General features: G+C 32.6%; 94 protein-coding genes, 2 tRNA genes, 3 rRNA genes and 1 other RNA gene (2 of these 100 cut by a window edge). 37 read left to right on the top strand and 63 right to left on the bottom strand.

All coding sequences use genetic code 11. The annotated features are described in order from the left end of the window. A protein-coding gene (locus KAOT1_RS03210) for a peptidase domain-containing ABC transporter (protein WP_007093253.1) crosses the window boundary here: on the top strand, window positions 1–496 show its end. Its footprint begins 1,736 nt before the window's first position; the window shows 496 of its 2,232 coding nt (coding positions 1,737–2,232); the start codon falls outside the window, past its left edge; the stop codon is at window positions 494–496. After that, entirely contained in the window at window positions 486–878 is a 393-nt protein-coding gene (locus KAOT1_RS03205) for a hypothetical protein (RefSeq protein WP_007093252.1), read from the top strand. Before KAOT1_RS03210 ends, KAOT1_RS03205 begins: the two co-directional genes overlap by 11 nt. 44 nt (window positions 879–922) lie before the next feature. On the opposite strand, the gene KAOT1_RS03200 is transcribed toward KAOT1_RS03205, so the two are convergent. Beyond that, entirely contained in the window at window positions 923–1,459 is a 537-nt protein-coding gene (locus KAOT1_RS03200; protein WP_007093251.1) for a hypothetical protein, read from the bottom strand. A 405-nt stretch (window positions 1,460–1,864) separates the two neighbouring features. Here KAOT1_RS03200 and KAOT1_RS03195 point away from each other — a divergent pair, with 405 nt between their 5' ends. The 4 genes from KAOT1_RS03195 (at window position 1,865) to KAOT1_RS03180 (ending at window position 6,274) form a co-directional block, all read left to right on the top strand. After that, complete coding sequence (locus KAOT1_RS03195; protein WP_007093250.1) at window positions 1,865–3,178, top strand: tyrosine-type recombinase/integrase; 1,314 nt, start codon at window positions 1,865–1,867, stop codon at window positions 3,176–3,178. 61 nt (window positions 3,179–3,239) lie between these two features. Beyond that, window positions 3,240–3,662 carry a hypothetical protein gene (locus KAOT1_RS03190; protein ID WP_007093249.1) on the top strand — a complete coding sequence of 141 codons (423 nt, stop codon included), beginning with the start codon at window positions 3,240–3,242 and terminating at the stop codon, window positions 3,660–3,662. Window positions 3,663–4,804: 1,142 nt separating this feature from the next. Further along, window positions 4,805–4,984 (top strand): hypothetical protein, encoded by a 180-nt coding sequence (locus KAOT1_RS03185; RefSeq protein ID WP_007093248.1) that lies wholly within the window; start codon window positions 4,805–4,807, stop codon window positions 4,982–4,984. A 105-nt stretch (window positions 4,985–5,089) separates the two neighbouring features. Continuing rightward, entirely contained in the window at window positions 5,090–6,274 is a 1,185-nt protein-coding gene (locus KAOT1_RS03180) for a hypothetical protein (RefSeq protein ID WP_050765203.1), read from the top strand. A gap of 902 nt (window positions 6,275–7,176) precedes the next feature. Here the strand turns inward: KAOT1_RS03180 and KAOT1_RS03175 are convergent. Further along, the gene (locus KAOT1_RS03175) at window positions 7,177–7,827 is read right to left on the bottom strand and encodes a hypothetical protein (RefSeq protein WP_007093246.1); all 651 of its coding nucleotides are present in this window, start codon (window positions 7,825–7,827) and stop codon (window positions 7,177–7,179) included. Between the two features lie 141 nt (window positions 7,828–7,968). Then, window positions 7,969–10,314, bottom strand: a complete 2,346-nt coding sequence (locus KAOT1_RS03170) for a TonB-dependent receptor domain-containing protein (protein ID WP_007093245.1) — start codon at window positions 10,312–10,314, stop codon at window positions 7,969–7,971. Between the two features lie 219 nt (window positions 10,315–10,533). On the opposite strand from KAOT1_RS03170, the gene KAOT1_RS03165 reads away from it, so the two are divergent. Both KAOT1_RS03165 and KAOT1_RS03160 read left to right on the top strand, forming a co-directional pair. Continuing rightward, entirely contained in the window at window positions 10,534–11,532 is a 999-nt protein-coding gene (locus KAOT1_RS03165) for a sensor histidine kinase (protein WP_040559855.1), read from the top strand. Then, window positions 11,532–12,248 carry a LytR/AlgR family response regulator transcription factor gene (locus tag KAOT1_RS03160; RefSeq protein ID WP_007093243.1) on the top strand — a complete coding sequence of 239 codons (717 nt, stop codon included), beginning with the start codon at window positions 11,532–11,534 and terminating at the stop codon, window positions 12,246–12,248. Before KAOT1_RS03165 ends, KAOT1_RS03160 begins: the two co-directional genes overlap by 1 nt. Before the next feature lie 1,777 nt (window positions 12,249–14,025). On the opposite strand, the gene KAOT1_RS22665 is transcribed toward KAOT1_RS03160, so the two are convergent. The 5 genes from KAOT1_RS22665 to KAOT1_RS03140 form a co-directional block, all read right to left on the bottom strand. After that, window positions 14,026–14,202 carry a hypothetical protein gene (locus tag KAOT1_RS22665; protein ID WP_157560017.1) on the bottom strand — a complete coding sequence of 59 codons (177 nt, stop codon included), beginning with the start codon at window positions 14,200–14,202 and terminating at the stop codon, window positions 14,026–14,028. Between the two features lie 368 nt (window positions 14,203–14,570). After that, window positions 14,571–14,759: a hypothetical protein gene (locus tag KAOT1_RS03155; protein WP_007093240.1), complete on the bottom strand. Its 189-nt coding sequence runs from the start codon at window positions 14,757–14,759 to the stop codon at window positions 14,571–14,573. Between the two features lie 414 nt (window positions 14,760–15,173). Beyond that, the gene (locus tag KAOT1_RS03150) at window positions 15,174–16,487 is read right to left on the bottom strand and encodes a hypothetical protein (RefSeq protein ID WP_007093239.1); all 1,314 of its coding nucleotides are present in this window, start codon (window positions 16,485–16,487) and stop codon (window positions 15,174–15,176) included. Between the two features lie 331 nt (window positions 16,488–16,818). After that, window positions 16,819–18,555: a hypothetical protein gene (locus KAOT1_RS03145; protein ID WP_007093238.1), complete on the bottom strand. Its 1,737-nt coding sequence runs from the start codon at window positions 18,553–18,555 to the stop codon at window positions 16,819–16,821. A gap of 3 nt (window positions 18,556–18,558) precedes the next feature. Then, window positions 18,559–18,909, bottom strand: a complete 351-nt coding sequence (locus KAOT1_RS03140) for a LytR/AlgR family response regulator transcription factor (protein WP_162014333.1) — start codon at window positions 18,907–18,909, stop codon at window positions 18,559–18,561. A 324-nt stretch (window positions 18,910–19,233) separates the two neighbouring features. Between KAOT1_RS03140 and KAOT1_RS21820 the strand changes: the two genes are divergently transcribed. Further along, window positions 19,234–21,144 carry a BspA family leucine-rich repeat surface protein gene (locus KAOT1_RS21820; protein WP_007093236.1) on the top strand — a complete coding sequence of 637 codons (1,911 nt, stop codon included), beginning with the start codon at window positions 19,234–19,236 and terminating at the stop codon, window positions 21,142–21,144. A gap of 4 nt (window positions 21,145–21,148) precedes the next feature. Further along, on the top strand, window positions 21,149–21,967 hold the full coding sequence (locus KAOT1_RS03125) for a T9SS type A sorting domain-containing protein (RefSeq protein WP_238528677.1): 819 nt from the start codon (window positions 21,149–21,151) through the stop codon (window positions 21,965–21,967). A gap of 253 nt (window positions 21,968–22,220) precedes the next feature. Here KAOT1_RS03125 and KAOT1_RS03120 read toward each other — a convergent pair whose 3' ends face one another. The 4 genes from KAOT1_RS03120 to KAOT1_RS03105 all read right to left on the bottom strand — a co-directional run bounded on the left by KAOT1_RS03120 (window position 22,221) and on the right by KAOT1_RS03105 (window position 26,306). Then, a complete protein-coding gene (locus tag KAOT1_RS03120; RefSeq protein ID WP_007093234.1) occupies window positions 22,221–22,721 on the bottom strand; it encodes a hypothetical protein in 501 nt (166 codons plus the stop codon). 3 nt (window positions 22,722–22,724) lie between these two features. Further along, window positions 22,725–24,260, bottom strand: a complete 1,536-nt coding sequence (locus KAOT1_RS03115; protein ID WP_007093233.1) for a S8 family peptidase — start codon at window positions 24,258–24,260, stop codon at window positions 22,725–22,727. A gap of 123 nt (window positions 24,261–24,383) precedes the next feature. Continuing rightward, the gene (locus KAOT1_RS03110) at window positions 24,384–24,587 is read right to left on the bottom strand and encodes a hypothetical protein (RefSeq protein ID WP_007093232.1); all 204 of its coding nucleotides are present in this window, start codon (window positions 24,585–24,587) and stop codon (window positions 24,384–24,386) included. 123 nt (window positions 24,588–24,710) lie between these two features. Continuing rightward, complete coding sequence (locus KAOT1_RS03105; protein WP_162014332.1) at window positions 24,711–26,306, bottom strand: helix-turn-helix domain-containing protein; 1,596 nt, start codon at window positions 26,304–26,306, stop codon at window positions 24,711–24,713. Between the two features lie 560 nt (window positions 26,307–26,866). On the opposite strand from KAOT1_RS03105, the gene KAOT1_RS03100 reads away from it, so the two are divergent. The 6 genes from KAOT1_RS03100 (at window position 26,867) to KAOT1_RS23295 (ending at window position 31,419) form a co-directional block, all read left to right on the top strand. Continuing rightward, window positions 26,867–27,067, top strand: coding sequence for a hypothetical protein (locus tag KAOT1_RS03100; protein WP_007093230.1), 201 nt, complete (start codon window positions 26,867–26,869; stop codon window positions 27,065–27,067). A 17-nt stretch (window positions 27,068–27,084) separates the two neighbouring features. Beyond that, window positions 27,085–27,279 carry a hypothetical protein gene (locus KAOT1_RS03095; RefSeq protein WP_007093229.1) on the top strand — a complete coding sequence of 65 codons (195 nt, stop codon included), beginning with the start codon at window positions 27,085–27,087 and terminating at the stop codon, window positions 27,277–27,279. Between the two features lie 432 nt (window positions 27,280–27,711). Further along, window positions 27,712–28,344, top strand: a complete 633-nt coding sequence (locus KAOT1_RS03090) for a hypothetical protein (RefSeq protein ID WP_007093227.1) — start codon at window positions 27,712–27,714, stop codon at window positions 28,342–28,344. Between the two features lie 56 nt (window positions 28,345–28,400). Then, entirely contained in the window at window positions 28,401–28,919 is a 519-nt protein-coding gene (locus KAOT1_RS03085; protein ID WP_007093226.1) for a peroxiredoxin family protein, read from the top strand. A gap of 11 nt (window positions 28,920–28,930) precedes the next feature. Beyond that, window positions 28,931–31,129 (top strand): peptidase domain-containing ABC transporter, encoded by a 2,199-nt coding sequence (locus tag KAOT1_RS03080; protein WP_157560015.1) that lies wholly within the window; start codon window positions 28,931–28,933, stop codon window positions 31,127–31,129. 122 nt (window positions 31,130–31,251) lie between these two features. After that, a complete protein-coding gene (locus tag KAOT1_RS23295) occupies window positions 31,252–31,419 on the top strand; it encodes a hypothetical protein (RefSeq protein WP_007093224.1) in 168 nt (55 codons plus the stop codon). Between the two features lie 790 nt (window positions 31,420–32,209). On the opposite strand, the gene KAOT1_RS21815 is transcribed toward KAOT1_RS23295, so the two are convergent. The 6 genes from KAOT1_RS21815 to KAOT1_RS22660 all read right to left on the bottom strand — a co-directional run bounded on the left by KAOT1_RS21815 (window position 32,210) and on the right by KAOT1_RS22660 (window position 43,715). Then, the gene (locus tag KAOT1_RS21815) at window positions 32,210–32,896 is read right to left on the bottom strand and encodes a phospholipase D family protein (RefSeq protein WP_007093223.1); all 687 of its coding nucleotides are present in this window, start codon (window positions 32,894–32,896) and stop codon (window positions 32,210–32,212) included. Window positions 32,897–32,921: 25 nt separating this feature from the next. After that, window positions 32,922–33,686, bottom strand: a complete 765-nt coding sequence (locus KAOT1_RS03070; RefSeq protein ID WP_007093222.1) for a hypothetical protein — start codon at window positions 33,684–33,686, stop codon at window positions 32,922–32,924. Between the two features lie 2 nt (window positions 33,687–33,688). After that, window positions 33,689–37,411 carry an nSTAND3 domain-containing NTPase gene (locus tag KAOT1_RS03065; RefSeq protein WP_007093221.1) on the bottom strand — a complete coding sequence of 1,241 codons (3,723 nt, stop codon included), beginning with the start codon at window positions 37,409–37,411 and terminating at the stop codon, window positions 33,689–33,691. A gap of 56 nt (window positions 37,412–37,467) precedes the next feature. Next, on the bottom strand, window positions 37,468–41,319 hold the full coding sequence (locus KAOT1_RS03060) for a hypothetical protein (protein ID WP_007093220.1): 3,852 nt from the start codon (window positions 41,317–41,319) through the stop codon (window positions 37,468–37,470). Continuing rightward, window positions 41,316–42,401 (bottom strand): hypothetical protein, encoded by a 1,086-nt coding sequence (locus KAOT1_RS03055; protein ID WP_007093219.1) that lies wholly within the window; start codon window positions 42,399–42,401, stop codon window positions 41,316–41,318. Before KAOT1_RS03055 ends, KAOT1_RS03060 begins: the two co-directional genes overlap by 4 nt. A gap of 1,131 nt (window positions 42,402–43,532) precedes the next feature. After that, window positions 43,533–43,715, bottom strand: a complete 183-nt coding sequence (locus KAOT1_RS22660; RefSeq protein WP_157560013.1) for a hypothetical protein — start codon at window positions 43,713–43,715, stop codon at window positions 43,533–43,535. 413 nt (window positions 43,716–44,128) lie between these two features. Between KAOT1_RS22660 and KAOT1_RS03040 the strand changes: the two genes are divergently transcribed. Both KAOT1_RS03040 and KAOT1_RS03035 read left to right on the top strand, forming a co-directional pair. Further along, window positions 44,129–44,860, top strand: a complete 732-nt coding sequence (locus KAOT1_RS03040; protein WP_007093217.1) for a class I SAM-dependent methyltransferase — start codon at window positions 44,129–44,131, stop codon at window positions 44,858–44,860. After that, entirely contained in the window at window positions 44,857–45,528 is a 672-nt protein-coding gene (locus tag KAOT1_RS03035; protein ID WP_007093216.1) for a ZIP family metal transporter, read from the top strand. The genes KAOT1_RS03040 and KAOT1_RS03035 overlap by 4 nt, the downstream gene beginning before the upstream one ends. A 40-nt stretch (window positions 45,529–45,568) precedes the next feature. Here the strand turns inward: KAOT1_RS03035 and KAOT1_RS03030 are convergent, their stop codons facing one another. Both KAOT1_RS03030 and KAOT1_RS03025 read right to left on the bottom strand, forming a co-directional pair. Further along, a complete protein-coding gene (locus tag KAOT1_RS03030) occupies window positions 45,569–45,865 on the bottom strand; it encodes a hypothetical protein (protein WP_007093215.1) in 297 nt (98 codons plus the stop codon). Continuing rightward, window positions 45,862–46,278: a MerC domain-containing protein gene (locus KAOT1_RS03025; protein ID WP_193363738.1), complete on the bottom strand. Its 417-nt coding sequence runs from the start codon at window positions 46,276–46,278 to the stop codon at window positions 45,862–45,864. The genes KAOT1_RS03030 and KAOT1_RS03025 overlap by 4 nt, the downstream gene beginning before the upstream one ends. 72 nt (window positions 46,279–46,350) lie before the next feature. Between KAOT1_RS03025 and KAOT1_RS03020 the strand changes: the two genes are divergently transcribed. Both KAOT1_RS03020 and KAOT1_RS03015 read left to right on the top strand, forming a co-directional pair. Continuing rightward, window positions 46,351–46,731 (top strand): Fur family transcriptional regulator, encoded by a 381-nt coding sequence (locus KAOT1_RS03020; protein WP_007093213.1) that lies wholly within the window; start codon window positions 46,351–46,353, stop codon window positions 46,729–46,731. A 47-nt stretch (window positions 46,732–46,778) separates the two neighbouring features. Continuing rightward, window positions 46,779–47,207: a DUF4268 domain-containing protein gene (locus KAOT1_RS03015; RefSeq protein ID WP_007093212.1), complete on the top strand. Its 429-nt coding sequence runs from the start codon at window positions 46,779–46,781 to the stop codon at window positions 47,205–47,207. Between the two features lie 524 nt (window positions 47,208–47,731). On the opposite strand, the gene KAOT1_RS03010 is transcribed toward KAOT1_RS03015, so the two are convergent. The 9 genes from KAOT1_RS03010 to KAOT1_RS02970 all read right to left on the bottom strand — a co-directional run bounded on the left by KAOT1_RS03010 (window position 47,732) and on the right by KAOT1_RS02970 (window position 59,219). Beyond that, entirely contained in the window at window positions 47,732–48,175 is a 444-nt protein-coding gene (locus KAOT1_RS03010) for a LexA family protein (RefSeq protein WP_007093211.1), read from the bottom strand. 9 nt (window positions 48,176–48,184) lie between these two features. Next, window positions 48,185–49,450: a Y-family DNA polymerase gene (locus tag KAOT1_RS03005; RefSeq protein ID WP_007093210.1), complete on the bottom strand. Its 1,266-nt coding sequence runs from the start codon at window positions 49,448–49,450 to the stop codon at window positions 48,185–48,187. Window positions 49,451–49,586: 136 nt separating this feature from the next. Further along, window positions 49,587–52,082: a zinc-dependent metalloprotease gene (locus KAOT1_RS03000; RefSeq protein WP_007093209.1), complete on the bottom strand. Its 2,496-nt coding sequence runs from the start codon at window positions 52,080–52,082 to the stop codon at window positions 49,587–49,589. A 281-nt stretch (window positions 52,083–52,363) separates the two neighbouring features. Further along, window positions 52,364–52,473: ribosomal RNA gene (gene rrf / locus KAOT1_RS02995) — 5S ribosomal RNA — on the bottom strand. A 168-nt stretch (window positions 52,474–52,641) separates the two neighbouring features. Continuing rightward, a 23S ribosomal RNA gene (locus KAOT1_RS02990) occupies window positions 52,642–55,461 on the bottom strand. Window positions 55,462–55,629: 168 nt separating this feature from the next. Further along, window positions 55,630–55,706 (bottom strand) — tRNA-Ala (locus tag KAOT1_RS02985). A 144-nt stretch (window positions 55,707–55,850) separates the two neighbouring features. Continuing rightward, window positions 55,851–55,924: transfer RNA gene (locus tag KAOT1_RS02980), tRNA-Ile, on the bottom strand. A gap of 86 nt (window positions 55,925–56,010) precedes the next feature. After that, window positions 56,011–57,532 (bottom strand): 16S ribosomal RNA (locus tag KAOT1_RS02975). The 16S, 23S and 5S rRNA genes sit together here with 2 tRNA genes alongside, the layout of an rRNA operon. Before the next feature lie 598 nt (window positions 57,533–58,130). Beyond that, window positions 58,131–59,219, bottom strand: a complete 1,089-nt coding sequence (locus KAOT1_RS02970; protein WP_007093208.1) for an AMP-binding protein — start codon at window positions 59,217–59,219, stop codon at window positions 58,131–58,133. Between the two features lie 172 nt (window positions 59,220–59,391). Here KAOT1_RS02970 and KAOT1_RS21810 point away from each other — a divergent pair, with 172 nt between their 5' ends. The 3 genes from KAOT1_RS21810 to KAOT1_RS02955 all read left to right on the top strand — a co-directional run bounded on the left by KAOT1_RS21810 (window position 59,392) and on the right by KAOT1_RS02955 (window position 65,830). After that, window positions 59,392–61,287 carry a DUF3857 domain-containing transglutaminase family protein gene (locus KAOT1_RS21810; protein ID WP_083777277.1) on the top strand — a complete coding sequence of 632 codons (1,896 nt, stop codon included), beginning with the start codon at window positions 59,392–59,394 and terminating at the stop codon, window positions 61,285–61,287. Between the two features lie 10 nt (window positions 61,288–61,297). Continuing rightward, window positions 61,298–63,226: a DUF3857 domain-containing protein gene (locus KAOT1_RS02960; RefSeq protein ID WP_040559287.1), complete on the top strand. Its 1,929-nt coding sequence runs from the start codon at window positions 61,298–61,300 to the stop codon at window positions 63,224–63,226. Window positions 63,227–63,352: 126 nt separating this feature from the next. Next, window positions 63,353–65,830: a hypothetical protein gene (locus KAOT1_RS02955; RefSeq protein ID WP_007093205.1), complete on the top strand. Its 2,478-nt coding sequence runs from the start codon at window positions 63,353–63,355 to the stop codon at window positions 65,828–65,830. 4 nt (window positions 65,831–65,834) lie between these two features. Here the strand turns inward: KAOT1_RS02955 and KAOT1_RS22655 are convergent, their stop codons facing one another. From KAOT1_RS22655 to menA, 5 genes are all read right to left on the bottom strand, one after another. Then, window positions 65,835–67,019 carry a CPBP family glutamic-type intramembrane protease gene (locus KAOT1_RS22655; RefSeq protein WP_007093204.1) on the bottom strand — a complete coding sequence of 395 codons (1,185 nt, stop codon included), beginning with the start codon at window positions 67,017–67,019 and terminating at the stop codon, window positions 65,835–65,837. A gap of 12 nt (window positions 67,020–67,031) precedes the next feature. Next, on the bottom strand, window positions 67,032–68,072 hold the full coding sequence (locus tag KAOT1_RS02940) for an o-succinylbenzoate synthase (RefSeq protein WP_007093203.1): 1,041 nt from the start codon (window positions 68,070–68,072) through the stop codon (window positions 67,032–67,034). Between the two features lie 74 nt (window positions 68,073–68,146). Continuing rightward, complete coding sequence (locus KAOT1_RS02935) at window positions 68,147–68,500, bottom strand: four helix bundle protein (protein WP_007093202.1); 354 nt, start codon at window positions 68,498–68,500, stop codon at window positions 68,147–68,149. A gap of 51 nt (window positions 68,501–68,551) precedes the next feature. Beyond that, window positions 68,552–69,229, bottom strand: coding sequence for a metal-dependent hydrolase (locus tag KAOT1_RS02930; RefSeq protein ID WP_007093201.1), 678 nt, complete (start codon window positions 69,227–69,229; stop codon window positions 68,552–68,554). Between the two features lie 17 nt (window positions 69,230–69,246). Continuing rightward, window positions 69,247–70,182 carry a 1,4-dihydroxy-2-naphthoate octaprenyltransferase gene (menA, locus tag KAOT1_RS02925; protein WP_007093200.1) on the bottom strand — a complete coding sequence of 312 codons (936 nt, stop codon included), beginning with the start codon at window positions 70,180–70,182 and terminating at the stop codon, window positions 69,247–69,249. 154 nt (window positions 70,183–70,336) lie between these two features. Here menA and KAOT1_RS02920 point away from each other — a divergent pair, with 154 nt between their 5' ends. Continuing rightward, window positions 70,337–71,149, top strand: coding sequence for a DUF695 domain-containing protein (locus KAOT1_RS02920; protein ID WP_007093199.1), 813 nt, complete (start codon window positions 70,337–70,339; stop codon window positions 71,147–71,149). A gap of 539 nt (window positions 71,150–71,688) precedes the next feature. Here the strand turns inward: KAOT1_RS02920 and KAOT1_RS02915 are convergent. After that, window positions 71,689–72,291: an outer membrane protein gene (locus KAOT1_RS02915; protein WP_083777276.1), complete on the bottom strand. Its 603-nt coding sequence runs from the start codon at window positions 72,289–72,291 to the stop codon at window positions 71,689–71,691. 141 nt (window positions 72,292–72,432) lie between these two features. Continuing rightward, on the bottom strand, window positions 72,433–73,272 hold the full coding sequence (locus KAOT1_RS02910; RefSeq protein WP_007093197.1) for a 1,4-dihydroxy-2-naphthoyl-CoA synthase: 840 nt from the start codon (window positions 73,270–73,272) through the stop codon (window positions 72,433–72,435). A gap of 104 nt (window positions 73,273–73,376) precedes the next feature. On the opposite strand from KAOT1_RS02910, the gene KAOT1_RS02905 reads away from it, so the two are divergent. From KAOT1_RS02905 to KAOT1_RS02890, 4 genes are all read left to right on the top strand, one after another. Continuing rightward, window positions 73,377–74,498: a C1 family peptidase gene (locus tag KAOT1_RS02905; protein WP_007093196.1), complete on the top strand. Its 1,122-nt coding sequence runs from the start codon at window positions 73,377–73,379 to the stop codon at window positions 74,496–74,498. 30 nt (window positions 74,499–74,528) lie between these two features. Then, window positions 74,529–75,776: a hypothetical protein gene (locus tag KAOT1_RS02900; RefSeq protein ID WP_007093195.1), complete on the top strand. Its 1,248-nt coding sequence runs from the start codon at window positions 74,529–74,531 to the stop codon at window positions 75,774–75,776. A 76-nt stretch (window positions 75,777–75,852) separates the two neighbouring features. After that, window positions 75,853–76,584 carry a LamG domain-containing protein gene (locus KAOT1_RS02895; RefSeq protein ID WP_007093194.1) on the top strand — a complete coding sequence of 244 codons (732 nt, stop codon included), beginning with the start codon at window positions 75,853–75,855 and terminating at the stop codon, window positions 76,582–76,584. 157 nt (window positions 76,585–76,741) lie between these two features. Further along, window positions 76,742–77,839 carry a tetratricopeptide repeat protein gene (locus KAOT1_RS02890; protein ID WP_007093193.1) on the top strand — a complete coding sequence of 366 codons (1,098 nt, stop codon included), beginning with the start codon at window positions 76,742–76,744 and terminating at the stop codon, window positions 77,837–77,839. Window positions 77,840–77,925: 86 nt separating this feature from the next. Here KAOT1_RS02890 and KAOT1_RS02885 read toward each other — a convergent pair whose 3' ends face one another. From KAOT1_RS02885 to KAOT1_RS02865, 5 genes are all read right to left on the bottom strand, one after another. Then, on the bottom strand, window positions 77,926–78,756 hold the full coding sequence (locus tag KAOT1_RS02885; protein ID WP_007093192.1) for a CvfB family protein: 831 nt from the start codon (window positions 78,754–78,756) through the stop codon (window positions 77,926–77,928). 137 nt (window positions 78,757–78,893) lie between these two features. Next, window positions 78,894–79,235, bottom strand: coding sequence for a DUF2853 family protein (locus KAOT1_RS02880; RefSeq protein ID WP_007093191.1), 342 nt, complete (start codon window positions 79,233–79,235; stop codon window positions 78,894–78,896). A gap of 96 nt (window positions 79,236–79,331) precedes the next feature. Beyond that, window positions 79,332–81,080, bottom strand: coding sequence for a 2-succinyl-5-enolpyruvyl-6-hydroxy-3-cyclohexene-1-carboxylic-acid synthase (menD, locus tag KAOT1_RS02875; protein ID WP_040559284.1), 1,749 nt, complete (start codon window positions 81,078–81,080; stop codon window positions 79,332–79,334). A 34-nt stretch (window positions 81,081–81,114) separates the two neighbouring features. Further along, window positions 81,115–82,206: a chorismate-binding protein gene (locus tag KAOT1_RS02870; protein ID WP_007093189.1), complete on the bottom strand. Its 1,092-nt coding sequence runs from the start codon at window positions 82,204–82,206 to the stop codon at window positions 81,115–81,117. Between the two features lie 8 nt (window positions 82,207–82,214). After that, window positions 82,215–82,634, bottom strand: coding sequence for a hotdog fold thioesterase (locus KAOT1_RS02865; RefSeq protein ID WP_007093188.1), 420 nt, complete (start codon window positions 82,632–82,634; stop codon window positions 82,215–82,217). Between the two features lie 77 nt (window positions 82,635–82,711). Between KAOT1_RS02865 and KAOT1_RS02860 the strand changes: the two genes are divergently transcribed. Both KAOT1_RS02860 and recQ read left to right on the top strand, forming a co-directional pair. Continuing rightward, on the top strand, window positions 82,712–83,356 hold the full coding sequence (locus tag KAOT1_RS02860) for an alpha/beta hydrolase (protein ID WP_007093187.1): 645 nt from the start codon (window positions 82,712–82,714) through the stop codon (window positions 83,354–83,356). Window positions 83,357–83,697: 341 nt separating this feature from the next. Then, window positions 83,698–85,800, top strand: coding sequence for a DNA helicase RecQ (gene recQ, locus KAOT1_RS02855; protein WP_007093186.1), 2,103 nt, complete (start codon window positions 83,698–83,700; stop codon window positions 85,798–85,800). Window positions 85,801–85,990: 190 nt separating this feature from the next. Here recQ and KAOT1_RS02850 read toward each other — a convergent pair whose 3' ends face one another. The 3 genes from KAOT1_RS02850 to KAOT1_RS23290 form a co-directional block, all read right to left on the bottom strand. Then, entirely contained in the window at window positions 85,991–86,806 is an 816-nt protein-coding gene (locus KAOT1_RS02850) for an anti-sigma factor (RefSeq protein ID WP_007093185.1), read from the bottom strand. Then, window positions 86,806–87,336, bottom strand: coding sequence for an RNA polymerase sigma factor (locus KAOT1_RS02845; protein ID WP_007093184.1), 531 nt, complete (start codon window positions 87,334–87,336; stop codon window positions 86,806–86,808). The genes KAOT1_RS02850 and KAOT1_RS02845 overlap by 1 nt, the downstream gene beginning before the upstream one ends. A 145-nt stretch (window positions 87,337–87,481) precedes the next feature. Then, window positions 87,482–87,658: a CAL67264 family membrane protein gene (locus tag KAOT1_RS23290; protein ID WP_085956371.1), complete on the bottom strand. Its 177-nt coding sequence runs from the start codon at window positions 87,656–87,658 to the stop codon at window positions 87,482–87,484. Window positions 87,659–88,097: 439 nt separating this feature from the next. On the opposite strand from KAOT1_RS23290, the gene KAOT1_RS02840 reads away from it, so the two are divergent. Next, window positions 88,098–88,874 (top strand): TraB/GumN family protein, encoded by a 777-nt coding sequence (locus KAOT1_RS02840; RefSeq protein WP_007093182.1) that lies wholly within the window; start codon window positions 88,098–88,100, stop codon window positions 88,872–88,874. A gap of 1,120 nt (window positions 88,875–89,994) precedes the next feature. On the opposite strand, the gene KAOT1_RS22275 is transcribed toward KAOT1_RS02840, so the two are convergent. From KAOT1_RS22275 to KAOT1_RS02805, 8 genes are all read right to left on the bottom strand, one after another. Continuing rightward, window positions 89,995–90,186: a hypothetical protein gene (locus KAOT1_RS22275; protein ID WP_083777275.1), complete on the bottom strand. Its 192-nt coding sequence runs from the start codon at window positions 90,184–90,186 to the stop codon at window positions 89,995–89,997. 352 nt (window positions 90,187–90,538) lie between these two features. Then, window positions 90,539–92,563, bottom strand: coding sequence for an NADPH-dependent 2,4-dienoyl-CoA reductase (locus KAOT1_RS02835; protein ID WP_007093181.1), 2,025 nt, complete (start codon window positions 92,561–92,563; stop codon window positions 90,539–90,541). 221 nt (window positions 92,564–92,784) lie between these two features. After that, window positions 92,785–93,501, bottom strand: coding sequence for a pirin family protein (locus tag KAOT1_RS02830; protein ID WP_007093179.1), 717 nt, complete (start codon window positions 93,499–93,501; stop codon window positions 92,785–92,787). Between the two features lie 377 nt (window positions 93,502–93,878). Further along, window positions 93,879–94,736 carry a pirin family protein gene (locus KAOT1_RS02825; protein WP_007093177.1) on the bottom strand — a complete coding sequence of 286 codons (858 nt, stop codon included), beginning with the start codon at window positions 94,734–94,736 and terminating at the stop codon, window positions 93,879–93,881. Window positions 94,737–94,801: 65 nt separating this feature from the next. After that, window positions 94,802–95,242, bottom strand: a complete 441-nt coding sequence (locus tag KAOT1_RS02820) for a MarR family winged helix-turn-helix transcriptional regulator (RefSeq protein ID WP_007093176.1) — start codon at window positions 95,240–95,242, stop codon at window positions 94,802–94,804. A gap of 24 nt (window positions 95,243–95,266) precedes the next feature. Next, window positions 95,267–95,695, bottom strand: coding sequence for a (4Fe-4S)-binding protein (locus tag KAOT1_RS02815; RefSeq protein WP_007093175.1), 429 nt, complete (start codon window positions 95,693–95,695; stop codon window positions 95,267–95,269). Window positions 95,696–95,752: 57 nt separating this feature from the next. After that, complete coding sequence (locus tag KAOT1_RS02810) at window positions 95,753–96,289, bottom strand: NADPH-dependent FMN reductase (RefSeq protein ID WP_007093174.1); 537 nt, start codon at window positions 96,287–96,289, stop codon at window positions 95,753–95,755. A 15-nt stretch (window positions 96,290–96,304) separates the two neighbouring features. Next, on the bottom strand, window positions 96,305–96,667 hold the full coding sequence (locus KAOT1_RS02805; protein ID WP_007093173.1) for a DoxX family protein: 363 nt from the start codon (window positions 96,665–96,667) through the stop codon (window positions 96,305–96,307). A gap of 168 nt (window positions 96,668–96,835) precedes the next feature. On the opposite strand from KAOT1_RS02805, the gene KAOT1_RS02800 reads away from it, so the two are divergent. Continuing rightward, window positions 96,836–98,464: an acyl-CoA carboxylase subunit beta gene (locus KAOT1_RS02800; RefSeq protein WP_007093172.1), complete on the top strand. Its 1,629-nt coding sequence runs from the start codon at window positions 96,836–96,838 to the stop codon at window positions 98,462–98,464. A 1,030-nt stretch (window positions 98,465–99,494) separates the two neighbouring features. On the opposite strand, the gene KAOT1_RS02795 is transcribed toward KAOT1_RS02800, so the two are convergent. After that, window positions 99,495–101,276, bottom strand: coding sequence for a vWA domain-containing protein (locus KAOT1_RS02795; protein WP_007093171.1), 1,782 nt, complete (start codon window positions 101,274–101,276; stop codon window positions 99,495–99,497). A 501-nt stretch (window positions 101,277–101,777) separates the two neighbouring features. Between KAOT1_RS02795 and lpdA the strand changes: the two genes are divergently transcribed. Then, window positions 101,778–103,169: a dihydrolipoyl dehydrogenase gene (lpdA, locus tag KAOT1_RS02790; protein ID WP_007093170.1), complete on the top strand. Its 1,392-nt coding sequence runs from the start codon at window positions 101,778–101,780 to the stop codon at window positions 103,167–103,169. Between the two features lie 62 nt (window positions 103,170–103,231). Next, complete coding sequence (locus KAOT1_RS02785; protein ID WP_007093169.1) at window positions 103,232–103,531, top strand: DUF3817 domain-containing protein; 300 nt, start codon at window positions 103,232–103,234, stop codon at window positions 103,529–103,531. Window positions 103,532–103,759: 228 nt separating this feature from the next. Here KAOT1_RS02785 and KAOT1_RS02780 read toward each other — a convergent pair whose 3' ends face one another. From KAOT1_RS02780 to KAOT1_RS02760, 5 genes are all read right to left on the bottom strand, one after another. Continuing rightward, window positions 103,760–104,482 carry a Dph6-related ATP pyrophosphatase gene (locus KAOT1_RS02780; RefSeq protein WP_007093168.1) on the bottom strand — a complete coding sequence of 241 codons (723 nt, stop codon included), beginning with the start codon at window positions 104,480–104,482 and terminating at the stop codon, window positions 103,760–103,762. 3 nt (window positions 104,483–104,485) lie between these two features. Next, window positions 104,486–104,902, bottom strand: coding sequence for a type II 3-dehydroquinate dehydratase (gene aroQ / locus KAOT1_RS02775; protein ID WP_007093167.1), 417 nt, complete (start codon window positions 104,900–104,902; stop codon window positions 104,486–104,488). 85 nt (window positions 104,903–104,987) lie between these two features. Beyond that, window positions 104,988–105,620, bottom strand: coding sequence for a porin family protein (locus KAOT1_RS21800; RefSeq protein ID WP_007093166.1), 633 nt, complete (start codon window positions 105,618–105,620; stop codon window positions 104,988–104,990). A 201-nt stretch (window positions 105,621–105,821) separates the two neighbouring features. Then, the gene (locus KAOT1_RS02765) at window positions 105,822–106,352 is read right to left on the bottom strand and encodes a hypothetical protein (protein WP_007093165.1); all 531 of its coding nucleotides are present in this window, start codon (window positions 106,350–106,352) and stop codon (window positions 105,822–105,824) included. A 175-nt stretch (window positions 106,353–106,527) separates the two neighbouring features. Further along, window positions 106,528–107,058 carry a hypothetical protein gene (locus KAOT1_RS02760; protein WP_007093164.1) on the bottom strand — a complete coding sequence of 177 codons (531 nt, stop codon included), beginning with the start codon at window positions 107,056–107,058 and terminating at the stop codon, window positions 106,528–106,530. Window positions 107,059–107,227: 169 nt separating this feature from the next. Here KAOT1_RS02760 and xerD point away from each other — a divergent pair, with 169 nt between their 5' ends. Continuing rightward, the gene (gene xerD, locus KAOT1_RS02755) at window positions 107,228–108,124 is read left to right on the top strand and encodes a site-specific tyrosine recombinase XerD (protein WP_007093163.1); all 897 of its coding nucleotides are present in this window, start codon (window positions 107,228–107,230) and stop codon (window positions 108,122–108,124) included. A gap of 65 nt (window positions 108,125–108,189) precedes the next feature. On the opposite strand, the gene KAOT1_RS22650 is transcribed toward xerD, so the two are convergent. The 5 genes from KAOT1_RS22650 to KAOT1_RS02740 all read right to left on the bottom strand — a co-directional run bounded on the left by KAOT1_RS22650 (window position 108,190) and on the right by KAOT1_RS02740 (window position 111,422). Further along, a complete protein-coding gene (locus tag KAOT1_RS22650) occupies window positions 108,190–108,360 on the bottom strand; it encodes a hypothetical protein (RefSeq protein WP_157560010.1) in 171 nt (56 codons plus the stop codon). 146 nt (window positions 108,361–108,506) lie between these two features. Next, window positions 108,507–110,078, bottom strand: a complete 1,572-nt coding sequence (rny, locus tag KAOT1_RS02750) for a ribonuclease Y (protein WP_007093161.1) — start codon at window positions 110,076–110,078, stop codon at window positions 108,507–108,509. Between the two features lie 552 nt (window positions 110,079–110,630). Beyond that, window positions 110,631–110,757: non-coding RNA, 6S RNA (gene ssrS / locus KAOT1_RS22270), on the bottom strand. Window positions 110,758–110,820: 63 nt separating this feature from the next. Continuing rightward, on the bottom strand, window positions 110,821–111,111 hold the full coding sequence (locus tag KAOT1_RS02745) for a cell division protein ZapA (RefSeq protein ID WP_007093160.1): 291 nt from the start codon (window positions 111,109–111,111) through the stop codon (window positions 110,821–110,823). Window positions 111,112–111,131: 20 nt separating this feature from the next. Further along, window positions 111,132–111,422 carry a hypothetical protein gene (locus KAOT1_RS02740; RefSeq protein ID WP_007093159.1) on the bottom strand — a complete coding sequence of 97 codons (291 nt, stop codon included), beginning with the start codon at window positions 111,420–111,422 and terminating at the stop codon, window positions 111,132–111,134. Window positions 111,423–111,606: 184 nt separating this feature from the next. On the opposite strand from KAOT1_RS02740, the gene KAOT1_RS02735 reads away from it, so the two are divergent. Both KAOT1_RS02735 and KAOT1_RS02730 read left to right on the top strand, forming a co-directional pair. Beyond that, window positions 111,607–113,307, top strand: a complete 1,701-nt coding sequence (locus KAOT1_RS02735; RefSeq protein ID WP_007093158.1) for a M23 family metallopeptidase — start codon at window positions 111,607–111,609, stop codon at window positions 113,305–113,307. A gap of 5 nt (window positions 113,308–113,312) precedes the next feature. After that, a protein-coding gene (locus KAOT1_RS02730; RefSeq protein ID WP_007093157.1) for a TonB-dependent receptor crosses the window boundary here: on the top strand, window positions 113,313–115,343 show its 5' portion. 441 nt of this gene lie beyond the right edge of the window; the window shows 2,031 of its 2,472 coding nt (coding positions 1–2,031); it begins with the start codon at window positions 113,313–113,315; its stop codon lies beyond the right edge, outside the window.

The following is a 115,343-nucleotide window of genomic DNA, read 5'->3' as shown; positions in this document are numbered from 1 at the left end:
GCAAGAAGGTTATATTTTCTCGGATACTATTGAACGTAATATCGCTACGGCAGATGATGAGATTGATGCAGAAAAAATGGCGCATGCTATAAAAACATCCAACCTTCAAGAGTTTGTGGAAGAATTGCCAAACGGATTGAAAACGAAAATTGGCGCTTCTGGAAATGGCGTAAGTGGCGGACAGAAACAACGAATTCTAATTGCGCGCGCCGTATATAAAAATCCTGATTTCTTGTTCTTTGATGAAGCCACAAGTGCGCTTGACACTGAAAATGAACGTGTTATTATGGAAAATGTAAATGCATTTATAAAAAATAGAACTGCCGTAATTATTGCACACCGATTGAGTACTGTAAAAAATGCAGATCAGATTGTGGTGTTGCAAAATGGAAATATTGTAGAAACTGGAAAACACGACGAACTCGTTATGGAACAAGGTTACTATTACAACTTAGTAAAAGATCAACTAGAATTAAACAGAGCTTATGGATCGTAAATTTGAATCATTACTGAAAAACAACCGAAACTGGTTGTCAAAATACGGCGGACTCATTTCTGTATGCATTATTGGTTTGCTGATATATGGAGTTTTTCAAATTCGTATTCCAAAATATGAATTGGTAGAAATTGTTGAAAAAAACACGGTTTCTATTCCTGCTGAAACGGCTCCAAAACTTACAAAAGGTGCTATTTTGGAAGTTCAGAATGTGGCGGGCGAAGAAATTGCACTGACTGTTGTTTCCTCAGAAAGTAAAAACGACAAAAACTACATAAAATATACTGCTACAGAAACACTTGCGGCAGATACACAGTATAAAATTATCATCGCAGAACACTCGTTATTGAAAAGCATTAGTGGTTCGCTAATGAGAAAATAGTTTTGTTTTTTGATCGTCAAAAATGCACAACGAACTGGTGTATTTCATTTTTTAAAATCCCAATAACTCTCTGGAGAACCTGCATCCGTTTTCAATTCTTCATTAATCAGTTTTTTCAATAATTGAAAGGCGTTTATACACCTGTCTTTAAATTGATTTCCATCAGAATCATTTCCTCTCCATCTTGAATTTTTAACGTCTTCATCAATTTCAGATTCATCTTGGAAAGTGTTTCCTTGTTTGTATAAAATTAGCATAGCATTTTTACGCATTCTTCTCAAATTTTCATTGTTCAGATAGGTTTCATCCGAATTTATTTTCTGAATGATTTTATCGATAAGGTCAATTACAATTTTCTTTCGTTCGTCATTAATCAAAAAACGATCCAAACTCATGGACATTCCGCCATATACTAAAGGGATTGATTGCAAGGCAAGTTCATCTTTGTATTGAATTATCCAAGATTTTGAATCAAATGAAGTTGCTTCAATTTCGTCAATCAGACAAATTTGCATGGCTTCTACAAAACCATCAGAAGCCCAAAAACCATAATTTTTATGTTCTATAAAACTTGACGCCATATTTTTAGTGTGATATAATGTTCAAACAACAGGAATTCTTATGATGACTAAGGTAATTAAAACTAAAAGAATGCTCTGTAAAATTAAATGTAAGGACTGATATTATAAGTGCGTTATTGTAAATAAAAGATTTTTTATGTTTGTATTTTACTGCTTTTGAAATTATTTCACTCACACAACGACTATAGAAGTGCAAAATTAATGTATTTTGTACTTTATGAATTGGTAGCAGAAATTGGGTTAAGGATAGAAACGGCATCCTTTTTGGCACATGGAGCGAAGCGGAAATGAGTCAAAAAGATATAGTGAATAGCTATACCTATTGACTTTTTGAGCTAAACATATGAAAATGGCTTCAATCTCAGTATTCATCTGTGTTTTTCTTATTTTGAAAACACAAATTTTATGTATAATTTTAATGATATTTTACAAAACGAATACGTTATCGAATACAATTTGAAAGGAAAGAAAGATTATTCAGAACCGAAAATTTATGATGCAGGAGGAGATTTAAACAAACGTTGGTACGTTTATTATTCCTATCGTGATCCCAAAACTAACAAGTTAAAAAGACAACCACCAATCTACAAAGGTGCTAATCGCTTCAAAACTAAAGCAGAACGTTATGAGATACTCATGGCGTATAAACAAGCTTTGAAGAAATTACTTTCTAAAGGATACAGTCCTTACGAAAACTTTAAAGTGACTGATGCTAAAATAGAAAAAGAGCAAAAGAAAGCTAACAAAGAAAATAATCCAGCTTTTAAAGCAACGAACTACACAACTATTGAAGCACTAGAATTTGCTGTGGAGCAGAAAGAAGCGTATTGGTCTGCTCGTGCTAAAATAACTATCAATGGGCATTTTAAGAGATTTGTAAAATGGCTAAAGGAAAATGATTTAGACACAATTGACATTAAAGCTTTGAAACGTCGTGAAATTGCAGTTTTTCTAAATTCTTTGAAGAAATACAATAAACAAAGAGAATTAACTGATGAACCCGTAAGTGCGAAAACAAGAAATAGTTACAGAACTTCTTTATCACTTTTATTCAATCAATTGGTCAGTGATGATATTTTGGAATATAATCCTGTGAAGGCTATACAGAAGTTAAAAGAACGACCTAAAACGCACAAAGCTTATACAGATCAGCAGGTTAAACAAATGCGTGACTATATGGACAAGAACGATCCGTATTTGAGAAAGTTTACGCAATTCATCGCGTACGCTTTTTTAAGAAATGTAGAAGTTTGTAGACTTAGAGTAAAAGATATTGATCTTAAAAATAGGAGATTGTATGTTCAAACTAAAACAGAAGCTCAAGAAGTAGTTCCTATTATTGATAATCTTGCAAAGGTTATTAAGCAAATGGAACTTCATAAATACAAACCAACAGACTTTGTATTCACTAATAAGGAACAATGCGGACAATGGAGTACCACTGAGAAAGCTAAAACATATTTCTTTTATCGTAGATATGCGGATATGAAAGAAGCTTTGAAACTTGATGAAGATCAGACCTTATATTCTTTTAAGCATACAGCGGCATCCAATTTATACAAATCTTTGGCTTCTGAAGGCAAAGCTGATGAACAAGTGCTTACCGAACTGATGAGTTTTACAAGACATAAAACCAAATCACAGCTTCGTAAATATTTAAGAGGTATTGGTGCATCATTGGCAAAAGATTATTCTAGCAAATACACAATTGATTTTTAGAATATTAGATTTATTGATATCTTCGACAAGCATCTATGAAAATAAATTAATTAATATTTGCATGAAATTAATTCCAGAGAAAATGATTCCTGATTATGGTAAAGAAGTCTATGAAAAAGTAAGTCAGATTACTGGGCTGAAATTCAAATCACAAATAAAAAATAGTGGGATAGTTTTTGAAGAAATTTTTGAAATGACTAATCTAATCTCAAGTAAAAAAAATTATTTAATATATACAAATGCTTCATCTATTTGGTTTACAAATAGAGAAGACTTTATAAAACAGTTCATTATTTTGATAAAAAAGAGTATTGAACAATTGAATGCTGACTATCAAGAAGTTTTGGCACGACAAAATCAAGCAATAGTAGACGATAATTGGATTTACTTAGAAAATGAAAGAATCGGGTATACTGGAGATAAGCAATTAAAATTGCTAAACAAAATGCGTGAATATCATGATGAATCTTTTTCTGTAGATTGATTTTTTAACCTTTATTCAAGTGAAAAGATTAATTAATTATAAGTTTCTCATTTGAACTATAAGTTAAATGATAATTCCAAACTTGAACTTTTTTTACTGATCGCTTAGTGATAAGTAATTTTTAGAAAAACTATTCGCTAAGCGATCGGTAAATACATTTTGTAATTTAAATTCATAAAAAACTTTCTTGCATTTCAATCTAAATTGAACATGATCTCCTTATAAAACTATTCATTTTTCTAAACCAATTATCCAAAACTCGCGTTTTACTATTTTTCGTTGTGTTATTTCGTTTCTAAAAACATAAGAAAAAGATTATTTTAATTGAATTTCAAATCATTTTTTAAACTTTTTTTCAAAAAAAATTACAGCTTGATTAATTTTTCTTCTCAAAATTGATTTTCAAAATTTTTCTCAATTGTTAAAGTAAAGTAAGAATATACTTTCTATTATAGTTTTTGATTAGAACTTAAAACGTATAACATTGATATTCAATTAGTTAAATTTAGACATGTATTTTTAAGTCACTTTTAGGTAAAAAAGAAGTAAAAAAGGTGGAAAATAAAAGTAAAAAAAGAGGCAAAGTTTAGTACAACTTTGTGTAAATATTTAGGAAACTTTATGTAAATATTAAGTCATTTTTAGATCATTTTTAAGTCAACTTTCTGTAAATAAGCGATTTATATTTTTTAAATTTACCCCTTTTCATTTTTTTCTGTAGTTTTTGAATGAAAAATTAATTAGATTTACTTCATGTCAAACGAAAATAATTAATAACCCTAGTAAGTAGTAAAAAAATAAAAAAAGAGCTACTTACATATCAGAAAATATTTTGAGAACCCTTTAAAATAGAAATTAGTTAAAAAAACAAAATTGCATTATTCGTACAATCTATACGATTGTCAAAAAACATTAAATCTTTAGATAATAGGAGAAGTTACTAGCTCTTGTTTATACTACATCAAACTACTCTACACTTGATGTAATCAATTCTAACTTTTGCCATCATTACAAAGTTGCTCAAAAGAAGCGACCAAGACTTCTTGTGCCCAATTTTCAATGAATTTGAATCGGTTATTTAAAGCTTGTAGATATTGTTTTGAAATCGTTTGATTGAATTAACTAAGAAAATTAAAAAGTAATTGAAAGCAGAAACTGTATATAACGTAATTCAAGCATTAAGCTCAGAAGAAAAGCTGAGATTATATGCTATGCTTGACTTGCCTAAAGTTTCTGTCGTAAAACGCAAAAGAAAAAAAGAAAAACTCATCTCTGTGGCTTCGGCAATGGATGATTTGTTAGTCAATACTTTTAATAAATAATAATGAGCATCATTCATTTTTCAACTGTTTTTTAAAGCGCTTGATGTTTTTGTAGAAAAACACAATGCTTTTTCTGATGATCTTTCAAGTCGTTTGCGTCAACCTGTGATTGCAACAGCTAGAGAGATTATTAGAATTTATGGTGCTTCATTATTTAAAGCTAGTAAAAAAGCTGGTTTTGATACTGCTTCTATTCCACCCTTAGCAACAAATAACATACAGTTGGCAAAGATTTCTCACGTAAGTACCAGAACTATTAAAAGACATCTTAAAAAGCTGTTACAAACCAATGTTATCATCGAGAAAATTAATTATGGTCGTAAGGCAAATTATGAACTTTATTTAAACCCTAAAATACTGTTGATAAACAGTGAAAAAGCTGTCAACAAACAACAAAATCAAAAAGAAAATATGAAATCAAAAAATACTGATAATCAGTTTTTTAAAAAAAATTATTGGACAAGTTGTCCCCAAACAGACGCTAGTAACAATAGTTACATAAATAATATATTAATAGCTGTTGATAACAAAATGAACATTGATCGTAGCTTGAGTTATAGGTCTTCCAAAGTTGAAGCGTTAGCTGGTAACAATTTTACAAGATACGTAGAGAAGGAAGGTAAAGAAAAAATAAATGAGCCACTTATACAGGGTACACCAGGCGCGCGAAATTTTAAGTCCACTAATGATGTAGAGAAGGAAGGAGAACTCCCTGAAGTTAAAACACAGGCAAAAGACATAGATTCAAGGCTTGAAGCTTCAGGGATTCCCTTTCTTAATTCTTATGTGGATTCCTTATGGGAACTCGCTAAAAAGAAATTATACAAAGAGGTTTGCTTGACTGAAAATGTGGAGAAAAAAACCAAAGAGTTATTGTATTTGTGGTATCAACCTGTAAAAAAACAACATTTAGATAAAGTCCACAATGTCTACATAAAACGTGTTGAATTAGTCCAGAAATATCTTGCCAAAGACCCTGAGTACAGATATGTTCAATTACCACACAAATATTTTGATCCTACCAATAAGCACGGTTTTACAGGAACTAAAGTTTGGTATGAAAACTATATACGTAGCAAGCAGAACACACGATTAAAATTAATTACTCATGCTCAAATTCGTCGTTTTTTGAATAATGAAAAAAAACAAACCCAGCATCAAAAACCACGTTTTCCATTATTTAAAGATTGCGAAAAACGAATTCAACAACTTGGAAAACCTGTATTGCTTAATCAATTTTATACAGCAGTTTTAAATGAAAAAAATAAGGCTGTCTTCATACCTGAATAGTTTATAGTCGAAAAAGTTTTTATGAAATTTCAAAGCCGAAAAATGACTAATAAATAACCTAGAAGTTACTTGAGAGTGACTCAAAAGTGTCTCAGAAGTGACCAATGTCTTACCAAAGAATCACTTAAAAAACAAAAATGACCTAAAAGTTACCGAGAAATGATTCAAGAGTTCCCTATAAATTCCCAAAAAGTGATTCAAAAGTGACCAATGTTTTACCAAAGAATGACTTAAAAAAACAAAAATAACCTAAAAGTGACCAGAAATTGACTTAAAAATACTTTTAAAAATTCAAATTATTGATTATTAAAGTTTTACATGCTTACGATTTGGTAAACAAGTTTGGTAAGTCACTTTTTATTCAAAACCGTTGAACTCATCATTGGTATTGTAAAAATCTTCTAAAGTTTATATCCTAAATTTGTAATTGGATATTTTTGACTCCTTTCAATTGTTCAGGTTACAAAAGTGAACAAATGATTTTTAACAACTTCTATTCATCTTTGCTTTATAACGAAATTTAGAGATTCTGAATGATTACAGCATTCAAAGTATAACGCTTTGATCTCCTTAAATTATTTTTTAATTACAAAGTTTCATTCCATGAAAAGAAAAATCAATAAAAAAGAAACTTGATTTAGATTTTATAAAACCCATTATAAACATGTAAGAAATTTTAAAGCATCCAGAAACTAAAATTTTTATTACAAGAATTTTTGTTTACGGATTTTAAGAGTTTCAAAATATTATGTAAGTGCCTTTAGTGGATTTGAAGACTTACCGAAAAGCTTTATAAAATATAGAGAGGTATATTAAATAAAGAAAAGGCTATTCCATGATTCGGAATAGCCTTTTGAGATTGTATAAAAGTAGAATTGTATTCAGTTACAGGTAAGTTGTTGTTAGTGCTTGTCTAATACGATCATTGGCTTTTTATAGATTTTCTCAGATATAATTTTTAATGAGTCATCTATTCTTTCTATAATTTTTTTTTGTTCTTCTTGTGAAAGTTCATCCTTTTGATTTGACATTTCAACAGATATGATTTGAGAGACAGAGCTCAGTATTAAATTGTACTGTTCTGCAACGATTGAATTGTTTTTATAAGAATAATTATGAAATAGGTTCTTCATATCCTTCAAATTTTCAAATTTTGAAACAAGAATTTTATAGTTATTAATTGAAATATGCTTGTTGAGAATCGGATCAGATAGAATAATGTTCTCTGCATACGTTGGATAACGAAGTGGGTTTATTGTAACATTTAAAGAATCTAATTTCACTTCTTTATACAAATAAAGCTTTGATTGATTATCAGAAATATTCTGGTCAATATTACTTTTAGCAATGACTAATTTGTTAAAAGCAAATTCCTTTTCTTTCATTTCTTCTGCTCGATTAGAGAAATAAAATGCCAAAACCACACCGAAAACAGTAGCTATTAGTGTAAAATAAAAGTCAAATCCATGGTTATATTTTTCCCTAACGTTTTTAAATTTCGGTGAAAAAGAAAAAAAAGTAATTAGAATTATGGTAATTGAAATAGGAATCATTTTTCAGTTTGTTGTTTAGTTCAGAATTAGCTACAAATCATACATAACAGAAACCAATTTTGCAAAAAATCTAATGTTTCTTATCAACATAATTTAAAAACTATATGCGGTGTATTTTTTATTTTTTAAATATAACATAAATTATTGTCGTTCCGTATACTGTCTCCGTTTTCTGTTACGTTCTTTTTGTGCATAATTTTTATTACCAAAAGAAAGATTATATCTAAAAGAAAGATAAAGATGTCTTGATGAAGGTGAGAATGAACTTCTGTTAAATGTCAAACCGTTTACTTCACCAATACTACGAGTTCTACCAGAGTTAAAAATATCATTAGCACGCAATGAGATATTTGCTTTGTTATTAAAGATATCTTTACTTACGGCTAAACTCATTGTAGTTACACCCTGATTTTCAGCTTGTAAAGAGATGTTTTTTGGACGCACATTAAGATTTGCCTGTATGTTAAATCCTTTGAATGGTCTAAACGTATTGTTAAAACTATAATTGTGGCTGAAAGATTGGTCATTTAAAAACATATTACCAGTTTCAGAAAAATAACTTAAATAATAGGTCGCATTTACTGTTGCATTCCACCATTTTAAAGGTTTAAATCTGCTATATAGTTCCAAACCGTATAAGTTACTACTCCCAACGTTATCAAATGAATACACTACATTATTTCCACTAACAGTTTGTACACTTCTAATAGTATTCTCTTTGTTAGTCAAGAAAAGAGAAGCATTAAAATCAGTACCATTAAAATTCTTTGAATAATTAAATTCAAACTTATTAGCAAATTCTGGTTGAAGCTCAGGATTTCCTGTAAATTGTGAAAACTGATCCTGCTGAAAAGTAGTATTACTAATAATCCAAAAACTTGGTCGTGAGATTCGACGACTATAGTTCAACGAGAAATTATGATTCTTTTCTGTTGAATAAGAAAAGCTAGCAGATGGAAACAAATTTGTATAATCGTTCTTTAATCGACTCTCATTGGCTCTCAGTTTCAAATTGGTGTGTTCTAAACGTAAACCTAATTTTATACCAAATTTACCTATTTTTCTATCATAAACACCATAGGCAGCATATATACCATCATTATAATTATACAAGGTATTAATATCGGTGACTTCTGTATTAGTTATAGTTCTAAATTGTGATTCGTCTAAATCTCGTAATTCTGCACGAACACCAAATTCAAGTATTCTATCATTATTATTATGGTAATAATCTGAACTTAATGTGGTAATCCTACTCATGTTATTAAAATCATCATTCTGGGTTTCGGTAAAATTATCATTTGTGGTAATTCTGTTGGAGAAAAAGTTAAACGGTGAAGTAGAGTAATTGGCATCGGTTTCTATGTACTGCATTGAACCATCAAATTCTTTACGGTAATTTAAATTGTACGTTGTACTCTTACCACCTCCACCATTATTTGCTAAAAATTCTAAATTGGTACTTGTTTGATTGATATTTGACATTTGAATAATATTACTTTTTGAATTTACATCAAACCCAAACTTATTTGTAGCAACAAAAGCTGAAATAGTGTTTGTTGAATCAATATAAAAATCAATCCCTGCTTTCGCATAGTAAGGGGATTCGAAAGTTTGTTTCATCCTAGAGTCAGATAGAAATGAAATAGTTTCGCGTTCTTCTTCTGCGGTGGATTCATTTATAAAAAATCCCGTATTGTAATTATAATTGGCTGATACCTTTATTTTATCGGTTGCATAGCTAAAGCCAACACCTGCATTAGCGCGTGGTTCTTCACCTGTTCCATATCCGAGATTTACATTAAGTCTACCACCCTTTCGGTATGATTTTTTTGTAATGATATTTATAATTCCTGATAAACCTTCAGCTTGGTATTTGGCAGATGGATTATTAATAAGTTCTACCTTAGCAATTGCGTCTGATGGTATTTGCTGTAAAAGTCTATCGTTAGGCAGTGGAGAAACTTTACCATCTACTAAAATTTTCACATTTTGATCTCCTCTTAGGCTTATATTATTTTGCCCATCAACCTCAACAGAAGGTAATTGCCCTAAAACATCACCTGCTAAAGTTCCTGTAGCTAATAGATCTTTACCTACATTTACAATTTTACGATCACTTTTGTATTGAATTGTTGTAACTTCTGCTTGGATAACTACTTCATCTAATTGTGCACTAGAAGGAGACAATATTACAGATAGTTGTTGCTCTTTTTTATTACTAAAATCAATGGCTTTTTCAAAGGTTTGGTAACCTAAGAAAGTGACTTTCAAGGTATATTTTGCTTCATCAAGTTCCTCAAATTTAAATATACCATTATCATCAGTAATCATGCCTTTGATAATCTTTCCTTTTTGATAAAGGATTACATCTGCCCAAACTACAGGTTTTTTAGTATCAGAATCTATTACTGTTCCAGAAATTGTATTCTGTGCATATAGAACTGTAAAACTCAAGACTAATAATAAACTAAATAAGTATTTCATTTTTATGTTATTTATAATTTTATGAAGCAAACTTATTTAGCATATCCAACACTGAAAAAGAAGGTGTACCAAAAGCATTAATTTATGGATTTCCTTCTGATTTCATTTTTTTTAACTTTGTCCATAGATATTAGTTGTTTGTATAGTATTGGAAGTTTTTAGTAAACTTTATTGACCTTAATTATCAAAAAAAATATACGTTTGATTAAAATTATATTTATGAACCACAATAGATCATTCCGTTTTTCTATTCATTTGACATTTTGGGTATTTTATTTTTTTGTTGTTTTTTATTTAATGCCTGATTATTTTGGTCGAAACTTATCTTTTTTTCAAAAAATAGACTTCAAGCTCTTACTATTAGTAATTCCTATAACTTATTTTAATGAACTTTATCTTTTGCCTGTTCTATTTAAAAAAAAGAAATATCTACTATATAGTTTGTTGATTATTAGTATTCTTTTACTTGCCACTATAATTTATTGCAATTATATTATAGAATGTAGTTGTAGTTTTAGCTTCTGTCTTTCACAACAATTGTGGAAGTTTTTATTACCTGTTATTTTTTTGTCGTTGGTATGGGTATTACTATCGCTTTTTGAAAAACAAAAAGAACTTGAAAAAACCCAAAAAGACAGGTTAGAAATAGAACTTAAATTCCTAAAGTCACAAATCAATCCACACGTGCTTTTTAATAATTTAAATACTGTTTATGCTCAGGCTATAAAAGGCTCTGATAATGTAGCAGATATGATCTTGATGCTTTCTGAGAATTTAAAATATATTCTCTACCAAAGTGAAGAAAATTTTGTACCCCTAAAAAAAGATATCGATTTTATAGAGAATTATTTAGAATTTCAAAAATTACGTACTCAAGGGATTAACAATATTATTTTTAAAAAGAATATAGATTCTTATAAACACACTATTGCTCCTATGCTGTTAATAGGGTTAATTGAAAATGCCTTCAAACATAGTCTTTATAAAGAAGATGAAGAAAGCAATATTCATATAACGCTAACTGTAATAAACGGAAAATTAGATTTTGAATGTCAAAATGAAATAGATGTTGAAAATGGAAAACGTAACACCGAAGGTTTCCAAATCGGCTTAAAAAACCTCCGAAAACGACTAGAGATTATTTATCCTAAAAAACATAACTTTAGCACTGAAAAGCAAAACGATAGTTTTATTGCTAAACTAGAAATTATCCTATAATGAATTGTATTATCATTGAAGACGAGGTGCCAGCACAAGAAATTCTGAGGACTTACATAGAAAAAATACCAGAACTTGAACTAAAAGGTGTTTTTAATTCGCCTATAAAGGCTAATAGCATACTAAAACAAGAGCAAATTGATGTAATGTTTTTAGATATTAATTTACCTGCTATATCTGGTTTGGATTTCTTAAAAACAATACAATATCCTCCTAGAGTAATTATGACTACTGCCTATACAGATTATGCGGTGGAAAGTTTTGAGTTCGATACTATTATAGATTATTTAGTAAAACCGTTTAGCTTTGAACGATTTTTAAAATCAATAAATAAATTATCCCCTCAATTGCCTAATGCTACTAGCATTACCGAAAATGAAACTATAGATGTAACTACAGATAATGATACTATTTTCATTAATGTAGATAAAACCCTGCATAAAGTAAATTTGGCAGATGTCATACATGTACAATCAGATCGTAATTATGTAACTGTAACTACCAAAAACTCAAAATATACTTTTATTGATACCCTCAAAAACTGGAAAGAGTATCTCGTGCAAGACTATTTCATTCAAATACACAAATCTTTTATTGTAAATATTCATTGTATAGAAAAAATTACTGGCAATTTGGTATATATTAATCAAGAAAAAATCCCTGTTGGTAGGTCATATAGAGAGCAACTTTTTAATAAAATAAAACCAATTAATTGAGATTAATTCTAGAATTTAAAAAATTAGTTTATAATTGGTTATTGAGTGAATATTAAGTTTTTCAGAATAAGATCATCTACATTTTGTAAACTGTTATCATATTGTTGTCTCGAAATTGGCAATAAAGTAAATAGGAAACATTCGATGGTATAGTGCTAAAATTAGTCTACACATTATTAATTAAACTCAATTAAACACTGTAAGAAAAATAGAGATAGTACATTTTTTAATGTTTTAAGTGAATTAATTCCTAGTATAATTAAAAAAATATGCTAGGAATCAAAAATTACTAGCTTACTTCTAATAATTCAGAATTGTTTTCTAAGTACTCCCCAAAAAAATATAATATCTTCGATAGAAAACTTAGATTTTCGAATGTTGTGGGTCCGCACCGCAACATCTTTTATCTAAAAAATAAATTGATGTTATTTTTTAAAAATTACGCTTTTTTAGGAAAAAAAGATAAAAATTAAATAAAAAATTAATTTTTCATAAAAAATTCAAAGCGGATTGACTTTTACAATAAAAAATCAAACCACTTTTATTTTTAATTTTTTAAATCACTGTATATCAATTATATATATTCTAAAAAAAGAAAATTTTTAAAAACTCATCAAAATAGAATGTAGATTTCTTTTCGTTTTAAAAAATCAAATCATTTTTATTTTTTTTGTTCACTGTTAAGTAATAAGTTGAAAATATTTACTCATCATTAAGTAATAAGTTGTAAAATTAGATGAATTTTTAATTACTTTTATCATAGAATACGATGAGTTAATTTCATTATTTGCACCAACTTACTTTGATATGATATGTTGGATTAAATGCTACAAAAAATTTGAAAATAAATCAATAAAATATATAGTAATTTGGGCATTAAAAATAGAGTTTTTAATGCCCAGATTCAACACCTTGTTTTATAACTGAATACTTAATGTTGATTTCAAAAACCTTAAAGTATTACTTTAAGGTTTTTGAAATATTTAATTTGTTATTTTTGTTTTCTAGTATCGATTGGTAGTGATGCTACAGCATTTCAAAATCAAAATAATCCAATACTTTTAGTACCTCTGGTCGGGTGGTTTTGTTGCTACTTGTTACCTTATTTATTATTACAGCCGTAAGTTATTCGCAAACAATGATGGTTTATTGTACATACACAGGAAGTAGTTTAACATGATCCTTCTTGTGTTACACAATATACTCCACTACCTCCCAAAATTTTGGTTTCTTCAATGTTAGCGATAGTTTTTCTATTAAGACTTAACGATTTGAAATTCTTTTTTTTCATCATATTAATTTTTGATTAAACATTTATACAAGTTAGATCAAAATCAAAGAGAGAAAAAATGATGGCAGTCGTCATTTATAAATAGCGAGCAATTTGTTTAATTATAATTAACCTAAATACATTTTTATTCATTTTAATTTAGTATTTGAATGAAATTCAAAATTACGTGAAGTCATTTCCCATTGATTTATCAGGTCTCCTTCCAGCTCTTAATAGCTTCTTACGGATAGATGAATCACTTTCATAATTACAGTATCTAATTGGAAATAATAATTTATTATTTGTGAATTCACATATTTTTATGTTTTTAATTCTCTATAGATTAGCAATATAAATGATTGTTTGTTGTTGTAACAAACTTGAACTAAGTTTGCAAGAGGCTTGAAATATCTATTCATCTTTGGATTAACATAACTCCTTTTATGTAAAATACACAGATAGAAAAGGACTCCGCACGAAACCCTTTTCTATTTTAAAATAGATGATTTATCTATCAGAAGGACAACCAGTGACTGTTAAATTACACCAACAAGACCCTGCTAAACCAGTACAAAGAGCCGACTCACAAGCGTATAAAAATGATCCTCCTTTAATTTTTTCATAATTAAAACTTGAAATATCCTTTTTGTTCAGTTTTAATGATTTAAGATTTTTTTTCTTCATGGTATAAAGATTTTAAAAATAATAATAATCAATACTATTATTTTTTTAAGCACCATCATAGAAAAGAATATCGTAATTTATAAATACAGACTAATTCAGTACGCTGACATCATTAAAACTGAATCTCACAATACGTAGTTTGCCGAATGCTTACGAATGTCAGGGTTGATCTGATGTTGTTTTTATCAAATTCTTTGTAATCTCTCTTTTTTGCCTGAAGTATCATAAAGCTTTATAAAGTGTAGAAGTGTATTCAATAAAAAAAGGCTATTCCAAATTATGAAATAGCCTTTATGAATACGTTTTTTATGTTTTGTTGCTTCTTGTTGGTGTTTTCAATAAAAAACGAACCACAGTTCGCATAGCTACTAACAACGACCTGTTGGACAATCGCAATCTGAATATTCTGTATGACAAGGAGCATCTTTAGATAAATGACATAAAACATTAATACATACAGAAGGTATGGTACTTTGTCCACCTTTGAGTTCTTCTGTTTTAAAGTTAGAGACAATACTTTTATTAAGCTTTAGTGTCTTAAAATCTCTTTTTTTCATAATTAATTTTTTTTAGGATTAATAATGAAAATAAAATACGAATATAGAATACTAACCAATTACGGGATTCCCATAATTAACATTTAAGCCGTAGTTTTTTATTTGAAGTATCACAAAGATTTATAAAGTATAGAAGCGTGTTAAAACAAGTTTGGAAAAGCCTTTACGAATACGCTTTAGCAGTTTCGTTGATTTTTGTTGCTTGTTTAATGGGACACAAGCTAGCTGAAAAATTAAAAAGGCTTTTCCACAACTTGTGGATATTCCGATGATGTTGGTTCTTCTTGAACATGTAAAATAACAACATATACAAGCATATCTTGTAAAATTAACTTGAAAGATAAAAGTCTGTATAATATTTAAAGAATAATTTTCAAATAGTACACAGACTTTTTTATCAAAGCAATCAAAGATCTATGAAAAAGTGTATGTTTTTAGAGTCTTCAATTTTGGAATTATATTTTCTTTAGGGTCAGCATATTTATCTGCAAACTCCCTAAGTGCTTTACTTTTATACGGTTTCATATACTTTTCTGCTTCATCCTTACCATAAGTCCAATTTCCTGGGCTGTGCTTTATGTCGTAGTAACGTTGAGAAACGAAGTTCGTTCCATTATCACGATAGCGATAGGCATCTTTATGGACGTTATAGTCTATCCATGGATCTGAATATACATATATCTGACCACTGCGCGCATCATAGAGTTCTTTGTAATATGTCTCTATATGATTTAAGTATTTTGTAGCGTTGCTTCTCAGGGTAATAGCATAGCTAGTGTCGTTAGGATTCATGTGATCGGGGTCTATTAAAGCTTTTTCTTGCAAGATCAGTATATAGATAGAAACCCCAATAATGTAAGACCTGAGTCCTTTTTTAACGTATGTCGTTTGCTCTAAAAGACCTAGAACATCTGTGTAGAAGTCCTTTGAATACAATTCTAAATTACGAAGCAAAACTTCTCTTTGTTTTCTGTCATTTAGATCGCTCTTTGCTTTTAAGTTTTTATATTCTTCTGTAAGATAGTTGATAGTACCTGATATCTTACCATCTATTTTTTCTATTTCATTATTTTGGATTTCTTCTTTGATAATTGACCTAATTTTGTTTATCAGTTCTTTGTTATCCTCAACACCAAACATTTCTTTCATAACAATGTTTAGTACAATTGCTCCTATTTTAGAACCAACTGAACTTGCAGCACTTGATAGTAATTTTTTTATTAAGCCTTTGAAAAAGTCTGAACTAAACTTTAAAGTATTTACAACGGGATCTTCATTAGGGAGATCAGAAGGCAAAAAACTCAAGTTTCCTTGATCGATCTGTATATTATCGAAAAAATAATACATCGTTGCCATATTTGTTTTCCTTATTAGTACGGCTGTATATTTTTCAAAGTCATCAAAAGGAGCTGTTAAATAAGTGAAAAAGTCTTCCTCTATGATCTCTTGATCTACTAAAGGAGCTTCCTTGACCAAGGATTCAATAGCGCAACGCTTGGAAGCTTCTACCAAAACTTTTTGTCTTTTATCAATAGCATAGAAATCTTCTTTCTTTGCTGTATTTATTACATCTTTTTGGTTTTCAGTAAAAGACAAGGCATCGCTTACTAGCGTAGCTATAATCTCTTTATTAGATGAATCCGTAAGAATAGTAAGCTTTCGCTTGAATTTTTCTGCGAGGTAGGTTTTTGGTTCAGGGGCTTTGAAATTAGTGTAAATAAACTTCATAGTATTATAAATATTTAAATGTTAGTTTCAATATTAGCTAAAATAAATTATAAATAATTGAGTGTTTTCACGTGTTTTGTAAAGTGATTGAAATTTTTGCTAAATTGGTTTTTCTTCACTTTTGGTAATTATGAAGAATATTGCTTTTTCAATAGTAAGCACTCTGCTAAACCCGTTTTGTGAAGTTTGAGTTTTGTTCCTAGTTTTGGCATATGAAGAAATTGTAGAACCAAAACACAGATGTATCCACTAATATAAGGTTTTCTAGCAGTGGAATGACCTATAAAGCCTAAGCAAAATCTTAAGGCATGAAGTACGGGACTTATAATTATTACATGGAAGATAAATCAAAACCTGAATTTAGTTTTTTAACATAAAACATTGGTGAAAAGCCAAATATTTCAATGAATTTTTTATTAAATATTTTCTGGGAGGTAAAACCACTTTTTTCAGCTAATAGTCTTAGAGTAGATGATTTATGGTATTTAATATTATTTGTTATTTCTACAAAAGCATAATTGACTTTAAGCCTATTAATATAATCCGAAAAATTTCTGCTGCCACGCAATCTTAAAGCATCATTTAAGGTTTTCGTATTTATACCATAGTCAAAAACATCTTCTACTCTTATCACAGGTTTAAGATAACTTTCATTTATTTCAAACTCATCCATTGTTTTGAAAATTTTATCAAGCTTTTCTGCTGAAAAATCATAAGCTACTTCTATGCTTCTGTTTTGAATCAGCTTATTAAAATTATTATTATAAATATAAAACTTCCTGTATAACCATGCTATATAAATTAAACTCAAACCAAAGAGTATAAAACCAAAAATTGCCAATGATTTATTTAATACTTTTTTAAATTTTAGCTGTTTAATTAAATTATCTTTAGTTTCAATGATTTCTGGTAACTCAAAATGCTTAAGTATTTTATAATTTATATCACCATATGAAGTATTAATTAAGCTATCATAAGCTATAGTCTTATTTAAATAATCTATCTGCCCTATAGCATTGTCATTTTTTTTATGTAGTAAATATAATTTGTTGAGCACTGACCTTGCTAAGTAGGGACCATAAGATGAGAGCTGATGGTCTGCCCACAATAATGAATCACAATTTTTTAAATATTTTAATGCCAAACTATCTTGCTTTAAATAACTGTAAGACATACCCTTAAAATAATTACCTTTAAATATTATATTATTGTAGAGGTATTTTTTTGGTATTAGAGTTAATAATGAATCACTATATGTTATTGACTGCTCGTAGTTATTAGTATTATAGAGGTATGAAGCTTTACTTGCGTAATAAATATCTCTTGCCTCATAAAAATGAAGTGTATCGATTCCATTACCCAGAATAGTTTTATAGTCTTTTTTAATAAGGTTTAAATAATATCGTGCTGAATCTATTTTACCTTCAAATAACAAAATTTCGTTTAAGGAGGATTTAACAGCCATCTTTTCAAATGCTAAATAAGAATTTGCCCGTGAAATACCCTTGGTCTTGATTACATAATTTTTGAATTCATCTGAAGTGACTAGCTTTAGATTTTTTCTAGCAAAATCTAAAGCCCCAGATGTATCTTCAAAATTAAACTTTAGTTGAGTTAAATTTAATAGGGAATAATGCTGTTGGTATATATTATTATATTTTTTGGACAACTCGTACAAGGTTAAGAAATTAGATAAGGATTCATTGATTTCATTAAGCATAAGGTGATTGTATGCTTTGTAACTATAACTAGCTAATTTAAAGTTTATGGGTAAGCCATCGGATATCTGTATAATACTATCCCAATAATCATTTCTTTGTTCAATAGGAAGCCTTCTTTCATAACCGCGATATGCGTAAGAAATATGCATTGTATCTTTAGCTTCTTTAGCTAATTTTAGGTAAATACTATTAAGCTTTAAATCAGCCACTGTATCACTGCTTATCTCTCTCAATACTTCCCTTAACGAGTCTAGCGAGCTATTTTTCAAACTTTGGTAGGTTAAATCTTGAGCATAACCGTAAAAGCTGGAAATAATAATATATATATATATTAACCCTTTATTCACAAATTACATTTTAAAAAATTTTTTTACTACTTTCATTTTTCTTGAGGAAATAATTAACTCTATATCGTTCTTTAAAATACAAATATAAGTATCCAAACGAATCTCTTTTATCATCTCTACATTTACGATATATTTATTATGTATTCTTAAAAATGGATTATTCTTCAAGTAATCTTCATACGCACCAAGATTTCTACTAGATAGTATTTTCCTATCAATTAAATGCACATTGGTATATTTACCATCGGCCTCAAAATAAAGAATTGATTTAACATCTATCAAATCAATTTTGTTAGTAGAAGGAATAGCTAGTATTTTTAATTGATTGTTATCCTTATTTGTAGAAAAACCCAAAGTCAAAATTTCAAATTTTATGCTAAAATAAAGTTTTTTTTTAAAAAGTTTTTTATCATTTATTTCTTAAAAATAGGAGAATAGCTTAATCCTTGATTATAAGACACATAAAACTTGTTATTTCTTTGACTTAACACTAATTGTTTAGAGTAAAAAACAGATACACTATAAAAAAATACGATTATACCTATAAAACAACATTTATTAACTCAATTTATTTGTTTTAAAATAATTATGAAAATTGCAATGTTGTTTTAGTGTAAACAGTTTCTCTCTGCATATTCTAAAATACTTAGGCATCATTAAATTTTAAATTTAACTATTATGAAAAAACTTTACTTAACAATAATTTTAATATGCAGTCAAAATTTTGCTTTAGCACAGGACTTTATCACTACATGGCAAACAACAGCTAACAACGAGTTAATAACAATACCAACATTTCCTGGTGAAACTTACAACTACGATGTAAATTGGGGCGATGGTAACTTTTCTACGGGTGTAACTGGTAATATTACACACACCTACACATTACCAGGTAATTACCAAGTATCTATAAGTGGTACATTTCCAAGAATTTATGTTAATAATAATAATGCTACAAACACATTAAACCAGCTTATATCAATTGACCAATGGGGAAACCAACAATGGACAAGTATGGCTCACGCCTTTTCTAATTGTCAAAATTTATCTTACAATGCAACTGACATACCTGACTTATCCAATGTTACGGATTTAACTCGCATGTTTTTGGGCCCAACTACATTTAATACATCCATAGTTAATTGGGATGTAAGTACTATTACTAACATGGAAAGTTTATTTAGAGGTACATCATTTAATCAAGATATAAGTGGTTGGGATGTGAGCAATGTTACGGATATGTCTTGGTTGTTTGCTGGGTCAGATTTTAATCAAGACATTAGTAGTTGGGATGTGAGTAATGTCACAGATATGGCATGGATGTTTAGCTTATGTCCTTTTAATCAGGATATAGGCAATTGGAACGTGAGTAACGTAACTTCTATGCTTAGAATGTTTAACAACAACGTTAATTTTAATCAGGACATTAGCAACTGGGACGTAAGTAATGTAATTGACTTTACAAGAATGTTTGGAAGTGCCGAAAGCTTTAATCAAGATATAAGCAGTTGGGATACCTCTTCCGCGACAAATATGTCACTTATGTTTTTTGATGCTATCATTTTTAATCAAGATCTATCATCTTGGAATATTGAGAATGTTACATCTTTTTCTAATATGTTTAGGGACTCAGGCCTTTCTACAGTAAATTATAGTAATACTCTCATTGGTTGGTCTACACAAACAGTTAACCCTAATGTAACTTTAGGTGCACACGGTATTAATTACAACTGTTCAGCAGATATCGCACGTGATATATTGACCAGTGCACCAAATAATTGGATTATTACAGATGCAGGATTAGAAACAGGATTAAGTTGTGACCTTATTTTAGAAGCAAATGTATATCTTCAAGGAGCCGCATTAAATCCAAATATTGGAGAAGAAACTTTAATGCGTGATGATTTACGTATTGCCAGTTTAATTCCAACAACAAGTCCGTATGCAGACATGTTGACTTGTAACCCAACTGTTTTTAATGTAACAGGAAATAATGCTATTGTAGATTGGATCTGGGTTGAATTGCGAGATGATGTAGATAACACTACTATTGTTCAATCACAATCTGCCTTTTTACAACGCGATGGAGATATAGTTTCCGTAGATGGTACTTCTGCTCTATCATTCAATGTATCAAGTGCTAACTATTATATTGCAGTACACCATAGAAATCATTTAAGTATTATGTCATCGAATACAATTGCGTTAAGTTCTACAGCTACTACAGTTAACTTCTATGACGCATCAATAACAACTTTTGGTAGTAATGCACAAGTACAACTATCAAATGGAAACATGGCATTATGGGCAGGAAATGTAAACAGTGACACATTTATTCAGTATGCTGGAGCAAATGCAGACTCGCCAAGTATACTATCTGAAGTATTAAATGACCCAGGAAACTTTTTAAATTTCCCTACCTATGTAGTGAACGGATACAATGTACATGATGTCAATCTAGATGGAGGCACTCAATATACAGGTACTTCCCCTGATACGCCTGTGCTGTTACAAAATGTATTAGCACATCCAGAAAATTTCCTAAACTTTAGTACTTATCAAATTCAAGAACAATTACCAGAAAATTAACCTTATGAAAAATTCAATAAAAATATTAATAACAAGTCTTATATGTTTCTTATCTTTTCAGTTAAATGCTCAAGATGGCTACACATATACATTAATGCACAACGGAGGATATAGCTTTACAATACAAGCTGTTCCAAACCCAAGTGCTAACAATTTTGCGACTGCGGTACAAAGTTACGGATTTACAGTCATCGTTCCTGATGGTGTAACTATTACAACAAATTCATCGCTAGGAAATGGGGCAAGTGCAACATTTTTTGAAGGAAACAATGTCGGGATGTCAAGCATTGATGGATATCTAATTACAGAAACCTTAGGAAGTCCTGTAAACTTACCAGCTCCTTCTGCAGGAACAAACTCTAATATGTATACATTTACAGTAAATGGAAACCCAACTGCAGGTACCATCTACATACTTGAGAATAATTCTGCATTAGCAAATTCGGTAACACCTTTAAAATCATTCATGCAAGCTGATATGGTTGATGATGGAATGGCACAATATACAAATGTTGTTGATCCAAATGCAGCAGCTGTAACTGCGCCATCTTCGTTCAACTTAGCTACCTTATCTGTAGAGGAAGATAACATACTATCTGGATTATCATTATATCCAAATCCAGCAAGTGACATTGTAAAAATTCAATTACCGCAAGCTGTAAATGAGATAAAAATTGAAGTATATGATAACGCAGGGAAACAAATTGCCATGCAATTATCACCAGATAATACAATAGATGTAAGTAACATTGCGTCAGGCTTATACCTGATTACAATCTCATCTGATGATATAAAAACTACTAAAAAGCTTATTGTAAAATGATGAAATAAGCCCCCATATATTTTTCAATCTCTACGACTCTCGTGCATAAGCATTCGATAAAATCTGTATTGTGTATTTAACTTAGATTTATAAAGTTCTATTTTATATAATTTGAAGTGTACACAAGCTAGCTAAAAGCTTAAAAATAGTTGCATAGAAAATTAAAAAGACTTTTCCATAACTTGGAAAAGCCTTTTTGAAATATTAAATATGTAGCGGGAAAAATTTTATGTTTTGATTGTTGCTATTTTCATTATTCAATACTGAATGTTCCTTCAAAAGTTTTGCTTTGTGAGTAGACTTTGATTCCAAATAAATGCCAATGCATCGAACCTGTGACCATATATGAAAATTCTTCTTCATTTAATCTACTAATGTTTGCATATCGAAATTCCCATACGTGACCATTTAGATATCCTGACATATCACTGCTACTATAACTAGGTATTAATTTCCCTGAAGCATCTTTTTTGAAACCTACAGATAAATGAATGTCAAACGGAATATTATCTTCAAGGGTAATGCTCGGCATTCGTACATTGTGCCCTTTGATGTCTTTGTTAATGATGTATTCATTTTTAAAGTCTCGTTCTTTTGCGCCAAGCATTCCAATAACACCTATTACAAATACTACGATAATAGCGTTTCCGTATTGGTTGTTGAATAGCTTTTTTCCTTTGGTGAATAGTGTAAGCACCAATCCGAAAAATAGAATAAAGAAAGCCGTGTTGATAAGTCTCCAGATAAGATACATAGTTTATTTTTTGTTTTTCTTCTTTTTAGAAACTTCTTCTGCCATAAGTAGCGCATTGTAAGCATTGACTATTTTTCCAGATTTTGATAATGAGCTGAAAGGAACTAATTCTTTTTCTTTATTAGAAGATGGTTTATTGACCATGATATTGTAAGACACTCCTGATTCCATAATAATTTGCTTTACTTCAGATGCGGTTAGGTTTGGATATTTTGAATAAATTAAACCAATGATAATAGATACTATCGGAGCAGAATAGGATGAACCGCTTCCCTCTGTATATTCATTATCAGGTTTTAATGTATTGATCTCAATTCCAGGAGCAAATATATCTACATTCTTCATTCCATAATTTGAATCCTCATCTTTTATTGTTTCTAATGTTTTTCCTGAAGCTCCAACTATTAATAAATTTTTGAGTACTTCGTTTCCTCTTTTACTTACATCGTTTGGAAATCTTAATGTGTTATCTAAATTCAAATTTTCATTGCCCGCAGATTTAATAATTAAAACACCTTTCTTTTGTGCATATTTCATAGCTTTTTTTACTTTCTTGTCATTTAAAGAGAAAGTTTTAGTTTGAGAAAGTGTTATAATTCTTGCACCATTATCTACAGCATATCGTATAGCTAAAGCTAAGTCTTTATCCAGAAAATCTCCTATGCCTGTAATGCACAATGGCATTATTTCTATACTTTTCTTGTAGTCTAAAGCATGTAAAACTGAAGCGATAACACCAGATACTTTTGTACCATGATCTATTTTTGAAGCCATTTTACCATTTAAAGAATTTCCATAATTAGCATCGCAGAAGTCATAAGGTTTGTCCCCTACTAGAACTCTGTTGTCGTATTGTAAATTCATACATACTTTAATACCATTAACTTTATAATCTAAAATACTTTTAATCAATTCATATGTATAGCCTTGTTGAAGCAAATCCTTTGCATATGCTATACATTGATTTATATATACATCGTCAGACTTTATATTATCAATATTATCTAAAGTTATGTATTTATATTTGGAAATACTTTTTAAAGTATCAACTACTTGAGAATAACCACTATGAATGTTTTTATATAATTCTAAATCTTCCTTTAAATCTTTTAAAATAGTATCATAAGATGACTTAACCATGTGATAATTATATGGAACTTTTTTTCTATAAAACAATCTATTTAATTTTTCTTTGGAGTATTTAGATAGAATTCGTGTTTCTTCCATTCTAGTATATTCTAAACTTTTTTCACTATCCTCTTTACCAAGAAAATTCCATCCATATATGTCATCTACATATCCATTTTTATCGTCGTCGATACCATTATTTGGGGTTTCTTTTTTATTTTTCCATAAAAAAGGTTTCAAATCTTTATGATTTATATCAACATCAGAGTCAAGTACAGCAATAATTACTTTCTTTGATTGATTTATGTCAGAATTCAAAAGTGTTTTGATTTGCAGTAAATTAACAGATGGCAAAGTATCATTTCTGCTTTGCATCCACCATGCTTCATTAAATTGATTTTGAGCTGACATGTTTTTGACCAAAAAAATGAAAATAAAAGTAATAAAATATCTTGTTTTCAAAATAGGTATAAAATTTTAAGGCTAATAATACAAAATAATTGATTAATAGCCTTTTATTACATTTAATATTAATTACCCAACAGTAGGTGTATTTGAAGGTGGTTTTGGTGGAGGAACAGGAAATGGAATGCTTGGACTTGGAGGAGGAGTTGGAGGTTTAGGTTTTTTAGGTTTGTCGTCTCCTGGTCCTGGACCACTACCATCATCATCACTTCCTCCTAAAATTTTTTCGATTTCCTTGACTTCATAAGTCTTTAAAAATTCTATTGATCTCATATTAATATATATTAAATTATTGTTTACAAATATTAAAAAAAATCAGTTTGAAAATTTAAATAATATTATATAGCATACTGATTTTTAAAAATACGATCAAATTTTGAATTAAAATGCTGTTAATCAGTTTTTTAGTTTTTCTATGAATTCAGAAGGATAATTACCTGTGCGACCCTTAAATGCTTTAGAAAAGGGTTCTGAGTTCTTAAATCCAACCTCTTTAGCCATAGCATAAACAGAAAACTTTTTGAATTCTTTAGTATTGCGTAATTTATCTAAAGCTAAATTTATTCTTAAATTATTAATGTAGTTACGAAAGCTTAAGTCATATTTATATTTAATTACCCTACCAAGATAATTTGCATTAGTACCGATTTTTTTTGCGAGACTTGTGGCTGTGAGATTAGAGTCTGTATATTCTTCTAAAAGTTCAAACTCTGATAAGGATTTAAGTATATTTTCTACCACCTCAATATTAATACCAAGGCTTTCATTTGTGTTTATTTCTAGAGTTTTACTTAATTTCTTAGGCTCTTTATTATTTTTATTTTGGTCAATTTGTTTTATCAAATTATCAAATTTTTCTAAATACCTTTTAGTCAATTTTTTTCTTCTGTAGGTTTCATAACCTAATAACGCTAATAAAATGAATACGAATATTATCCATAGGTAAATTTTATTGTTTGATTTTTTTAATTTATTCTCTAATATTTTTTTTTGTTCTAATAATTCTGGTCTATCTAATTTTTGAGTAATTCCTTCCGATATGTATTGGTAATCTTTAAATACGATACTATCAAATTTAATTATTTGCTCTGTATAATATAATTGTTTTTTTAGATCATTTTTTTTCTTGTAATGAATTATTAGGGTTTCGTAAGCTGATCTTAACGGAGGGTATAAATTATTTTCTAAATTAAAAATACTATCCATTTTTGTTAAGTAGCTTATTCCAATTGATTCATTATCTAGTTTTATCTCTGACATTCCTATAATATAATAACTCGCAGCAATACTTTTCAAATTGTTACTTTTACTAAACAGAGGAATTGTTTTTGACGCATATTTAATTGCTAATTCAAATCTTTTTTCATCAAAAAATATTTCAGACATATTCAGAGAAGCTTTATTTACATATTCTTTAGACCAAGAATAATTCTCATAATTTAGGACTTCTCTGTTGTAAAATTTTGCAGAATCCAAAATTGAATTAAGTCTATAAGAGTTTGCTAATAAATTTAAAGAATGTAGATAAGACTCGAAATCTGACAAATTACTAGAGTCGGGTAATTTGTCATTTATTAATTCTTTAGTATATAGATAACTCTTTTTATAATCTTTCAGAGCTTCATTATGCTTGCCTATACGTTCTCTAACTAAACCTAAAGAAACAACTGAAATATCTAACAATTCAGCTTCATTAATTTTTCGAGCTAATTTATATGCTTTAATATAATATTCACATGCTTGTTGAAAATTTCGTTTCCTCTTGTAGTAACGTCCTTTACCATAAAAACCATTCCACAAAAAGTAATCGTGGTTTGTAAGCTTCGAATACTTTACTAAACTATCTAAATACTTTGCATATTCATCTTTATCTTCTAAAGTGATTAGATAATATCCTCTAACTATATTTTGGGTATCTTTTTCCTTTATAGCTTTGTCTATATAATATTGACTGTAAATAGCATACAATGTATCATTATTGGTGTTTTTCAAAAATTTATCATATAAATACCAATAGGATTTTTGTGCTAAAGAATCATTAATAGATGCATTGGTGCTTAGAAAACAAAATATACAAAAAAAGACTAATAAACTCCTGATAATCATTTAATTAAATCTAATGTATTATTGTGGTTTTTTTAAAAAAATCAATACTGATTTTTAAAAAAGCGTATAACTTGATTTTATTTTTTTGAATCTCATATCTATATTTACATCATCAAAAAAATCTAACAGCTAAAATAAAAGATTATTTTGATTGAAAGAAAAGTAATAATAAAAAAAGACTCCCACGAACAACGAATAAGTGAGAGTCAGAATATAAACAAATTAACATTTGCTCACATGATAAGAGTGTAAAGATACAAATTTTATAAAATGAGTATCACGGCAAATGTAAAATAAGGAATGCTTTCCTAAAAGTGGTTCTTAGTTGATAGTTTTTTATAGTTGTTGGTGCACAAACAATGAAAAATTAAAAACTAAACAACCAAAAAACAAGCCGTGGATTCCGAAAAACGAAAGAGTAGGAAAATTTTTTAATTAGTATCTTTATGAAAAAACTAGAATTAAATCAATTATTAAAGTTTGAAGGCGGTTCAGATTGTGTCGATGAGGGCAACGGATTCATGGTTGGCGCAGTTGTAGCTGGTGCTATGGCTGGTCCTGCTGGATTTGCGATAGGAGCTTTCGTAGGGCTTTTAGGAGGAACTTTCATTTCTCTAACAGGCGCGTGCAATATTGAAATTTTTTAATCTAAAAAACTTTAAAAATGAAAACATTACAAATACAAGAATTAGAATTAATAGAAGGAGGAAATGATTTCGTTGATGGATTTTGCGACGGATTTTCAACTGTTAGTGGGATTTATGGACTAGCATTTGCTCTAGGTTGGGTACCTGCAGTTGGTCAAACAGCAGCAATAGTAATGGGTGTAGTAAGTGTTGGATGTGCTATAGCTACATAATTAATCAACTAAAATAGAAGATTCAATATGGATCTTCTATTTTTTTAAAAAATTTACAAATGATGAAAAAAGTGATTCTTGCTTTGAGTATAATTTTACTTACATGTTTATTTTTAAATATGTTTAAAATTATTAGCTTAGGTTCATATAAGCCTATATTATATATAATGGGTGGAGTTATTATAATCCTTATATATATGGAAGGAAAAAAGAAAAAATAATATTCTTTTATAGTTATAATATTAGACTATCACATTTCACAAATACTATTCGCTTTGATTGTTCTGAGTACTCAAATCATATTTTTATAGTAATATCACGAAAGAAGAATAATTCTTAATAATCTTTAGAAAATCACACAATTAACTTTATCAATTATTGGTAAAGCAAGCACAACTTATGCTTATTTCAAGCAAATAAAAACTAAAAAAAATGAAACTTAATACTTCAATATATTTCGTATTACTCGCCTTTTTTGTCTTATGTTTTGGTATTATTTCACAAGGTGTGTTAGGTACAGAAACTTTACTTATGAATTCATTAGCTGATATCTATACTCAAGAACAGCTAGAAGAAACGTTAGCCTTTCAAGACAAATGGCAATGGGTTGGTTATGTGGCTGTACCGTTGCTATTGCTTATTAAAATTTCAGTAATTGCCCTAATCCTTGATATTGGTATGTTTTTCTTTGATAAAAAAATCAAATACAAACAAATCTTTAGAGCTGTGGTAAAGGCAGAATTTATCTTTCTGTTGGTAATCGTTGTAAAAACGGTTTGGTTGTATTTTTTAGTTCCCAACTACACACTAGAAGATGTACAATATTTTTATCCACTATCAGCATTATCAGTTGTAGGATATAAAGGTATGGAAGCTTGGTTTGTATATCCACTACAAACATTTAATGTTTTTGAAATTGCCTATTGGTGTTTACTAGCATTTTTTATAGGGAAACAACTCAAAGAAAATATAGGTAAGAGTTTTACCATTGTAGCAAGTAGTTATGGTGTTGCACTTGTTATCTGGATTATTGGTGTGGTCTTTTTAACCCTTCATCTAAGCTAATTCAGCATTATGAATTTGGATTGTAAATTTTTGAATCTTTCAACACACATATAACAATGAAAAAAATACTTGGTTTAATAACCATTGTAGCTGTAGTAGCTACTTTAGGTTACTTCTTATATCATATTTCTATCAATCTTGAAGAAAAAAAAGCAACTGCAAAACATATAGAATATGTGCCTGATTTCAGTTTAATGACTTCCGATAGCACCTATTTTTCTAAGAAAGATTTACAAAAAGACAAAGCTACTGTATTTATCTTTTTTAATTCTGAATGTGATTTTTGCCAGCATGAAGCGGAAAGTATTCACGAAGAACTTCACAAATTTGAAAAGATTCAGTTTCTATTTATATCGTCAGAACCTGTTGATACCATTCAAAGCTTTGCATCACATTATCAATTAAACATTCAACCCAATATTACATTTTTACATGATAACAATAGTCTACTTAGTACTGAATTGGATATTGCATCTATTCCAACAGTAATCATTTACGATGCATCACAAAGACTACTCAAAAAGCATAACGGACAGCTTAATGCCAGCGGAATTTTAAAAGTCATTCATCACTAATTATGTTCACTATGAAATCAGCAACCATTATAAAGAAAAAAATTCAAAAGACATTAGTATTACAACACGATCAAAATGATTGTGGTGTTGCTTGTTTACTTTCTATTATTCAACTTTATGAAGGAAGTAGTACTTTGGAGAAGCTTCGTGAACTTAGCGGAACAAACAAGCAAGGAACTACGTTATTAGGATTGCATCAGTCTGCCAATAAAATTGGTTTTACCGCAGAAGGCTGTGAAGCCGACTTACAGGCACTTATAGATCATAAACAACCTGTTATATTGCATGTAGTTATTCAAGATAAGTTACAGCATTATGTTGTTTGCTATGGTTTTGAGAATGACAAGTTTATCATTGGCGATCCCGCAAAAGGATTATGCTACTACACAAAAGAGGAACTATCAGCTATTTGGAAATCAAAAACGTGCTTAACGCTATACCCAAATGAATATTTTGTAAAAGCAACCGTAAAAGCAAATTCTAAAAGACAATGGTTTTTAGGTGTGTTAAAACCTGATTTAAGATTGATAAAGTTTAGCATATTGCTTGGTTTGTGTATTGCTATTTTAGGAATGAGTATGGCTGTATTTTCACAAAAGCTTATTGATGATATATTACCTTCAAAAGATACGAAAATGCTAGTATTGAGTATGGTACTCATTACACTGTTATTACTGATAAGAACGTTTTTTAGCAGTCTACGTGATTATTTTTTGATACGACAAAGCAAAGATTTTAACAACCGTATTATTGATCGTTTTTACGGCTCATTATTACACCTACCAAAACCATTTTTTGACACTCGAAAGATTGGAGAACTCGTTGCTAGACTCAATGACACACAACGTGTGCAAAACGTGATAAAAACCGTTATCGGTAATATTGTTATTAACGCACTTGTTACTATAGTTTCTTTAGGCTTTCTATTTTATTACTCATGGCAAGTAGGCTTAATTGCTAGTGTTAGCTTACCGTTTTATTTCTTTTTGATGTACCGTTTTAATTCTAAAATTATCAAAGCACAAAAAGAAGTCATGCAAGGCTATGCGATGAATGAAAGCAATTATATTACTTCTATGCAAGGAATTGCTACGATAAAGAATACCAATAAACAGTCTATTTTTAAAAAAATCAATCAGTTGATCTACGGTAATTTTCAGGAAAAGGCTTTTGTTCTTGGAAAGATAAATGTTCGTTTATCTCTAATCTCAGGTGTGTTTGGCGTGATTTTTTTAATGGGAATCCTTATATTCACTTCTTTTAGAGTTTATAATGAATTGATGCTTATTGGCGAACTAACAGCTGTTTTAGGTATTGCAAGTTCTTTGCTTCCCGCAGTTGCAAGTTTGGCGTTGGTTGCTATTCCTATCAATGAAGCAAAAGTAGCTTTTAATAGAATGTATGAGTTTGCTTCTATTGAAAAAGAAGCTTCAGGAAAAACTTCTCTTTTAAACTTTGAATCATTAACACTTACCAATGTTTCCTTCCGATTTGCAGGAAGAAAACAATTGCTAAATAATATCTCAATGCGTATTGATAAAAACCAATGTATTGCAATTGTTGGAGAAAGTGGAAGTGGGAAAAGTACATTAGGACAAATCATTCAAAAGTTTTATGCTTTTGAAAGCGGTACGATTACTATTAATAATACGATTCCTTTAGCAGAAGTAGCTACAAAAGATTGGCGAACTATTATTGGAGTAATACCACAAGAAATTACCCTTTTTTCAGGAAATGTACTTGACAATATTTTATTAGGCGAACAAGCTGTCTTTGAAGATGTTCATAATTTTATTCAAGAATATGGTTTTGAAGATTTTATACAAAGTTTACCACAAGGATATGCCACCATATTAGGCAAAGAAGGTGTCAACTTATCAGGTGGACAAAAACAGATACTTGCACTTATTCGTGCACTTTATAAAAAACCTCAATTACTCATATTAGATGAGTTTACTTCCGCTATGGATCGTAAAACAGAATATTTTGTATTGCAATTATTAAGACGATTAAAATCTAAGTTGAGCATCATTTTTATATCGCACAGACTACATTCTTTAAAACAAATAGCTGATCGTATTTATGTCATAGAACAGGGACAAACAAAAGTACACGGAACACATAAAGAATTGTTAGAAACGTCTAATTTTTACAGTGATTTTTGGACGCAACTGTTAGAGGAAAAAGACGCTATTAGTGAAATTTTATAACCTATTCAAATGAAGAATAAAAATATGTTTGATTCATCTTTACCTACTTAAATTTTTGGCAGAGTGTTCCACTTAGTCTAACCAATTGTTATTGATAGCCTTTTAACATAACACAAACATTTATGGTTAGTGAGACACAATTTTTGGTAGCTATTTACGCAATGGAAGCTATCATTATACTATTTATCATACGATACTTCTATGTAAAACAAAATAGAAAGAAAATGAAAAAAAATGAAGTGGACGATGAAATTGAAAAGGAATTAAGAAACAAAAACTTAAAGAAGTAATACATCATACATGCCGTTTATGATTCTTATGAATTGTATACATCAGTCTCAAAATTTGGTTATTAACTTGTCACTGAGAAGGTATGTAAAATGGAGTTTTGGGGTAATAACTCTAGCAAAGCGATAGCTGAATTGTAGTCGCTTTGCTTAAAAGGAAATTAAATAACACGCTTGGAATGTTTTTTTTCTATTCCCTAACAGCAAAAAGGCACTTTTTGCAATACAAGTGTCAACATTCAAGAGGTGTTTAGAGTGAGTTTTACATTTGCTTACTCTTTTAGTGCAAAGCGACAATTATGTATGATAAGGTGCTGTCGCTTTGCCACTAAAAATAAAACATACTGATTTTTCCTTTCAAAAGTTTTTGGCAGGGAACTATTTATCAATTTGGGGTTGATTGTAGTTTCGTCAGTATGTTTATGATCGGGTTAGAGTAATAACCTGTGTCTAATTTAACTATTAGTTAGTCAGACAGGGCGGTTCTTACGATGGTTAGTTAGTCCGCCTTGTTATCATAAAAGTATGAAATACATATATTTTTTAATATGAATAGATTACAATTCTTAAAAGGATTTATTGCTGGATTTTTAACTGCGATAGTATTTATCGTGATTTTTGTGATTATCAGTTTATTAATAATTAATAACTAAAAAAACGCTTGAGACTATTAATTTATCTGAATGATTGTTCTGGTTTTTGAATTGAATTTATTCATCGAAGCTCCTTTTTCGATAATTTCTTTTAAAATACGGTAGTATAACTTAATATATTTTTAAAAAACCCTTCTCTTTTAATTAGCGTATTTTTTCAACTTTTCTTCAAGAAATGTATATCTAGCTTTACCCAGATTAGTTGCCCTTAAAATTGCTGTTTTATCTTGATACAATTCAAATTCTTTGAAATTTGTTAATTCTCTAGCTCTATCACATATAAACTCATATAAAGCTTGTGAACGTTTTCTATAGTTTCCAAATGTATATTTATCATTTAATTCATAAAATAAGGCTCCCATAGAATAGTCTTGCATGCTTTCAAGAACTACATCAAAACACGTTTCATCATATTGTGAAGCTAATATGATTCGTATTTCATTCAAAGTGTCCTCGAAAGCCTCTGAATCTTCCCAACGCTCAATCATAACCGCTACTTCGTGATTATTAATTTGTGAATACTCATACAAATTCATTGAAGAAATTAAAGCATATTCTTGATTCAAATATATTTTTGCGTGAAGATTTTTAATTGCAAAAATCTTCACATTTGAAAAAGATTTCAACCAATTCAATTCTTGATATTTAATTTCATTTTCTCTATATAGTAGAAAAACATTATCTACGCTTTTAAAAGCATCGGATAGTCTTACTTTTAATCTTTGAGTTAATTTGAAATACGGAGATACAAGAACCAGATAATCATCCGATTTATCTAGTATCTGTTCTATTTCATACGAAATTTTGGTAGTTCCTATTACTTTCAATTGTAGTATTGTTTTATTTAGTTATTTATTCTTCGGTGTCTTTGTATAAATGGAATTTTTTCGGAGATTTATTAAGTATAGAATCATAGATTCCATCCAAAATCGCACAGGGAAGAAATATAAAAATGAAATAGGGAATTAATATAAAAATTGAAATAATTCTAAAAAAAAATAATAAAATTGGATACATTTTTGGTGGCTCAATTATGAAATTATAAAATAAATTATTTTCAATAAAATATGAAAGACGTTTTCGTTCCTTACTTCTAGAAACTTTTTTAGAGCCTATGAAAGATCCCTTAATAACAATACTTTTATTGGCATTCCCATTATGAAAAATTGATAAAATTATTCCTTGATTTAAGTCTAAATAATCAAATGTAATAATTAAAGAAGAATCTTTTTTTTGTTTGACCTTGACATTGTTTAGATTATTTTCAAAGTCAACCTTGTAATCAAAAATTGTAAAATCATCAATCGGTAAAATTCTTAAACGATCAGCTTGAACAAAGTCGTTATCTCTTATGGATTGTTTACCTGCGTTCCAAAAGGCTAATTTTGTGACAGATAAATTTTTAACGGGCTTATCCGCAAATGAAATATTTAATTTTTCTATTGAAGAAATATTATTTTCAATTAACTTAGTAGTCTGTAGGCTATATACAGGCTTTTTCTCTTTTTTAGATTTAATGTAAAAATAGATAGCTAAGACAATACTGAGTATTGCTAGAATAAGAAAAGTTAAGTTGAGTTTTCCTGTACTGTTGAGTAGGTCTATGGCTTCTTTCATAATTAAAATTTATTGATAAATTTTCTTTTTTTCTCATATTCAGCTTTTTGAAGTTGATCGTCTATTTTTTGTCTAATATATCTTTTTATAGAAAGTGTTTTCATTCCAAGATTTGTTTTTTCAATAAGATTTAAAAGTCTTTCCCATTTACCCGCTTTAATTGCTCCAACAATTGCATCACCAGAATAAATTATTTGCCTATCAAGCCATTGAATTTTTTTGAAATTTTCGAGATTTTGATTTTTTCTAATATATACGATAAATGCCCTTTCAAATAATTCTTTTCTTGACTTGTAAATAATATTAAAAACAATATCTATTATTTTTGGTTGACTGTGATAAATCTTAATAAGATATATTAAATAGTCATCAGCTTTTTTTATGTTTGAATTTAATCTTTTAAAGAATGTGTTTAAAAAGTGATCCATGGCAAAATAATAATCATCAATATTGATAGCATATTCTACTATTTCGTTCATTACATCAGTAGGATTCGGTAATTCCCATACAATAGATAATGCTTTTTTTTCTTCAGATTTATAGATGTAGTCTTTGTCCTTCAAGGTTTCTTTGACTAATTCTAAAAGAAAATACGAATCTGATTTCAAAATCATTAATAAGGCTTCTCCACTATGGTCAAAGTGACTGTCAATCTTTCCTTGCTGGATATAAGCCTTTTTCAAAAGTTTAATATCTTTTATCGATTTACTTATTTCAATAAAAGAATCTTCATATATCCATATTTTTAAATTTTCTTTTTCAATTTTTTCAACTGTAAATCTGATTATTTTTAGAAAAAAATCAGAATCTAATTTCTCATATTTTTGGAGGCGCTTATGGTCAATTCCAAAATCTACATTAGTATTACTAAAAAAGGTATAAAGTCGAAGAAGATATTCTTCCGATATATCTTTTTCATGTAAACTTGTAAGTATATCAATTTTCCACTTTTGATTTAATTTTTCAGAATCAATAATTTTCCAAAATCTCTCAGTTAATTCTAAATCGATAGTAAACTCATCAGTTGCTACATAAGAAACAAAGACTTCAGAATTAAAAGTGCCTTTATCCCTAAGTCTAGCAAATTCTAAAAACGTAATAAATCCAATTTCTTTATCGTTTTTCAAATTTGATGTTATAATTATGTTTATCACATAATGTTGTGAGTAAAGGTTTATCTTATCCCATTCTAAAATTTTAATGTATCGTTGAAAGAAAGATTTTATTTCATTTTTCGATGTGAAAGTTAAATTTTCTTCAATTTCAATTTTCTTTAATTGCTCGAATTCTTTATAATTATCAAAATCATAACTGTCTTTTGCTCTTTTTCTACTCCAATTAACTAATTCAAAAATCTTATATGTAGGGTGTTCAAATGATAGCTTTAATCGCTTAAAGTCATCATGGATATATTTTTTTTTAATACAAGCTCGGATCAGTTCTTGAATATAATAACAATGCTGAAAATTATTTTTATCTAAATTTGCATCTATCCATGGAATTAAATAAGTAAGATCAAATTTGGTTGTATCAGTACTGTATCTTGTAGATTCAATTGAAAAATCAAATATTATATTATAGCATTCTCTTGGAAATATTTCATAGAGACTTAAAATAGTTTTTATAATCTTATGCCGTATTTGCTTTACTGAACTTCTACTAACTTCTTTTGGTGCTTTTTCTTTATCTTCCCAATGTAATGCTCTTAGTATAGTTTTTGAGATTGTTAAGAAGGAAAGTTTATACAACTCTCCTTTGTTTAAGTTCGTAATTAGGTAATCTATTAAATCTGATTGTCTTCTAAATTGACAATTATAATCTTCTTCCGAAAAATAAAAGTTTTGATCTATTCTGTAAATCAATTGTGATAGATGGCGTGGTTCTCGTTCTATAAGCCCAAAAGAAGTATCAATCGCTTCTAAACTATATTCTTGATCTTTAAAAAAATTAGCAAGTAAGTCCAAGTATACTTCTCTATTTGAGGTAGAAGTAAATTCATTTCTCTCATACGTTACCTTTAGCTCTGTAACTTTTGAGTATTCCTTTTTTTCAATAATTGAATTAATATGTGTTAAGCATTCGTTTGGAATGAATTCCCATGAAAACTTCAAAAATCTTATTTCACTTTTTTCACTGTCAATGTTTAACCAATAAGAAAGTAACACAGGCTTTATCTGGCTAATAAAAAAATCTTTATTAAAATTTTGAAAAATTGGGTATAGTGTATCTCTAAATCTTTGTTGATGAGAATTGAAATAATTTCTCCAAAGCGAATCAAATGACAATAATTTATCTTTTATAAATACTTTATAAAAATAATACGTGGAAAGATTCTGTTCTCCTATTCTAACATGATGATAGTTTAATTCAATAAAGTCTAAATTATGCAGTACATCGAAAGCTTCTCGTAATTCGTCACTAGAAATTGAAAACGCATTTGAAACTGAATCTAATATTTCATTATCATTATAAGGTAGTGTGTAAAAAAACGAAAGTATACCCAATGCTTTTAAAACTCTTTTATCTTTAAAAGAATCTTTATCATATGTAAAAGTTCGAAAATATTGTTCAAATAAATCTGAAACGTCATTAAATAAATCTAATGTATTAGTTTTTTTAGCAATAATCGCCATCATAACTGCAAGTCTGGCATTTCCTTTAGCTATTGAACAGATTTTACGCTGATATATATCATTAAAAATCTCATAGGGTTTAGCTTGTAAGATTGTTTTAATTTCTTCATCATTAAATCCTTTCACTTTGATTATGGAACTTTTATAAAGAGCTAACCAATCTCTAACATTTTCCAATGCATAATCGCGAACAGTTAAAATAAGCTTTAGTTTTCCTTTTTTAAGTTCTCCGTAGAACCCAAGTATTTGCTCAAACTTGTCAAATCTATTAACATCATCTACAAAAAGAATACTATTTTCTTTGGTATCAAAATAACTCCTCAAGTCATCTAATATATCTGCTCCTTTGGGCGAGATAGCATAGGCATTATAGTTTAAGTTTAATTCTAAAAATTCTTTGATTGCTTGTAACGCTAATTTAGACTTACCTACACCCGATGCTCCTGAAATAATGACTATATCATTTGAATTTAAGTTTTGCTGAACCTTTTTTAATTCTTCAACTCTATGAAGAAACTTTCCCGCCAAAGGTGTTGCGAGCTTCTGTTTTCCATTGTCATATTCTTCAATAAATTTTTCTAATAAAATAACCTGTCCTGTATCAAGAGGTAATTTCAAATAATGATGTACTAAATTTTTATGATGAAAAAATAACTCATGTGCTAATGAATTTAGACTATTATGAGTTGGAAGCTTTCCCATGACTTCAATAGCTTCTTTATTAACTTCTTCTAATTGGTGAGCTGTTAGATTAGAATTATAACAAAGAATAATTTCTTGTATTTTATTTACAGGAATTCCTGTTTTTTTTTTATTTAAACAATTAGATATATCTTGTTTTAACTTATCTAAAAGTTGGTTACCCTTATGAGCTATAGTAGTTGATTCAATAAATAAATAGCGTCCATTAGGCATCAAGAAAAAGGAATCGGGAGTACCTATTGTCGTTTTTTGCTTTATATTGTGAGCACCACTACGTGCGTAAGCTTTGTAACCTCTATGTCGTAAACCTAAAAAGGAGTCACACAACTCTTGAAATTCTGTATCGTTGAAATTCTTTAATCGCTCTTTAATGCTAGATAGTTGAATCATTTAATTTATTATTTTAAATAATTATATGTTTTTTACTTTTTGTTTTGACTTTTTCATTATTGTATTAAATCTATAATTAAATGATACATTTCTTTTTTGTTGGAACTATTTGATTTCAATACTTGTAAATGCCCTATGTTTTTAAACTCATTACTTATATCAATAGGGGTTTTATCAAATGAAAAATTCAACGGATAATCTATACTTTCTATATGCTTTTTGTATTTTTCACATTCTTTGATGAAGTCTTTTCCTTTTCCTAAAACATAAACTATCATAAAGTACAAGTCTAAAGATTTAGAATACTTACGACATTTTAAAAAGTGTGTATGTGTGTATTTTTTGTTTTTTAAGATTAACCCTTCCAATAAAGCTATTTGTAGATTTCCTGACGAATCTATGGTTATATCCGCTGAACCCGCATCTTTTCCTCCATCAGATATTCCAATTCTTTGTTGATCTGAAATGTTCCAACCCCAAATTGAGAAACGTAGCTTTAAAATAGCTAATAATAAGTCATTGAAGCGATTTTCATGGGTTATTTGTCTTACAGATTCAATTTTATCAACCATAATGTGTGAAGCTTGAATAAGCTCTTGTAGGATAAAAAGATTCAAATTAAATTTTCCATTTAGATTACCTGGCAATACTTTTGGTATATCGTCTACTCTTAAAGTTGGTAAACTTCTTAAATTCAATTTGAATTTATTTAGAATTTCTTCGTCAAAATGTTGATGTTTGAGCTGTGAAACCACCAATGGGATTTCTATTTCATTTTTAGAATAATAACCTTGAACTTTATTTAAATAATCGTATGCTACCTCATACAATTCTCTTTTTATGTAATGATTATATATAATTTCTATAAACGTTTCATCATATAAACTTTTTAGAGTCAAAACACTTATAGTCTGGTCAAATTTAAGATAATCATTTGTAGCTACATAATGATATATATTGACTGTATCTATGGATTCAGAATAGTATATAAGACCTTTTTTGTCATTGTCTGACAGTTGAGTTATAAAATTTTCCCATTCATGTTTAATGCCTTTTAATTGAGCTATATCACTAGAATTAAATGCTTGAATAGTTTCCGCCCTATACAGCTGAAAAGCGAAACGAATATTGTTTGTTTCATTGGTTAATAATAGCTTTAGGATTTCAATAGCTCTTTCATGATTTTTATTATTGTATAACTCAAAAATGGAAATGAAAAACTTTTTTAGATTGTTTCCTTTTGTATTAATTTTATTGATAGAATACTCCTTTTCTGGAATGGCAATTTCCATCATTTTTTTAATATCTTTTTCCTTGAAAGCTAACAATAAACTTACCTCAAATAGAAGCATTTTAGTATTAAAATCATTTTTTTTGCGTTCTATATAACTTTTGATCTTATCGATTAGTGGTTTTGCTAATTCCCAGTAGTCGTCTGAATTAACCGCTTCAATAAGAGTATTTTGTAAATTTGTAAGAGAATAGACTCCATCCAAAAACTTATTAATATTAATTTTATCAAGCTTATTAGATATAGTTTTCTCTAACTTTTTAGAATCTAGAATATTAATAGCACTTAGCATTCTAGTGATGTCATTTGAATCCTCAAATAAGTTGAAAATAAATTCTTCCTTATTACTTTCTTCAAAATAATAAATACAAGAATATAATAATTCATTTAAGCCTTTGAAATTCGGGTAGTAAGTATCCCAATCAAATTTCTGATCAAAAACATCAAGTCTACTGTTATGAATTTCATTTACCGAATACTTAACTGATAAAAACTTTATACTTTCTTCTAATTTATTAATTGATGACGAAAATGGATAACCATTAATTTCATACTTATCTTTATCTTTATTTATTGTTAAAAAACCTAGCATTAATATTTTTAAAAAGTTCCTAATATTATGAAACAGTATTCTGTTATAATCACTATATTCATTAGTAGTGGTTTCAATTAGAATACTGCTTTTAAATTCACTTAAATACTCATCTAGTAATTTTTCCTTTTCAAAAAATAATAGCATATATCCCCAATCAATTATTTCTAGACCGCATTTATAAAAAGTTTTATTTATGAATCTTTTTTCTATTGGAATAGATTCGTAAAATTTAATATTAACTTGATTTTGAATCTGAAACTGATAGAGATACTTTTTTAATACCAAAATTAATTTTTTCTTAGAAGCTATAATTTCATTTTCTCTTTCTGTTGAGATTTCATTTTTTAAAATTTTAAGATCACAAATTTTGATTAATTCAATAGATAAATCAATTAGTCCTAGATTTACACACGTCAAATTTGGGTCATAATGCTTGTAAGAATAAAAGTCATTTATAAGTAAAGTAATGATACTTGGGAGCACATCAAAAATAAATCTTGCTTTAATTGATCCTAATGACAAATTAATTGCTTTATATTTTCTATACTCTTTGAGCCTTTTTAGTGTTCTTGTGTAGCGTTTTTCTAAAATTTCACTTAATATATTTCCATTAATTTGGTGTGATCTACTAACAAAAACTTCTTTTGATAAATTGATTAAAATTTTTGATAAGACTTCCCCTTTAACTACATCATCATTGATTGTGCTTAATTGCTCTAATGTTAAATCTAGCATTTGAAGCCAAAAAGTATTTTTTAGTTCACAGCTTTCTACAAATTTTGAATCACGATTGGATTGTTCAATTAAAACATCTTGATCTATTTCAATCTCAGCTATCAATTTGAAGGCAATAGGTATTGTACTAACATTAGTTATTAAGTAAGGAATTATAGAAGAAAAATTATGTTTTATGTGGTCATATAAAATCCAAATTAGTGGAGCTTGTGAAGTATTCGAAAGTAGGTCAATGAAATTACAATGGAATATATGTTCTTTCTTATCATGAGCAAAGATGATGTTGAAAAAAGGATGACATATACTTCTTATACTTTGATAATCGAAAGTGTTGGTGTATTCTTCTCTATAATATTCTAAACTATTGATAAAGTCATATGGAGAGTTATAGTTAAAAATAAGTTTTGGAATTTCAGTATTTATGTCATTATGAACATAACCTTCTGCATCCAACCAATTTTTTTTGAATTCCTCTTTTGAATTGTTAAAGTCATTCTCAGTTCTTAAAAAGAACATTGAGAGTTCACTTAATCTAGCTATATTTTTTTCGGATAAATAATCATCAATGTGATTTGTGTAAAGTTTGACTTCATTTATATTATCGAAAAATAAGCTAAATTGCTCTTTTGTAGCATTTTCTCCACCGATTAATAACCAAATAGTAGCTGTGATTTCATCTCCAAGATATCGAAGATAATTTTGTGCCTTCCAAATATATGCTTCCCTATCAAGATGAATCGCAATAATATTTTTATCTAACAACCAATCTATTGTAATGCTCTTGATGGTATGATCTTTTAAAATTTGATCTAAACAATCCCTATTTATTGTTAAGTGTTCGTTAAAAAAATACTTATCATAATAAATTTTAAGGCAAGCGGTAACATGCTCTTTCCCTACTGGTATTTTTATTTCGTTTTTCTTGGAAGAATTCTCTATATTCCATAAAAAGCTACAAACTAATCGAGGTAGGAAAATATTTTTATTTATGACTCTTATCCAATTTATTTCTTCAAAATCTTTAAATTTTAAATTGGTATTGTTTTCAGAATTATATTCTTCTATAATGCTCAAAAAAGCTTTTTTGCTTCTGTCAGGCATATCCAGCTTAAGGATGATATGACTTAGTAATAAAGACAGATTATATTGAAGATTTTCTGATTTTATTTTTACATCAATATAATTATTACGGCTTCTATTTGTAGTTAAGTATCCTATTCGCTTACTTAAAGACTTGATTTTTTCTTGAGTAGTGTAATTTATTGAAAGTTGTGTATTTTTTTTCATTGATTACAGTAATTTTTAGTTTCACTGTAACACCAATGAAAAGAGTGATCTTTCAGATCAATTGATTCAATCTCAACATATATAATTTCTTCAGAGCCATAAAGCTTTGCTTCTCTGATATCTTCTTGTAAATACCAATCTCCAAAAAGCGCATCACATTTGTAACAGCCAAATGACATGTAAGAACTTCTCGTAGTACGACTATATCTTTCTTTAATTTCGCCAATTTTTAAATGACTACCATGTTCTGATTTTTCATAATTGAGGACTGAATTAACAATATTTGGATGATATTTTAGACTATCACTATTCCACATTGAATTCCCGATGTATATTTCAATGCCACAGATACTTTGCAATGTTTCTTCAATAAAATAAGCATGTTGGTTTTCTCCGCAATTATAACAAATATGTTTAAAAAAATGAACTTCAATTTCTTGTGCTTCTTTAGCTTTTAACTCTGGAGCAAATTTAATCTTCCTTGACAAAAGACTACTAATGAATTCACGAATATTTAAATTGTGTTGGTTTAATTGGACTTTTAATTGCTTTTGCTCATTCTCTATCAATTTGAATGAAGGGATTTCTTTGTTCGCTTGAATTGAATCATCATAATTTGTAATTTCTTTAGGAGGTTTTTTAAACAGCCAACAAACTCTAATATCATTAGCTTTATATTTTTCTTGTAAATTCTCAATTTCTGATAATTTTGAAGAAGTCAACTCTATTTTAAATCCAACTTTATGTTGATTTTTAGTAGCAACTATATCAATATATAAATCAGTGTAAATATATTCTGATATAGAATTCCAACCAGCATCATTACAACCTAAAAGAACTTGGTTTTTAATATCAATAATTTTGATATTTTCAGGTTTCCAATTTTCAGGTTTTTCTCCTCTTTTATGAGCAAAATATTGAGTTCCATTTTTATTGATTTTTAAAACTCCTTTTCGATCAGTGTCACAAATAATTACATCTAAAGAATTTAATTTAACTTTTCTAGTTAATTCAACCCATTCTTCTTTAGTTAAAAAAGAAGAAATAATCTCCTCGTTATCCACGATTGCTCTTAATGGCATATAAAATAAATTTTCTTTACCTAAATTAAGATAAAGATTACGTTTTCGCAATTAGAATTTTCGTAAAATATTAGAGTGAGTAATTATAATTACTTTTATTAAATATATTTTTAATAAAATAAAAAGCATATTCTTTATTGATAATTTAAAAAATATGGTATTTATCTATATTTTTGAAAAGTATAACTAAATAAAATAAGAATACACAAACGAATACGATTACCTGTTCGCAGTTAATCCTTTAAATTTTAAATACATGAAAATCAAACATGTATATTTTTAGAATTTACAGAGGAATAGTGAATAGCCTGACCGCTTTATACTGCGCGAAGCAGCAATATATAGTGGAAACCCCAACATAAAATTATGATGTCGTTTGTGATTACTTTGCAAAGTTAGGAAGTTTAGGGAATAGGCAGAAAAAGTACTAGCCAAGGTTCAATTCCAATATTTTAAACGTTTCTTGTGCTAACTTTTCAATTCTATTATTACCCGTACAACATGTCATTAAAACACTTACGTAGTTACCACTAATTAAAGTCTTATTTACTCAAAACCGACTCCTATTCATTGCATACATAAGTACTTAATCATATATTTGTTTCTAAACGTAATTTATAAATATATTAACCATGAAAAAAAAGAGTTTTAAAGCACTGACCCTGAACAAGAAATTTATTTCTAATCTTAAGGTAATGAAAATTAAAGGTGGAACTGACACACTTATAAACTTTAATTGTCGTGTAACTAATGAATCCTTTTGCGAATGCCATTCGGAACCTTGCAACCCGGGACACACAATTGATAACTGTGATGTTTCTGCTACCTGTGGTCAAACAGCATATCCAATTTGTTAATATCATACGTAAAGCGATCTTAGGATCGCTTTACTTTTTTAAAAATTTGTGTTTAAAATTTGGGAATTCTACTTTACCGATTTTAGAAACAACCGTAAAGAAACATAACTCTGGTATACGGAAATGCAAGTACAGGTTTTATAACCACACAAGCGAAAACCGTAGTTGGAGAAGAAAGTTAGAAACTTTCTAAAATATATTTTTTTTAAAAAAGTCCAGAAAATAACTGGACTTTTTTGTGTAAATTAATATAAGTTCTTTGAGTAGATAACTATTACATGCAATATGGTACAGGAAAAGCATTAGGATCACCATAAGCAAGGCAATCACTAGGATAACTATCTGGATCACAGCAAGAATTAGTTGGATTACAACATCTAGGAGTTTTACCACCATTAATCGATTTTTGTTTTGTCTTAGACAATTCAGTTCCTAATTTTAAAATTGATTTTAACATGATATAAAGATTTGATTAGAACAAAATTTATAAAAATAAATTAATATCTAGGTACGGGAACACCGTAGTTAACTATAAAAAAAGCATAGACATTTAATTTATTTTATGCATACGACTTCACTACACAAAAATTATCTTATCGTTTTTCACAATACATCATAAAGGCTGTTTTCTGAAAACACAGAACTTATGTTTCCTTTTTTGAAATTATTTCACGTTTGCTACGACTGTAGAAAGACAAAATAGATTAATTTTGCAGTTGTTAATTTGTTGTTCAATAGAAATCGGGTTAAGGATTGCAGCAATTGTTTGAGCTCTTTAGATTTAGAATCCTGCCTTCGGAATGAAAATTCAAAAAGCGAGTGTGGATAGCCTGGCTGTCGTGAAAACGGTAGAAACCCTAAAATAAAATTATGCAGAAAGAGAATATAACTTGGTACGCGTCGTGGTTTGACACACCGTACTATCATATACTTTACAAGGATCGTGGATATGACGAAGCTGAAGCTTTTATGAAGCATTTGGTGGAGTTTTTGAATTTGCCCGAAAACGGAACTATTTTAGATTTGGCTTGCGGAAAAGGCAGACATTCTGTGTTTTTGAATAAAATGGGGTATGATGTTACTGGTGTCGATTTGTCGCCAAATAGTATTGAACACGCCTCGCAGTTTGCCAATGAAACGCTTCGTTTTGAAGTGCACGACATGTGCAAACCGTATCCGAAACAGTTTGATGCTGTATTTAATCTGTTTACAAGTTTTGGCTATTTTGAACATGAAACTGATAATTTGCGAACGTTGAAATCGATTAAAGCTGAACTGAATGAAAATGGTTTTGGTGTAATTGATTTTTTGAATGCTGATTATGTTATTGAGAATTTGGTGGAACATGAAGTAAAAGAAGTTGATGGCATTCTTTTTCGCCTGCATCGTTATGTTGAAGATGGATTTATTTATAAAGATATTCGTTTTGAAGCAGATGGAAATGAACATCATTATACCGAAAAAGTAAAGGCTTTGACATTAAAAGATTTTGAATCGTATTTTACTGCGGCTGCTATTGATTTATTAGCTATTTTTGGAGATTATAGTTTGGGTACGTTTGATAAAAAGACTTCTACCCGATTGATTATGATTTTTAAATGATGCATTATTTACTTCCTATTTTTGCCGTTGTACTTGGCTTTGTTTTTGTGACTGTTTTTCAGCTACGTGAGAAGAAACACATGAAGTTGCTACTTGCTTTTAGTGGTGCTTTTTTATTGGCAATTACCATTTTTAACTTGTTACCTTCCGTTTTTAGTAACTATAAAAACAGCTATGGTATTTTTGTAATGGTTGGAATTTTATTGCAAATTTTTCTAGAGTTTTTCTCCAAAGGTGCCGAACACGGACATGTGCATATTCATAACGATAGCAGTAAATTCCCTTGGTTATTGTTTTTTAGTTTGAGTATTCATGCGATTTTAGAAGGCTTTCCGATGCATCGTCACGATCATTTGATTTATGGAATTGTAGTGCATAAAATACCGATTGCTATTATTTTGACTACGTTTTTTTATAAGTCGAAAATGCCAAGAGCTTCTATTTTAATCTTTTTATTGTTGTTTGCTTTGATGACACCATTAGGAAGTTTGTTATCAAAATATTTGACCTTTTTGGAAGTATATCAAAATCAAATTACATCGTTGGTTATTGGAATCTTTTTACATATTTCAACAACGATATTGTTTGAAAGTTCGGAAGGTCATAAATTCAATTTGACGAAATTATTGGTGATTATTTCTGCTACCGTTATTGCGTTTTTTGTATAAATACACACTCTTTTTGTTATAAATGAATAGTGCTTTTGAATTAATATCCTTTTAGATTTGATTTGAATTTTTGTAGGTCTTTCAATTCACCTCCCAAAATATACGTATAAATTGTATTTTCAGCAGAAGCTTCTTCAATGTAAACAAAATGAGATTCTATTTGTTTACATATCATTTCGGGTGATTTTTTTTCTGAATCAACTTCTATTTTAATAGCAATTCTGTAGGTGAAAAATCCGTCGTCATCATGTAGATCATTATAAATTCCATCTTCAATATATTGATACTTTGAAGAATTTTGAAATTTTTCAGGTATGATGATTTTTGCATTTTTCATTTAGATTTTTGGTGTATTGCACAACATTTGTCTTCTTGACACTGACAGTATTTTTTATTGTACAAATGAAGAAAAACTAAGCTAATTGCAGGAATATAAATAGCATATTCAGGTATGTGTAATACGTTTACTTTTTCATTGATAATAATTACACTTAAAAAAAACCAACAGCTCCATAGTGCATATTTCATCCACTGTTTGCTAGTTGTTTTTGCAGACCAATAGATCGCAAAGAAAGAAATTACTAGAAACACATAGTCTAGAATTTTCCACCAAAAAGGCGTAGAAGTTTCACAACAGGCAATTTGTGCTTGTGCGATAAAAAGAAAAGGTGTGATTAGGCAATGTACTAGGCAAAGACTACTTGCTAACATTCCGATGGTATCTGACTTACTTTTGTATAGAACGATCATAATTAATGCAACTAAGTTGCAAAAGTAATTATTATTTTTGTTAATACAACAAAGTTCCCTTAATTTTGTTGCATGGGAGTGATACGAAAGACGAAGTCTGTACAAACATTGCTAGCTATTTTTGAGAAAAACAAAGCTGCAATTTCTGCTGTACAATTAATTGACAGTTTGAAGGGACAAATGAACAAAACGACCATTTATCGAATTTTGGAACGTTTAGAAAATGATGGAATTGTACATTCTTTTTTGGATAAAGATGGACTTTCGTGGTATGCCACTTGTCATGGTTGCTCAGCTTCTAAACATTTAGATGTTCATCCGCATTTTCAATGTCAAGATTGCGGAAAAATAGATTGCTTGTCCGTTGAAATAAAAATACCTACAATTCCCAATCGGGAAATCAATTTTTCTCAAGTCTTACTGATTGGTAAATGCGAAGATTGTCTTTTATAATGTAACAGTAGTTTCCGCATCAGATACGAAATAAAAAATGCCTTTTTATGTTTAGCAAAGCTGAATCAAGAAAATTACGAGAAGATTTTTGGACTTCATTTGGAAAGTCATTTCCACGAAAGTGGATTTTGTATAATACTAAAATTCGCGATTTTTCTTTTAAGTTTTATTTTGATAAGAAAAAAGCAATGGTTTCGCTAGATATTGAAGATCAGAATATTGAAAACCGCATTAAATATTGGGATAAGATGCTTTCTTTGAAAAGTATTTTGATAGACGAGTTTCTTCCTGATGCTATTTTCGACGAAGCCTATGTGTTGGATAATGGCAAAGAAATCTCCAGAATTTACTTAGAAAAGCACCAAGTTTCTATTCACAATAAAAATACATGGCAAGAAACGATGGTTTTTCTAAACGAAACCATGCAACAGTTTGAAACATTTTATTATGAGTATGAGGATTTTATTAAGGCTTGATTTCGGACTTCGACTCCGCTCAGTCCGCTTTATTGAGTAAAACTTATGTTTCTTTTAGATTTGCTTCGGTATCATTTTGAAAATCTAAAAGATATGATACGTCTTTGCTAGTGTTTTGGGAAATACGTAGCAATTTACTACTTAACGTGAGTTCGACGTAAGAATTTTAGTTTGAAACTTTTCTTTTCCGCAGTATAGCAGGAGTTTTTCGTTAAAAATTTTCGAAGCCTTGGAGAAAATTTAGAAAAACTCATGCAGTTTTAGTTTTTCCATAAAAGAAAAACTAAAAATACCTCCGGAAAAGTTCCCTTTCTTTTGTTTCTTTTCTTTGGGTAAGCAAAGAAAACGAAAATAAAATGCTAAAAATGAATTATATAACAGAATTATTTCTAAAATTACTATAAATGTAAATTGAATGATTTATATCGAACTGACGTTACTTAATACATTTTCTTTGAAACGCACGCATAATTAAAAAGGGCATCTCTGTCCATTGGTACATTTTCAAATTGTTACATTAAATATTACACTTTTTTAATTACATACGTCACGATTCCCCAAATGAGTAATTGTTTGTCTTTGGTGACTTTTATTGGTTTGTAATTATCATTTGCTGGCATCAAATACACACATTCATCTGTGATTTTGAGTCGTTTCACTGTAAATTCGCCATCTACACAACATACTGCAATTTTTCCATCTTTTGGAGTAATACTCTTGTCTATCACTAATAAATCATCATGATCTAATCCTGCGTCAATCATCGATTCGCCATTGACACGCGCGTAATAAGTAGTGTTTGGATCATTGATTAGTTCATCCGATAGATTGATACGATCGTTTCTAAAATCGTCTGCGGGTGAAGGAAATCCTGCGGAAATTCCGCTTGCCACAAATTCTAGTTCTGTATTTCCAAGTTCGCCTTTATAAAACGTCAGCACTTTATCATTTTCTCGCTTCTTCGTCATATTGCAAAGTTAGATTGTACGACAATTTAAAACAATTATATCACTAAATTTTGTGGTGTATTCAGGAGATAAATATGCCTGTCGCATTTTCCAAGTCCGTTGTAAATCCTGATTTGCCATTTTAATCTTTCGTCCACTATATTTCTGATTTAACGCATCCATGGTTGCCATGAGTTGTTTGTGCTTTGGATCTTCATTTTTAAATAAATCGAGTTGTAATGCACTAGCTTCTACCAATCCTGTCAAAATAACACCTGCGCGCTTGTATTTTATTCCTGGTTTATAGATTTCATCTAAAGCTTTTTGAGCAAATTGATTGATGCTAAGTGTTGAATCTGTAGCGAAAGGTAATGTTAATGCTCTGTTGGCTCTGTATTGTGATTCGTTTTTTTTGTTTTTATCACTTTTTAAAGAAACCATAATTATATTGCAGGCACATTTTTGTTCGCGCAGTTTTTCTGCACAACGTGAGGCAAATGTTGCGATACGTTCTTTTAAGTTTTCTTTATCAGAAAAAGTAAATTCAAAACTTCTAGTCGTAGCAATTACCTTTTTATTTTGTATTTCATCTTCAAGCTGAATTGTAGGTTCGCCTTCCAAATCTTTTTTGAGTCGTAAACCTACGATAGACATGTTCCGTTTTACCCAATCATCTGTTAGTTCTGTAAATTCATATGCAGTTTGTACGTTTCTATTTTGCAATCGAATGGTATTTCCTCTGCCAATTCCCCAAATATCTTTTATAGGAAGCCATTTGAGTAGTTTGATTCGTTTTGCTTCAGTATCAATCGCATAACTTCCATTGGTTTTATCTGGAAATTTCTTTACGATATTGTTCGCCGCTTTTGCTAATGCTTTCGTTGGTGCAATACCAACACTTACAGGAATTCCGGTACATTGATATATGTAATTTTTGATCGTTAATCCTACTTGTTGATAGTCATCAGATTCTGGCAATTTGATAAACGCTTCATCAATACTATACACTTCTACTTCTGGTGAAAATTTTTCGAGTAGTTTCATCACACGCTCGCTCATGTCTCCATAGAGTGAATAATTAGACGATCGTATTTGAATATTTTTTTGTGCAATGATTTCTTTGTATTTAAAAAGTGGAGCGCCCATTGGAATTCCTAAGGCTTTTGCTTCTTTATTTCGAGAAATCACACAACCATCATTATTTGACAAAATTGCCAAAGGTTTGTTTATTAGTTTTGGATCAAAAGCTCTTTCGCACGAAGCGTAAAAACTATTGCAGTCAATTATTGCATACATATATAAAAGGGGAATTATATAGGTAAAATTAAGTGTATTTTGACATTTTAATTGCGCTATAAAAAGCTTTTCCTGTCTTTGCAGTAAAAAAAAAGCAACCCGAAGGTTGCTTTTGATAATGTATGTAAGAAATATTTTATTTTGGATCTAAAATTAGATCAATTCGTTCTACAGCATCTCTTAAATGTATTTTACTCATTGGATCGCTTGTACGTCCAATAGCTGATCTGATATTTCTTTTTAATGTATTCAATTCTGCTCTTACAACGGCACGTAAATCTGACTGACTTGTGTTGATTGGTGTAAATTTTACATAATCACTACTACGTCTTGGTCCTCTTGGACTTTCAGCAGTCATTAAATATGCCAATCTATCAATATATGCTCTTTGCAAGTTACGACGATATGCATCGATTTTTCTTCCTGAACGTAATTCTGTCCAAACACCGTTGCGTAAATCACGCATCATTTCTAAGATCGTGTATGCTTCGCTACCGTTTAATGTTTCGTTTTCTAGTACACGTGCCATTCTACCAAGTGAAAGAATTCTATTAAGTGTTCGTACTTGTGTTCCTCTAATTCTTTCTGTAGTTCCAGAATATTGTGTTTTGTTGAAGATATTTTCGTCTAATAACCATTCTGGAGTTTTAAATAATTGCTCGTTAATGAACTTTAAAGCTTTTTTCTGATCTGCTTTTGCTACATGTGTATAAACGGCACCTTCTTGATCGTACGTCTTATAGTGTTCATAAACACCTCCAATATTTGAAGAAACATGTCCCATATAACGGTTAAATTGCCCTAATACTTGACCGTACATTGTATTTAAATCATCGTAATTTTTACCATCTTCCGCTGTCCATTTGATTAGGTTAGGAACAATTCTTTTCAAGTTTTTAATTCCGTAATCGCTTGCTTTTACTGCATCATCACCTAAATCTTCTGTTTGAGAACTTGGATCTACAACGTCTCCTGCTTGTTGATGTCCAAATCTGTACATTGGATCTCCTGCCTTTTCAAGAATCCATTTGTCTAATGTTTTCTTCTCGTCTTTTCCTGTTTTTGCATCTAAAATTGGACGATATCCCCAATTAATTGCATATTTATCGTAAGGACCAATATTTGGCATTAAAGCCACTCCTTCGTCTCCTGGCTGTGCTACATAATTAAAACGAGCATAATCCATGATAGATGGTGCTGTTCCATATTTCTTAGTAAACGCAGCATCACGCAATTTATCTACAGGGTATGCAACACTACTTCCCATATTGTGTGGTAAACCTAAAGTGTGTCCAACTTCATGTGCAGATACGAAACGAATTAAACGTCCCATAACTTCATTTTTGAATTCTAATGTTTGAGCATCTTTATTAATTGCTGCTGTTTGAATAAAGAACCAATTTCTCAACAAACTCATTACATTATGATACCAATTGATATCACTTTCTAAAATCTCTCCACTTCTTGGATCACTTACGTGTGGTCCATTTGCATTTGGAATTGGAGAAGCTAAATAACGAACTACTGAGTAACGAACGTCTTCTGGACTCCAATCTGGATCTTCTTCTACAGTTGGCGGATCTTTAGCGATGATCGCTTCTTTAAAACCTGCAGCTTCAAAAGCAACTTGCCAATCTTCGATTCCTTGCTTAATATATGGTTTCCATTCTTCTGGAGTAGCTCTATCTACATAATAAACAATTTGTTTCTTAGGAACGACAAGTTCTCCTCTTTTAAATTTTTCGATATCTTCATCTCTTACTTCCAATCTCCAACGATCTAAGTAAGTAACACGTTTACTCTTTTGTGCCTTCAGTCCATAATCAACTTGACTACTTGTAAACCAACCTACACGCTCATCAAAATAGCGTCTTTTCATTGGCTCTTTTGGCAATAAAATCATCGAATTGCTCATTTCTACAGAAATAGAACCTACACTTCCGTTTGATGGTGGTGCACCTGCATTATAAGTTTTAACGTGTCTTGCTTCAATATTTAAAGGGTAACTCTTTAGCTTATCAATATAAGATCTAGAAGCATCTAAACGTGAAATTTTATACTGTCTTCTTCTAAATTGTGGAATGCCTAAAGCTTTCACATCTTTTGAAAACAAAGGAGTAACATCAATCACTGTGTTCAAAGAATCTTTACTAAATGCTTTAATAGGGAAAGAATATAGAATGGGTTCAAAATTAGAATTTACTACGGCTTCATGAACAGGTAAAGAATCTGCTGCAACAACACTGTGAGAAACAACTCTTAACAAAACTTGTTTTTTATTCTTTTCCCAGCGAAGTACTTGAGTATTTTGTTTTCCTCCTCCAAAACCGAGTCCAGATGCAGTTTTTGCTATTCTTGTAACCATCAACATCTCTCTATTAAAAAGAGTGTCTGGTATTTCATAGTAATACTTATCACTTACTTCGTGAACTGTAAACAGCCCTTCATCACTTTTTGCATCTTTGGTAATAACTTTACCATAAGGTTGGATTCCGCCTTTTTTCGGTTTTTTCTTTGGCTTTGCTGATGCTACTGCTCCTTTCTTGCTTGCTGAAGTTTTTTTAGCTGTAGAACAAGAAGTCACAGAAATTAACAATATTCCCAAAAGAAATAGTGGTATTTTTCTTAACATAGTTTGGATTAATTAGTTTGAGCTGTGAAATTAAGAATAAGCCAAGACTAATAAGAGATATTAAGAATATTTTAAGATATCTTTAACTAGACACACCTATTTTAGTCTTTACAAAAACATATAAAATGTTGTTCAAGAAGCTATCTTCTTTTAAAGAATCTATTTCTAAATTAAATCTAGTTGATTATTTAAGTATAAAGAGTTCTAACTTGGTTTGTATTTGTCATTCAAGTTTTTATATATAAAAACCCTTATCATATAGTTATGATAAGGGTTTTAAAAAAAGGCGGCGACATACTCTCCCACATTTCTGCAGTACCATCTGCGCTAATGGGCTTAACTTCTCTGTTCGGAATGGTAAGAGGTGAGCCCCATTGCTATAACCACCTTAAGCTTTTAATTCCCAACTTGATTGGGAACCTAATAGTATTGAGATTTGAGTAATTAACATTGAGTGTATTAGATTTCTAAATAATCTAACATCTCACTACTATCTAATAAGATAACATATTGAGATAAATAAGAGTTTTTTTGAGTGTTATATAAATAATAAGAAGCCGTACATAAGCCTACGGGTAATTAGTACTACTCGGCTATGACATTACTGCCTTTACACCTATAGCCTATCAACGTGGTCATCTCCCACGACCCTTTAAAGAAATCTCATCTTGTGGTGGGTTTCGCGCTTATATGCTTTCAGCGCTTATCCCTTCCCAACGTAGCTACTCTGCAATGCTCCTGGCGGAACAACAGATACACCAGAGGTTAGTCCAACTCGGTCCTCTCGTACTAGAGTCAGATCCACGCAAATTTCTAACGCCCACAGCAGATAGAGACCGAACTGTCTCACGACGTTCTGAACCCAGCTCGCGTGCCACTTTAATGGGCGAACAGCCCAACCCTTGGGACCTTCTCCAGCCCCAGGATGTGACGAGCCGACATCGAGGTGCCAAACCCCCCCGTCGATGTGAGCTCTTGGGGGAGATCAGCCTGTTATCCCCGGAGTACCTTTTATCCTTTGAGCGATGGCCCTTCCATGCGGAACCACCGGATCACTATGCTCTACTTTCGTACCTGATCGACCTGTATGTCTCTCAGTCAAGCTCCCTTATGCCATTGCACTCTACGCACGGTTACCAAGCGTGCTGAGGGAACCTTTAGAAGCCTCCGTTACTCTTTTGGAGGCGACCACCCCAGTCAAACTACCCACCACGCACTGTTCCTCGTTAGAGGTTAGGCTTCAGATAAGCAAAGGGTGGTATTTCAACAACGACTCCACAACGCCTAGCGACGCCATTTCATAGTCTCCCACCTATCCTACACATTACTTATCCAAAGTCAATACGAAGCTATAGTAAAGGTTCACGGGGTCTTTTCGTCCCGCTGCGGGTAATCGGCATCTTCACCGATACTACAATTTCACCGAGCTCATGGCTGAGACAGTGTCCAGATCGTTGCACCATTCGTGCAGGTCGGAACTTACCCGACAAGGAATTTCGCTACCTTAGGACCGTTATAGTTACGGCCGCCGTTTACTGGGGCTTCAATTCAGATCGTCGCCGAAGCTAAACCCTCCTCTTAACCTTCCAGCACCGGGCAGGTGTCAGGCCTTATACATCATCTTTCGATTTAGCAAAGCCCTATGTTTTTGATAAACAGTCGCCTGGACCTTTTCACTGCGACCCATCCGAAGATGGGCGACCTTTCTCCCGAAGTTACAGGTCGATTTTGCCTAGTTCCTTAGCCATGAATATCTCGAGCACCTTAGAATTCTCATCCCAACTACCTGTGTCGGTTTACGGTACGGGCTGCTTCACTCGGTTTTCTTGGAAGTCGATTTGCTAGATTATCAGCGCGGCCGTAGCCTTACTGTACTATCGAGGTGTTACCACTCTCTTCAACGCACTATTCCGTCAGTGCGCACTAACTTTTCGCCTCCGTCACTTTTAACGTGAGCAGGTAGCAGAATATTAACTGCTTGTCCATCCACTACCCCTTTCGGGTTCGCGTTAGGTCCCGACTAACCCTCAGCTGATTAGCATAGCTGAGGAAACCTTAGTCTTTCGGTGTGCGGGTTTCTCGCCCGCATTATCGTTACTTATGCCTACATTTTCTTTTCTATCCGCTCCAGCAGTCCTCACAGACCACATTCTGCGCAAATAGAATGCTCCCCTACCACTCCTTTGGAGTCCATAGCTTCGGTAATATACTTATGCCCGATTATTATCCATGCTCGACCGCTCGACTAGTGAGCTGTTACGCACTCTTTAAATGAATGGCTGCTTCCAAGCCAACATCCTAGCTGTCTAGGCAGTCAAACCTCGTTTATTCAACTTAGTATATATTTGGGGACCTTAGCTGATGGTCCGGGTTCTTTCCCTCTCGGACATGGACCTTAGCACCCATGCCCTCACTGCATTAAACCATTTTATAGCATTCGGAGTTTGTCAGGAATTGGTAGGCGGTGAAGCCCCCGCATCCAATCAGTAGCTCTACCTCTATAAAACTATTAATACGCTGCACCTAAATGCATTTCGGGGAGTACGAGCTATTTCCGAGTTTGATTGGCCTTTCACCCCTACCCACAGGTCATCCGAAGACTTTTCAACGTCAACCGGTTCGGTCCTCCACTATGTGTTACCACAGCTTCAACCTGCCCATGGGTAGATCACACGGTTTCGCGTCTACCACTACTAACTATAGCGCCCTATTCAGACTCGCTTTCGCTACGGCTCCACACCTGAAGTGTTTAACCTCGCTAGCAACGGTAACTCGTAGGCTCATTATGCAAAAGGCACGCCGTCACTGATAAATCAGCTCCGACCGCTTGTAAGCGTATGGTTTCAGGGTCTATTTCACTCCCTTATTCAGGGTTCTTTTCACCTTTCCCTCACGGTACTAGTTCACTATCGGTCTCTCAGGAGTATTTAGCCTTAGCGGATGGTCCCGCCGAATTCACACAGGGTTACACGTGCCCCGCGCTACTCAGGATACCACTATCTATTATTAATCTTACTTATACGGGACTATCACCCTATATCGTTCCTCTTTCCAAAGGATTCTAATTCAATTAACATAAAATATCGTGGTCCTACAACCCCAATATTGCCGTAACAACATTGGTTTGGGCTATTCCGCGTTCGCTCGCCACTACTAGCGGAATCACTTTTGTTTTCTTCTCCTCCGGGTACTTAGATGTTTCAGTTCTCCGGGTTTGCTTCCTTTCGGATGACATATCTTCAATATGCCGGGTTGCCCCATTCGGATATCTGCGGATCATAGTGTATGTGCCACTAACCACAGCTTTTCGCAGCTTATCACGTCCTTCTTCGCCTCTGAGAGCCTAGGCATTCCCCATACGCCCTTACTTAGCTTATTGTACTTTTTGCTCTTTATTATTTTTGTTCTCTCGATGATTACTTTTAAAATTAATCTCGTTTCTCTTTTTATCTCAATATGTCAATGAACTTTATAATATCCAACTTGATTGGATATCTCATGAAAATTTTTAAAAACCTTCAATGAGATTCCCATTTTCATGGGAACTTGGTGGAGAATATCGGAGTCGAACCGATGACCTCCTGCGTGCAAGGCAGGCGCTCTAGCCAGCTGAGCTAATCCCCCATTCTTTAGTGATGAGTTATTAGTAATGAGTCTTGAGTAAAACTCCTAACAAACCCAACTTCTAAAATTTCCTATTTAATACATATTTTTAATTAACCATTCAAAACTCATAATTCTGAATCCTAAACTCTTAACTAAAATTAGTAGTCTCAGGCAGACTCGAACTGCCGACCTCTACATTATCAGTGTAGCGCTCTAACCAGCTGAGCTATGAGACTCTACTTGTATTTTGTTCAATTTCTTAATTAACAGCTAAGCAAAAACAATCTATCGATCATTTTCAAATTATTCATCGTCGCTCTAGAAAGGAGGTGTTCCAGCCGCACCTTCCGGTACGGCTACCTTGTTACGACTTAGCCCCAGTTACTAGTTTTACCCTAGGCAGCTCCTTACGGTCACCGACTTCAGGTACCCCCAGCTTCCATGGCTTGACGGGCGGTGTGTACAAGGCCCGGGAACGTATTCACCGGATCATGGCTGATATCCGATTACTAGCGATTCCAGCTTCACGGAGTCGAGTTGCAGACTCCGATCCGAACTGAGATAGGTTTTGTAGATTCGCTCCTACTTGCGTAGTGGCTGCTCGCTGTACCTACCATTGTAGCACGTGTGTAGCCCAGGACGTAAGGGCCGTGATGATTTGACGTCATCCCCACCTTCCTCACGGTTTGCACCGGCAGTCTTGTTAGAGTCCCCACCTTTACATGCTGGTAACTAACAACAGGGGTTGCGCTCGTTATAGGACTTAACCTGACACCTCACGGCACGAGCTGACGACAACCATGCAGCACCTTGTAGTATGTCCGAAGAAAAAGGCGTCTCTGCCCCTGTCATACTACATTTAAGCCCTGGTAAGGTTCCTCGCGTATCATCGAATTAAACCACATGCTCCACCGCTTGTGCGGGCCCCCGTCAATTCCTTTGAGTTTCAATCTTGCGATCGTACTCCCCAGGTGGGTTACTTATCACTTTCGCTTAGCCACTCAGACCGAAATCCAAACAGCTAGTAACCATCGTTTACGGCGTGGACTACCAGGGTATCTAATCCTGTTCGCTCCCCACGCTTTCGTCCCTCAGCGTCAGTATATAATTAGTGATCTGCCTTCGCAATCGGTATTCTATGTAATATCTATGCATTTCACCGCTACACTACATATTCTAACCACTTCATTATAACTCAAGTTATTCAGTATCAAAGGCAATTTTACAGTTGAGCTGCAAACTTTCACCTCTGACTTAAACAACCGCCTGCGGACCCTTTAAACCCAATGATTCCGGATAACGCTTGGATCCTCCGTATTACCGCGGCTGCTGGCACGGAGTTAGCCGATCCTTATTCGTAGAGTACCGTCAAATGAATACACGTATTCACGTTTCTTCCTCTATAAAAGAAGTTTACAACCCATAGGGCAGTCTTCCTTCACGCGGCATGGCTGGATCAGAGTTGCCTCCATTGTCCAATATTCCTCACTGCTGCCTCCCGTAGGAGTCTGGTCCGTGTCTCAGTACCAGTGTGGGGGATCCCCCTCTCAGGGCCCCTATCTATCGCTGTCTTGGTAAGCCGTTACCTTACCAACTAACTAATAGAACGCATGACCATCTAATACCGATAAATCTTTAACTATTGAATCATGCAATCCAACAGTACCATGGGGTATTAATCCAAATTTCTCTGGGCTATCCCCCTGTATTAGGTAGGTTTCATACGCGTTACGCACCCGTGCGCCGGTCGTCATCTGGTGCAAGCACCAATGTTACCCCTCGACTTGCATGTGTTAAGCCTGCCGCTAGCGTTCATCCTGAGCCAGGATCAAACTCTTCATCGTTGTTTCTTTATAATATAATTTCTTTCAACTCCGAACAATTCTATTATTCTCAAAAGATGTCTTTGCTTATGTTTTTTATCATTATATTGTCTCCAATATAATTGCTGCTAATCAATATGTCAATGAACTATTTCTTTCTATTTCTTAAACTTCCTTCCGAAAGCGGGTGCAAATATAAAACCCTTTTTTAATTCTACAAAACTTTTTTTGAGATTTTTTTTGAAGCTCTATCGCAAACTTCTTGCCTCCCAAAATAAAGAATTTATCTCTTAGAACTTAACTAAAAACATTCCCGTTTTTAGCGGATGCAAACATACAACCCTTTTTCCTTTCTAACAAAATCTTTTTAAACCTTTTTTGAAAGTTTTTTTAATCAAAAATTAATCTAGCCTTGTAATGAACTTCACTAACACAAACCATGTCTGTTTTAGCGGATGCAAATATAGAAACCTTTTCTTTACCACCTAGACTTTTTAAAAGTTTTTTTTGCCTTTGTTTTTAGTGCCTTTGTAAGTGCTTATTTGCTAGGGAGTTTGGGGTTGGATTTTTTTTGTTGTGGGTTGTGGGTTGTGGGTTGTAAAATAGAAACTTTTTAACTTTAAATGCTAAGCGAAATTAAAGTCTGTAATCGTTGTACTTTTCCAGTGTTGGTTTCAGTAAAGTTTTTTGTAGTGTAAATGTTTTTTGGGATTTCAAATTTGTTAAAATTTTTAGATGTTTTAATGGTTTCCAACAAACTTGAAGTATCAATAGTTTCTTGTGGATCTTCTATAATAAGAATGAGCTTTTTGCCCAATCGTTCATCATCTATTGAAGCAACAAAATAGCGCGTATTGATAAACGGACTCAGCTTCTCCTCTATTTGCTCAGGATGAAGTTTGACGCCACCACTGTTAATCACGTTGTCAAATCGCCCGAGCCAATCAAATTCAGTTTTAGAAATAATATGCACAACATCATTCGTGATAATTTTTCCCTCAGTAATTCTCGGTGCGTGAATTACGAGACAATTTCGATTGTCAGTTTGAATCTGAATATTTGGCAAGGTTTTATAATATGTTTTTTTTCCTTTCGGTAAATGATTCAATGGTTTTGCTGCAATGTGTGTAATGGTTTCTGTCATTCCATAGGTAGCAAATACGTTGGTGGTAACAGTTTGCAAATGTTCAATCAAAGTGGAAGAAGCTGGCGCGCCACCAATAATCAAGGTTTTAATTTGGTGTAATTGTTCCAAAGAATTTTCAACCTGCAATGGAACCATCGCGCAAAAATCATAGTCTTTATCATGGTTCTTCAACGGATTTGAAGTTGGTGCAATTACATCTAACGATAATCCTAAAATCATTGCACGAACCAACATCATCTTCCCCGCAATAAAATTGGAAGGCAGACATTGCAATGCAGCATCACCTGATTTAATTCCAAAAAAATCGCCTGTCGCCAATGCCGAATGTACCATAGCTTGTTTGTCCAAACGAATTGGCTTGGGTTTTCCTGTAGAACCTGACGTAAAGACATCTACATAGGTTTTTTCATCCAACCAATCCAATAAAAAATCACCAAGCGTTTGTTCATGCGGATTTCCTTCTTTTATAAAGCTGTACGCAACTTCTTTTAGCTCTTCATGACCGAAGTGATTTCCGTTTAGTTTAAACTTTCGATGTATATTTTTAAAATTTGGAATCATTTTTGTAAATATTGTTGTGTAAATTTAGAAATAAGCTTGGAAAAATCACTGATTTCTTGATGAGTTTTTACTATTTTAGTGGCTCGTACTTGCTTTTTGCACACAATATTTCACCATAAATAATGTTTGCTTTTAAAGTAGGATTCTCCACATTGATTTTAATTTATAATTTATGACAACATCATATATGAAATTCCCTGTATTGTTACTCTTTTTTATGGTAAGTTTTTGCTTTGCGCAGCATGGTTCAAAAGAAGATTTTCACTTTTTAGAACGTACTGAAGACATCAAAATCAATCTAAAAAAAGGAGATTTTAAAATTGTAAAAAGTATTCATGAAAAAGCTGAATATTTAACCGCAAATAAACTCTATTTTGCCAATGAAATACTTCGCTTTGATAGTTTTACAGAATTGAAAGATATTGAAGCAACAACCTATTTACCAGCTACGGGAAAAACAATTGAAGTTGATTATATAGAAACCAAGCACGAGTTTGATGATGGTATTTTTTACAGCGATCAGCAAACAAAAAATTTTACCTTTCCAGCCGTAACAAAAGGCGCAATTACCGATTTAAAATATAAAGAAGTTATTACAGAACCACACTTTTTAGGTTTGTTTCGCTTTGGAACGTACGCTCCGACAAAAAAAGCAGTGTTGCGTATTGAATTTCCTAAGAATGTTGAAATTGGCTATAGAGAATTCCACACGGAAAATATCAACGTAAGTTTTCATAAAGAAGAAACAAAAAATAGTACTATTTATACGTGGACAACTGAAAATGTTGCTAAATTTTCTAGTGAAGAAAATGCAGAAGCGGCTTTGTACCATTTGCCACATATCATTTTACACATAAAAAATTACACCGAAAAAGGAAAGACAATTCCAATTTTGAACAACGTAGACGATTTGTACAGTTGGTACGCTTCTTTGGCAAAACAAGTGGACGAAAATGATTTGCAAAAAGTGTATAAAATTGCAGAAGACATCGCAAAAGCGCATACAACAGATCGCGAAAAAGCGGAAGCAATTTACAATTGGGTGCAAGAAAATATTACGTATGTCGCTTTTGAAGATGGTTTAGGCGGATTCATTCCACGTGGTGCCGCAAGTGTTTGCAACAACCGTTATGGCGATTGTAAAGACATGGCAAATTTACTGTATGTCATGTTGAATCATGTAGGAATTCCTTCGTTTCGTACGTGGATTGGTACACGCGATCGTCCGTATTTGTATGACGAAGTTCCGACACCAATGGTTGACAATCATATGATTACTGCAACGGTGATCGATAATGACACCATTTTTATTGATGGAACTGACAGTTATGTAAATTTTGGAATGCCAAGTTCTTTTACACAAACAAAAGAAGCGTTGATTGGAATTTCTCCTGAAAAATTTGTCTTAAAAAAAGTACCTGTACAACCTTCTGAGAAAAGCAAAACAATCATCAATACGAACATTACTTTTAAAAACGGAAATATTAATGCTTCCGAAGAACGCGTATTGACAGGTTATGAACGCGTTGATTTTGTCACGGATTATCTTTACAAGAAAAAAGACAATACCGAAGAAGAATTCTTAAACACCACATTGGCATTAGGAAATAACAAAACAAAATATCAAAACATCAAGGTGTCTCCAGTAGCATCTAAACACAAAACGTTGACAGTTTCCTTTGATTTACTGATTGAAAGTTACGCGAAAACAATCGGTTCAAAGACCATTTTAAACCTCAACATTGACCGCACCTTATCTAAGCAAAAAATTGACATTGCCAAACGTAAATATGCCAAAAAGATCGATCATCAGTTTCAAAAAGAATACACAACAACGTTTGTCATTCCAGAAGGTTACAAAGTGACTTCTGTGCCAAAACCGATCAAATATGACGGAAAAGCCTATGGTTTTAGTATTTCTTACGAAGAAAAAGAAGGTAAAATCATTCAACATAAAAACATTTACATCAACACATTACGTATTGAAAAACAAGATTTTGAAGACTGGAATAGTTTTGTGAAAAAATTAATAAAAGCCTACAAAAAAAGTATTATCATTGAAAAGTAAACTAAATTATATGAGAACATTTATTGTTATCCTTTTGTGTTTCTGTTCTACACAAGCATTTTCACAATATTATAAAAATTATGATTGGGCAAAAAAGCCAAAATTACACCAACTTTCTGAGAAAGAAGCCAACGAATCTTCCGTAGGAATTCTTGAAAAATACATGATAGAATATGTCGTTCCCGAATTTGGTAACAATATAAAAAAGTTTGAAACGACACATACCATTGCGCGTGTACACGACGAAAAAGGAATTAAAACACATAATACGGTGTACATTTCTATGTATGATGTCATTGATATTGTAGACATTAAAGCACGAACGATTACACCAAACGGAAAAGTCACATTGCTCAACAAAGACAACATTAAAGAAGTCAAAAATGTAGAAGAATATGGTGATTTTAAAATCTTTGCGATTGAAGGTGCCGAAAAAGATTCGGAAATTGAAGTGTTATACACACTTGAAAAAGAATATTCTGCTTTTGGTAGAGAAACTTTACAAAAAAGCTATCCGATTCGAAAATTAGAATACGATTTCATTATGGGAGATTTGCCAGGACGTATCAAAGTCTACAACGCAAACAGTCAATTTGTTGCAAAAACCTATAATAAAAGAGCAGGAAAACAATTGGTTTTGAAAAATATAGTTCCAATGTTAGAAGAAGAATACGCTACTCCAAATGCTAACAAAACCTATGTTGCTTTTCAGTGTTTCGGACCAGGCACAAATGTCACAGATAGCATGTTATGGAACAATGTTGTAACAAATATTACCGACGGAATGTTTCCAGAAACGGTACATCCTGAGATTGCAAAAATTATTGAAAATTTACTGAAAAATCAAAAAGATGACGATTTTACAAAAGCGTATTTGATAGATGATTATGTAAAAACAAATTATACCATTGTAAAAAATAATAATGCACAACTTTCTGATATTGATTACATTGTCAAAAACAAATCGGCAAGTGATTTAGGAATCATTAAAATTTATGCACACTTACTAAAAGCTGCAAATGTTGAATATTTACCTGTAATTACATCTGATGTGTACGAACATAAATTCGATTCAGAATTCTTCAATCCTGCTGCTTTGCGCGAATTTTTAATCTACATTCCGAAGACATATAACTACATTTCACCAAATCGAGTAGATTATCGCCTGAGTGAAATTCCACCGAATATTCTTGGAAACAAAGGAATTTTTGTAAACGCTAAAAAGCAATACAGCTTTTATAAAATATTGCAAAAAGATCCTGATTTCAGTCGCGTAGTGCGCAACATGAATATTTCTTTTGAAGACGATATGGAATATGTGAAAATTGACCAAAACCAAGAATATTACGGACATTGGGCAATGAACAATCGTGCGTTTTTAAATCTAGCACCTGAGCAACAAATCAAAGAGTTTGAAGATTATTTAACAGGTTCGGGAATTGAAGACAAAGTCGTAAAAAAATATGAGCCAAAAAACAAAGAAATGATGCAATTGGAATACAACAAACCATTTTTGGTAAGTAGTACTATTACATCAGAATCTTTATTGGAAGAAGCTGGCGACAGTTATATTTTTCAGGTTGGAAAAGTCATTGGTACGCAAAGCGAATTGTACCAAGAAACGAAACGTGTCAATCCAATTCAGATGCAATATCCAAATCGTTACAATTACGAAATTGTGGTCAATATTCCTGCCGATTATGACATTGAAGGTTTAGAATCGTTAATCATCAAAAAAGAATTGTTGGATGAAGAAGGCAATCAAAAATGTAAGTTTGAATCCAACTACAAACTAGAAGGCAACAAATTAACGGTTATGATTGAAGAATTCTACAAAGAATACGAATACGATATTACAGAATACGAAGGTTTCCGCGAAGTTATCAATGCGGCTTCCGACTTTAATAAAGCTGCAATCTTGATGAATCCGAAAGAATAAAAATAATTATAATTTACAAAACGCGCTTAGAAATCTGAGCGCGTTTTTTTATACCAAAAACTGACTTTTTAGGCATGAAAATTGATGAAATTATGTATATTTATAAGAACCGATCACGCCAATTTTATGAAATACATTACCGCTGTTTTTCTACTAATTTCACTCAATGCTACTTCACAAACTTTAGACAGTATTTCAAATTACCGCTTGGTAACTCAATTTGAAAACTTGGCAACAGAACAACTCAAAGAAAACATTTACATTCACACAGATAAAGATATTTATGAACCTGGCGAAGATTTATGGTTTAAAGCATATCTACTTAATGGAAACAATGTAAAACTATCACGCGAAACCAATATTATTTTTGTGGAATTGTACAAGCTTGAAAACGATGATCCGTTTATGATTGTACAAGAAAAGTACGAAGCTGCAAATGGTTTTGCCAATGGATATTTATTTTTGGCTGAAATTCTAGAAGATGGCGATTACGAATTGCGCATTCACACAAAAAATACGTTGGAAAGTTCATCAAAAACCATTCGTTCCATAAAACGTATTCAGATTAAAACGAGTATTATTCCAAAGATTTTAATAGATAGTGAATTCTCTCAAAAAACATACAATCGCAAGCAACAAATTTCCTTGAATGTTTCCGTATTTTCTAGAAGTCGAGTTCCGTATAAAAACACATCGCTTATAGCAACTTTATACGCAGGAACTAAAAAATTAGATCGTATTCGTACGGAAACTGATGCCAATGGAGAAGCTAAAATTTCTTTTCCTGTTGATAAAAATAAAAACGCCACAACCATCAAACTCCGTGTAAAAGAAGGAAAAAATAATGCGGAACACAATGTGGAAATTCCTTTTCGGAATATATCTAAAATTCAATTTGGCATGTATCCTGAAGGTGGAAATCTCGTAAACAATCTACCAAATACGGTAGCATTTAAAGCTGTGAATCATTATGGGAAACCGATAAAAATTAAAGGAGAATTGTATGAAAATGGTAAAAAGGTGAACACTTTTGAAACCGTTCATTACGGAATGGGAAAATTTTCATTCACGCCAAAACAAGATCGCTCATACACTGTAAAAATAGTGCGTCCGAAACTTGATAGTATTTTCAAAATTGACAATATAAAAAACACAGGAATCAAATTACAAGTTGACCGACAGACTAAAAATCACGTTCATTTTAGCATTACCAAAACAGCAAATGTTTCCGAACAAAAAGTATACATTCGTGCGCAAAGTCGCGGACTTGTATATTGGATGGCAACTGCTTCTTTAAGCAAACAACGTGTTCGTTTCAAGTTACCGTTAGACAAACTTCCACAAGGAATTGCAGAAGTAACGCTATTTGACCAAAATATGTTTCCAATTGCAGAACGACTCGTGTATGCAAATCTCGATCAGAAGTTACAAGTGTCGCTTTCTGAAATCTCCAAAAGTTCCTTTAGACAAAAAGATAAAGTCACGCTAAAATTTAAAGTTAAAGATCAAAATCAAAATCCTGCCATTGCCAATTTAAGTCTAAGTGTCTGCGATCATTTGTATGTTGACAAAGAAAATGATTACGCCATCATGCCGCATTATTACTTATTTTCTGAATTGAAAGGTCATATTTATGATGCTAGATATTACTTTGATAGCAAGAAGAAAAATCGTGAAAGGTATCTAGATTTACTATTGTTAACGCAAGGTTGGCGAACGTATGTATGGAATGAAACACTTTTTGAAGAACCAAAAAAACGTCTGACGTTTTCGCCAAACATTCAAGGGAAATTATATCAAAAAACGGAAAGCGGAACGCTACAAAATGCTTCAAATGCAGAAATTCGTGTGATTTTACCAAAATCAGTTCGCTCGTCAAAAGTTGATGTAGGCGGAAATTTTTCGTTTACACCATCCATTTTAAAAATTGCACAAGGACATCAATTGACATTTTTTCCAATGGATACCGAAAAGATGATTTTGATATTGGAAGATCCTTTTGAGGAAATTGAAAGCTTAACAAAAAATAAAATGCTCATTTTTCCTGAAACTGATGTGCGCAAAGCTGCCAAAAAACAATCTTCATACGATGCAAAATTTAGCTTTACAGAGACCAATTATTTGGAAGAAGTGAATTTAACAACCTATAAAAATAGAAACAAAAATCGTGGTAAAGCCTATAATTATCAGGGCAGTTCTTCTGATTATGTATGTTTTGAATACAATATTTTGAACTGTGTAAATCACAAAGCGGGACCAAAACCTGAATTTGGTGAAACCTATCGTTTAAATGATGGAAGTTTAGTTACCTACATGGGCGCAAAAGGCGATGAAAGCACGGAAAATCGTGGTTTTGTTTCGACCAAAGGATTTTATCCAGAGAAAGAATTTTACAGTCCGTTGTACGTTGATGCCACAGAAAAAGCATTTCCTGACAACCGAAAAACCTTGTTTTGGGCACCAAATTTAGTTTCTGATGAAAATGGTGAAATTACTGTAAGTTTTTACACTTCTGATGTCCAAACTACGTTTTTAGGAAAGCTAGAAGGTACAAACGGAAATGGTTTACTTGGCGGAACTGTATTTCAGTTTGATGTGAATTGATTTTTTAAATCTCTTTAATTCCCGAAATTTCGTTCAACATGTCACTTTTATCAGGAACTTTTCCGAATATTTTTTCTTTCCAGTTTTTCCATTTGTAAATTTTTGCTAAAATCAATAACATAATTGGGTAGATGATAAACACTGGAAAAAAGATGTCGAAAAATCCCGCAGAAGGTTCAGAAGTATCAATGAACACTGCATCTGTTTGAAGTGCTGACCAATCTGTAGAAATTAATAATGCTGTCAAAATATTATTACCAGCATGAAAACCAAGTGCTAATTCCATTCCTTCGTCCATTAAAGTCATAATTCCTAAAATGAAACCTGTACCTATATAATATACCATGGAAATGTAACCTAATTTTTCAACTTCAGGATTTGCAGCATGCATAACTCCAAAAATTACTGAAGTAAATAATAAAGGAATCCATTTTCGACGCAAATACGTTTGATTGGTTTTCGTAAGGCTATCTATTAAGAACACTAATAATAACATTAACAATCCAGTATATCCTAAATTAGTATACATTTCCAATTTAAAGTTTGCATACAAAACAATATAAGTTACTGGCGCAATTGCTGAAACTATTACCAAAATAGGAATCCATTTATTTTCTTTTAAATTCACTCCTATTCCCTGCATTAAATATCCTCTAAAGAGGTATTCTTCAAAACTTGTTTGAAATGGAAGAAAAAGCAAAGAAATGAATAACAGCGTTACAAAAGGTTCCAGTTTAAAATTCCATATCAATCCTTCTGGGGCTAAATAATAACCAATTCCAAAAATTGCTAAATTAAAAATTACAACTAAAGAGAGTCCAACAAATATTCGTTTCCAATCTATTTCTTTTCGGGATGTTGTCAATGCAGTGAACGATAATTTATGAAGTACTTTGTTAGAGAATAATATTCCTGCCAAACCAAAAGCAAACGATACGATCATTAAGAACAAGAATAAATTTGACCCTAATAATTCCACCATACCGCCTATAGTTTGTGTATTACTATCAGTACTTAGCAGTTCATAAACACTCAAATCATCGTCATTCGCTTTTTGAAAAACTTTAATCATTAATACTAGCAAAAGCGGAATTGAACCTAAAAACTGCCATGTAAAAAACGTAATAAAAGTTCCTAGAATGTAACGCCAAAATTCATATCTACCTTTATAAGCTTGTTGTATAAACATGTTTTTATTTTTTTATTTTATATAGGGAACTTCCCACGATTTTTTAGTATTGTAATGCAACGCACCATTTTCAATAATTAATGGCGCTTCAAAATTATTCGTATACAAACTTCCTGTACCCAAACCTTGTGGAAGTTTGCTTTGTAAGGTGTAAGTCCATTGCGCAATGGCGTTGAGTCCAATATTGCTTTCTAGCGCGCTGGTAATCCACCAATCAATTTGTTGATTATTTGCTAATGAAATCCATTCGTTGCTTCCGCGATAACCACCAACCAAACTCGGTTTCAAAATAATGTATTGTGGCTGAATGGTTTCTAGTACTTTTTTCTTTTCTTCGGAATGAAATATGCCAATCAATTCCTCATCAAGTGCAATAGGTAACGGCGTCACTTCACAGAGTTTTGCCATTTCTTGCCATTGGTTTTGTTTGATCGGTTGTTCGATAGAGTGCAAATCCAATTCCGACAAACGCTTAAGTTTTTCCAACGCATTTTCGGGTGTAAATGCTCCGTTTGCATCTACGCGTAATTCAATATCGTTTACGGAATATTCTCTGCGAATGCTTTGTAAGAGTTTGAGTTCTGTGTCAAAATCAATCGCACCAATCTTCATTTTAATACAGGAAAAACCTGCTGACAACTTTTCTTTGATTTGCGATTTCATAAACGTTTCATCGCCCATCCATATTAAACCATTGATGTCAATTGCTTCTTTTCCTTCTGTAAATGCTGATGGGTGCAATAAGTATGGTGATTGTGAACGCAAAGATCGAAATGCTTGTTCAACACCAAATTGAATGGACGGAAATTCGATTAATTCTTGCAATAACGCTTCTTCTCCAAGCTCAATATTTTCACACGTCCAACGTAACTTTTCTTCATATTCTGGCACATCATCAATACTCAAACTTCGTAAAATTCCGCACTCGCCTATTCCTTGTTTCCCTTCCGATTCGAGGTAAATAAACCATGTTTCTTTCTGTTTTAAAATTCCGCGCGATGTTCCACTTGGTCTTTTAAAATTTAGAATATGTTTGTGGTGGGTTGCTTTCATTTTTGGTATTTTGGTATTCTGGTATTTTGGTATTCTGGTATTTTGGTATGCTGGTATTTTGGTATGCTGGTATGTTATCGTTTTAAACTTGACATTAATTTTGAGAGCATTTTTATGATTGATTGCAATTCGTTTATGAGTTTCTCGCTGTCTTTTTGATTTAAAAAATTTAAATCTGAAGCGATTAATAATTGTGTTTCTATTTCATACGCTGAACCAATTGCTATTTCTAAGAATCGGTAAAAATCTTTATTAGACCTTCTAGAAGCGCCTTCTGCTATATTTGAAGCTATAGAGACACTTGCACGTCTTAACTGACTTACCAAACCAAATCTTTCGTTATCAGGGAAATTAGCTGTTGCTCCATAAATAGAAGTACAAAATACTCTACTTGACTTCCATACTTCCAATTCTTTAAATCTATGCATAAATAACCTTTGAAATTCTACTAAAATACCAACATACAAAAATACTAAAGTCTACACTTCAAAGCTATCTCCAATTTCCAACAACACCAATTCCTTATGACGATCTGCAAATTTCTGTTTTGCTTCCACTTGATCGATCTTTATTGGAGGAAACGAATCGTAATGATAGCCAAGTACTTTGTCACATTCTACGAAGTCACTTGCCGTGATTGCATCGTCAATTCCCATCGTAAAGGTATCGCCAATTGGTAAAATCGCTAGATCTAGTTTTGTTTGCAACGGAATGAGTTTCATATCATATGTCAACGCAGTATCTCCCGCAATATAGATTGATTTTCCATTTGCTGTGAGCACAAATCCGCCAGGTTGTCCGCCGTACGAACCATCTGGAAATGAAGATGTATGAATTGCGTTTACATATTTTGCTGAAAACGTGTTTGTTTTGTACGTTCCACCGTGATTCATGGCAAAAACCTCCAAGTCCTTTTCACCAAAATGATTTGCCACTTCATAATTTGCCACAATGGTTGCATTTGTATTTTTGGCAATTGCTTCTACATCTAAAATATGATCTTGATGTGCGTGTGTTACCAAAATATAATCAGCTTTCAAATCGTTGATATTAATATGAGAAGCTAAAGAATTTCCTGTGATAAAAGGATCTACAATGATGTTTGTTTCTTCAAATTCTATGTGCAAAGAAGCGTGTCCTAAGAATGTTATTTTCATATTTTTTTGGTTTTTCATTAATTAAAAATAGCAAATAATATCGCGTACAGAAATGTACTTAATGCCACTTTTTTCAATTCTGGATCAAGTTCTCTGTGAATGATATTTTTTCCAACGACAATCATATTCAGCACTAACGGAATGAAAGCGATTAAAACGATGTATTGTGTTGGAGAGAAATAGTTTCTGTTGATGTACCAAACGGAACAAATTAACGCACCAATGATTAATGCATAGTGATATCGTTTTGCATTCTGACTCCCGATTTTCACAACTAACGTATTTTTTCCGTGCGATTTGTCTTTAATACGATCGCGCATGTTGTTTAAATTCAACACGGCAGCACTGAGTAATCCAACGGCAGTTGCAGGCAAGAAAATGTCAAAATTAATGGTTTTGGTATATAAAAAGTAGCTTCCTACCACACTCAACCATCCGAAGAAAAGAAATACGAAAACATCACCCAACCCTGAATAACCATAGGCACTTTTTCCAACGGTATATTTAACCGCAGCAATAATCGAGGTAATTCCTAAAAAGAAAAATAATACGGAATAACTAAAATTGTCACTTCCAAAAGCAACATAGATGACCAATAAAGCTAAAATTAGTGTAAGAATCGCGGTAAGAATCATGGCATTTTTCATTTGCTTTGGCGAAATAATTCCGGAAGCAACCATACGCTGTTCTCCTTCTCTATCGTCATCTGTACCACGGATTCCATCACCATAATCATTAGCAAAGTTTGATAACACTTGAAAGCCTACTGTTGTTAAAATACATAACCAAAACAATAAAGACCTTAGCATTGAAGGGCAGCCAAAACAGCAATTTAAACCTTCTTTTAAGTATAACCAACTATATGTATTTCCCAACGAACAACCCACTATAATCCCAGAAATGGACAAAGGTAAAGTTCGTAATCGTGCGGCAGCAAGCCATGGTTTTATCATGTACGCGTAATTTTTGTAAAGATACACTTTTAAAGAATTATGAAAAACTGCATTGGTATTGTTTTTGCTCAGGCCTTATCATAATATTCTATTAATTTTTTGTGTGCAATTCGGAGTTTTACTTACATTGCGCTCAAGTTTTTACACGACAAACATGAAAATAGCATTTCGTATCTTATTGTTATTATTTCCATTATTGTTTCTTCAGGCACAAGAAACGGCGGTTTGGAATACATATCAAGCCAAACAAGAAAAAGGTGTAAGTTCTACAAATTTACGTATGGATTTAATTGATAAAGCGCCGATTAATGGTTATGATTTTTTGTTTTATATAAAGATTAAATACAGAGTTACGAAAGAAAGTGATTTTCCCGTTGGCAATAAGTTGAAGAAAATGTATCTCATTAAAGATGCAATTACTGATCGAATGAACTCCGTTGGTGATAATTATTATGTAGGTTCGTTTATGTATGATGGCAGTCGTTTTGAGTATTATTATGTGAAAGATGCTACAGGTATTGAACGACAGATTGATAAATTATTCAAAAATAAGTTTCGCGGAGAAAAATATGATGTTTTCGTAAAAGCTGATCCTTCTTGGGATTTGTATATCAATTTCTTGTATCCAAATGACGAAATTAAAAATTTTATGTCGAATCGTGATACGGTAATTCAGCTTGAAAATGCAGGTGATGATCTTTCTACTTCTCGAAAAATAGATCATTATGCCACGTTTTCGTCTCAGAATGACATGAATTTATTCGCGGAAGCTATTGAAAAACTTTCCTATAAAGTTTCCTACAAAAAGAAAATAGGAAATCAGAAATTTCCGCACGAGATAAAATTCCACAGAAAAAATTCCACTACGATGGAAAGCGTGACCAAATTCACAACCGAACTTATTGAACTTTGCAAAGAGTTTAATGGCAATTATGATGGTTGGGAAACGTATGTGGTTAGAAAATAAATGGGTCTTGGGTCTTAAAAAGTACATTTTTTACTTCGAAAAGTATTTTTTTTAGACGCACTTTGTTTTTAGATTCGCTTCGCTCAATTCAAAGATTCAAAATTTAAAGATTTAAGGTTGTTTCGATTTTAGAAACTTTGGGTTTAGATTTGCTACGCTTTTAGACTTGTTTTTGCGTCGCAAAAACCTCTTAGAACGCTTTGCTTTTAGAACTTTTTTAATCGTCATTGCGAACGTAGTGAAGCAATCTGCTTCTTTTTAATCTGTTTCATACTTTGAAACTAATTGATACATTTCCAAATTTTCAAATTGCTACATTAATTAGACGCGCTTTGCTTTTAGATCGCTCCGCTATTAGGTTTTTAGCTCTTTCGTCACGATTTTGCACTAATGTTTTGAATATAAAAGTGTTTGAAACGTCTTTGCGAACGTTTTAAAAAAACGTGTGGCAATCTGCTCATTGAGATACAACTTACTTCGTCATACTTCTTCGTAAAGACATTTGGAAATCATGTTCAGTTTCAATTTCGAGTTTAAATTCAAAACCGAATGCCAACGCCCATATTTACTGTATGAATGTTTTCGTTGTAACGATTTCCTGAAGTATCGCCATCTAAATCTAACTTTGTAAAATCGGCAGAAACCTCAACATAAAATTTTTCTGTTAAGTCGTATGCAGCTCCAAATCCCCAATTGATACCACTTTGAGAATCATTGAAACGATCGCCATTTGGTTGTACAACTGGACTCGGATTGTTAAAGCTAAATTGCGGATTGGCTGTGTTTAGCGATGTTGAAAAAAAGCTATATCCAATAGAAACATAAGGTTTTAACTTCGGAATAGTATTCAGATTGAATTCACCTATGAGTTCTGGCTTTAAGACAAATGCACCACCATTAATGTCATCCACAAAATTATAATTAAAATAATCGGCTGTAAAAGATATTTTTGGCGAAATAAGTTTGGTATCTGCAAATTGATATCTAAAATCCAAACCTATCAATCCGTCATACGCAAAGACCATAAAATTATCGCCTGTTGACAACGGATAATGAATTCCAAGATCACACACACGTTCTGAGTTTTGTGAAATTCCCACATAAAAACTCAAAATACAGAAACACGTTATTAGTTTTTTCATTTTTGATTGATTTATGATATACTAACGAAGTTTTAGCTGGATTATTTTTATGTTTTTTTTCGTTGTTTGTTTTTTGTTTTTTGTTAAACTCTCAATACAAATATCTCAATACTCAATACTAATATCCAAATATAATTTATATCACGGAATCCATTTTTTCTCAAAGTTCGGTTTGCGTTTTTCCAAAAATGCGTCGCGTCCTTCTTTGGCTTCGTCTGTCATGTACGCCAAACGTGTAGCTTCTCCTGCAAATACTTGCTGTCCTACCATTCCATCATCGGTTAAGTTCATTGCAAACTTTAACATTTTTATTGATGTTGGAGATTTTGCCAAGATTTCCTGTGCCCATTCAAAAGCTGTATCTTCCAATTCGTCATGTGGAATTACCGCATTGACCATGCCCATTTCATACGCTTCTTGTGCAGAGTAGTTTCTTCCCAAGAAAAAGATTTCACGTGCCTTTTTCTGTCCAACCATTTTTGCCAAATACGCCGAACCGTAACCTGCGTCAAAACTCGTTACATCAGCATCCGTTTGCTTAAAAATGGCATGTTCTTTACTTGCCAACGTTAAATCACAAACCACATGCAAACTATGTCCGCCACCAACTGCCCAACCTGGCACTACGCAAATCACTGCTTTTGGCATGAAACGAATGAGACGTTGTACTTCTAAAATATTTAATCTGTGGTAACCATCTTGTCCAACATAACCTTGATGACCACGCGCTTTTTGATCGCCACCACTACAAAAAGAATACACACCATCTTTGGATGATGGACCTTCCGCAGAAAGCAACACAACGCCGATGTTAACATCTTCGTGTGCATCTTTGAACGCATCTAACAATTCACTTGTGGTATGCGGACGAAATGCATTGCGCACATCAGGTCTGTTAAAGGCAATTCTAGCAACGCCATCCGCCTTTTTATACGTAATATCATCGTACTCTTTTACCGTTTTCCAGTCTGGTTTACTCATATTTTTTAGTATTTTGCGTAAAAATAATTCATTTTACACAGTTAACAAGAATTTATTGATTCAAATTCTTATCATTTTATTGACATTTAAATTATCTATTTCTGATGAAAAAAATATTTCTATCTACTTTTTTAGCTTGTTTTTCAATGGTCGCTTTCGCGCAAGATTTTCAATTTAAAACTACTATTGATTTGGAAGCGACGCCAGTAATTAGTCAAGGGCGAACTGGAACTTGCTGGAGTTTTTCGGCTTCTTCTTTTTTGGAATCTGAAATTATTCGGTTGACAGGAAAACAGATTGATATTTCAGAAATGTATAATGTTCGCAATACGTATCCGAAGAAAGCTTGGAATTATGTGATGCGACAAGGAAAAGCACAATTTAGTGAAGGCGGATTGGCGCATGATGTTATGAATGCTGTAAAATCACACGGATTGGTTCCAAATAGTGCGTATTCTGGCTTGCAAACATTACAACAAAATCACAATCATGCCGAAATGGTAGCGGTTTTGAAAGCAATGTTGGATGCATATATTAAAAATCCTGCAAAAAAGTTATCGCCTAATTGGAAACGTACTATAGCAAGTGTGTTGGATATTTATTTAGGAAAACGACCAGAATCTTTTGTTTACGAAGGAAAAACTTATACACCACAATCATTTTTGGAAATGACGAAGATCAATCCAGATGATTATGTGACCATTACTTCGTTTACACACCAACCCTATTACGAATCTTTTATTTTAAATATTCCTGATAATTTTTCAAACGGAAGTTTTTATAATGTTACGCTAGACGAATTGGTAGCAGTAACTGAAAATGCGCTAAAAACAGGTTATACTGTGGAGTTGGATTGCGATGTATCGGAAGCTTCATTTTCGGCAAAATATGCCGTAGCAACCATTCCAGAAACGCCTGTTGCCAATAGAAAAAGTTTTACGGCAAAAATTCTCAAAGAAAAATCGGTTTCCGCAAGATATCGTCAGCAAGAATTTGAAAATTATACAACAACCGACGATCATTTGATGCACATCACAGGAATGGCAACCGATCAAAACGGAAATAAGTATTTTAGAGTAAAAAACTCATGGGGAAGTAACACAGCTCGTGTTCCAAATGACGGACATGTGCATATGAGTGAAGCTTTTTTCAGACTGAAAACGATTTCTGTCATGGTTCATAAAGATGCCTTACCAAAAGCATTACGCCAAAAGTTGAAGTTGTAACTTTTACAATCAGTTGTGTACTGATACTGTATGAGTTCGCAGAAAAAAGTCAAACTAAAACAACATTTATCCATTGCTAAGATTGGAAAATTCCGATTCTGGCTGGGAGTTTTATTGGGTATTTTTAGTGCTGTTTTATTTTTCGGATTCATCTTTACCATCACAGAACTTATTGACTTTTTTAGAGTAATTCAGAGTTATGATTTACAACTAAAAGACGACAAACAGTTGCTATTTGAAAAACTGTTTCTATTAGCACTTTCCGTAGCTTTTGGAAACAACACCATGTTGCGCTTTTGGTTTTCCAGACCTACTAAATATCTGCATAAAACCTATAAATATACATCTCCGCGTGTGGTTAATTATGCACTTTTTATAGAATATGTCGTATTATTTGGTGCCATTAGTTTCATTACACGCTTCCTGTTATTTGCGCCGTTTATTGATTTGCATATTTTTAATGAATACGGTTATGTATTGTACTTATTTCCAGTGTATTTGTTTTTTATTGCTTGGACAGAAATTTCTCGATATGTAAAATCGCAACGTTGGATGCTAAAAACGTTTGCTTGTTGTATTGTGTTAGTGATATTATTAAGTTTTATAGATGTTTCTAAGTATAAAATTGGCGAAACTGCTTTTCAGAAAATGCATCAAGAAGAAATTGAATACCTAGAAAAAGAAGTCGAAAAAGCTACACGCGATTACAGCATTGAATTTTCAGAAGAAACCGTAAATGCCTTAAAAGAACTACGAACTAAACGCGCTTTCAACTTGCTAAAAAAAACCGAACTTGCTTTTAAAACTGAAGGGACAGTTTCGCTAGACACCATTATTTTTGAAAAAATACTAATTCACAACTTCAAAGGATATCATATAGACAGACGAGAATCGTATCAATATATTTTCCCGTTTCAAGTATATGAACAGTTACGAAAGGTTGATCCAAAATCTCCAGAAGCTACAGAATTGTTGAATATTTTAGCTGAATTCTATGAATTGAGTCTTTATTATCTAGATGCATTTGATGGTGGACAACAAAGTACTTTAAATGCTATTAAGAAATCAACAATGGAGAAAGCGAATTCGTATCTTGACCATTCTTATCATAATGCAGATTATAATTTCATGTACAATCAAACTTATTATCTTTTATATCATCTTCAAAAATTAGGTACATACAATCATCATCCACTTTTTGAGAAAGCTACTCCTTTTCCACCTGCAATATTGTTTGATTCTTGGGCAAAAGAGCATTTTCCTGAATTTAAAACATGAAATTTGTGTTGATTTGGTATCATTTTTGATACAATGTTTTTAATAAAATCATCAGTCATCAAAAAACTAATTCAACATGAAAATCATTTATCTAATAAGCTGTTTGGCAATCGTTTTTGCCTTTAGCAGTTGTAGTATCGAAGAAGACGAACCACAATACGAACTTACAGAAAGTCTAGTTGCGTATTATCCGCTTGACGGAAATACCGACGATTTGAGTGCCTATAAAATAAATGCACAAGCAAAAGGTGTTACTAAAACGTTTGACCGTTTTGGAAATGCCGATTTAGCTTATGCTTTTGATGGCGTAAACGATCATATTCGTATTCCTGCAAATGAACATTTGAATTTTACAGACGAATTTACCATTAATTTATGGTTAAAAACTGATGCGACACATTTGCAACAAGTTTTATATAAAAATGTTTCAGATCAGAAGAAAATACAAGCAGCATATGGAATTTCTATCGGATATTCGCCATTAGAAGACGAAGAAGTTGTCACAAATGATATTATTTTTTCGATTGCACCTTACGGAATCTTGCACGAATTGCGAAAGTTTGATTATGAAAAAGATACTTGGTACATGATTACATGCACACTAAAAGGCGACACCATGTATTTTTACATCAATGGAAAACCAGCGATGATGAAATATATTAAAGGTGAAATTTCTACCTCAACCGCAGCGTTGTTGATTGGAAATGATGCCTCAGGAGAAAATCCGTTTAGCGGAAGTATTGATGATATCCGAATTTACAGCAAAGCAAAATCAACAGAATTTGTCTCGTTTTTATACGAGCAATAATTACATTAACATTGTAAATAAACAGAATGCGTATTGAAAAATGCGCATTTTTTTATGCAATATTCACAACAAAAAGTAAAATTGAATCCGTTTCTTTGTACAAACTAAAAAGTCTTTTAGTCAGCAACAAGAATTGCTTTTATCACACAAAACACAAATGAAAAAAATTACCTTTACACTACTCTATTGCTTTTTGACAGCAATATCTTTTTCTCAAAACAACACATTTGAAGACGGATTAAAAGCTTTTGATGCAAAAGAGTATATGACTTCTTTTGAAATTATGAAACCACATGCCGAAGCGGGAAATGCGGCGGCGCAGTTTATCGTCGGTTTTTGTTATTTCAATAAAGATTTGCTCATTAAAAACAATGCACTAGCGGAATCATATTTGTTAAAATCAGCAAAGCAAAAATACGGTCGCGCTATGGGACTTCTAGCGGTGCTATATTTTGAAAAAGGCATGAAAAAAGATTCAAAATATAAAATAGACGCGTTGGTTTGGGCTGAAATCGCTGCGGCTTACGATCTGATGCAAAAAAGAATGACCACAAGACATCTTATTAAATCGTATCTCTCTGATGAAGAATTGAAAAAGGTTGTACAAGTATTAAAAGAGAAGAAAAAAGATTTTGACAAGATTGATGTACAAGCATTTATAGCTTCATTACCAAAACCAAAATCTGATAAGTTAACCATTCCTAAAAATACTTTGGGATTGATGAAAGATCCTTATCGAGATTGGGTTTCAAGATGGAAATACGATCAGTTTGAATGTGACACCATTCATTATACGAAAAGTATTGATGTAAAAATCATCAATGAAACGATTGCAAAAATTGAATCTACAAAGGAATTTGAATTGTCTTCTTTGTATCGTGGAAAACACACAGAAAGCATCAAACTTACTTCCAAAGAAAAAGAATTTATCATTGAAGAACTCTCCAAATTAACGACGCATGAATGGGAAAAAGAATTGTTTCCATATTCCAAACGTTTGGATTCTCCAGAGGAAATTCAGGCGACTTTTGACATGATGGAAAATTTAGAAAGCGAAGCACAAAAAGGTAGATGCGCTATTGTATATACATTTTCAAAACCTATATTTTTACGCAACAAAACATTGGCGCTTTTTCTAGATCAGAAAAGATATCGGGGAAATTATACACAGTTAAATTTCAGCTTTTACAGTTTAGAATATAAACGTTGGCAAAAACTTTCTGGAGTATATCAATATTATGAAAGTAGTCCATAAAAAAGTACTTATTGACAACAAAAAAGCAGGTTTCAAAACGTTTTGAAACCTGCTTTTTGTATAAATTATATTGGCTGAAAATCCTGTTATTTTAACTCAATTCCATCAGATTTAATCACAATTTGTTGTTGTTTGTACAAGCTTCCAATGGCTTTCTTAAAGCTCTTTTTGCTCATGTTTAAACGTTCTTTAATCGTTTCAGGATCACTTTTATCGTGTAATGGTAAACTTCCGCCATTTCGCTGTAAAGCATCCAACACCACTTGTGCAGAAGGTTCAATATTTTTATAACCAATATGTTGTAGCGAAAGATCAATTTTATTGTCTTCACGAATTTTCTTCACAACACCTTTCAGTTTTTCTCCAAGTTTTAAATCTCTATATATTTCATCTTGATATACCAAACCTTTGTGTTTTTGATTGATAATCATTTCTACGCCTAAATCGGTAAATCGTGACACCATCAAATCTACTTCATCAAAACGTTCAACAGTCAATTCTTCATTGCTTAAAAACTTATTCGTTTTGCTTGAAGCAACCAATCGATTCGTTTCTTCATCCAAATAACAATACACAACGTACCATTTTCCTTCTTGCATATCGCGTGCTTGTTCTTTAAACGGAACAAACAAATCTTTCTCCAATCCCCAATCTAAAAAAGCGCCGTAATCACTCAATGCAGTTACGCGAAGTAATCCAAATTCGTTTACTTTCATGTAGGGTTTCAGTGTCGTTGTCACAGGTCGTTCATGGCTGTCTAAATACGCAAAAACACTCAGCTTGTCTCCTATTTCAAAAGAAGCAGGAACATATTTATTTGGCAACAAAATTTCATTTCCTTCCTCATCGCCCAAGAAAAGTCCTGGTGGCGTTTCGCGTAATATTTCTAATGTATTAAGTTGTCCTAAATGAATCATATATTAAAATTTGCTCTAAAGGTACGGTTTATCTCATGGTTTACAATGAACTCATCCTACTTTCAATAAAAAAACGCCATCCAGATAAGAGATGGCGTTTTGAAAGGGATTTAATAATAGTATTAAGTGCAATCTGATTAATTGTATATTGCCTGTTTTCCAAAGTGAACTGTTAGTAAATAATACACAACAGCTCTGTATTTTGATCTGTTAGAACGACCGTATTTTTCCATAACTGCATCGATTCCTTTGTCTAATTCTGGGCTATCAGCCAATCCTAATTTTTTGATTAAGAAATTGTTTTTTACCGTTGCTAATTCTTTTTCATCAGATCCTGAAACCGTTGAAGCATCTTTATTGTAAATTGCTGGACCACAACCAATCGTTACTTTTGTCAATAAATCCATGTCAGCAGTTACGCCACATTTATCCTTTAAATCTGCTGCATACTTTGCAATTAGCTCGTCTCTCTTACTCATAATTGTCGTTAAGTTTAATTATAAAAATTTGATTAATAATATCTGTTGTCAAAAGTAAATCAAAGACAGATATTCCTACTTTTCGGAAAAGACTTGTTATTTTTTTTCGTTGAAAAACTTAAAATAATCGATCAACGCACCATCGTTTTCAATTCTTGGGGTAAACACCTCTAAAATCTTAGGTTGTTTGCTAACATCATAAAAAGTTTGTAATGCCTTTTGAAGCGACATTTCATCAGTTGCCGTGAGATATTCAAAATGATACATTTCTGCCAATTGTTTTCCCGTGTGCGGATGAATGGTTTCAAAATACGTATCAAAGTTTTCCGTATTTTTATTTCCTGGCAAAATTCTGAAGATTCCGCCACCATTATTATTCACTAAAATAATACGGAAGTTTTTCGGAATGTAATTATTCCACAACGCATTACTGTCGTACAAAAAACTTAAATCGCCAGTAATCAATAACGTTTGTTTCTCAGCAACCACCGAAGTTCCAATGGCTGTCGAAGTGCTTCCGTCTATACCACTTGTTCCTCTGTTGCAAAACAATTCTATACTCGAATCAATTTCAAATAATTGTGCATATCGCACTGTGGAACTATTTCCTAAATGTAAAATTAACGAAGGTGGCAAAGATGCCAAAATTGCTTCAAAAGCTTTCAAATCTGTAAACTGAGCTTGTTGCAAATACACTTCATGCTTTTGTTGACGTTCTTTTTTGATGGCATTCCAAAAAGATTTATACGAACTTTCAATCGGCTTAGTTTGTGCAAAAAACAACTCAAAAAAATGATTCGGATTTATCTTAAAAAAATGTTCCAAACAAAAAAATGTGTCATACACTCTATTCTCGTGAATATGCCAATGATGCGCTGGTTGACGCTTCCGCAGAATTGCCTTGACTTTCTTTGAAACGATCATTCCACCAAGAGTCAGCAGTATTTCTGGTTGAAATTCGTCCAACATTGCTTCGTTTTTCTCAATCGGCAAAATCATCTGATCGATCTTATTAAAAAACTTATCGTCTCGTAAATTGGACGTGGTTTCCGTAAAAACCAAAACCGACGGATCATTCGCTAAAATTTCTAAATATTTCTTTGAAATAGTATGTGGTGGCAATGTTCCAACCAACACCATTTTTCGGGCAGAATTACTCCAAATAGCTGCTGCTTTTGTTATTTTTTCATGATCGATTTCTTCTTCCAAAACAAGCGATTGCACTTTAGGGAAAACTGTCGGTTCAGGTAACATTTCATACAAAGGTTCGTCAAAAGGCGCATTGATGTGTACAGGACCATTTTTTTCTACAGCTGCATTCAATGCCTGATTGATTTCTGCTTCGTTATAAGATTGTACACGTTGTTGCAACTCTTGTTCCATTTCTGCCGACAATTGATGTGTTTCTGACAAAATGGTGCGTTTGTGTGTAATGTCTTGTTTTAAATTTGCTTCGTAATTAATGTGATTTTTGAAGATATGTTTCTGTCGAATCGTTTGTCCGTCACCAACATCAATCAAGTATTCGGGACGATCTGCAGAAATTACCACAACAGGAATGTTGCTGTAATACGCTTCCGCAATAGCGGGATAATAATTCAACACTGCCGAACCTGATGTACAAATCACTGCAACAGGTTTGCACAATTGCTGTGCCATTCCTAATGCAAAAAAAGCGGCGCAACGTTCGTCTACAATACTGTATGCTTGAATTTTTGGATGCTGCGAAAAACTTAGTGTTAACGGAGCATTTCGCGATCCTGGAGAGATCACTACATGGTTGATACCTTTGGCAATACAAAGCGAAACTAAGGTTTGCGCTAATGGGATTTTTGAGTACATCATTTGTCTAGCAAAAATACAATTTTCACAATATTTTTTACAATACTCGCTTCATTATTTGCGATTTTGCTACGGTTTCCTGCCATTCCAATTCAGGATTTGAATCTTTTGTAATACCGCCGCCAATATAAAGTATTCGTTTGTGGTGAGTTAACTGCATACAACGTAGATTTACATACAATTCAGAATTGGTTCGTACGGTTCTATACGCGCTGTTTTCTTGGTTTTTACGATTGCGATTTCTGGAGGTTTCTTTACGCATATTCAATTCGCCCAAATATCCAGTATAAAACGCTCGGTCGTAGTGTTCTTCTTGTAAAATAAATGCTTTTGCAGCTTCTGTTGGAAAGCCACAAATAGCTGGCGTTGGATGCAATGTTGTAATGATATCGCCAATATTTATTGTTGAAATCATTCTTCCTGAAATCATGGAACGCAAGTGTGCCAAACTTCCTGCTTGGTGCGTTTCCGCTTTGCTCACGGTAATGTTTGTTGTTATATCTTGTAATTTGTGTACAATATAATCGGTTACAATTTGCTGTTCTTCGATTTCTTTTTGGTTCCAAGGAATTACAGTATTTTCTTCAAATTTGCGCGTTCCTGCCAAAGACATGGTTGTAATGGTAGTTCCTGTAGCTTTTACCAAGGTTTCAGGCGTTGCGCCAGCCCACATTCCTACTTTTGGATGAAACCACAAATAGACAAACGCTGTTGGGTAAGTGTCTCGCAAACGTTCAAAAAGTACCAAGGGATTTGTTTCAGAAATAATTTCTTCTTTTCGCGATAAAACGATTTTTTTTATTTCAGAATTTTGAATCGTATCAACGCCTTTTTGCACTAATTGTACATGTTTTTTTTGCGCTTCCGCAGAAGGATGGAATGCTTCAATTGAAGTTTTGTCTTCCTGTAGACGATTTAATTCTCCCGATAAAATTTCATCAAAAGGAATAAGAATGGTTTGTTTTGTAGTATCAAATGGCGCAAATACAAATCCGCTTTCGGTAAAGTCTGAAACTGTATGCAACAGATCGTTTTTTTGTAAGATAACGTTCGTCAATAGTGCATTTGGCTTCCGATACGCCACAAAAGGAAGTTGTTTTTGGATATGATTTGATAACCTGTCAAGCATGAAAAACGTTATTTTGCTAACACAATGGTGGTCAATTTACACAACGAAATTAAATTTCCTGTTTCATCTTCTATTCGTATTTCCCAAAGATGTGTGGTTCTTCCTTTGTGAATTGGTCTCGCTGTTGCAAAAACTTCGCCTTCTCGTTTACTTTTGAGGTGATTTGCAGAAATTTCCAAGCCTTTTACTTTGTACTTTTCAGTATCAATAAATAAATGTGAAGCCGTACTTCCTACAGTTTCTGCCAACGCCACTGTAGCGCCACCATGTAAAATACCTTGTGGTTGATGTACACTTGAATTTACAGGCATTTTTGCTGTTAAAAAATCTTCTCCAACATCTGTATACGATATTTGCAAAGTTTCTAATAAAGTATTTGGTACTATTGCGTTAAGTTGCTGTAGGATTGCTTCTTTATTTAAATTCATTTGATATATTTATAGAATCGTAACAAGTATTTTCGCTGTCATACAAAAATACAAAACCCGAAGCATAATATATACCAATGGAAGAAAAAGAAATCGCCTACCAAATTACCAATACTTATTCTACAATGAACAAGTTGACCTCAAAAACTAAGAATGTGTGGTTGGTTTGTCACGGAATTGGCTTTTTGAGTCGTTATTTTATCAACTATTTTGACGAATTGAATCCTGAAGAAAATTACATTATTGCACCACAAGCTTCTTCAAAGTATTATTTAAAGAACGAATACAAACATGTTGGCGCAAGTTGGTTGACAAAAGAAAATACAAAAGCTGAGATAAAAAATGTGATGGCAAATTTGAACGCTATTTATTACGCTGAGCAAATTCCTGCAGATGTAAAGTTCTTTGTATTGGGTTTTTCGCAAGGTGTTTCTGTAGCAATGCGTTGGGTTTCGCGTTTTAAAATTCCTTGTGATAAGTTAATCATTTACGCAGGAAGTATTCCAACAGAATTAACTCCAAACGATTTTGCATTTATCAATCCCAAAAAGACAAAAGTGCTAAATATTGTTGGTTTGCAAGACGAATATTTAACCGAAGAACGCATGCAACAAGAACACGAAAAGATGCAATTATTATTCGGAGACAATTATACTTTTAAGACCTTTCAAGGAACACATCGCGTATCAAAAACAGCTATTAAAATGTTAACAGAATCATAATTTTTAACGAAGTTACGTACCTTTAGTAAGGCGATCACGTAACAAAAATTGTGTTATTCTTTTTAATTTTACAGTGTAAAAAAGAATATTACTGAGCAATTATTTAGTTTTTTCCTAAAAAACCTAGATTAACTCATTCTCATCTAAAATAACCAATCAACCAATCCAAGAAAGCACAACTTTTAACTGTTGTGCTTTTTTCATGCACCTAATTATCAATACTTAAGGCAAAAAAATCATTTTACCGATATACTATTTATATACATTACATTTTATAAAAACCGAGTTACTTATTTGAAAACAATTTACTCCTGCCGTTTTTTTTGTTTTCTTTGTAGGCTATGATAGCTCCAACTACTCTTAAGAATACTTTAAAAGAATATTTCGGATACGATACTTTTAGACCGTTACAGGAAGAAATTATCAATTCTATTTTTTCTGGAAAAGACAATCTTGTCATCATGCCAACTGGTGGCGGAAAATCAATTTGTTTTCAACTGCCTGCCATTTTATTAGAAGGACTTACAATTGTAATTTCTCCTTTGATTGCTTTGATGAAAGATCAAGTTGACGGATTGACCACAAACGGAATTGCTGCAGCCTACTTGAATAGTAGCCAAACAGAAATTGAACAACAAGCTATTTATAGTGAAATTGACGCTGGCAAAATCAAATTACTCTATACTGCACCTGAAAGTTTATCGTATTTGGAACATATTTTTAGCAGTCAAAAAATAAGTTTGATTGCTATTGATGAAGCACATTGCATTTCTTCTTGGGGACACGATTTTCGCCCAGCGTATACAAATCTTGGTTATTTAAAGAAGCGTTTTCCAAGCATTCCTGTGATTGCCTTGACCGCAACAGCTGATAAAGCTACACGGGAAGATATTGCCAATCAGTTAAACATTCCGCATGCGAAACAACATATTGCCTCGTTTGATCGGAAGAATTTAAAATTGGAAGTTCGTCCTGCGAATGATCGTGTGAAACAAATCATCAGTTTTATAGACGAGCGTCCAACTGAAAGTGGAATTATTTATTGTTTGAGTAGAAAAGCGACAGAAACTGTTGCTGAGAAACTACAAAATGCCAATATCAATGCAATTGCTTATCATGCCGGAATTGCACATACTAAACGTTCTAAAATTCAAGAAGATTTTATCAATGATACGTGTCAGGTAATTTGCGCAACGATTGCTTTTGGTATGGGAATTGACAAATCGAATGTACGTTGGGTAATTCATTATAATTTACCTAAAAATATTGAAGGATATTATCAGGAAATTGGTCGTGCTGGTCGTGACGGATTGCCTTCTAATACGCTTCTTTTTCATAGTTATGCTGATGTAATTCAGTTAAAAAAGTTTGCTGAAAGTTCTGGAAATGTCGAGGTCCAATTGGCAAAACTTGATCGGATGAAAGAATATGCAGATGCTTTAAGTTGTCGCAGGAAAATCTTATTGAGTTATTTTGGTGAATTAATTAGTGAAGATTGCGGAAATTGTGATGTTTGTAATAATCCACCACAGTTTTTTGATGGAACTATTATTGCGCAAAAAGCATTATCTGCCGTAGCGAGATTAAAAGGACAAGAACCGATTGGTACTGTGATTGATGTTTTACGTGGCGCACAGAATAGCGTGATTCAAGAGAAAAATTATCAAGAATTGAAAACATACGGAATTGCCAAAGATATCGCTTGGTTAGACTGGAAACAGTACATTACGCAACTTATCAATTTAGGGTATTTGGAGATTGCTTTTCATGAAAATAATAAATTGAAACTTACAGAATTTGCAAAAGATGTTTTGTTCCACAATAAAAAAGTAGATTTGGCAAATTTGGTGGCAACTAAAGAAATTTTTGAAGAACAGAAAATAAAGAAACCCAAAGCAAAGAAAAATTCGTTGTTTGAGCGTTTGCGACAGTTGCGCTATAAAATTGCTCAAGATGAAGATGTTCCTGCGTATCAAATTTTTAATGATGCTACTTTGCGTGAAATGGAAGCTGAACGCCCGATGTCTGACGAAGAATTTATCAGAATTAGCGGAGTTGGTCGTGTGAAAATGATGAATTACGGACACGATTTTATTAAAGAAATCATTAGCTTTTCCAAAGAAAAAAAGAGAAAACGTAAAGTTGATACTACAAAAAAAACCTATGAATTGTATCAACAAGGATTCTCGATAGAAGAAATTGCACAAGAACGGAAATTAGCGCAAACCACTATTTTTTCTCATATTTCAAAATTGTATGCGGAAGGAAAAGATATTGATATGCATCAGTTTATTGACAAACACGACTTGGAAGCTATTCGTAAAGCAAAAGAAACATTGGAAAATCCGCATGCACTCAAACCTTATTTTGAACATTTTCAAGAAGCTATATCATACGCAACTATTCGTGTTGGATTGACGATTTTGGAGAAAGAAGAAGCGTGATATTAAGTCTAAAAACAACATTTTTTATTAGAAAAAACTATTTACTCTACAGAGAAAAGTGATTTAATGTGAGTTCTATGCATGATAAACCTCAATAACACTTTTACAGAAAAAGTTCATTCCACAAAAAAAGCCTCTGAAAATACTTCAGAAGCTTTTATAAACTTTATACTATTATGTATTTAATCTTTTAAGGCGTAGAAGCCACAACTCCAAGCGTATACAATTGCTCTAGTGTTGGTGATTCACTTCCGCCTGCTGGTTCTAAGGTAATTCCGAAAGCTTCGGACTCGTTTGCGTTTTCCAAATCAAATACTTTATCAGTATCTGTCAAAAATTCGTCGATGGTTCCTAAACTTGTTGGTGTCAACGGATTCAGTTTTAATGACCACACCTGATATACTTTTCCTGGTGGTGGTTCTGGTAACCCTTTTAAATCTAGATATATACTATTCGATTTCTTATCCCAATATACTTTTGCATATGATTCTGGGGAAACTGCCTGTCCGCCAAGCGGAACAGAAATAATATCTTTTGTTCGTAATACCGAGAGTAATTCGTTTGCAGCCGTTAAATCATTATTAGCTTCGTAAATTTTCTCTTTTAGCGATTCTCTTTCGGCTCTTACAACTTCTATTTCAGATTCTAAACTATTGTTTTGCACTACAGAGAATACCAAACCAGCCGCAAAGATAATAGCAGCAGCCCAACCAACATATAAGAAAATTTGATTTCGCTTCGCTATTGGAATCACTTTTGGTTCATCATCCGCATCTTCATCTGTAAGATTCAATTCTTCCTTAATCGCTTCAAAAATGGCAGATGTATCTTTATTTGCCATCGCGGCAGCTAGTGTCGTGATCGCATTCTCGATAGAAAGTACTTCTTTTGTTACTTCTGGATGTTTCAGCATCATTGCATACACTTCTTCATTTTCTTCCTCAGAAAGTGCTCCTGCAACATACAGTTCTAAAATTCCAGATGCTATGTATTCATTAATATCCATTATACTTCTAATGCTTTTCTTAGTTCCTTAATACAGTTTCTATTTCTAGTTTTGACCGTTCCTAAAGGAATTTCTAATGCTTCTGCAGTTTCTTTTTGTGTGTAACCTTTAAAATAAATATATTGTACTATACGTTTACACTTTTCAGCAAGTTTCCCTACATATTTTTTAATACCGATGGCATTAGTCTTTTGATCTAAACTATCATTTGTTTCTATACTATGTACGAAAAAATCAACGTCCAGGTTTTGTTGTGCATTCTTAAAAGATTTTGAACGCACTTTATCAATTGCAGCATTCCTAGCTATATTGAGCAACCACGTAAAAAAACGTCCTTTTTTTGAAGTGTAAGATTCTGACTTATTCCACGCTTTTATAAATACATCTTGTGTTACTTCCATGGCAACATCATCATTTTTAACAATATTGTTAATCACTCCAAAAATACTATCATTATACATAGCATATAACGATTCGAAAGCTTTTGCATCTTTATTTTTAAATTTTTTGATGAGTAGTTCTATTTCCATGTACGTATTATTTAAAAGGTATAAATGAATATTTGTATAACTTGAGCATAAAAATATACCTTTTCCCACAAATTCATGTGCTCAATCGATTTAAAAATGTTTGCATTTGTCATTCAAAACATTTTCTTAAATAAACAAAAAATAATTAAACTCTACCCTTTAAAGCATTAAAAACCCATGCTATGGCAAAAAATCCGATACCGACAGCAGCAAATCCGTAACCTGCTACTTCATTGTAACGAAAAGCGCCAAGTGCTATTAAACCTATTCCGACCAATACCATGATAAGTGTTGCCCACGCTAACACTGTATTTTTGTTCATTCCCATAATTTATTTTCTTGGCGCATCTTTTATGTCTAGCTGCGTTCCTTCGCATCCATAAAAGTCAGGCTTTCGGCAGTCGCTCTCTGCGAGGAGCTTCAACAAATGCCTCAATCCTTTGCGCGCTTGTGAAATGCAAATATCGAATTTTTAATTCAAAAAGGAAAAATTTAACCTTCTCAATTCCAAATGAGTTCATCTTTACATTCCGTATTGAGTCAAAATTGAATCAAAATTTGTTTACATATAGATTCAAATGCTACGCAACTTTTTTAGTATCTTTCCAAAAAAATAAAAATTACACATCACCATTTTTAATTCTATTATGCAGTATAAATTTTCCCTATTACTTCTAAGTATATTTACATTATTTATTAGTTGTTCTACGACTAAATCTGTTTCAAGCAAGTCAGAAGCTCCAAAATTAGAAAAATCACTTTTGTGGAAAATTACAGGAAATGGTATCGAAAAACCTTCGTATGTATACGGAACTATCCACTTAACTTGCGATTATGTGTTTACAGAAAAACTCAAAAAAGCTTTTGATGAAACGGATCAGTTGGCATTAGAGATTGACATGTCTGATCCGAAATTGCAAGTAAACATGATGAAGTATATTTTTCTGGAAGATGGAAAAACAATTGAAAGTCTTTTAAATAAGGAAGATTACACAACGTTGGCGACATTTTTTAAAGAACAAACTGGTTTCGATTTAAAAATGTTCAACACTATGAAGCCGTTGGCAATTACCTCAACATTGACTACAAAAATGGCTACTTGCGATAGCGGAACAGCTTACGATACGGAGTTTATGAAAATTGCCCAAGCGCAAAAAGAAAAAATAATTGGACTAGAAACTATAGCCGATCAGATGAAGGTTTTTGATAATATTCCATATGAAGATCAATTGAAATCTTTGGTAGAAATGGCAGAAAAAGGAATGGAAAAAAGTAAAAAAGATTTTGAAAATATGACGCGTTATTACAACGATGAAGATTGGGAAGGTTTGCTCAAAGTTAGTGCAGAGCAAGGTTTGGAAGCAGATTTTCAAGAAAGCCTTGTAGATCAACGAAACCGAAATTGGATCCCATTAATTGTAAAAATGGCAAAAGAAAAACCTACATTTATCGGTGTTGGCGCCTTGCATTTACCTGGCGAACAAGGCGTAATTAATTTACTGCGAAAAGAAGGATATACGGTTGAAGCTGTACATTAGATGTTAGATCGCTGCGCTGTTGGATTCGCTTCGCGAATCAATTCAAGAATTTAAAAATTCAATGATTCAAGGTTGTTTCTAAGATCATTATTTGAATATTGCTTGAAACTAATTGATACATTTCTAAATTTTCAAATTGTCACATTAATAACGTTTTTTGTTTGAATTTCTAATTACTCTTAGAACTTGACTAATACCTAATACCCAAGAGCTAATGCCTATTTTTTTCGCTTCGCTCATTAATTCAAGAGTTTAAAAATTCAATGATTCAAGGTTGTTTCTAAGACAAATTTGAATATTGCTTGAAACTAATTGATACATTTCTAAATTTTCAAATTGTCACATTAATAACGTTTTTTGTTTGAATTTCTAATTACTCTTAGAACTTGACTAATACCTAATACCCAAGAGCTAATGCCTATTTTTTTCGCTTCGCTCATTAATTCAAGAGTTTAAAAATTCAATGATTCAAGGTTGTTTCTAAGACAAATTTGAATATTACTTGAAACTAATTGATACATTTCTAAATTTTCAAATTGTCACATTAATAACGTTTTTTGTTTGAATTTCTAATTACTCTTAGAACTTGACTAATACCTAATACCCAAGAGCTAATGCCTATTTTTTTCGCTTCGCTCATTAATTCAAGAGTTTAAAAATTCAATGATTCAAGGTTGTTTCTAAGACAAATTTGAATATTGCTTGAAACTAATTGATACATTTTTCAAATTTTCAGATTGACACATTGCTCCTTGACTAATTAGAGCGCCACTTCAAATGGAATTTTGGAAGATTTTTTACTTTCTAATAAGATTAGAACTTTATATGTCACTTAAAGTATGCAGAACTTTATTCAGTATTAATAGAGAAGTACTATAAAATTGCGACTTAAAACAAAAAATCCGCAACATTTTTAAAACATTGCGGATTTTATATAGAAGTGATTTAAACTTTTCGGGTTTAAGCGAAAATTAGAAGTTTTAAGTATTGTTGAAGACTTTTTTGAGTTTCATAGCAGCGCTACGGAACGAAAAAAAGACGAAAACAGGGCTGAAAACAGTAATTTTTTAGCAAATCAAAAAAGTTTAAATCACTTCATATAGTAATTATCGTTTTTTATTTATATAAATAAATTGCAGTCTTCACAGTTCTTCACTTCTCCGTAATAACTCTCACGATATTTATGAAGAATTTTTACTGGGAAACCGAAAAAATACTTTTTAATGTAGGTAACACGTGTGATGAGTCTTCCCATCTTTGGAGAATATCTGTTTTCTGTTTTGGTATTTCTTTTAATATAAAATAATTTCATTAGGTGTAATATTAATGTTGATATAATAGCATAAAACGGTCTAAATGAGTTTTATGTTATTACAATAGAATAAGTAAATAGTATTTTGAAATGGAGAAAAAGAAATTAAACTGCTGGAGGAATAAATTTATCTGATTGTTTACGGAAAACTTGAAATTTAAAACTGAAAATTCGTTTATTTTTTTTGTTCTTTAATTTTTGTATCATTGGTGCAAATGTACGAATAAAAAAAGAGTTCTGCAACTAGAGGGAAAGCTAATTACAAGAATTTCTTATGGAAACTTAACTGGTTTTCAGATAATTAACAATTATTCACAAACTTAAAAAAAACAATATTCTTAACTATTGTAGATTACAACTTTGCTGCCAATCGACTTCCTTGGTCTATCGCACGTTTGGCATCTAATTCTGCGGCAATGTCTGCACCACCAATCACATGAACCGTCATTCCTTTGGCTTGTAACGGATCTAATAAATCTTTTAAAGGTGTTTGTCCTGCACAGATGACAATATTATCGACTTCCAATACTTTGGTTTCGTTGTCTTGTATGTAGTGCAATCCTTCATCATTGATTTTTGTATACTGAACTTCTCCAATGAAGTTTACTTTCTTCTTTTTTAAATTTGTTCTGTGAATCCAACCTGTAGTTTTCCCTAAGTTTCCGCCAAATTTACCTTTGCTACGTTTCAACATGTAAATTTCTCTTGGCGAATCGTGAAAACTAGGTTTTATATTTTCAATTCCACCGCGAGCTTCCAACGTTTTATCAATTCCCCATTCTGTCAACCAAGCATCAATATTTTGCGAAGTGGCTTCTCCTTCATGCGATAAATATTCAGAAACGTCAAAACCAATTCCTCCTGCGCCAATAACGGCTACACGCTTCCCAACAGGTTTTTTATGTTTTAAAACATCAATGTAACTTAATACTTTTTCGTGTTCAATTCCATCAATTCTCGGCGTCCTTGGTTTTATTCCTGTTGCCAAAATGATTTCTTCAAATTCTTCTTGCAATAATTCGTCTGCATTTACACGTTTGCCAAGTTTTAACGTAACATGGTGTAATTCAATTTGCTTGTTGAAATAACGAATAGTTTCGTAAAATTCTTCTTTTCCTGGAATTTGTTTTGCAATATTAAACTGTCCGCCAACTTCTTCATGATCGTCAAATAATGTAACTTCGTGTCCGCGTTGTGCTGCAATGGTAGCTGCTGCCAATCCTGCAGGTCCGGCGCCAATAACGGCAATTTTCTTTTTGGTTTCTGCGGGTTTGTAATCAAATTCTGTTTCGTGACAAGCTCTCGGATTTACCAAACAACTTGCTACCTTTTGCTTGAATATATGATCTAAACACGCTTGATTACAAGCAATACAGGTATTTATTTCATCTGCTTTTTCTGCTGCGGCTTTGTTTACCCAATCGGCATCTGCTAGAAATGGACGCGCCATAGAAATCATGTCTGCTTGTCCACCTGCAAGAATTTTTTCAGCCACACTTGGCATGTTAATTCTGTTGGAAGTTATAAGCGGCAAACTCACTTCTTTTTTCATACGTTCAGTAATCCAAGTAAAAGCGGCTCTCGGAACAGAAGTTGCAATCGTAGGAATTCGAGACTCATGCCAACCAATTCCTGTATTAATGATGGTTGCACCAGCTTTTTCAATAGCTTTTCCAAGTTGTACTACTTCTTCCCAACTGCTTCCTTTTTCTACCAAATCGAGCATTGATAAACGATAAATAATAATGAATTCAGCGCCAACTGCTGCTCGCACTGCTTTCACGGTTTCTACAGCAAATTTCATACGATTTGCGTAATTTCCGCCCCATTCGTCTGTACGTTGATTAGTACGTTCTACGATAAATTGATTGACTAAATATCCTTCAGAACCCATAATTTCTACTCCATCATAACCTGCAAGTTTTGCCAATGAAGCTGATTTAGCAAAGTTTTTTATGGTTCTTTTCACACCATTTCCACTAAGTTTTCTTGGCTTAAAAGGTGTAATTGGTGATTTTATGGCAGAAGGCGCTACATTTAACGGATGATATCCGTAACGACCTGCATGTAATATTTGCATACATATTTTTCCGCCGTTTTTGTGTACTGCTTCTGTGATAACTTTATGTTTCTTAGCATGTTTTTTAGTACTCATTCGAGCTCCAAAAGGCGATAGCCATCCACGTACACTCGGTGCCATTCCTCCGGTTACGATCAATCCAACGCCACCTTTGGCGCGTTCTGCATAAAAGGCAGCCATGCGTTCAAATCCATTTTTTTCTTCTTCTAAACCTGTGTGCATTGATCCCATTAGCACTCGGTTTTTGAGCGTGGTAAATCCTAAATCTAAAGGTTCAAAAATATGCTTGTACTTCATGTATTGCGATGGTTTTTCTGATTGTATTAAATATAGTACAATTCTATCAAAAAGAATAGTTTATTTTTATTATGCATGCATAATATATTGCAATATAGTTATTTTTTTAAGAAGTGTTTCAGATATTTTGTTTTTTGCGCTGTAATTGCAGTTTTATGAATTGAAAATGCTGTTTGAAACATTTCGCTTCAAACAGCATTTTGTGTATGTATTTTAGATGTTTAGTTCATCGGAACTTCTACAACCAAAATTTTTGAATTCTTCTGAATGTTCATTGCTACATTTTTTGTGTCCCAAATACCTAAAGCATCTTTTGTTTCTAATGTTTGATCGTCTATTTCGATTTTACCTTCTAATACAAAAACATAGATTCCGTGTGAAGCATTATTAAGTTTGAAATTGATAGTTTGCGATGCGTCAAAGTTTCCTAAAGAAATGTAAGCTTGTTGATGAATCCAAAGTGCATCATCAATAGTATTGTCTTTTGGAGCTACAACGGTTTGAAATTGATTTTCACGTTTGCTAAGATCAAAATGTTTTTGTTCGTAACGTGGTGCAACGCCTAATTCTTCTGGTTGAATCCATAGTTGTAAAAAGTTGACTTCATCAGTTTTACTGTCATTGAATTCTGAATGTTGTAATCCGGTTCCTGCCGACATAACTTGCACTTCTCCAACGGTGATAGCGCGTTTGTTGTCCATACTATCTTTGTGCGATAATGCACCACTTAATGGAATGGAAATGATTTCCATATTTTGATGCGGATGTGTCCCAAAACCCATTTTTGGCTTTACGATGTCGTCGTTTAATACGCGTAATTGTCCGAAGCCCATTCGCTCAGGATTGTGATAGCTTGCGAAACTGAAACTGTGATGACTTTTTAACCATCCGTGATCTGCTTTTCCTCTTGTGTTTGCTTTGTGATATGTTGTTTGCATTTTTTTGTTTGTTTGTTTGTGTGTTGTGTGTTGTGTGTTGTGTGTTGTGTTAAGTTGTTTACGATACTTTTTGATTCAACATGTAAACTGTAAAACTTATAAACTTCACTGTCGCCTTTCGTTTTTCGTGGATTTGTACTTTGAAACTTCTCAATACTCAATACTAAACTCTCAATATTGTTTGAATTGCGTAAGCGATTGAGAGATTTGTTGAAGCTCCTCACTTCGACTTCACTGAGTGAACTTGTTATTTTCAAAGTAGTGAGAGCGACTCTCGAAAGCGCGACTCCCGATTTTTTTTCGGGAGTTACGCCCAAATTATTATTTTTTTTAGTGCTTTGAAACTTCTCAATAATCAATACTAAAATCTAAAGCCTTTAATAGAGATGTCCCATTTTTCCTTGTTGATAGTCGCGCAAAGCTTCCATGATTTCCGTTTGTGTGTTCATTACATACGGTCCCCAAGACGAAACTTTTTCTTGTATTGGTTCGCCAGAAAGTATGAGCAACGTACTGTTTTTGTTAGCTTCTAGCGAAATGGCTTCTCCATCTTTTTGGAACGTGAGCATTTGCAATTTCCCTAGTTTTAGCGTGTGCTCGTCGTTAATTCTGGTTTCGCCTTCTAGTAAATACACTAATAGTTCGTGATTTGACGGAATTGGAATGGTGATGTTATCATCCGTTTCCAAGTTTGCAATAAACGCATTGATTTCCGTAAATGTACTCGCAGCTCCTTTTTGTCCGTTGAGTTCGCCAGCAACTAATTTGATGTGTCCTTTTCCGTTTTCTACAGGAATGATCGGCATGTTTGCTGCTTTGACATCTTGGTATTTTGGTGTTGTCATTTTGAACTTTTTTGGAAGATTTACCCAAAGTTGAATTCCTTCCATAGTTCCGACAAATTCTTTGCTTGGACCTTCATCGTGAATAACGCCACTTCCTGCAGTCATCCATTGTACATCGCCAGCCTTTAAAACTCCTTCATTTCCGAGAGAATCTCTGTGTAATTGTTCTCCTTTAAAGAGAAATGTTACAGGTTCAAATCCGCGATGAGGATGTGGAGCGAGTGATAATCCTGGACTGTACGGACCAACATCGTATTTGTAATGATGTAACAATAAGAATGGATCTACTTGATCGAGTTCTTGTGTTGGTAATGGTTGACGAATGAGATTTCCGCCCATATTTACATAGTCACTTGTTCCTTTGTATGCTATGCTTCTGAGTGCTTTCATTTTTTTCCTTTCTTCTTTTTAATTGTGTTTCAAATATTTTCCATGGAATATATTTAGATAAATTTTTATCGGACTTTATCCAATAATTCACTAAGTTGTGTAGCTTCTGCTTCCGTAAGGTTGCTTAACCAACCATTTTTTGGCATGTTTGCCGATATTTCTTTGAGTAATTTTAATCCATGATCCGTGATGGCAATGTGCACTACTCGCCGATCTTCTGGACATGGAATGCGTTCTATTAAGTCTTTAGCACAAAGTTTGTCCATTAATCGTGTTGCATTGGGCGCTCTTTCAATCATACGATCTTTTATTTGTTGCACTTTGATGGCTTTTCCTGCACCACGCAATATTCTGAGAATATTGAATTGTTGTGGCGAGATTCCGAATGGTTTGAAAAATTCGTTCTCTTTACTACTTATCCAATTGGCAGTATATTTAATGTTGATAAAAGCCTTCACTTTTTCTGACGTAAATTTTGATTGTATGTCTTTAGAAATGTCTCCCATATGTGCTACACTATTTTTTTGTGTTTATCCTTTAAAATCTGCTGCTACGTGCGCACCATCACAATACGGTTTATTTTGCGAAGCGCCACATCTGCAAAATGCTGTTGTTTTGTTTCGCTTTTCTTTAGTACCATCAGAATTGGTAATGTGCAACGTTCCGTATACTAATAACGGACCATTTTCTAAGGCTTCTACTTTTGTTTCTACGTGTACTTTTTCTTCCGTTCCTGTTTTTTTGCTTTTGTATGATAATGCTCCAGAAGGACAGGCGTCAACTTGCTTTTTGATACGTTCCGTACTTGCGCCATCCATATCAACCCAAGGTCTATTTTGCGGATTGAATACTTGTAATAATCCTTTCCAACAGTTTTTAGAATGCGTGCATGTTCTTGGTTTCCAAACTACTGTAATATCTTTATTACTGTATTCTTTGATGATTTCTTGTTTTTTCATGATGTTTGATTTTACAGTGTTTGTTTAATGTTTTTAAAGGTACAAAAGTTGTCTTTGTTATTCAAAAATTGCTTTGGCTAATACAAATGTTGCTTCTTGTAATTTTTGTGCTAATTCGGCGTCTTTAATTCCGTTTTCAGAAAAATTATCTCCAAATGATGGCAATGAAAAATCAGCCACAATATTTCCGCCCATGTATGGAAATCTTCCTTTTGCAATATCTAAAACGGTTTGTCCACCGCGACCTCCTGGCGATGTTGCCATTAACAACATTGGTTTGTTTGACCATAATTTTCCGTCAATACGTGACATCCAATCAAAGATATTTTTAAAAACCGTTGCATATGCACCATTGTGTTCTGCTAATGATAATACAATTCCGTCTGAATCCTGAATTTCTTTTAAGAATTTGTGTGCGTTCTGTGGAATTCCGATTTCTTGTTCTTTGTCAATTCCGTATAACGGCAATTCGTAATCGTTTAAGTCTAAAACTTTTACCTGTACATCTTCAACCAAATTTGCAGCATAAGTTGCCAATTGTTTGTTGATGGAGTTTTTACTGTCACTTCCCGCGAATGCTATAATTGTTTTCATATGAGTTGTTTGTTTTTATGAGTTGTGTGTAATTTTCTTTCCAAAATAATAAGATATTAATAAAAATACCATCCCTACGACAGAAGCACCTTGTTCGCCATCGCTAATCATGTAATGAGCAAAAAAGGCTAAGATTAAATCAAAGAAAAATCCGGCGTATGCCCATTCTTTTAATGCTTGACTTTTGTTTTGCCATATTGCAATGACTCCGAGTATTTTAGCAATTGCCAACGGATAAATAATATACGTCGGATATCCAAAATTTGTGAATGCTTGCGTGATATCTGCATTTTTAAAAATATACATTCCTGCAGAAAATAACATTAATAAGGACAATAAACCGGTAGCAATGTAAAATATTATTTTTTGAATTTTCATGTTTGTTAGTTTTTAAATTCTATACAAAGCTACAAATAATATTTTTAGTTTCCAAGGAAACTATTTCCATGTAATTTAATTTTAAACTTTTTTAAGAAAACTTTCAAACTTGCATTCTTTTAATAGCGGTATTTGTTTTGTATTTTAGCGCAGGAAAATTTGACAACCATGGACATTAACTTCAATAAAAACGAAGATCACAACAAACTTTTAGTATCACAATTACGTCATCGTTTGGCAAAAGTAAGCTTAGGCGGCGGACAGAAACGAATTGACAAACTTCATAGCAAAGGAAAAATGACCGCTCGTGAACGTATTGATTTTCTGCTAGATGACAATAAATCTTCGATTGAAATTGGTGCTTTTGTAGGAGATGATATGTATGAAGAACATGGTGGTTGCCCTTCTGGTGGCGTTGTCGTTAAGATTGGTTATATTCAAGGAAAACAGTGTATTGTAGTTGCCAATGATGCGACTGTAAAAGCTGGTGCTTGGTTTCCTATTACTGCAAAAAAGAACTTACGAGCACAAGAAATTTCTATAGAAAACAGATTGCCAATTATTTATTTGGTGGATAGTGCTGGTGTGTATTTGCCAATGCAAGACGAAATTTTTCCTGATAAAGAACATTTCGGACGTATTTTTAGAAACAACGCCGTAATGAGCAGCATGGGAATTACCCAAATTGCTGCCGTAATGGGAAGTTGTGTCGCAGGTGGCGCATATTTACCTATCATGAGTGATGAAGCGTTGATTGTAGATAAAACGGGAAGTATTTTCCTTGCGGGAAGTTACTTGGTTAAAGCTGCTATTGGCGAAAGTATTGATAATGAAACACTTGGCGGCGCAACAACACATTGTGAAATTTCGGGTGTGACCGATTATAAATCGAAAGATGATAAAGATGCTTTGACAACGATACAGAATATTGTTGGGAAAATTGGTGATTATACGCCAACAGGTTATAATCGTGTGAAAGCGGCTGAACCTAAAGAAAATCCAGAAGATATTTTCGGAATTCTTCCAAAAGCACGTCACGAACAATATGATATGAAAGAAATCATCAAGCGAATTGTAGACGATTCTGAGTTTGATGAATATAAAGAAGGTTACGGACAAAGTATTATTACAGCGTACGCCAGAATTGATGGTTGGGCAGTTGGAATTGTTGCCAATCAGCGAAAGTTGGTAAAGAATAAGAAAGGTGAAATGCAGTTTGGAGGCGTGATTTATTCGGATTCTGCTGATAAAGCGACACGATTTATTGCGAATTGTAACCAAAAGAAAATTCCGTTGGTGTTTTTACAAGATGTTACTGGATTTATGGTAGGAAGCAAATCGGAACATGGCGGCATTATTAAGGATGGTGCCAAAATGGTAAATGCAGTGAGTAATAGTGTGGTTCCTAAATTCACGATTGTCATCGGAAACTCGTATGGTGCAGGAAATTATGCAATGTGTGGAAAAGCCTATGATCCACGATTGATTGCGGCTTGGCCGAGTGCCGAATTGGCGGTAATGAGTGGGAATTCTGCAGCAAAAGTATTGTTACAGATTGAAACGGCTTCGTTGAAGAAGCAAGGTGAAGAAATTACGAAAGAAAAAGAAGAAGAATTGTTTAATAAAATAAAATCGCGTTACGACAAACAAATTTCTCCGTATTACGCCGCAGCGCGTTTGTGGACAGATGCCATTATCAATCCGTTAGATACACGAACTTGGATTTCTATGGGAATTGAAGCTGCCAATCAAGCGCCGATTGAGAAACCATTTAATTTGGGAGTGATTCAGGTTTAGTTAGAAACGCTTTGCTCTTTGGTTCGCTTCGCTTAATTCAAAGATTTAAAAATTCAATGATTCAAGGTTATTTCTGAGATCATTATTTGATTTTTATCTAAAATGCTAAGTTTTTAATTCTAAATACGTTTATAAGATAAATTTGAATGTTGTTTGAAACTAATTGATACATTTTCAAATTGACACATTAAAATTTAAGTATCGCTGTCGCTCAAAGTATGTTCGTATTTTAGTCTGAATTTGCCTATTACTCTTAGAACTTGACTAATACCTAATTCCCAAAAGCTAATGCCTATTTTTTCGCTTTGCTCAATTCAATGATTCAAGGTTATTTCTGACATCATTTGCAAATGAACTAATTCCTTTGATGTCTACAATTAAAAAGTTCTACTTTAGAAACGTTGGATTAGATTGTTTTTGATGGTTCATCTCGACTACGCTCGATGTAACATTTTTTTTGTGGATTTGACGTTTCCTAGGAATTATTTTTCAATTCAAAATTCAACATTTAGCATTTAAAATTCATATAATTGAAGACAAAGTAGTTTCAATAGATATCAAAATTCTTTTTGAAACTACTCAATACTCATTACTAAAATCTCAAGACTAAGAAAAGTTCCACAAATAAGAAAAGGCCTAGCAACCTAAATGCCAGACCTTTTCCCCCTAAAAAACCTAAAATAACCTAATCTTTATTTCGTATAGAAAGCAAAGATTCGCTTCCATATAAAGTCACAAATTCTATGCCATTCTCTAAAATTTTTATGATTTTTTTAACAAAAAAAGAAAAACCTAATATGTGTGAATTTTACTCGATAATTGAGATTTAAAATACCATAGATATGCAGTGATATTTTATGAATTCCTACTTACGCTTTACAGCTTTTTTGTAAAATCGTATTTATTAGGTTTTTCAAAACAACTAAACAACCAACCTTTTTGTTTATGCTATATTAAAAGTACGTTACTACTCTTGATTCTGAAACCCATATTGAGTAAACACCTTGTTTTGGTGAGTGAAATATCTTGATTACTTCGTGGTTGTAGCTTTTACCAATCGGATGAATTCTGCTCTGTAACCGCTTTTGTCTTCTCCTCTGCCCGATTCTGCTAATGCGATAACATCATTCAGTTCTGTATTGTTATCGAATTCTGAATCTCTCAATTGCATTCCAAACAATGCCACTGCTGCAGTAAAGTTGAAATCATTTGATGGATTTGTAGCAACTTCATCTTTTACGACTGTTTTTAACTGAATGCTTCGGTTTTTGTTTGGTTTTTTGTAACGTAATTTTACTGTAAGTAATTCGTCCGAACACGATTTTCTATCCACATTCATCGTTGTATACTTTAAATTATCAACATCTTTCAAGTATTTCGTATCAACACCGACAGGAATGATTTCATATAATGCCGTTACCGTATGTCCTGCGCCCAATTCGCCAGCATCTTTTAAATCGTCTTTAAAATCTTCATCATTTAATAATCTGTTTTCATAACCAATTAAACGATAACCTTGTACGGTATGTGGATTGAATTCTAATTGAAATTTTACATCTTTTGCAATCGTATATAAAGTTCCACCAAATTCTTTTCCAAATATTTTGTGTGCTTCTTGCATCGTATCAACATATGCATGATTTCCGTTGCCTTTGTCTGCCAATAATTCTAAACGATCGTCTTGATAATTTCCCATTCCGAAACCTAATACCGATAAATACACGCCTGTTTCGCGTTTTTGTTCAATGAGTGTTTCCATTGCAGTTTCACTGGTTGCTCCCACATTAAAATCGCCATCCGTTGCCATAATTACACGATTATTTCCATTTTTGATGAAGTTTTCTGTGGCAGTTTTATATGCCAATTCAATTCCTGCACCACCAGCCGTTGATCCGCCAGCTCGTAAATTATTTAAAGCATCTAATATCTTTTGCTTATTATTTCCTGAAGTTGGTTCTAACACCATTCCTGCCGCACCAGCATAGACTACAATTGCTACTTTATCTTCTGGACGCATTTTATTTACCATCAACGTGAAAGCTGATTTTAATAATGGTAATTTGTTTTGAGCAAACATCGAACCTGAAACATCTATCAAGAAGGTAAAGTTTGATGGTGGAATTTCTTCTAATGGAATTTCTTTTCCTTTTAAAGCAATTTTTAGCAATCTCGTATCTTTATTCCAAGGTGTTTGTCCCAATTCGGTATGAATTACCATGGGATGTTTGTCTGTTGGCTGTGCATAATCATATTCGAAATAGTTAATCATTTCTTCAATTTTTACAGCGTTTACCGGAATTTTTTCTCCATTGTTTATCATTCTACGAATATTACTATATGCGGCTCTATCGACATCAATAGAAAATGTAGATAATGGCGCCAATGAAGTTCTTTTAAAACGATTTTCGTTGATTTTTTTATATGATTCTCGATTTTCTACACTCGAACCATGAACCGTACTAACGGCATAAGCAAGCGCTTTTTTTTCTTTAGCAACTCCATACGCTACCACCGTTACACATTCTAACGCTTCTCCTTGTTTTAGTTGTACATTGACAACTGGCTGGGTAATTTTTATTTCTTGAGAAGTAAATCCAACATAAGAGAATACTAATATTTGTCCTTTGTTGGCTAGAATTTTATAGTTACCGTCAAAATCTGTTGTAGTTCCTGTAGTCGTTCCTTTTACCAATACACTTCCACCTGGTAATGGTAATCCTGAATCGTCAGTAACTTTTCCTGAAACTTCAATCTGCTGTGTCCACGCTTGACTACTTATCAAAAGTGTTAATAATATGAGTATTTTTTTCATCTTTATCGTTTTTAAAAGTTTGTAACGAAACTACCACAGATTGTTTGGTTAAAAAATGAGCATTGAGTAAAGTGGCAGTTTGAATGAGGGAAGTTTGGAGTTGAAATTGAAGTTGAAGTTGAAGTTGAAACTAAATTGTGCTTTGAAATCGAGTTAGCGATAGCAGTGGAAAGCCCACAGCGAGTTTGCGAGCGCGGACTTGTAGCGAATAGCGCGACCTGAAGCGTATGCGAAAGGGAACTTCCAAATTTAATGTCGCAATGACTTTCTGATTGAATTCTCGTAAATTGATAAAAATTATAAAAGAAGAACAGACTACAATAGCTAATTTTTCCAGAAATCTAAAAAACGTTATTTGAAACAACCTTGAATCGTTGAATCTTTAAATTTTTGAATAAAGCCTAGCAAATCCCTTAAACAAAAACAAGTGTAGAAAGTTTATAGTTCCCTTAGAATTCCGTAAATTTGCACTTCGAAAATTAGACAACTAAATTTTAAGATATGAGTACATACGATATCATCGTTTTAGGAAGTGGTCCTGGTGGATATGTAACTGCCATAAGAGCTTCTCAATTAGGGTTTAAAACCGCAGTCGTTGAGAAAGAAAGTCTTGGTGGCGTTTGCTTAAATTGGGGATGTATTCCAACGAAAGCTTTATTGAAATCAGCACAAGTTTTTGAGTATTTGAAACATGCGGAAGATTACGGATTGTCCGTAAAAGAAGCCGATAAGGATTTTGATGCTGTTGTAAAACGTAGTCGTGGCGTTGCTGATGGAATGAGCAAAGGTGTTCAGTTCTTAATGAAGAAAAACAAAATTGACGTTATTAACGGTTTTGGAACCTTGAAAGCTGGAAAGAAACTAGACGTTAAAGATGCTGATGGAAAAGTAACCGAATACAGCGCAAAACATATTGTGATTGCTACAGGAGCGCGTTCACGTGAGTTACCAAGTTTGCCACAAGATGGTAAAAAGGTAATTGGATATCGTGAAGCCATGACGTTACCAACACAACCAAAAAAGATGATCGTTGTAGGATCGGGTGCAATTGGTGTTGAGTTTGCTTATTTCTATAATTCTATGGGAACGGAAGTTACGATTGTAGAATATATGCCAAAAATTGTTCCTGTGGAAGATGCGGATGTATCTAAACAATTGGAACGTTCGTTTAAGAAAAGTGGTATTAAGATTATGACTTCTGCGGAAGTGACTTCGGTTGATACTTCTGGCGATGGCGTAAAAGCAACTGTAAAAACAAAGAAAGGTGAAGAAGTATTGGAAGCTGATGTGGTACTTTCTGCGGTTGGAATTAAAACCAATATTGAAAATATCGGATTGGAAGCTGTTGGAATTGCTACCGATAGAGATAAAATTTTAGTAAACGATTATTACCAAACCAATATTCCAGGATATTACGCAATTGGAGATGTGACTCCAGGACAAGCTTTGGCACATGTTGCTTCTGCGGAAGGAATTTTATGTGTAGAGAAAATTGCAGGAATGCATGTAGAAGCGTTAGACTACGGAAATATCCCAGGATGTACGTATTGTTCTCCTGAAATTGCCTCTGTCGGTTTGACAGAAGCACAGGCAAAAGAACAAGGAATTGACATTAAAGTTGGAAAATTCCCATTCTCTGCTTCAGGAAAAGCAAGTGCTGGTGGAAATAAGGAAGGTTTTGTAAAAGTAATTTTTGATGCAAAATATGGTGAATGGTTAGGTTGCCACATGATTGGTGCAGGTGTAACTGATATGATTGCAGAAGCCGTTTTAGGTAGAAAGTTAGAAACTACAGGACACGAAGTATTGAAAGCGGTACATCCGCATCCAACCATGAGTGAAGCGGTGATGGAAGCCGTTGCCGATGCGTACGATGAAGTCATTCACATTTAATAATATATATTGAAAAGCTGCTCGTTTGAGTGGCTTTTTTTATGCTTTTCAAATACAGATTTATGAATCAGATCACAGAAACAAAAACCTTAAAAACCTTTCGCTGGATTGCTATTTTAGAAGGAATCTCCTATATCGCATTTTTTATAACAATGCCTTTAAAATATATGTATGAAATATTAATGCCTAATAAAATTGTTGGCATGGTGCATGGTGTTTTGTTTATTGCATATGTAGTACTCGCCTTGATCGTCGTAATTGAACAAAAATGGGGAATTAAACGTTTCTTGATTTTCTTTGTAGCTTCGTTAATTCCTTTTGCTACTTTTTATATTGAGCGAAAGTATTTGAGAGATAGATAATTTTGAAAATTTAAAAACATAAAAAAGCCATCCAATTTCTTGAATGACTTTTCCCTCAACCAACCTAATAACTGATATCCCACCTTCAGCTATGAAAAAATTGCACGAAACCATTCGTTTGGTTTCACACTCAAATATAGCTTAGAGAGGTCTTAATTTGTTCTTAAGTAAATGCCAAAACTTAACTAAAGTTTTCACAGAGAAACGTTAATTTTTAAGAGTTTTCCGTTATTTAGGGATTAAATCACAATACCAAAAAGCAGTATCCCAATCAGAAGTGTCTGAAGCACAAGCGTCTTCCTCTTTTTCTGATGGTGTGTAGGTTTTTAACACTTTTTCGCCTATACTAAAATCTATTGGTGATGAAAAAATTGGTCCATCAAAGACAAACGTATGGAATTCTCCATTTTCTCCACAAGGATCAACCGTTTCTGGCAAATCGTTGATAAAACTTTCATCCAAGATTCTTCCCACAAATGATTCATCTAAATGTTTCGCATTTACACAAACCGTAATGGCTTTAAATCCTAAAGAAATGAATTCTTTTAATAAAGCTTTGGTATCTTGTTTCCACAATGGAAAAACTCCTGTAATACCAACTTCTTGCAGTTTTTTTTCACGGTATTTTCGTAAGTCTTCTAGAAAAATATCTCCGAATATTCCGTGAGTGAAATTTTGTGTAACTAATTGTTGCATTGCGCTGTGCATAGTTTCATCATAATCGGACATGGTAACTTGCGCAGGAAAGTATATTTTTTGCAACGGAATCTGCAAGCGTTCTACTTGTGCATCCAGTAGTGCTTCTCGCAAACCGTGCATAGACACGCGTTCGTAGTCTTTGTTTACGGTAGTGACTAATTGTGTTACGTTGTATTCTTTCTGTCGTAAGACATGATATAAAGCCAGCGAAGAATCTTTTCCTGTGCTCCAATTGAAGTATGCTTTTTTCATAAATTAAGCTAAAAAACTCTGAATTGCCAATTGATAACTTTGCATACCAAAACCTAAAATAACACCTTTTGCATTCGGTGAAATATACGATTGATGGCGAAAAGCTTCTCTGCCAAATGTATTGGAAATATGAACTTCTACAACTGGCGTCGTAATTCCTTTGATAGCATCGCCAATACCAATAGAAGTATGAGTGTAAGCACCAGCGTTTAGGATAATGCCATCATAATCAAAACCAACTTCGTGTAATTTGTTAATCAATTCGCCTTCTACATTTGACTGATAATAGTTTAGTGTAGCTTCTGAAAATTCAGTTTGAAGCGTTTTAAAGTAATCTTCAAACGTAGCACTTCCGTAGATTTCTGGTTCGCGCTTTCCTAGTAGATTTAAGTTTGGACCATTGATGATAATGATATTCATGGCTATTGTTTTGGTAAAAATACGAATTTCAAAACACAAAAAAAGAAGCCGAAGCTTCCTTTTGTATTATTTTATGTGAAGAAATTTAATCTAAATTGAACAAGGCGCCAATATTAAAACTACTTCTTCTGTTGGTAACAGCGTCACCTGTATTGTTTTCAAAAATATCTACCAAACCAAATTGTTCTTGATATTCAATACATAATTTTACTTTGTCTGAAATTGGAAATTTGTAACCTATTCCAAGTGCCAAACCAAAATCTGTGCTCGTAAGTCCATCTTTTACATCATTTCCAAACGCTGTTTCTTCCGCATTTAGTAAAAAACCTGCATATCCTCCAAAGTTTAAATACCACTTTCTAGTGCTTCCAAAGTGCCAGTTTGCCATAACAGGAATTGTTAGGTAGTTTAATTTAAAATCTGCTGATGAAATTTGTGGGTCACCAGTATTATTAAAACTTTCCACAAAACCATCTGCCCAACCTTTTGAGTCATAAATAAGTCCTGTTTTAATTCCCCAACGATCTGAGAAATAGTATTCTCCAGAAGCACCAAAGTTAAAAGCAACTCTCGTTTTTGCGGCATTTCCTTGAATATCAGATACTGTCGCAAAGTTGATTCCTCCAATAGCTCCAATTTCAATTGTTCCTTTGTCTTGCGCTTGTAATTGCGAAAGACTTATAAAAGCCAATGCAATGCATGCTACTAATTTTTTCATGTTTTAATCTGTTTTAATTTTTGTTAATGAAGCTGCGAAAGTATTAAAATAGTTTGAAATGTTAATGTTTCGTGGATCATTTATTAATAAAAAAAGAAGCTTAAAAGCTCCCTATTTATAATATGATGAGTCATAAAAAAAGTGGAAGGTCCTTACGCTTCCACTTTCAACTTACATTTGTCTGTTATGTATATTTTTATTTTATAGATAAACTACGAATCCGATGTTTATCTGAAATCTATCTTTATCTGTGAAATCTTCATTTAAAGATACATTGTAACGAACTCCTGGTTCAATAGAGATATGATCTCCAATAAACCAAGCGTATCCACCGCCGATTCCTAACCAAAAAGGATTTTCATCCTGATTGTCAATTTTTGCACCAGTAACATCAAGTGTTATTGGAAATTTACTAGCAATATAGTATTTACCTCCTACTCTATAGGAAAATCCGTTTAAGTCTGTTTCTGAGTCTCCTCCGTATCCTAAACCGAATTTAAGCGCCAAATCATCCGCGATAAAGTATCCTCCGTCAAAACCAACATTATAGATATATTCACCATCTTGATTTGAAAAATAAATACCTGTATTTCCTAATGTTTCATTTCCTGTATTGGCTTCAATTAGCCATTTACCTTTTGCAGTTTGCATTCTAGTTGTATCGTCGTCTTGTGCATGTGAGGCAAACGAAAAACCAACCAAAGCTACTACAGCTAAAATAATTTTTTTCATTATTATAAATTTTTATTATTGATGTACAAAACTCCAGAAATACAGTAAAAATGCTTTGTTCAAACAGATTTTCTTTTGACTCAATCCGTTTTTAGCGACTAAAAAACCTTCTAAACTAAAAAAGAGGAAGCCAAGCTTCCTCTTTTTGTATATACTATTGTTTGTTTAAACTTTCTTAGAAGTGTAAAGCAAATCCAACGTTGAATTGTAAAACTCCTTCGTCAGTAAAATCTTCATTCAAAGAAACATTGTAACGAAGTCCTGGCTCGATAGAAACATTGTTTCCAATAAACCAAGCGTAACCAGCTCCAATTCCTAACCACATTGGGTTTTCTTGAGCATCTTTAATAGAAGATCCAGTTAAGTCAAGTGTTACAGGAATCATGCTTTTTACATAATACTTAGCTCCTAAACGGTACGAAAAGATATTCGTATCAGCTGCAGAGTTAGATCCGTAACCAAGACCAGCTTTAATAGCTAAATCGTCCATTACGAAGTATCCACCATCTAAACCAATGTTAAAAGTAGATTCTCCATCAACTGAAGTAAAGTAGATTCCAGTAGTTCCTAATACAGCATTTCCTGTGTTAGCTTCAATTAACCACTTTCCTTTTGCTGTTTGCCCTGTTGCTTTGTCACCGTCTTGTGCGTTTGCCGCGAAAGCGAATCCAAAAACAGCTACAGCTGCTAAAATAATTTTTTTCATCTTAAATAGTTTTTTAATTAATTCAGTGCAAAAGAACTACTTTTTTGTAAATTAAGCTACATTTGTTAACTAATTATTAACATAATTTAAAGCAACCTTTTTTATAACAAACTGACTATCAATTGTTTAATTTTTAACATATTTTTGTTAAGAATGTAAGAATTTACCCATGAAATGGACGCATACACTTAGAGATTTTCAGCACTTTTTAAGAATTGAACGTGGTTTGTCTGAAAATACAATTGTAAATTATTCGCACGATATTGAAAAACTCATTCGATTTGTGGAAAATAATGCAATTAATCATTCGCCTTTATCAATTGATGAAGCTACTGTGCAACAATTTATATACGAAATAGCAAAGGTGTTAAATGCACGTTCGCAAACACGAATTATTTCTGGATTAAAGAGCTTTTTTAATTATCTTGTTTTTGAAGATTATCGAAAAGACAATCCTACTGAACTGATTGAAGCGCCAAAGATTGGTAGAAAATTACCTGATACACTTGCACTAAAAGATATTGAAAAACTGATTGCTGCGATTGATTTGAGTAAAAATGAAGGACATCGCAATAAAGCCATTATTGAAACTTTATATGGTTGTGGTTTGCGCGTGAGCGAATTAGTCAATCTTAAGATTTCTGATTTGTTTTTTGACGAAGGTTTCATCAGAGTCACTGGAAAAGGTGATAAACAACGTTTTGTTCCTATTAGTAGCATCACCAAAAAATACATCAATCTTTATATACAAGGACAACGACAACATGTTCCTTACATTCCTGAGTTTGGCGATACGGTTTTTTTAAATAGACGCGGAAAACAATTGACACGTGTGATGATTTTTACGATTGTGAAACGTTTGACAGAGAAATCAGGATTAAAAAAGAACATTTCACCACATACGTTCAGACATTCGTTTGCGACACATTTACTTGAAAATGGTGCCGATTTACGTGCTATACAATTAATGTTGGGACACGAAAGCATTACCACTACAGAAATTTACATGCATGTCGATCGAAGTCATTTGGCAAAAGTGATGGAAAAATATCATCCAAGAACATAAAAAAAGCAGAAACCTTTTCTTCAAAGATTTCTGCTTTTCCTTTTTCAGCATTACTATTTTCTGTATTAACAGGTTTTCCAACATTCCTTTACGGAACTTGTTTCCCCTACAAAGACACTATTACAGTAACACATAAAAGAAGATGTTACGGAGGATTCTTTTCCTCCATTGGCTTGCACTTGGTCAATTTTCGTAAGTGCATCTACGCCAGTTAGATTCAAGATTTTCTTTAACATGTCAGGCTTTATTTAGGTTATACTTAAAATTAACCATAAATAATATCATTTCGTCATTGGTTTGCCATAAACAATAAACGTGAATACCGTAGTTAAGAAAACTTTAGTATTCACGTTTTTATAATTTCTTGAGGCTATTTTACTGCTTATTTGGCAATATTTACAGCTCTTGTTTCTCTAATAACTGTAATTTTCACTTGTCCAGGGTAAGTCATATCCGTTTGAATTTTCTGTGAAATGTTAAATGACAATTCCGCAGCTTTTGCATCATCTACTTTTTCGCTTTCAACAATTACACGTAATTCTCTACCTGCTTGAATTGCGTATGCTTTTTTCACTCCGCTAAATCCAAATGCAATGTCTTCTAAGTCTTTTAAACGTTGAATATAACTGTCTAATACTTGACGACGCGCGCCTGGTCTTGCTCCAGAAATAGCATCACAAACCTGTACAATTGGCGATAATAACGAAATCATTTCTATTTCATCGTGATGCGCTCCAATGGCATTGCATACTTCTGGTTTTTCACCGTATTTTTCTGCCCATTGCATTCCTAAAATTGCGTGTGGCACTTCGGTTTCTGTGTCTGGCACTTTTCCGATATCGTGTAGCAATCCTGCTCTTTTTGCCAATTTCGGATTCAATCCTAATTCGGCAGCCATCACGCCACAAAGCTTCGCTACTTCACGCGAGTGTTGTAATAAGTTTTGTCCGTAAGAAGAACGATATTTCATTCTACCAACCGTTTTTATCAACTCTGGATGTAAACCGTGAATTCCTAAATCGATTACGGTACGCTTCCCTACTTCAATGATTTCTTCATCGATTTGCTTGCGTGTTTTCTTTACGACTTCTTCTATTCGTGCTGGGTGAATTCGTCCGTCAGTAACCAATCTGTGTAATGATAGACGTGCAATCTCTCTACGAACTGAGTCAAAACATGATAAAATGATGGCTTCTGGTGTATCATCCACAATAATTTCAACTCCAGTTGCCGCTTCTAAAGCTCTAATATTTCGTCCTTCTCTACCAATAATACGTCCTTTTACATCGTCTGATTCTATATTAAATACAGAAACACAGTTTTCTACGGCTTCTTCTGTTCCTATACGTTGAATGGTATTGATGATAACTTTTTTCGCTTCTTGCTGCGCAGTCATTTTTGCTTCTTCCAATTTTGCTTGAATATAGCTCATTGCGTCTGTTTTTGCTTCTTCTTTTAAAGAGGCAACCAATTGTTCTTTGGCTTCGTCGGCAGATAAACCAGAAATTACTTCCAATTGTTCTATTTGACTTTTGTGCAAACGCTCTACTTCCGTTTTCTTTTTTTCAATAAAATCTAATCGGTAATTGTAATCTTTTACTTTAGATTCTAATTCCTGATTGATCTTTTTATTCTTCGATAATTCGCTAGAAATTTGAGATTCTTTATCGCGTGTGCGCTTTTCAGCTTCTGCCATTTTTTTATCTTTCGATAAGATAAATTTTTCGTGTTCTGCTTTTAGTTCGAGGAATTTTTCTTTGGCTTGAAGAATTTTGTCTTTCTTCACATTTTCGGCATTTGCTTTCGCATCTTTTAATACTGAAGAAGCTTCTTTTTTGGCTTCTTCAATGATTTTTGAAGCTTGTTTTTTCTCCAAACTTTTTGCTATGGCAAAGCCTATGATTAAACCAATCGCGCCAACGGCGACTGCAATTATGATTGTCATATTATCCATCATCTGTCGTCTTAATTATGTATTCATTTTTTAAGGTAAAAACCTTAGCATTCACTTTTCAGTGAATTTGTTCAACTTTTAGTTTGATGATTGTGTTGCAACATTCGCAAACTAAAAGTGTAATTTTTGGGTTCTACTTGTAATTTTATGTTTGTATTTTGAACACTTAAAAATCTTCACATAAACTACAAGATTCTTTTCTTCAAAGAGATTAGTTCAACTTACAATTTTATGTGCCTTTTGAACACTTAAAAAATTTTCGAATCGAACTTCAAGATCCTTTTATGCAAAGGGATTAGTTCAACTTACAATTTTGTGCGCCTTTTGAACACTTAAAAAATTTTAGAATCGAACTTCAAGATCCCTTTATGCAAAGGGATTAGTTCAACTTACAATTTTGTGCGCCTTTTGAACACTTAAAAAATTTTAGAATCGAACTTCAAGATCCCTTTATGCAAAGGGATTAGTTCAACTTACAATTTTGTGTGCGTCCTTCGGACTTCACAAAATTGAGTTTCACTAAAAAAGCCTACATTGATTAGAGTTTTGTATAAACTCCAAAAAACAAGTTTAGAGCTAACAGATTGATCAAGGATCTGCTCGAATACCAAACAAGTTTAGTATAGCAGCTTGCTTTTACAACCATGACTCACTCTTTTTAATTATATTAACGTTGAGTTTATCAAAAATAAAAACCAATGTAGGCAGTAACCTATTTATATTTTAAAGAACTTTTTTATTATCAACTAAGCTGCGCTTTTAGCAAATCGTCCAGCGCTTTTAATTTTTCTTCTAGTACTTTTTGATTGGTATCTTTATCGATGGCTTTTTGTTCTACTTGTGAAGCAAATTGCAAGGCACACATTGCCAAAACATCTTGCTTATCTCTCACCGCGTAGTTTTGCTCAAATTGTTTAATCATTGCTTCTATTTTTTTTGCCGCTTTGCGCAAACCTTCTTCTTGGCTCGCTGGGATGGTTAGTGGATATACTCTATCCGCAATAGAAAGCTTTATTTTGAGCTTGTTTTCCATAGTGTAAAGAACTATCTTTTTTATTCAGCCAATTGTGCAATACAATGGTCAATTTGCCGAATTAGTGTATTTATTTTAAGCTTAGCTTCTTTTTTGTTATTATCACTGCCGAGCATCGAATTTGCAATTTTTAACGTATTATACTTTTCTTCCCATTGAGAGATTTCTTCGTGTAAACGTTGTGATTCTTCCTTTGAATTGGTTAATTCTTGACGTAGTTGTTGATTTTTTTGTTCCAAGACTTGAAGCCTATGAAGCATCTCACTTACGCTATTTTCAAGAGAATCAACGATTTTCAAAGTACTATTCATTACATTTTTATTCAATGCATACGGTTACAAATTTAGCATTCATAAAATTAGTTCGCAAGGGTTTTGACTATTATTTAAAGTAATACTTTAAGATTCGTATTTTTTTTGGTGTAGTTTTTGAATTTAAAGATTTCAAATTAACTAAGTATTAGCTATTTTAGCTTCTCAAACGCATTTTTGATTTATGTACAGACTGTTTTTTATTTTTCTATTTTTCTTTTCTTTTGCCTTTTCTCAAAAAAAATATCCTCAAAACGATTTTAGATCGCCGTTAGATATTCCTATTATTTTGTCGGGAACTTTTGGAGAACTGCGCAGCAATCATTTTCATTCTGGTATTGATATTAAAACGAAACAGAAAGAAGGTTTTGAAGTGTTTGCCATTGGTGATGGACATGTGTCTCGCATTAAGATTCAGCATTGGGGATTTGGAAAAGCCTTGTACATTACACATACAAATGGATATACTTCGGTATATGCACATTTGAAGAAACTTGCTCCAAAACTTGAAGCATATTTGAAAAAACAGCAATACGCTAAAGAAAGTTATGAGATACAATTGTACCCAAAAGCAGGTGAATTGGTTGTTAAAAAAGGAGAAGTCATTGCATATTCTGGGAATAGTGGTTCTTCTGGCGGACCACATTTGCACTTTGAAATTCGCGATGCAGCTTCCAAACCAATGAATCCGATGTTGTTTGGTATTGATGTAAAGGATTCTCACCATCCGACCGTAAATGGTGTGTTTGCTTATGCGTTGTCTGATGCGGCTCAGATTAATGCTTCTAATAAAGTTGTGCAATTACAGTTGAAAAAAGCAAAGGAGAAAAATAGCTTTATCGCTTCAAAAGTATACGCTTCTGGTGTGATTGGCTTGGGAATTAACTCGTACGACCGACAAGATTTGGCTTTCAATAAAAACGGAATTTATCAATTAGAAACCTTTGTGAATGGCATCAAAAATTTCAGTTATACCTTTAATAAGTTTTCTTTTGGCGAATCGAGATATATTAATACATTGATTGATTATGCTCGTTTTAAAGAAAAAAAGCAACGTGTACAACGCTGTTTTGTAACTCCTGCAAACAAACTAAGTATTTATAACGATGTCGTTAATAACGGACGCATTCACATTGAAGAAGGAAAAGAATATACCGTAGTGCTCAAAGTGAAAGATTTTAAAGATAATGTGACTACAATTACGGTTCCGATTGTTGGAAAAACACAACCAATCAAACAAAAGAAAAAGGAAAAAATTACTCAGAATTTCATCACACGTAATGCAGAACATTCAATTAAAGAAGGTGATGTAAGTGTGTATATTCCGAAAAATACATTTTATGAAGATTTCTATTTCGATCTTTCAAAAGATAAAAAAGGACACTATAAAATTCACAATGATAAAGTTGCGGCGCACAAAAACTTCGTTATTACTTTTGATGTTTCTAAATATCCTGCCAAAGAACGCAAACAATTATTTATTGCAAGTCTAAATTCTAAGAAGAAACCTTCATACAGCAGAACCAAAAAGAAAGGTGCAAAATTTACCACAAGTACCAAAAATTTGGGAACGTACTTTATTGCAAAAGATTCCATTCCTCCAAAGGTAAAACCAATTAATTTTGCAAAAGACAAGTGGATTTCTTCCAAAAAATATTTAAAAATTAAAGTAACGGACAATCTTTCTGGTGTGCGAAGTTATCGCGGAACTATTAACGGGAAGTGGATTTTGTTTGAATATGACGCCAAAAAAGGCATGCTCACCTACGATTTTAGTGACATTATTTTTACGGAAGCAAAACATAATTTAAAGTTGATCGTTACTGATAATGTTGGAAATAGTACTACTTTTACCAGCACATTTTATAGAAAAATTAAAAACTAAGACTATTGAAACCAATACGATATCTGTTTTTCTTCGGTTTTTTATTGTTTGCTAATTTTATCATTGCGCAAACGGGAACCGTTAGAGGAATTATTTTAGATGCCAATAATCAACCAATTGATGCCGTAAATATTAAAACTTCTGTCGGCACTGGAACACAAACCAATAAGAATGGTTTTTTTAAAATTGTAGTTCCCGCCAACGAAAATGTAACGTTAACGATGACGCATATTGCGCACAAACGTATTCAGTTTACGGTGAAGTTGAAAAATGGAGAAGATTATGAAATTTTTCCAATCATGTCTACCACGACAGAACAAATAGATATTGTTGTCATAGAATCTGGCAAACGAAAAGCTGTGGAAGGAATTCAAACGGTTTCCGCGGAGACAGTTCGGTTGATTCCTGGTGCCAATCCTGGAGTAGAGAATTTATTAATGTCTTTCCCTGGAATTAATAACAACAACGAATTAAGTACACAATATTCGGTTCGTGGTGGAAATTACGACGAAAACTTAGTGTATGTGAATGAAATTGAAGTATATCGTCCGTTTTTAATTCGTTCAGGACAACAAGAAGGTTTGAGTTTTGTAAATACCGATTTGGTACAAAATGTAGATTTTTCCGCAGGTGGATTTCAAGCAAAATTTGGCGACAAACTTTCTTCTGTATTAGATATTACCTACAAAAGACCTGTTCGCTTTGGCGGACGTGTAAATCTGAGTCTTCTTGGCGGAAGTGCTTCTATTGAAACATCAAGTAAAGACAGTAAATTTTCGACCATTTCTGGAATTCGCTTTCGCGACAATAGTTTGTTGGTAAATAGTAAACAAACGGAAACCAATTTTAGACCGCGTTTTGTTGATTTTCAAACGTATGTAACATATAAATTTTCAGACAAGTTTCACCTAAACTTTTTAGGAAATGTAGCGTTTAACGATTATGATTACGAACCATTAACACGCCAAACCAACTTCGGAACTTTGCAAGATCCGATAGCATTATTGGTGTTTTATGAAGGTCAGGAAGAAGATCGTTACCGAACGTATTTTGGAGCCTTGAAAGCAAATTATTTTTTGAATGATGATGTTACATTGAAGTTTATCGCTTCTGCATATCACACCACAGAACAGGAACATTTTGATATTTTTGCACAATATCGTTTGGGAGAAGTAAATACCAATATTGGCGATCAAGATTTAGGAAATGTTGAATTTAGCGAAGGAATTGGTTCGCAGTTAAATCACGGTCGTAACGACTTAGATGCGCTCATTTTTAATGTAGAACACAAAGGAACATATGAAATAGAAGGCGACGATAATCAAATAGATTGGGGAATTAAGTATACACATGAAGACATTCGTGATCGTTTGATTGAATGGGAAGTGATTGATTCTGCTGGTTTTTCTATTCGTCCGCCATTACCACAATTTTCAAACAATCAGCCATACGATGCTTTTGAAGGTCCATTGGAACCTTTTCAATCGGTTCGTGCTCGAAATAATACACAAATTGATCGCGTTTCAGGATTTGCTCAATGGAGTAAACAATCGATGCTTGGCGAACACGAAATATACACCAATATTGGAGTTCGCGCACATAGTTGGACGATAAATGGTGATGGAATTGAAAGCAAAACACAAGCTGTAGTAAGTCCGCGAGCGCAATTTGCTATTAAACCTAATTGGAAACAAGATATGTTGTTTCGTTTGTCAGGAGGATTTTACCACCAACCGCCATTTTACAGGGAATTACGAGGTTTTGATGGTGTTGTAAATCCGAATGTAAAAGCACAACAGTCCATTCATGTCGTTTTGGGAAATGATTACAGTTTTAAACTTTGGGACAGACCTTTTAAGTTAACTTCGGAAGCCTATTATAAAAATTTATCAGACGTAAATGCGTATACACTTGAAAACGTCCGTATTCGTTACCGTGCAGATAATGTGGCAAAAGCGTATGCGTATGGTTTTGACATGCGTTTGAATGGTGAATTTGTACCAGGAACTGAAAGTTGGGTAAGTTTTGGCTATTTA

The sequence above is a fragment of the Kordia algicida OT-1 genome, assembly GCF_000154725.1.
GTDB classification, from domain to species: domain Bacteria; phylum Bacteroidota; class Bacteroidia; order Flavobacteriales; family Flavobacteriaceae; genus Kordia; species Kordia algicida.
Note: the sequence above shows the minus strand (reverse complement) of the source record. Positions and strands in the feature narration are given on the sequence as shown.

Coding starts and splice junctions, on each gene's coding strand:
- KAOT1_RS03040 (WP_007093217.1), top strand. CDS start 44,129: ATGCAGAAAGAGAATATAACTTGGTACGCGTCGTGGTTTGACACACCG.
- KAOT1_RS03170 (WP_007093245.1), bottom strand. CDS start 10,314: ATGAAATACTTATTTAGTTTATTATTAGTCTTGAGTTTTACAGTTCTA.
- KAOT1_RS03070 (WP_007093222.1), bottom strand. CDS start 33,686: ATGAAAGAAGCCATAGACCTACTCAACAGTACAGGAAAACTCAACTTA.
- KAOT1_RS03200 (WP_007093251.1), bottom strand. CDS start 1,459: ATGGCGTCAAGTTTTATAGAACATAAAAATTATGGTTTTTGGGCTTCT.
- KAOT1_RS03025 (WP_193363738.1), bottom strand. CDS start 46,278: ATGATCGTTCTATACAAAAGTAAGTCAGATACCATCGGAATGTTAGCA.
- KAOT1_RS02745 (WP_007093160.1), bottom strand. CDS start 111,111: ATGGAAAACAAGCTCAAAATAAAGCTTTCTATTGCGGATAGAGTATAT.
- KAOT1_RS02905 (WP_007093196.1), top strand. CDS start 73,377: ATGAAAAAAATATTTCTATCTACTTTTTTAGCTTGTTTTTCAATGGTC.
- xerD (WP_007093163.1), top strand. CDS start 107,228: ATGAAATGGACGCATACACTTAGAGATTTTCAGCACTTTTTAAGAATT.
- recQ (WP_007093186.1), top strand. CDS start 83,698: ATGATAGCTCCAACTACTCTTAAGAATACTTTAAAAGAATATTTCGGA.
- KAOT1_RS03190 (WP_007093249.1), top strand. CDS start 3,240: ATGAAATTAATTCCAGAGAAAATGATTCCTGATTATGGTAAAGAAGTC.
- KAOT1_RS22660 (WP_157560013.1), bottom strand. CDS start 43,715: ATGTTAAAATCAATTTTAAAATTAGGAACTGAATTGTCTAAGACAAAA.
- KAOT1_RS02880 (WP_007093191.1), bottom strand. CDS start 79,235: ATGAGTAAGAGAGACGAGCTAATTGCAAAGTATGCAGCAGATTTAAAG.
- KAOT1_RS02910 (WP_007093197.1), bottom strand. CDS start 73,272: ATGAGTAAACCAGACTGGAAAACGGTAAAAGAGTACGATGATATTACG.
- KAOT1_RS02955 (WP_007093205.1), top strand. CDS start 63,353: ATGAAATACATTACCGCTGTTTTTCTACTAATTTCACTCAATGCTACT.
- KAOT1_RS02820 (WP_007093176.1), bottom strand. CDS start 95,242: ATGGGAGACATTTCTAAAGACATACAATCAAAATTTACGTCAGAAAAA.
- KAOT1_RS02800 (WP_007093172.1), top strand. CDS start 96,836: ATGGACATTAACTTCAATAAAAACGAAGATCACAACAAACTTTTAGTA.
- KAOT1_RS03125 (WP_238528677.1), top strand. CDS start 21,149: ATGAAAAATTCAATAAAAATATTAATAACAAGTCTTATATGTTTCTTA.
- KAOT1_RS02845 (WP_007093184.1), bottom strand. CDS start 87,336: ATGGAAATAGAACTACTCATCAAAAAATTTAAAAATAAAGATGCAAAA.
- KAOT1_RS02780 (WP_007093168.1), bottom strand. CDS start 104,482: ATGAAAAAAGCATACTTCAATTGGAGCACAGGAAAAGATTCTTCGCTG.
- KAOT1_RS03010 (WP_007093211.1), bottom strand. CDS start 48,175: ATGACGAAGAAGCGAGAAAATGATAAAGTGCTGACGTTTTATAAAGGC.
- KAOT1_RS03160 (WP_007093243.1), top strand. CDS start 11,532: ATGAATTGTATTATCATTGAAGACGAGGTGCCAGCACAAGAAATTCTG.
- KAOT1_RS02935 (WP_007093202.1), bottom strand. CDS start 68,500: ATGCATAGATTTAAAGAATTGGAAGTATGGAAGTCAAGTAGAGTATTT.
- aroQ (WP_007093167.1), bottom strand. CDS start 104,902: ATGAATATCATTATCATCAATGGTCCAAACTTAAATCTACTAGGAAAG.
- KAOT1_RS02940 (WP_007093203.1), bottom strand. CDS start 68,072: ATGAAAGCAACCCACCACAAACATATTCTAAATTTTAAAAGACCAAGT.
- KAOT1_RS02805 (WP_007093173.1), bottom strand. CDS start 96,667: ATGAAAATTCAAAAAATAATATTTTACATTGCTACCGGTTTATTGTCC.
- KAOT1_RS02810 (WP_007093174.1), bottom strand. CDS start 96,289: ATGAAAACAATTATAGCATTCGCGGGAAGTGACAGTAAAAACTCCATC.
- KAOT1_RS03005 (WP_007093210.1), bottom strand. CDS start 49,450: ATGTATGCAATAATTGACTGCAATAGTTTTTACGCTTCGTGCGAAAGA.
- KAOT1_RS02865 (WP_007093188.1), bottom strand. CDS start 82,634: ATGAATTTAAATAAAGAAGCAATCCTACAGCAACTTAACGCAATAGTA.
- KAOT1_RS02740 (WP_007093159.1), bottom strand. CDS start 111,422: ATGAATAGTACTTTGAAAATCGTTGATTCTCTTGAAAATAGCGTAAGT.
- KAOT1_RS22650 (WP_157560010.1), bottom strand. CDS start 108,360: ATGTTAAAGAAAATCTTGAATCTAACTGGCGTAGATGCACTTACGAAA.
- KAOT1_RS03085 (WP_007093226.1), top strand. CDS start 28,401: ATGAAAAAAATACTTGGTTTAATAACCATTGTAGCTGTAGTAGCTACT.
- KAOT1_RS23290 (WP_085956371.1), bottom strand. CDS start 87,658: ATGAACAAAAATACAGTGTTAGCGTGGGCAACACTTATCATGGTATTG.
- KAOT1_RS02915 (WP_083777276.1), bottom strand. CDS start 72,291: ATGAAAAAACTAATAACGTGTTTCTGTATTTTGAGTTTTTATGTGGGA.
- KAOT1_RS03120 (WP_007093234.1), bottom strand. CDS start 22,721: ATGTATCTTATCTGGAGACTTATCAACACGGCTTTCTTTATTCTATTT.
- KAOT1_RS03195 (WP_007093250.1), top strand. CDS start 1,865: ATGTATAATTTTAATGATATTTTACAAAACGAATACGTTATCGAATAC.
- KAOT1_RS02960 (WP_040559287.1), top strand. CDS start 61,298: ATGAGAACATTTATTGTTATCCTTTTGTGTTTCTGTTCTACACAAGCA.
- KAOT1_RS02900 (WP_007093195.1), top strand. CDS start 74,529: ATGAGTTCGCAGAAAAAAGTCAAACTAAAACAACATTTATCCATTGCT.
- KAOT1_RS23295 (WP_007093224.1), top strand. CDS start 31,252: ATGGTTAGTGAGACACAATTTTTGGTAGCTATTTACGCAATGGAAGCT.
- KAOT1_RS03035 (WP_007093216.1), top strand. CDS start 44,857: ATGATGCATTATTTACTTCCTATTTTTGCCGTTGTACTTGGCTTTGTT.
- KAOT1_RS02825 (WP_007093177.1), bottom strand. CDS start 94,736: ATGAAAGCACTCAGAAGCATAGCATACAAAGGAACAAGTGACTATGTA.
- KAOT1_RS03150 (WP_007093239.1), bottom strand. CDS start 16,487: ATGAAGTTTATTTACACTAATTTCAAAGCCCCTGAACCAAAAACCTAC.
- KAOT1_RS03090 (WP_007093227.1), top strand. CDS start 27,712: ATGAAACTTAATACTTCAATATATTTCGTATTACTCGCCTTTTTTGTC.
- KAOT1_RS22665 (WP_157560017.1), bottom strand. CDS start 14,202: ATGAAGAAAAAAAATCTTAAATCATTAAAACTGAACAAAAAGGATATT.
- lpdA (WP_007093170.1), top strand. CDS start 101,778: ATGAGTACATACGATATCATCGTTTTAGGAAGTGGTCCTGGTGGATAT.
- KAOT1_RS03080 (WP_157560015.1), top strand. CDS start 28,931: ATGAAATCAGCAACCATTATAAAGAAAAAAATTCAAAAGACATTAGTA.
- KAOT1_RS02970 (WP_007093208.1), bottom strand. CDS start 59,219: ATGATTCCAAATTTTAAAAATATACATCGAAAGTTTAAACTAAACGGA.
- KAOT1_RS02895 (WP_007093194.1), top strand. CDS start 75,853: ATGAAAATCATTTATCTAATAAGCTGTTTGGCAATCGTTTTTGCCTTT.
- KAOT1_RS22275 (WP_083777275.1), bottom strand. CDS start 90,186: ATGAAATTATTTTATATTAAAAGAAATACCAAAACAGAAAACAGATAT.
- KAOT1_RS03205 (WP_007093252.1), top strand. CDS start 486: ATGGATCGTAAATTTGAATCATTACTGAAAAACAACCGAAACTGGTTG.
- KAOT1_RS03030 (WP_007093215.1), bottom strand. CDS start 45,865: ATGAAAAATGCAAAAATCATCATACCTGAAAAATTTCAAAATTCTTCA.
- KAOT1_RS03015 (WP_007093212.1), top strand. CDS start 46,779: ATGTTTAGCAAAGCTGAATCAAGAAAATTACGAGAAGATTTTTGGACT.
- KAOT1_RS03155 (WP_007093240.1), bottom strand. CDS start 14,759: ATGAAAAAAAGAGATTTTAAGACACTAAAGCTTAATAAAAGTATTGTC.
- KAOT1_RS02765 (WP_007093165.1), bottom strand. CDS start 106,352: ATGAAAAAAATTATTTTAGCTGTAGTAGCTTTGGTTGGTTTTTCGTTT.
- KAOT1_RS03110 (WP_007093232.1), bottom strand. CDS start 24,587: ATGAGATCAATAGAATTTTTAAAGACTTATGAAGTCAAGGAAATCGAA.
- KAOT1_RS02870 (WP_007093189.1), bottom strand. CDS start 82,206: ATGCTTGACAGGTTATCAAATCATATCCAAAAACAACTTCCTTTTGTG.
- KAOT1_RS02785 (WP_007093169.1), top strand. CDS start 103,232: ATGAATCAGATCACAGAAACAAAAACCTTAAAAACCTTTCGCTGGATT.
- KAOT1_RS03095 (WP_007093229.1), top strand. CDS start 27,085: ATGAAAACATTACAAATACAAGAATTAGAATTAATAGAAGGAGGAAAT.
- KAOT1_RS02885 (WP_007093192.1), bottom strand. CDS start 78,756: ATGATTCATTTAGGACAACTTAATACATTAGAAATATTACGCGAAACG.
- KAOT1_RS02890 (WP_007093193.1), top strand. CDS start 76,742: ATGAAAAAAATTACCTTTACACTACTCTATTGCTTTTTGACAGCAATA.
- KAOT1_RS03055 (WP_007093219.1), bottom strand. CDS start 42,401: ATGCCATTAAGAGCAATCGTGGATAACGAGGAGATTATTTCTTCTTTT.
- KAOT1_RS03115 (WP_007093233.1), bottom strand. CDS start 24,260: ATGTCAGCTCAAAATCAATTTAATGAAGCATGGTGGATGCAAAGCAGA.
- KAOT1_RS02920 (WP_007093199.1), top strand. CDS start 70,337: ATGAAAATAGCATTTCGTATCTTATTGTTATTATTTCCATTATTGTTT.
- KAOT1_RS02830 (WP_007093179.1), bottom strand. CDS start 93,501: ATGCAAACAACATATCACAAAGCAAACACAAGAGGAAAAGCAGATCAC.
- KAOT1_RS02795 (WP_007093171.1), bottom strand. CDS start 101,276: ATGAAAAAAATACTCATATTATTAACACTTTTGATAAGTAGTCAAGCG.
- KAOT1_RS03100 (WP_007093230.1), top strand. CDS start 26,867: ATGAAAAAACTAGAATTAAATCAATTATTAAAGTTTGAAGGCGGTTCA.
- KAOT1_RS02850 (WP_007093185.1), bottom strand. CDS start 86,806: ATGGATATTAATGAATACATAGCATCTGGAATTTTAGAACTGTATGTT.
- KAOT1_RS03020 (WP_007093213.1), top strand. CDS start 46,351: ATGGGAGTGATACGAAAGACGAAGTCTGTACAAACATTGCTAGCTATT.
- rny (WP_007093161.1), bottom strand. CDS start 110,078: ATGGATAATATGACAATCATAATTGCAGTCGCCGTTGGCGCGATTGGT.
- KAOT1_RS02835 (WP_007093181.1), bottom strand. CDS start 92,563: ATGAAGTACAAGCATATTTTTGAACCTTTAGATTTAGGATTTACCACG.
- KAOT1_RS03065 (WP_007093221.1), bottom strand. CDS start 37,411: ATGATTCAACTATCTAGCATTAAAGAGCGATTAAAGAATTTCAACGAT.
- KAOT1_RS02930 (WP_007093201.1), bottom strand. CDS start 69,229: ATGAAAATAACATTCTTAGGACACGCTTCTTTGCACATAGAATTTGAA.
- KAOT1_RS21820 (WP_007093236.1), top strand. CDS start 19,234: ATGAAAAAACTTTACTTAACAATAATTTTAATATGCAGTCAAAATTTT.
- KAOT1_RS02860 (WP_007093187.1), top strand. CDS start 82,712: ATGGAAGAAAAAGAAATCGCCTACCAAATTACCAATACTTATTCTACA.
- KAOT1_RS02760 (WP_007093164.1), bottom strand. CDS start 107,058: ATGAAAAAAATTATTTTAGCAGCTGTAGCTGTTTTTGGATTCGCTTTC.
- KAOT1_RS21810 (WP_083777277.1), top strand. CDS start 59,392: ATGACAACATCATATATGAAATTCCCTGTATTGTTACTCTTTTTTATG.
- menD (WP_040559284.1), bottom strand. CDS start 81,080: ATGATGTACTCAAAAATCCCATTAGCGCAAACCTTAGTTTCGCTTTGT.
- KAOT1_RS22655 (WP_007093204.1), bottom strand. CDS start 67,019: ATGTTTATACAACAAGCTTATAAAGGTAGATATGAATTTTGGCGTTAC.
- KAOT1_RS03060 (WP_007093220.1), bottom strand. CDS start 41,319: ATGAAAAAAAATACACAACTTTCAATAAATTACACTACTCAAGAAAAA.
- KAOT1_RS03175 (WP_007093246.1), bottom strand. CDS start 7,827: ATGATTCCTATTTCAATTACCATAATTCTAATTACTTTTTTTTCTTTT.
- menA (WP_007093200.1), bottom strand. CDS start 70,182: ATGATAAAACCATGGCTTGCTGCCGCACGATTACGAACTTTACCTTTG.
- KAOT1_RS02735 (WP_007093158.1), top strand. CDS start 111,607: ATGTACAGACTGTTTTTTATTTTTCTATTTTTCTTTTCTTTTGCCTTT.
- KAOT1_RS21800 (WP_007093166.1), bottom strand. CDS start 105,620: ATGAAAAAATTAGTAGCATGCATTGCATTGGCTTTTATAAGTCTTTCG.
- KAOT1_RS03000 (WP_007093209.1), bottom strand. CDS start 52,082: ATGTTAAGAAAAATACCACTATTTCTTTTGGGAATATTGTTAATTTCT.
- KAOT1_RS03165 (WP_040559855.1), top strand. CDS start 10,534: ATGAACCACAATAGATCATTCCGTTTTTCTATTCATTTGACATTTTGG.
- KAOT1_RS02815 (WP_007093175.1), bottom strand. CDS start 95,695: ATGAAAAAACAAGAAATCATCAAAGAATACAGTAATAAAGATATTACA.